The 88,394-nt window shown below is 53.2% G+C and carries 86 protein-coding genes and 1 rRNA gene; 58 read left to right on the forward strand and 29 right to left on the reverse strand.

Annotation, left to right across the window (positions count from 1 at the left end; genetic code table 11):
- Positions 1-137 precede the first annotated feature (137 nt).
- Positions 138-253 (forward strand): 5S ribosomal RNA (gene rrf / locus INT20_RS10880).
- 277 nt (positions 254-530) lie between these two features.
- Positions 531-1,601, forward strand: a complete 1,071-nt coding sequence (gene rlmM / locus INT20_RS10885) for a 23S rRNA (cytidine(2498)-2'-O)-methyltransferase RlmM (protein WP_193056955.1) — start codon at positions 531-533, stop codon at positions 1,599-1,601.
- Positions 1,602-1,605: 4 nt separating this feature from the next.
- Here the strand turns inward: rlmM and INT20_RS10890 are convergent, their stop codons facing one another.
- On the reverse strand, positions 1,606-1,893 hold the full coding sequence (locus INT20_RS10890) for an antibiotic biosynthesis monooxygenase family protein (protein WP_087111672.1): 288 nt from the start codon (positions 1,891-1,893) through the stop codon (positions 1,606-1,608).
- A 29-nt stretch (positions 1,894-1,922) separates the two neighbouring features.
- Here INT20_RS10890 and tusA point away from each other — a divergent pair, with 29 nt between their 5' ends.
- Positions 1,923-2,174 (forward strand): sulfurtransferase TusA, encoded by a 252-nt coding sequence (gene tusA / locus INT20_RS10895; RefSeq protein ID WP_087111670.1) that lies wholly within the window; start codon positions 1,923-1,925, stop codon positions 2,172-2,174.
- A gap of 89 nt (positions 2,175-2,263) precedes the next feature.
- On the opposite strand, the gene INT20_RS10900 is transcribed toward tusA, so the two are convergent.
- The 3 genes from INT20_RS10900 to INT20_RS10910 form a co-directional block, all read right to left on the reverse strand.
- A complete protein-coding gene (locus tag INT20_RS10900; protein ID WP_193056956.1) occupies positions 2,264-2,959 on the reverse strand; it encodes a hypothetical protein in 696 nt (231 codons plus the stop codon).
- Between the two features lie 109 nt (positions 2,960-3,068).
- Positions 3,069-4,061 carry a DUF3080 family protein gene (locus tag INT20_RS10905; RefSeq protein ID WP_319643854.1) on the reverse strand — a complete coding sequence of 331 codons (993 nt, stop codon included), beginning with the start codon at positions 4,059-4,061 and terminating at the stop codon, positions 3,069-3,071.
- A gap of 3 nt (positions 4,062-4,064) precedes the next feature.
- Positions 4,065-5,483 carry an MATE family efflux transporter gene (locus INT20_RS10910; RefSeq protein WP_193055140.1) on the reverse strand — a complete coding sequence of 473 codons (1,419 nt, stop codon included), beginning with the start codon at positions 5,481-5,483 and terminating at the stop codon, positions 4,065-4,067.
- A 139-nt stretch (positions 5,484-5,622) separates the two neighbouring features.
- Here INT20_RS10910 and INT20_RS10915 point away from each other — a divergent pair, with 139 nt between their 5' ends.
- Positions 5,623-6,207: an elongation factor P hydroxylase gene (locus tag INT20_RS10915; protein WP_193055139.1), complete on the forward strand. Its 585-nt coding sequence runs from the start codon at positions 5,623-5,625 to the stop codon at positions 6,205-6,207.
- Here INT20_RS10915 and INT20_RS10920 read toward each other — a convergent pair.
- Positions 6,204-6,683 (reverse strand): hypothetical protein, encoded by a 480-nt coding sequence (locus INT20_RS10920; protein WP_193055138.1) that lies wholly within the window; start codon positions 6,681-6,683, stop codon positions 6,204-6,206. The two genes, INT20_RS10915 and INT20_RS10920, sit on opposite strands and share 4 nt — an antisense overlap.
- A 13-nt stretch (positions 6,684-6,696) precedes the next feature.
- Positions 6,697-7,548 carry a TatD family hydrolase gene (locus INT20_RS10925; RefSeq protein WP_193055137.1) on the reverse strand — a complete coding sequence of 284 codons (852 nt, stop codon included), beginning with the start codon at positions 7,546-7,548 and terminating at the stop codon, positions 6,697-6,699.
- A 133-nt stretch (positions 7,549-7,681) separates the two neighbouring features.
- Between INT20_RS10925 and INT20_RS10930 the strand changes: the two genes are divergently transcribed.
- Positions 7,682-9,601 carry an ATP-binding cassette domain-containing protein gene (locus tag INT20_RS10930; protein ID WP_193055136.1) on the forward strand — a complete coding sequence of 640 codons (1,920 nt, stop codon included), beginning with the start codon at positions 7,682-7,684 and terminating at the stop codon, positions 9,599-9,601.
- Positions 9,602-9,715: 114 nt separating this feature from the next.
- Here the strand turns inward: INT20_RS10930 and INT20_RS10935 are convergent, their stop codons facing one another.
- Complete coding sequence (locus tag INT20_RS10935; RefSeq protein WP_087111656.1) at positions 9,716-10,168, reverse strand: universal stress protein; 453 nt, start codon at positions 10,166-10,168, stop codon at positions 9,716-9,718.
- 148 nt (positions 10,169-10,316) lie between these two features.
- Between INT20_RS10935 and INT20_RS10940 the strand changes: the two genes are divergently transcribed.
- The gene (locus INT20_RS10940) at positions 10,317-10,856 is read left to right on the forward strand and encodes a preprotein translocase subunit YajC (RefSeq protein WP_193055150.1); all 540 of its coding nucleotides are present in this window, start codon (positions 10,317-10,319) and stop codon (positions 10,854-10,856) included.
- Between the two features lie 8 nt (positions 10,857-10,864).
- On the opposite strand, the gene slyA is transcribed toward INT20_RS10940, so the two are convergent.
- Together slyA and INT20_RS10950 are read right to left on the reverse strand one after the other, a co-directional pair.
- Positions 10,865-11,317, reverse strand: a complete 453-nt coding sequence (slyA, locus tag INT20_RS10945) for a transcriptional regulator SlyA (RefSeq protein WP_193055135.1) — start codon at positions 11,315-11,317, stop codon at positions 10,865-10,867.
- A gap of 74 nt (positions 11,318-11,391) precedes the next feature.
- Positions 11,392-12,546, reverse strand: a complete 1,155-nt coding sequence (locus INT20_RS10950; protein WP_193056959.1) for a DUF5924 family protein — start codon at positions 12,544-12,546, stop codon at positions 11,392-11,394.
- 299 nt (positions 12,547-12,845) lie between these two features.
- Here INT20_RS10950 and fadB point away from each other — a divergent pair, with 299 nt between their 5' ends.
- Positions 12,846-15,023: a fatty acid oxidation complex subunit alpha FadB gene (gene fadB, locus INT20_RS10955; RefSeq protein ID WP_193055134.1), complete on the forward strand. Its 2,178-nt coding sequence runs from the start codon at positions 12,846-12,848 to the stop codon at positions 15,021-15,023.
- Positions 15,024-15,047: 24 nt separating this feature from the next.
- On the forward strand, positions 15,048-16,226 hold the full coding sequence (gene fadA / locus INT20_RS10960; RefSeq protein WP_172118331.1) for an acetyl-CoA C-acyltransferase FadA: 1,179 nt from the start codon (positions 15,048-15,050) through the stop codon (positions 16,224-16,226).
- 53 nt (positions 16,227-16,279) lie between these two features.
- Here the strand turns inward: fadA and INT20_RS10965 are convergent, their stop codons facing one another.
- Positions 16,280-16,750, reverse strand: a complete 471-nt coding sequence (locus tag INT20_RS10965) for a flavodoxin family protein (RefSeq protein WP_193055133.1) — start codon at positions 16,748-16,750, stop codon at positions 16,280-16,282.
- 233 nt (positions 16,751-16,983) lie between these two features.
- Here INT20_RS10965 and INT20_RS10970 point away from each other — a divergent pair, with 233 nt between their 5' ends.
- The 12 genes from INT20_RS10970 (at position 16,984) to INT20_RS11025 (ending at position 26,242) form a co-directional block, all read left to right on the forward strand.
- Positions 16,984-17,199 carry a hypervirulence associated TUDOR domain-containing protein gene (locus INT20_RS10970; RefSeq protein WP_172118329.1) on the forward strand — a complete coding sequence of 72 codons (216 nt, stop codon included), beginning with the start codon at positions 16,984-16,986 and terminating at the stop codon, positions 17,197-17,199.
- Between the two features lie 60 nt (positions 17,200-17,259).
- Positions 17,260-17,631 (forward strand): thiol-disulfide oxidoreductase DCC family protein, encoded by a 372-nt coding sequence (locus tag INT20_RS10975; RefSeq protein WP_193055132.1) that lies wholly within the window; start codon positions 17,260-17,262, stop codon positions 17,629-17,631.
- A gap of 40 nt (positions 17,632-17,671) precedes the next feature.
- Positions 17,672-18,208, forward strand: a complete 537-nt coding sequence (locus INT20_RS10980) for a hypothetical protein (RefSeq protein WP_193055131.1) — start codon at positions 17,672-17,674, stop codon at positions 18,206-18,208.
- A gap of 66 nt (positions 18,209-18,274) precedes the next feature.
- Positions 18,275-18,751, forward strand: a complete 477-nt coding sequence (locus INT20_RS10985) for a YbhB/YbcL family Raf kinase inhibitor-like protein (RefSeq protein ID WP_193055130.1) — start codon at positions 18,275-18,277, stop codon at positions 18,749-18,751.
- A gap of 77 nt (positions 18,752-18,828) precedes the next feature.
- Complete coding sequence (locus tag INT20_RS10990) at positions 18,829-19,170, forward strand: zinc ribbon domain-containing protein YjdM (protein WP_193055129.1); 342 nt, start codon at positions 18,829-18,831, stop codon at positions 19,168-19,170.
- A gap of 253 nt (positions 19,171-19,423) precedes the next feature.
- Positions 19,424-19,888: an SUF system Fe-S cluster assembly regulator gene (locus INT20_RS10995; RefSeq protein WP_193055128.1), complete on the forward strand. Its 465-nt coding sequence runs from the start codon at positions 19,424-19,426 to the stop codon at positions 19,886-19,888.
- 112 nt (positions 19,889-20,000) lie between these two features.
- The gene (sufB, locus tag INT20_RS11000) at positions 20,001-21,443 is read left to right on the forward strand and encodes a Fe-S cluster assembly protein SufB (protein WP_172118324.1); all 1,443 of its coding nucleotides are present in this window, start codon (positions 20,001-20,003) and stop codon (positions 21,441-21,443) included.
- 79 nt (positions 21,444-21,522) lie between these two features.
- Positions 21,523-22,272: a Fe-S cluster assembly ATPase SufC gene (gene sufC / locus INT20_RS11005; RefSeq protein WP_087111631.1), complete on the forward strand. Its 750-nt coding sequence runs from the start codon at positions 21,523-21,525 to the stop codon at positions 22,270-22,272.
- Entirely contained in the window at positions 22,269-23,612 is a 1,344-nt protein-coding gene (sufD, locus tag INT20_RS11010) for a Fe-S cluster assembly protein SufD (protein WP_172118322.1), read from the forward strand. Before sufC ends, sufD begins: the two co-directional genes overlap by 4 nt.
- Positions 23,613-23,639: 27 nt before the next feature.
- Positions 23,640-24,905 carry a cysteine desulfurase gene (locus INT20_RS11015; protein ID WP_193055126.1) on the forward strand — a complete coding sequence of 422 codons (1,266 nt, stop codon included), beginning with the start codon at positions 23,640-23,642 and terminating at the stop codon, positions 24,903-24,905.
- Positions 24,906-24,931: 26 nt separating this feature from the next.
- A complete protein-coding gene (sufT, locus tag INT20_RS11020) occupies positions 24,932-25,501 on the forward strand; it encodes a putative Fe-S cluster assembly protein SufT (RefSeq protein ID WP_193055148.1) in 570 nt (189 codons plus the stop codon).
- 18 nt (positions 25,502-25,519) lie between these two features.
- Positions 25,520-26,242: a SanA/YdcF family protein gene (locus tag INT20_RS11025; RefSeq protein WP_193055125.1), complete on the forward strand. Its 723-nt coding sequence runs from the start codon at positions 25,520-25,522 to the stop codon at positions 26,240-26,242.
- A 3-nt stretch (positions 26,243-26,245) separates the two neighbouring features.
- On the opposite strand, the gene INT20_RS11030 is transcribed toward INT20_RS11025, so the two are convergent.
- The 4 genes from INT20_RS11030 to INT20_RS11045 all read right to left on the reverse strand — a co-directional run bounded on the left by INT20_RS11030 (position 26,246) and on the right by INT20_RS11045 (position 29,242).
- Positions 26,246-26,692, reverse strand: coding sequence for a hypothetical protein (locus tag INT20_RS11030; protein WP_172118319.1), 447 nt, complete (start codon positions 26,690-26,692; stop codon positions 26,246-26,248).
- 88 nt (positions 26,693-26,780) lie between these two features.
- Positions 26,781-27,689: a 30S ribosomal protein S6--L-glutamate ligase gene (gene rimK, locus INT20_RS11035; RefSeq protein ID WP_087111618.1), complete on the reverse strand. Its 909-nt coding sequence runs from the start codon at positions 27,687-27,689 to the stop codon at positions 26,781-26,783.
- Positions 27,690-27,729: 40 nt separating this feature from the next.
- Entirely contained in the window at positions 27,730-28,170 is a 441-nt protein-coding gene (locus tag INT20_RS11040; RefSeq protein ID WP_172118318.1) for an ATP-dependent zinc protease family protein, read from the reverse strand.
- Between the two features lie 37 nt (positions 28,171-28,207).
- A complete protein-coding gene (locus INT20_RS11045) occupies positions 28,208-29,242 on the reverse strand; it encodes a DUF3549 family protein (protein WP_193055124.1) in 1,035 nt (344 codons plus the stop codon).
- Positions 29,243-29,528: 286 nt separating this feature from the next.
- Here INT20_RS11045 and INT20_RS11050 point away from each other — a divergent pair, with 286 nt between their 5' ends.
- The gene (locus INT20_RS11050; protein ID WP_172118353.1) at positions 29,529-29,861 is read left to right on the forward strand and encodes a YqcC family protein; all 333 of its coding nucleotides are present in this window, start codon (positions 29,529-29,531) and stop codon (positions 29,859-29,861) included.
- Positions 29,862-30,029: 168 nt separating this feature from the next.
- On the opposite strand, the gene putP is transcribed toward INT20_RS11050, so the two are convergent.
- The 5 genes from putP to INT20_RS11075 form a co-directional block, all read right to left on the reverse strand.
- Positions 30,030-31,520: a sodium/proline symporter PutP gene (putP, locus tag INT20_RS11055; protein WP_193055123.1), complete on the reverse strand. Its 1,491-nt coding sequence runs from the start codon at positions 31,518-31,520 to the stop codon at positions 30,030-30,032.
- Between the two features lie 309 nt (positions 31,521-31,829).
- The gene (gene putA, locus INT20_RS11060) at positions 31,830-35,021 is read right to left on the reverse strand and encodes a bifunctional proline dehydrogenase/L-glutamate gamma-semialdehyde dehydrogenase PutA (RefSeq protein WP_193055122.1); all 3,192 of its coding nucleotides are present in this window, start codon (positions 35,019-35,021) and stop codon (positions 31,830-31,832) included.
- A 149-nt stretch (positions 35,022-35,170) separates the two neighbouring features.
- On the reverse strand, positions 35,171-36,004 hold the full coding sequence (locus INT20_RS11065; protein WP_193055121.1) for an AraC family transcriptional regulator: 834 nt from the start codon (positions 36,002-36,004) through the stop codon (positions 35,171-35,173).
- Positions 36,005-36,035: 31 nt separating this feature from the next.
- Complete coding sequence (locus INT20_RS11070) at positions 36,036-36,395, reverse strand: hypothetical protein (protein ID WP_172118313.1); 360 nt, start codon at positions 36,393-36,395, stop codon at positions 36,036-36,038.
- A gap of 241 nt (positions 36,396-36,636) precedes the next feature.
- Positions 36,637-37,044: a CBS domain-containing protein gene (locus INT20_RS11075; protein WP_172118312.1), complete on the reverse strand. Its 408-nt coding sequence runs from the start codon at positions 37,042-37,044 to the stop codon at positions 36,637-36,639.
- Positions 37,045-37,262: 218 nt separating this feature from the next.
- Between INT20_RS11075 and INT20_RS11080 the strand changes: the two genes are divergently transcribed.
- The 8 genes from INT20_RS11080 to INT20_RS11115 all read left to right on the forward strand — a co-directional run bounded on the left by INT20_RS11080 (position 37,263) and on the right by INT20_RS11115 (position 43,531).
- Positions 37,263-37,847 carry a YqaE/Pmp3 family membrane protein gene (locus tag INT20_RS11080; RefSeq protein WP_193055120.1) on the forward strand — a complete coding sequence of 195 codons (585 nt, stop codon included), beginning with the start codon at positions 37,263-37,265 and terminating at the stop codon, positions 37,845-37,847.
- Positions 37,848-37,936: 89 nt separating this feature from the next.
- Positions 37,937-38,806 (forward strand): carboxylate/amino acid/amine transporter, encoded by an 870-nt coding sequence (locus INT20_RS11085; protein WP_193055119.1) that lies wholly within the window; start codon positions 37,937-37,939, stop codon positions 38,804-38,806.
- Between the two features lie 85 nt (positions 38,807-38,891).
- Positions 38,892-39,824 (forward strand): NAD(+) kinase, encoded by a 933-nt coding sequence (locus INT20_RS11090; RefSeq protein ID WP_172118309.1) that lies wholly within the window; start codon positions 38,892-38,894, stop codon positions 39,822-39,824.
- Positions 39,825-39,826: 2 nt separating this feature from the next.
- Positions 39,827-40,813: a metallophosphoesterase gene (locus INT20_RS11095; protein ID WP_193055118.1), complete on the forward strand. Its 987-nt coding sequence runs from the start codon at positions 39,827-39,829 to the stop codon at positions 40,811-40,813.
- A 233-nt stretch (positions 40,814-41,046) separates the two neighbouring features.
- Positions 41,047-41,898 (forward strand): rhomboid family intramembrane serine protease, encoded by an 852-nt coding sequence (locus INT20_RS11100; protein WP_172118307.1) that lies wholly within the window; start codon positions 41,047-41,049, stop codon positions 41,896-41,898.
- A gap of 10 nt (positions 41,899-41,908) precedes the next feature.
- Entirely contained in the window at positions 41,909-42,193 is a 285-nt protein-coding gene (locus tag INT20_RS11105) for a YeaC family protein (RefSeq protein ID WP_087111591.1), read from the forward strand.
- Positions 42,177-43,022 (forward strand): DUF2797 domain-containing protein, encoded by an 846-nt coding sequence (locus INT20_RS11110; RefSeq protein ID WP_226912135.1) that lies wholly within the window; start codon positions 42,177-42,179, stop codon positions 43,020-43,022. The genes INT20_RS11105 and INT20_RS11110 overlap by 17 nt, the downstream gene beginning before the upstream one ends.
- An 83-nt stretch (positions 43,023-43,105) precedes the next feature.
- Positions 43,106-43,531 carry a CopD family protein gene (locus INT20_RS11115; RefSeq protein WP_193055117.1) on the forward strand — a complete coding sequence of 142 codons (426 nt, stop codon included), beginning with the start codon at positions 43,106-43,108 and terminating at the stop codon, positions 43,529-43,531.
- Positions 43,532-43,552: 21 nt separating this feature from the next.
- Here the strand turns inward: INT20_RS11115 and INT20_RS11120 are convergent, their stop codons facing one another.
- Complete coding sequence (locus INT20_RS11120; RefSeq protein WP_193055116.1) at positions 43,553-44,014, reverse strand: DUF2231 domain-containing protein; 462 nt, start codon at positions 44,012-44,014, stop codon at positions 43,553-43,555.
- Between the two features lie 35 nt (positions 44,015-44,049).
- On the opposite strand from INT20_RS11120, the gene coxB reads away from it, so the two are divergent.
- The 4 genes from coxB to INT20_RS11140 are packed head-to-tail and all read left to right on the forward strand — an operon-like array spanning position 44,050 to position 50,200.
- Positions 44,050-45,120, forward strand: coding sequence for a cytochrome c oxidase subunit II (gene coxB / locus INT20_RS11125; protein ID WP_193055115.1), 1,071 nt, complete (start codon positions 44,050-44,052; stop codon positions 45,118-45,120).
- The gene (gene ctaD, locus INT20_RS11130) at positions 45,117-47,645 is read left to right on the forward strand and encodes a cytochrome c oxidase subunit I (protein WP_193055114.1); all 2,529 of its coding nucleotides are present in this window, start codon (positions 45,117-45,119) and stop codon (positions 47,643-47,645) included. Before coxB ends, ctaD begins: the two co-directional genes overlap by 4 nt.
- A 3-nt stretch (positions 47,646-47,648) precedes the next feature.
- Positions 47,649-48,005 (forward strand): hypothetical protein, encoded by a 357-nt coding sequence (locus INT20_RS11135; RefSeq protein WP_193055113.1) that lies wholly within the window; start codon positions 47,649-47,651, stop codon positions 48,003-48,005.
- A complete protein-coding gene (locus INT20_RS11140) occupies positions 47,930-50,200 on the forward strand; it encodes a heavy metal translocating P-type ATPase (RefSeq protein WP_319022154.1) in 2,271 nt (756 codons plus the stop codon). The genes INT20_RS11135 and INT20_RS11140 overlap by 76 nt, the downstream gene beginning before the upstream one ends.
- 20 nt (positions 50,201-50,220) lie before the next feature.
- On the opposite strand, the gene INT20_RS11145 is transcribed toward INT20_RS11140, so the two are convergent.
- On the reverse strand, positions 50,221-50,532 hold the full coding sequence (locus tag INT20_RS11145) for a winged helix-turn-helix domain-containing protein (RefSeq protein WP_193055112.1): 312 nt from the start codon (positions 50,530-50,532) through the stop codon (positions 50,221-50,223).
- Positions 50,533-50,616: 84 nt separating this feature from the next.
- Between INT20_RS11145 and INT20_RS11150 the strand changes: the two genes are divergently transcribed.
- From INT20_RS11150 to gadC, 6 genes are all read left to right on the forward strand, one after another.
- Positions 50,617-51,429, forward strand: coding sequence for a helix-turn-helix domain-containing protein (locus tag INT20_RS11150; protein WP_226912136.1), 813 nt, complete (start codon positions 50,617-50,619; stop codon positions 51,427-51,429).
- A gap of 86 nt (positions 51,430-51,515) precedes the next feature.
- The gene (tyrS, locus tag INT20_RS11155) at positions 51,516-52,778 is read left to right on the forward strand and encodes a tyrosine--tRNA ligase (protein ID WP_193055144.1); all 1,263 of its coding nucleotides are present in this window, start codon (positions 51,516-51,518) and stop codon (positions 52,776-52,778) included.
- A gap of 199 nt (positions 52,779-52,977) precedes the next feature.
- Positions 52,978-54,162 (forward strand): Na/Pi symporter, encoded by a 1,185-nt coding sequence (locus INT20_RS11160; RefSeq protein ID WP_226912137.1) that lies wholly within the window; start codon positions 52,978-52,980, stop codon positions 54,160-54,162.
- A gap of 10 nt (positions 54,163-54,172) precedes the next feature.
- Entirely contained in the window at positions 54,173-54,403 is a 231-nt protein-coding gene (locus INT20_RS11165; protein ID WP_193055111.1) for a hypothetical protein, read from the forward strand.
- Between the two features lie 717 nt (positions 54,404-55,120).
- On the forward strand, positions 55,121-56,518 hold the full coding sequence (locus tag INT20_RS11170) for a glutamate decarboxylase (protein WP_193055110.1): 1,398 nt from the start codon (positions 55,121-55,123) through the stop codon (positions 56,516-56,518).
- Between the two features lie 98 nt (positions 56,519-56,616).
- Complete coding sequence (gene gadC / locus INT20_RS11175) at positions 56,617-58,155, forward strand: glutamate:gamma-aminobutyrate antiporter (protein ID WP_172118299.1); 1,539 nt, start codon at positions 56,617-56,619, stop codon at positions 58,153-58,155.
- A gap of 152 nt (positions 58,156-58,307) precedes the next feature.
- On the opposite strand, the gene INT20_RS11180 is transcribed toward gadC, so the two are convergent.
- Positions 58,308-59,393, reverse strand: a complete 1,086-nt coding sequence (locus INT20_RS11180) for a PA0069 family radical SAM protein (RefSeq protein ID WP_193056957.1) — start codon at positions 59,391-59,393, stop codon at positions 58,308-58,310.
- 235 nt (positions 59,394-59,628) lie between these two features.
- On the opposite strand from INT20_RS11180, the gene INT20_RS11185 reads away from it, so the two are divergent.
- The 11 genes from INT20_RS11185 to INT20_RS11235 all read left to right on the forward strand — a co-directional run bounded on the left by INT20_RS11185 (position 59,629) and on the right by INT20_RS11235 (position 70,488).
- Positions 59,629-61,068 (forward strand): alkaline phosphatase, encoded by a 1,440-nt coding sequence (locus INT20_RS11185; protein ID WP_193055108.1) that lies wholly within the window; start codon positions 59,629-59,631, stop codon positions 61,066-61,068.
- Between the two features lie 119 nt (positions 61,069-61,187).
- Positions 61,188-61,649 carry a hypothetical protein gene (locus tag INT20_RS11190; RefSeq protein ID WP_193055107.1) on the forward strand — a complete coding sequence of 154 codons (462 nt, stop codon included), beginning with the start codon at positions 61,188-61,190 and terminating at the stop codon, positions 61,647-61,649.
- Positions 61,650-61,798: 149 nt separating this feature from the next.
- Entirely contained in the window at positions 61,799-62,245 is a 447-nt protein-coding gene (locus INT20_RS11195) for a hypothetical protein (RefSeq protein WP_193055106.1), read from the forward strand.
- Between the two features lie 92 nt (positions 62,246-62,337).
- Positions 62,338-62,910 (forward strand): cysteine hydrolase family protein, encoded by a 573-nt coding sequence (locus tag INT20_RS11200; RefSeq protein ID WP_226912138.1) that lies wholly within the window; start codon positions 62,338-62,340, stop codon positions 62,908-62,910.
- 604 nt (positions 62,911-63,514) lie between these two features.
- Positions 63,515-64,714: a mandelate racemase/muconate lactonizing enzyme family protein gene (locus INT20_RS11205; RefSeq protein WP_193055105.1), complete on the forward strand. Its 1,200-nt coding sequence runs from the start codon at positions 63,515-63,517 to the stop codon at positions 64,712-64,714.
- Positions 64,715-64,738: 24 nt separating this feature from the next.
- Positions 64,739-65,506: an SDR family oxidoreductase gene (locus INT20_RS11210; RefSeq protein WP_193055104.1), complete on the forward strand. Its 768-nt coding sequence runs from the start codon at positions 64,739-64,741 to the stop codon at positions 65,504-65,506.
- Positions 65,507-65,528: 22 nt separating this feature from the next.
- Complete coding sequence (locus INT20_RS11215; RefSeq protein ID WP_193055103.1) at positions 65,529-66,572, forward strand: L-idonate 5-dehydrogenase; 1,044 nt, start codon at positions 65,529-65,531, stop codon at positions 66,570-66,572.
- Positions 66,573-66,672: 100 nt separating this feature from the next.
- Positions 66,673-67,659: a DctP family TRAP transporter solute-binding subunit gene (locus tag INT20_RS11220; RefSeq protein ID WP_226912139.1), complete on the forward strand. Its 987-nt coding sequence runs from the start codon at positions 66,673-66,675 to the stop codon at positions 67,657-67,659.
- Positions 67,660-67,804: 145 nt separating this feature from the next.
- Positions 67,805-68,305, forward strand: a complete 501-nt coding sequence (locus tag INT20_RS11225; protein WP_193055102.1) for a TRAP transporter small permease — start codon at positions 67,805-67,807, stop codon at positions 68,303-68,305.
- Positions 68,302-69,582 carry a TRAP transporter large permease gene (locus INT20_RS11230; RefSeq protein ID WP_193055101.1) on the forward strand — a complete coding sequence of 427 codons (1,281 nt, stop codon included), beginning with the start codon at positions 68,302-68,304 and terminating at the stop codon, positions 69,580-69,582. The genes INT20_RS11225 and INT20_RS11230 overlap by 4 nt, the downstream gene beginning before the upstream one ends.
- 159 nt (positions 69,583-69,741) lie before the next feature.
- Positions 69,742-70,488, forward strand: a complete 747-nt coding sequence (locus tag INT20_RS11235) for a GntR family transcriptional regulator (RefSeq protein WP_193055100.1) — start codon at positions 69,742-69,744, stop codon at positions 70,486-70,488.
- A gap of 144 nt (positions 70,489-70,632) precedes the next feature.
- On the opposite strand, the gene INT20_RS11240 is transcribed toward INT20_RS11235, so the two are convergent.
- Positions 70,633-71,553, reverse strand: a complete 921-nt coding sequence (locus INT20_RS11240; protein ID WP_193055099.1) for a hypothetical protein — start codon at positions 71,551-71,553, stop codon at positions 70,633-70,635.
- Between the two features lie 123 nt (positions 71,554-71,676).
- Between INT20_RS11240 and INT20_RS11245 the strand changes: the two genes are divergently transcribed.
- Entirely contained in the window at positions 71,677-72,255 is a 579-nt protein-coding gene (locus tag INT20_RS11245; protein ID WP_193055098.1) for a putative glycolipid-binding domain-containing protein, read from the forward strand.
- A gap of 41 nt (positions 72,256-72,296) precedes the next feature.
- Complete coding sequence (locus INT20_RS11250) at positions 72,297-72,785, forward strand: GNAT family N-acetyltransferase (RefSeq protein ID WP_193055097.1); 489 nt, start codon at positions 72,297-72,299, stop codon at positions 72,783-72,785.
- Positions 72,786-72,893: 108 nt separating this feature from the next.
- Here INT20_RS11250 and pgi read toward each other — a convergent pair whose 3' ends face one another.
- The 4 genes from pgi to ptsP form a co-directional block, all read right to left on the reverse strand.
- Entirely contained in the window at positions 72,894-74,552 is a 1,659-nt protein-coding gene (gene pgi / locus INT20_RS11255) for a glucose-6-phosphate isomerase (protein ID WP_193055096.1), read from the reverse strand.
- Positions 74,553-74,765: 213 nt separating this feature from the next.
- On the reverse strand, positions 74,766-76,505 hold the full coding sequence (locus tag INT20_RS11260; RefSeq protein ID WP_193055095.1) for a PTS fructose-like transporter subunit IIB: 1,740 nt from the start codon (positions 76,503-76,505) through the stop codon (positions 74,766-74,768).
- Positions 76,502-77,470 carry a 1-phosphofructokinase gene (gene pfkB / locus INT20_RS11265; protein ID WP_193055094.1) on the reverse strand — a complete coding sequence of 323 codons (969 nt, stop codon included), beginning with the start codon at positions 77,468-77,470 and terminating at the stop codon, positions 76,502-76,504. Before pfkB ends, INT20_RS11260 begins: the two co-directional genes overlap by 4 nt.
- Entirely contained in the window at positions 77,470-80,364 is a 2,895-nt protein-coding gene (gene ptsP / locus INT20_RS11270; protein ID WP_193055093.1) for a phosphoenolpyruvate--protein phosphotransferase, read from the reverse strand. The genes pfkB and ptsP overlap by 1 nt, the downstream gene beginning before the upstream one ends.
- A gap of 208 nt (positions 80,365-80,572) precedes the next feature.
- Between ptsP and cra the strand changes: the two genes are divergently transcribed.
- Complete coding sequence (gene cra, locus INT20_RS11275) at positions 80,573-81,553, forward strand: catabolite repressor/activator (RefSeq protein ID WP_193055092.1); 981 nt, start codon at positions 80,573-80,575, stop codon at positions 81,551-81,553.
- Between the two features lie 18 nt (positions 81,554-81,571).
- Here cra and INT20_RS11280 read toward each other — a convergent pair whose 3' ends face one another.
- Together INT20_RS11280 and pyk are read right to left on the reverse strand one after the other, a co-directional pair.
- Positions 81,572-82,045, reverse strand: a complete 474-nt coding sequence (locus INT20_RS11280; protein WP_192527694.1) for a methylglyoxal synthase — start codon at positions 82,043-82,045, stop codon at positions 81,572-81,574.
- Positions 82,046-82,048: 3 nt separating this feature from the next.
- Positions 82,049-83,527: a pyruvate kinase gene (gene pyk, locus INT20_RS11285; protein ID WP_193055091.1), complete on the reverse strand. Its 1,479-nt coding sequence runs from the start codon at positions 83,525-83,527 to the stop codon at positions 82,049-82,051.
- Positions 83,528-83,781: 254 nt separating this feature from the next.
- Between pyk and gap the strand changes: the two genes are divergently transcribed.
- The 5 genes from gap (at position 83,782) to INT20_RS11310 (ending at position 88,184) form a co-directional block, all read left to right on the forward strand.
- Positions 83,782-84,786 (forward strand): type I glyceraldehyde-3-phosphate dehydrogenase, encoded by a 1,005-nt coding sequence (gap, locus tag INT20_RS11290; protein ID WP_172118285.1) that lies wholly within the window; start codon positions 83,782-83,784, stop codon positions 84,784-84,786.
- A 178-nt stretch (positions 84,787-84,964) separates the two neighbouring features.
- Positions 84,965-85,135: a hypothetical protein gene (locus INT20_RS11295; RefSeq protein WP_172118284.1), complete on the forward strand. Its 171-nt coding sequence runs from the start codon at positions 84,965-84,967 to the stop codon at positions 85,133-85,135.
- Between the two features lie 179 nt (positions 85,136-85,314).
- On the forward strand, positions 85,315-86,820 hold the full coding sequence (gene zwf, locus INT20_RS11300) for a glucose-6-phosphate dehydrogenase (RefSeq protein ID WP_193055090.1): 1,506 nt from the start codon (positions 85,315-85,317) through the stop codon (positions 86,818-86,820).
- Between the two features lies 1 nt (position 86,821).
- On the forward strand, positions 86,822-87,487 hold the full coding sequence (pgl, locus tag INT20_RS11305; protein WP_193055089.1) for a 6-phosphogluconolactonase: 666 nt from the start codon (positions 86,822-86,824) through the stop codon (positions 87,485-87,487).
- Between the two features lie 34 nt (positions 87,488-87,521).
- Positions 87,522-88,184 carry a bifunctional 4-hydroxy-2-oxoglutarate aldolase/2-dehydro-3-deoxy-phosphogluconate aldolase gene (locus INT20_RS11310; protein ID WP_193055088.1) on the forward strand — a complete coding sequence of 221 codons (663 nt, stop codon included), beginning with the start codon at positions 87,522-87,524 and terminating at the stop codon, positions 88,182-88,184.
- The last annotated feature ends 210 nt before the right edge of the window (positions 88,185-88,394 follow it).

An 88,394-nucleotide genomic window follows, 5' to 3' on the forward strand; every position in this document is an offset into this window, starting at 1 on the left:
TGAGGCTTGACCCTATAACACCCAAGGGGTCTGGTCGCAGTGACAACGATGACTACCGGATACGCGCGCTGGGCGAGAAAACCGCCTGGCACGAGAGACGATCACCCAACACAGCATGATGTACATTGCCCGTTACGCCTGACGACCATAGCGAGCGTGAACCACCTGATCCCTTGCCGAACTCAGTAGTGAAACCGCTTAGCGCCGATGGTAGTGTGGGGTCTCCCCATGCGAGAGTAGGTCATCGTCAGGCACTTATTGTGAAAAATCCCCCGGAGCTCAGGCCTCGGGGGATTTTTCTGTACATGAAGAAAGAAAAGGGTCTCCCCATGCGAGAGTCCCGGAGCGTCGGCCGGCGGATGGCCGCCCCGGTCATCGTCAGGCACTTATTTAACGAAGAACCCAGCCAATCGGCTGGGTTTTTTGTATGTGTGGAAGAAAATAAAGCACACGTGTTAATGGTATGATGCGTCCCCAGCGACTATATCAACCGGCTGTCACTTTGGGTGATAGACGCAATTTGAGGTGAAGTGGTGAGTGAAACGGTACCGACATCGTGGTTAGTTTACTGCCGCCCTGGTTTTGAACGTGATGCGCTGTCAGAAATGCAGCACCATGCAAAGCACCAAGGGGTACCCTGTGAACCTGCTTATGGGGAAGGGTGGGTCAGCCTAACGCGAACAGACGATGAACCCGTTAATGACTTGCACCGGCGGGCGGCTTTTAAAAGGCTTATTTTTGCTCGCCAAAGCCTAGCGGCCTTACCAGCACTCACCCTGTCACGAGACGATCGATTAACCGCTATTTTAGAGCAGGTTAAAGCTAGCGGCTGGAGTTTTGAAGAAATCTGGCATGAAACGCCCGATACTAATGATGGTAAGGCGCTGGTTGGCCTGATCAAAGCCCTTACCAAGCCGTTGCAAAGCATGTTAAAAAAACGCGGTGCACTACGCGGCAAGGCAGGTGGGCGTCGGTTACATATTTTTTGGACCGATGGTGATCGCGCCCAGCTAGGCATAAGTTTTCCCGGTAATCGTAGCGAGCTGCTTAACGGTATTCGTCGGTTGCGCTTCCCTTCGCGTGCACCAAGCCGCTCTACGCTTAAACTGGAAGAAGCATGGCATGAGTTTATCCCACGCGAAGAGTGGGAGGAGCGCTTGAGTGCGCATATGCAGGCAGCAGATCTAGGAGCCGCGCCCGGTGGATGGACATGGCAGTTGGTGCAGCGGGGCATGTACGTTTATGCCATTGATAATGGGCCAATGGATAAGCAGCTAATGGCCACTGGGCAAGTTGATCACCTTAAAGAAGATGGCTTTACCTGGGAGCCGCCTCAGTGTTTGGATTGGCTGGTATGTGACATCGTGGATAAGCCCGTACGGGTGCTGGCGATGGTCGAGCGTTGGCTAACGCGTAAATGGTGTAGAGAGGCTATTTTTAACCTCAAACTACCCATGAAGAAACGTTGGGATGAAGTAACGCGCTGTTTGGAAACATTGGAAGAAGCGCTTAAAAACGCGGGTGTTGGTGCCCACATAAACTGTAGGCACCTTTATCACGACCGGGAAGAAGTGACTGTGCACGTAAGGCTAACCCACTAAGGTGTTAATAGCCCGCTTCATAGATGCGGATCGTCTCGTCTTCTGTTAATAGCGGTAAAATACGTTGCATCGCAGTGGCACGCGCATCGCTGGCGTGCCACTCTTTCCAGGCGCGTAAATCGCGCCATTTGGTAATCATCAAGCGTCGATCCGTATGGCCTTGTTGTGCCAGCGTTTCACCGCTGACAAAGCCTCTGACACCGAGCGAAACACGCATGACTTCGCGTGCGGCCTGTTCATACTCATCTTCAAGGCCAGGCATAATACGCCGTTCGATGATAACTTTAATCATGCTATCTAGTTCCTAAACCGAGGATATGAATGGCTGACACGACTGATGCCTCACCCCACTACGACACCGTTCTGGACACCACAGGGCTTTATTGTCCTGAACCTATCATGCTAATGCACAACAAGGTGCGTGATATGAGCTCAGGTCAAGTGCTTAAAGTTGTGGCAACAGATCCTGCTACCACGCGTGATGTACCTAAATTTTGTCAATTTTTGGGTCATGAGCTTGTCGACCGCAGTGAATCAGCAGAAAGCTACGTTTACTTTATACGCTTAGCGTAAAGATGTGCAGCCGTGCGCGGCAAAAAATCGACTAATGGTGAATAGCCTCGCACGGTGCGCATAATTAAACAGGTGTACCGCCTCATACGTTAATCGCCTGGCACGACCATCATGGCTAATGTCTCAAGGGTAGCGGGATCTTCCTCAAGAATACGGTTAGCGATATGGCGCTGAAAGTAATAAACGCTCGGGTGGCAGGAGCGTGCACTGTAGAGGCACTTATCACCCAACAGAATGGGTGTCATTGTGGCCTTTTCTTCATCAGCAAGTAAGGCATCAATAGAGCCATCGCTGTACAAACGCCATCCGTAAACGGGTTTCATATGCCACGGTGCATTGGGGTGATTCATGCACAATGCATGAGTGCCCAGGGTATCGGGAATTTGCTGGATGAGCGTAACGTCTCCCGACGCTTCATACTCAAAATAGTCAGCGGCAGCCGTCAGCTCGTAATATTTGTGGTCGGGCGGTGACTCAAAGATCTCTTCTGTTTCTGGATCGCGATAGCCAACAAAATAGCCGTTTTCCTGGCTATCCACCTCTTGGCAGGCGGTTAGTGTTTCCATCCAGGGCACCAACCCAACAACATGGCCATCGGCTCTTAAGCCCCAGGCCAGAATGGGCATGCCAAAATAGGAATCGGGGCTCGCAGCGAGCTGGTATACCATTTCCAACCCGTCTAACTCGGGCGCTAAACGAACCAAACTTTTTTGCGCCTGCTGACGCAGGCGCACGGTATCCAGGTCGATGACCTGGGCAGAGCGGGGTGACTGGGATACGCCCATGATGTCCCTCCTAATGCTGCGTGGCCACGACATTGGTAAACAAGAAATGCTTACCGCATCCTTCACCAATAGCACAGGTTGCCCATAAGGTTAAGAGGGAGGCGAATATTTAATCGCTTAAACAGACTGAGTGCATTTCTCTAAGCGATAAGTGGTGCGTTTTGGCCTGCTGATACTGCTGCCAAGGCGCTTGTGCGTTATCAAGCGCGAGCCATTGGGTTTGGTAAACACGTACCGCTTCTGGCAAGGCAGCGCTTTGGCTGTTTATCAGCCTGTTGATAGCGAGTAGCCACTGTTGCGCGTTAGCTTCAAGGAGGTCCAGGGCTTCAGTGTCCCACGCTGTTAAACACGCTTCATGGTGTGGATCATGCTGGGGTAAGTACTCGCTGGCGTCTTGCAAACGTTGTTCGGCAAGTAGCAATGTGCGCAGTATCTCGGCAGTTAAGGGGCGTTCTTGAAGGTGCTTGAGGTGGTTTTCAAGCTGAGAGGAGTCTTGCTGCCATGCTTGGCTAAACTGGCTATCTACCATCTGCTGCAAATAATCGACAGCGGCAAGCTGCTGCGCAATCGCTGGAAAATCACTCATCGCTAGCGGTTGGCTTGCCCGAGAGAAGCTTTTTATCCACTCATCAGAATCGAAAATAGCATTCCAGCTAACAGCGGATAGTTGGGCTGTTTTCAGAGCAGTAAGCTGCTCAAGGCGCTCTTTATCGCGCTCGCTTAACCGGTCAGGGACATCGCTTTCCTGGCATGCCGCCAAGCGTTGCCATAACTCACGCTCGTAAAGCCAGTGCTGGCTGGGCGGCGCAACCCGGCCAAGCTGATTGTTGCGGGCTGCAATCAGCGACGTGATGTGACACTCGCGCAACGCGTAAATATTGAGTATGCCATCGCGGGTTTCAGCTACCTCAATCAGCCTTTCTTGGCGTTCTGGAAATACCCCTATGTTGGATACCTCTGTGCGCTCGCGCGGAGGCGAGGAAAGGTCTTCGGCTAATTGCTGGTGATAGGCGACCCATGGCTGCTCTGCCTCATGATCGCTGCAACCTGCCAAAATCGACATTGCCGTGAACATAACGAAAAGAAGCCACTGGTTTGTCACTTCTTACCCCTGTCGGCTAATCCATTTTAAACGCCAGGCCAACAACAGTGCGGCGGTGCTAAGCCCTGCAATCAAGCCTATCCAGTACCCATGAACACCTAAAGGCTCGGTTAAACCGCTTGCACCATGCACACCTAACCAGTAACCGCCTCCAAGGCCTACAAGCCAGTAGGAAAGCACTGTAATGACCATGACGATGCGGGTGTCCTTATACCCTCGTAGCGCGCCTGCCAGGTTCACCTGAAGCGAATCAGAGAGCTGGAAGATGACCGCAAGGGCGATGAGGGTAAGGGTTAGCGCCTGTATCTCAGAGTTCGAGGTATACAAGGCAATCACCGGCTTGGCAGTTAGCCACAAAAAGAGGCTGTTAAACGCCGCAATCAGTATACTCACCACCACACCATTCCATGCGACCTGGCGAGCCAGTGTCAGGCGATGCTGGCCTAGGGTATTACCCACGCGTACCGTTAATGCCATGCTCAATGAAAGCGGCAGCATAAACAGAATAGAAGTAAAGCTGAGCGCGATTTGGTGAGCACCTACGGTTATCTCGCCCAGGCTAGCAACAAACAGGGCGATCAAGGTGAACAGGGTCACCTCAACAAAAATGGCCACGCCAATCGGCATGCCTACAAAAATCAGCTCTTTAATACCCGCCAGCTGTGGAGGCGTAAAACGGTGCCATAGCGACACGTTTTGGTAAGCACGCCCTCGGCGAGTATACAGCAGCATGATTAACATCATGGTCCACATGGAGATAGCCGTCGCGATCCCACAGCCAAAGGCACCCATGGCCGGAATTTGTTGCAGAATATCGGGAACGCCGCTACCCAACAAATTGACCAGCCCGTCGCCGCCGTAGATCAGCAGGTAGTTGGCCGGAATATTCACGAGCAAACCGATGACACTGATCCACAATGATGGCCGCGTATGGTTCATGCCATCCGAAAACGCGCGTAATGCTTGAAAGAGGGCAATACCGGGCATACCGAACGCCACCGCTGAAAGATAAGCAGCTGATTCTTGAGCGACTTGAGCCGGTACATCCATTAATTCGAAAATGGGCATGACGCTGGTTCTAAGCAGAATCGCGGCGATAATGCCTAGCACCAAGGCCACCCATAATCCTTGATGAACCGCAGGGCGAATGGCATTGCTTCGCTGTCCGCCGAGGTGATAAGCGACAATAGGGGTAAGCCCCATGAGCGTGCCCGTCATAAAGAGCATCAAGGGCGCCCATAAACTGGTACCTACTGAGACTGCTGCCAGCGACGTAGCGTTAAAGCGTCCCGTCATCATGACATCGACTACCCCCATGCCAGCCTGGGCAAGCTGCGCGCCACAAATAGGCAGCGCCAATAAAATTAAGGCACGGGTTTCTGGCCAGTAGGTGGTTTTGATATCGTCAGCAAAGCGGGCCAAGGAAAGGCTCTCCGTTAGTAAAGTAATCTATAAAACGCCGCTAGATTAGCAGGAGTCGCTGGTTTTTGCCGTTTAGACTTCAGCCTACCTAACGAGGGCCGTTATACTAGGCAAAAAGGCCTTAAATAACGAGGATATTGTGGTTCACGCAGACGACAAGTGGTTACTTGAGGATATTACGGCACTCTTTGATGGCATTTTTATGCCGCGCTATCAAACCCGGTTAGTGCGGGGTGAAGATGAGCCGCTTTATCGACCGGCAAGTAAGGAAGCGCCTTATCATCAGATTATCTTTGCCCGTGGGTTTTATGCCAGCGCCCTGCATGAAATTAGCCACTGGTGTATTGCCGGTGCCAAGCGCCGTCAGTTGGAAGATTATGGCTACTGGTATTTGCCCGATGGGCGTAATGCCCAGGAGCAGAGCGCTTTTGAGCAAGCCGAAATTGCCCCTCAGGCGTTGGAGTCACTGTTTGCCGACGCGTGTGGGCGCATCTTTCATGTCAGCGTGGATAACTTGGGGGGCGATGTTGACGTCGATCGTGACGCATTTGCGGAGAAGGTAAACGCCCGAAAGCAGCGCTATTTACAAGAAGGCCTGCCCACGCGCGCCAACGCCCTTTATGTGGCGTTGACGTCGTTTTATCAGCGCAAAGAGCCACTAGCCGCTGCGATTACCCAAGGCCAGGCAGTCTTGGGTCAAGCGCCTGTGGCTGCTAATGCTTAATCCGTTTCGGTTAAGCGCTGGTGCAAGGACAGCATGACCTCAAGCTCATGTTCGGGGCGCATGGGCTCCAGGCCCAGCTCGCTGAATGTCTCACGTCGCTGGCGGTGCCATTCACCCGGCGTGATAGACGGGTAGAGCACCGATGCCGGCGCCAGTTCTACAAAAGGGTCCAGCCCATACGTATCAAATAGACGCGCCAGCGCCGCCTCGTCCTCACCATTGTCGCTGGTATAAAGAGTGGCGGAGAAGTAATCGTTTTCCAGCTCGCGGATCACCTCAAGGGGGCTAACGCCCAGGCTCTCAAGTTCCTCGATGCTGTAAGTGCCCATGGCATTGGTATCTTCCTTGATCCAGCTATCGTCTGGTTGGATCAAGGTTTCCTTAACGCGTCCATCAGGCAATGACCAGGCTATGGCAAGGGGGAGGCCATCTTCTTCGCCCGTTTCAATGGCAATAAATCCTGGGTAATCGGCCACGCTCGTACTCCTTTCAAGATTCTGTAGGCAGGCGGAAAAAGCGCTGTGCAGTTTGCGTCGTGGCGCTACCTAGTTCAGCTTCGCTGATACCGCGCCACTGGGCAATTTCTTTTACGATCCACGGCAGAAGCGCTGGCTCATGGCGGCGCCCTTTGAGTTTAGCGAGTAGATTGCGGGGCAGCAGGTAAGGGCAGTCGGTCTCCACCATCAAGCGCTCCAGCGGAATATCGTTAACCAGCGGACGCAAGTGATGGCCGCGACGCTCATCGCAAATCCAGCCGGTCAGACCAATATGCATATCCAGGTCCAGATAGCCGTACAGCGTATCGCGGTCAGCGGTAAAGCAGTGTACAACCGCGTCGCTGATATCATCGCGCCAAGCGGCCAGTATTTCGCGCATTCGCGCGCCTGCATCGCGCTCATGTAGAAAAAGCGGTAGGCCGCTTTCAACAGCTAGTGCCAACTGCGCTTCAAACGCATGCTCTTGCTCGGCAGGCGTCGAAAAATTGCGATTGAAATCCAGCCCGCATTCGCCAACGGCGACCACCTTCGGATGTGCGTGCAAGGCTTTCATCTTGTTTGCCAGTTCTGCATTCCAGCAACTGGCATCATGCGGGTGAATGCCCGCCGTTGCGAAAAGGCCGGGATATTGCCCGGAAAGGGCTATTGCCTGCTCGGCGTGCGCCAGGTCCGTGCCCGTGACAATCATTGTATTAACATGAGCAGCATGAGCCCGCGCGATGACGTCATCAAGATCACGATCAAAGCTTTCGTGCGTCAAATTAGCGCCAATATCGACCAACGGAGACGTAGGGCGAAATTGAAGCGCTTCAGGTAAAACGTTATCGACTGCCGATGAAGCCAAGCGTTACTCCTTCGTCGAAAATAGCAAACCAGTATTGTAACGCTAAGCACACGTATCGACTAATGCGTGAAGCTTCCCCTCTACTGCTGTCCATGCGTTACACTGTGCGCCTCACGACGATGGAGGATACTGCGTGACCTTGTTACGACTCGAACAGCTGCAACTTGCCTACGGCACCCAAGTACTGTTGAACCGCGCTGACCTTACGGTCGAAAAAGGCGAGCGGCTGGCGCTGGTCGGGCGCAACGGCACCGGTAAATCTACGCTTTTAAAATTAGTGGCGGGTGATATTCAGGCAGATGACGGCTCGGTTTGGCGAGCGCCTGGCTTGAAAATTGGGGTGTTGGCTCAGGAGTTACCTGAGTCATCGGGCATGACTATTTTCGACATGGTCGCACAGGGTCTGCCTGAGGCGGGCGAGCTGCTATCTGAATATCAGCACTTGATCAACGATCCCGACCCGGACATGAATCGCATGGCGACGTTGCAAACCCGCATCGAAGCGATTGATGGCTGGTCGTTCCATCAGCGTATTGATGTTGTGCTAACGCGGCTGGGACTTCCTCCTGAAACTGAGATGAGTTCTCTTTCAGGCGGCTGGCGTCGCCGGGTCGCGTTAGCGCGAGCGCTGGTGTCTGAGCCTGATTTACTTCTACTTGATGAGCCGACCAACCATTTGGACCTGGACACCATTGCATGGCTTGAAGAGCAGCTTCTGGCTTTTAATGGTGCGGTGCTGTTGATTACCCACGACCGGGCGTTTCTTTCCAGGCTGGCGACTAATATTCTTGAGCTTGATCGTGGCAAGCTGGGCCGCTACCCGGGCAAATACGAAGAGTTTCAGGCTCGCAAGCAGCACGAGCTTGAAGTTGAAGCGCGGGAAAATGCCGAGTTCGATAAAAAGCTGGCGCAGGAAGAGACCTGGATACGCCAAGGGGTTAAAGCGCGCCGTACCCGTAATGAGGGACGGGTGCGTGCTCTTGAAGCCATGCGCGACGAGCGCAGCCAGCGCCGTGAACGCCAAGGCACTGCTAACCTGACCGTTGATAGTGGTGAACGTACCGGTAAGCGGGTAGTTGAGCTTAAAGGGGTGACTCAGCGCTTTGGTAACGACGTTATTCTGCGTAATGTGAATCTGGAAGTCGTGCGCGGCGACCGTATTGGTTTTCTCGGGCGCAATGGTGCGGGCAAAACAACACTACTTAAAATTCTGTTGGGTGAGCTAGCACCGACCGAAGGCAGTGTACAGCTAGGCACGAACCTTAAAGTGGCCTACTTTGACCAACTGCGTGCAGGACTTGAACTGGAAAAAACAGTTTACGATAACGTGGCCCAAGGCAGTGACCGAGTCAGCGTCGGTGGCAAGGATCGCCATGTCATGAGCTACCTGCAGGATTTCCTGTTTACGCCTGACCGCGTGCGTCAGCCTGTAAAAGCACTGTCGGGCGGGGAGTCTAATCGCCTGCTCTTGGCCAAGCTGTTTACCCAACCTGCCAACGTGTTGGTGCTTGATGAGCCGACCAACGACCTGGATATGGAAACCCTGGAGCTGCTTGAAGAGCTGTTGCTGGACTTTGACGGTACGCTGCTACTGGTTTCCCACGACCGAACCTTTATGGACAATGTGGTGACCAGCATGCTGGCCTTTGAAGGCGAAGGCGTTGTCCGTGAATACGTGGGCGGTTACACCGATTGGATACGTCAGGGCGGTAAGCTACCGCCTGCCCCTTGGGAAGGCGCGGCGCGTCAACAAACCGAGCCCACCAGCGCGGCGGTGGAAAAAGCACCCGAGAAGGCACCTGAAGAGCCCGCTAAAAAAAACGTCAAGCTCTCCTATAAGTTTCAGCGCGAGCTGGATGCATTGCCTGCCGACATCGAGCGGCTTGAAGCCAGTGTCGAAGCGCTGGAGCAAGTGGTAGGCGATCCCGCGTTTTATCAGCAGGAGGCCAGCGCGGTAACAGCGAAACTACAAGAGCTAGAGCATGCTCAGCAGGCGCTTGAAGCCGCCATGGAACGCTGGATGGAGCTTGAAGCCATGGCCAACGGCGAATAGCGGAAACTCAAGTGTATGTTCCCAAAGGCACCTGGTCGGTGCCTTTGGGGATAGTAGCTTTTTGAACAGAAGCGTTCGATATGCAAGTAAGGCGCCGAGAATAAGCGCGTATACTTATTCGTCGCTGCTCTCGCCCTTTTTGCCAACCCGTACGGCGAGTACATCACACTGCGCGCCGTGCAGCACGCCTGTTGACGTTGAACCCAGTAGCAGGGCAAAGCCGTGTCTTCCGTGGGAGCCAACCACAATCAAATCAACGTTATGTTCATCCGCGAAGCGATGAATTTCCGTGTCGGGCATGCCCACCACTACGTGCTGGTCGGCCTTGTCGATATGAGGGGTCGCAATTTCAGCCAGGCGCTGCTTTGCATGCTCATCCAATTGGTCTTGAATGCTGGTAAGGTCCATCGGGATATCACCTCCATAGGCGAAACCCAAAGGCTCAAGGGTATGCATAATGGAGATTTTGGCACCATTGTTGCGCTCAGCGATAACGATCGCGCGCTCTAGTACCTTGTGAGAATCTTTTGTTAGGTCAACGGCAACCAGAATATGGTGATAGCTCATGGCTTATCTCCTTGGCGATAATTAACAAAGAAGCAAACTTTGTTAGATAACCTTTACTTTAAGCTGCATGGACAATCTTAACAACGATCTGCGTCATGGTTTTTTTAACGTGTTAACAGCGTACGACTGAAATAGGGTGGAAGCAGTGATGGTATGGTTAATTATCGTTTTTGTATTGTTATTTGTGATGGCGCCGGTCATGTGGCTCAAGCCAAGCCCGCGTCAGGTAAGGCAAATGGCGTTGCGTAACGGTGCTAAGCAACAAGGGGTCAGCGTTAAAATGGAAAAACCCCCGCTGCACCATTTTAGGGGCACCATGCCCGCTTATCGTTGGCACTATCCTCAGGATGCGCCAGGCCCGGACTTTGTGCTGCTACGGGACAGCAATGCCAGTGCCGTACTAGAACCCTATTATGCTGGCTGGCGTTGGCGTATTGCACCGTTGCGCGATTTACCTGAAAGTGCCAGTGCGCCGTTAAAAGCACTCTTGGAGCGGCTGCCTCAGGATGCACTAGTGATTGAATCGACGCCTTATGCGCTAACGCTTTGGTGGTGGGAGTCGCAAACCGCCGAGCGTTTTTCCACTTATCTTGCAGACGTAAAGCAATTAAAGGGCGCGCTAAGCGGCTTATCGGACCAGCCGCTAGGCAAGCCGTTGGATAGTCGAAACGGTGCGCATCACCGCTAGATGAGCACCTAAGCAGTAGGGGGGTCTTGCTCGCGTGCTTGAATGGCTAGCCCGTTTGATTCAATTATTGACAACCATTCATTAAGCTGTTCAAGCTCACGCTCACCAAGCCCGACAAAAAACTCTCCACGGGCTTGGGTGACCACCGCATCAATTTTTTCTAAAAGCGGCATTGCTGCTGGCGTAAGGTAAATACGCTTGCTGCGTCGGTCACTATCACAAGCGCGTCGCTCAACCAGACCCTGCTCCTCAAGTTGGCCCAGTGTACGAACAAGTGAAGGGGCCTCAACACCAATCGCTCGCGCCAGGTCGCACTGGGGATGTCCCTCACCCAAGCGCCAGATATGATAAAGCGTGACCCAACGCGTTTGGGTAAGCCCCAAAGGAGCGAGCCTACGATCCAAAATTGAGCGCCACAAATGCGGCAGGCGTGCAAGACGAAAACCAATCGATGAAGCCATGGGCAACTCGCTACCAAAAAGTGGGAGGGTAGATTGTCATTAGCTATGGCTTGGATTGCAAGCCATAGGCGGACTTAGTCGCTTGTCGGCGTGTCAGAGCGTTCACGGCTTCCTGGCACAAAACGACGTAAATTAAGTCTGCTTAAACCGCTGGCGTGAATAGCGCTATCGGCTTTAGAGGCCTTTTGTAAGTCTTCCGATACCGTAAAACGAATCAGCCCCACGCGTTGACCACTATCGGTCATGATATCTACTCGCCAGTCACCTGATGGATCAGCAGGAAAGTTAAGCTTATGACTCCATGCCCGATAACCCTGTTCACGCCCACCACTAATGTCCAGCCGGACGGTATCTAACGGTTCACCGTTATGACGCCAGGCGTGGTAAATAGTTTCGCTTAATCCTCGTGGGGCACGGATCGCGGTATACACATAAAGGCCGTTTTCACGAATAGCATCCGGCGTCAGCGCAATGGAACCCTGCGGTTCTCGCTGCTGAATATCAAGCGAAGGGGAGAGCGCACTGCTGGTCAACCAAAGGCTTGCGGGCGGCACCCAAATACGGCCTATCCAGGCAGCATACGCAAGTGCAAGCGTTAGCCCTAGAAATAGGCACCAGCGTTTTAACGAGCGCTGCTTGAGTAAATGCCAAAAGCTGGGAAGCGCTACCAGTACCATCAAAGACATCGCTAACAAAAGGCTTTGTCCGGTCGTGAGATGGAGCATGATCGGTAGCGTTACCAGCATCACCAAAAAAACGCACAGCGCATGGAAAATAAAATAGAGACTGCGCCAGCGGCCAGCTACCTTGTAATAAAGCGGGTCGATAATTGATAACAGCGCCATGCCAATGACCAAGAGAGCAAATAGCGTTTGTCCGCTGTTCCATACCGTCGTAATTAAAATGAACGGAAGGGTAAAAAACAGCGTCTCCTGGTGAATCATTTGGGCAATAAACGTAGTGGCGCCACGGTGCAGGGTAGGGTGGCCGCGCTTGGCCAGCCAGCGGCCAATTAAACTTTCAGAAAGCAGCAGCGTCCAGGTAAATAGCAGCCCCAGCGCTAGCGCCGCACCTAGCCACTGCTGACGGTCGACCAGAAAAAAACTGCCCACTCCCGCTGAAAATGCCATGGCCGGCCATAGCCAGCTCCAGGGTTTAATGCGCTCCACTAAGCGCTCGGTAAAGTGCTGAATGGCTTTTATGCGCGTCGGTGTTAACAGGGCGCCCATGAATATATGACCCATAGTGAAAAAAATCATGATCCATGGGTTTCTGAAAAAAGTCGATGCCCAGCAGGTAATCGTCTTAATGTGTCCTTAATAACGGAATATTTAGGTGATGAGAAAGTGTACTCCCTGGCAGGGATTAGCCAAAAGTCAGGGCTTGACGTTGTTGGATAACTCAACCAAGCTAACGCTATCAAACGACCGTATGAAATGCTGACGAACCAGCCAGGGACTTGTCGCTAAAACTTGCTGCAAGAGTCTGCTGACAGGAGCGCCAGTTCAAACCTGTGGAGAGAGCACGGATGATCTATCAAGGCAATGCCATCACGGTGGAGCGTCGTGACACCCTGAGTGGCCATCACATCGCGCGGCTTATTTTTGATTTAAAAGATGAGTCCGTTAATAAGCTTTCCAGCGCTGTTGTTACCGAGCTGGGAGAGGCCGTTAGCGCTCTTCAGGCGGTAGATGACTTGCAGGGCCTGATGATTGGCAGCGGCAAAGACGCATTCATTGTCGGGGCGGATATCACCGAGTTTCATAGCCTGTTCACTAAAGGTGAAGCGTACCTTGAAGAGATGAACCTCAAGGTGCACGAGATATTTAATGCGATTGAAGATCTCCCTTTTCCAACCGTTGCCGCTATTAATGGCCTTGCCTTGGGTGGCGGGTGCGAAGTGCTGCTCACCACGGATTTTCGCGTGATGAGCGAAAAAGCTAAAATTGGACTTCCGGAAACCAAACTGGGCATTTTGCCGGGCTGGGGTGGTTGTGTACGCTTGCCACGCTTGATTGGCGCTGACAATGCGATTGAATGGATTGCCGGTGGCACTGAAAACCGCGCCGATGCGGCGCTAAAAGACGGCGCTGTCGATGCCGTGGTCACGCCCGAGCAGCTAGAGGAGGCGGCGCTAGACATACTCGACCGCGCTAACGCTGGCGAGCTTGATTACCAGGCGCGTCGCGCAGAGAAAAAAGGCCCCTTAAAGCTCAATGCTATCGAACAAATGATGGCGTTTGAAACGGCCAAAGGGTATGTCGCCGGCAAAGCGGGCCCTCACTATCCAGCGCCTATTGAAGCTATCAAGGTTATTCAAAAAGGTGCGGGTGAAGAGCGCAGTCGCGCCCAGGCCATTGAGGCGAAAGCCTTTGCCAAGCTTGCGCTAAGCAGCGTGGCATTTAACCTGGTCGGTCTGTTTATGAACGATCAGGTCGTCAAAAAGAAAGCCAGCAAGTATGAAAAGCAGGCGCAGCCTGTTAAGCAAACGGCCGTGTTGGGCGCCGGTATAATGGGCGGTGGTATTGCTTACCAAAGCGCCTCTAAAGGCACGCCTATCTTGATGAAAGACATCAAGGATGAAGCCATTGAACTGGGCCTGAAAGAGTCCCGTAAACTATTCGCCAAGCAGGTTGAGCGTAAAAAACTCACCAGTGAGCAAATGGCGGAAAAGCTGACCAATATTCGCCCCACGCTCTCCTACGGCGACTTCGGCAATGTTGATTTGGTGGTTGAAGCGGTTGTTGAAAATCCCAAGGTAAAAGGTGCGGTGCTCAGCGAAGTCGAAGAGATGGTAGGAGAGAATACGATCCTGACCTCCAACACATCGACCATTTCGATTAACCGCTTGGCTCAGAATCTGAAGCGCCCTGAAAATTTCTGTGGCATGCACTTTTTTAACCCTGTGCATCGCATGCCGCTGGTTGAAGTTATTCGCGGTGAAAAAACCTCTGACGCAGCCGTTGCGGCGACGGTGGCTTATGCTCGTGCCATGGGGAAAACGCCCATTGTGGTGAATGACTGCCCCGGCTTTTTAGTAAACCGTGTGCTGTTCCCCTATTTCGGCGGCTTCAGCTTCCTGGTCGAGCAGGGTGCCGACTTCCAGCGTGTTGATAAGGTCATGGAGAAGTTTGGCTGGCCGATGGGGCCTGCTTACCTGCTGGATGTGGTCGGTATGGATACGGCGGTTCACGCTAATGACGTCATGGCGGAAGGCTTCCCGGACCGCATGGCGCGTGAAGGCAAAACGGCAATCCAGGTGATGTACGAAAACGAGCGCCTGGGCCAGAAAAACGCCAAGGGTTTTTATGCCTATGAAGAGGATAAAAAAGGCAAGCCCAAAAAAGTAACGGATGAGCAGGCCTACGCGTTAATCGAGGAAGTGGTTAGCGACAAAAAAGAGTTCTCCGACGAGGATATTATTGCCCGCATGATGGTGCCGCTCTGCATGGAGACGGTTCGTTGTCTGGAAGACAATATTGTTGATACGCCTGCCGAAGCGGATATGGCGCTGATTTACGGTATTGGTTTCCCGCCTTTCCGCGGTGGCGCGCTGCGCTATATCGACGCCATGGGCGTGGCGGAGTTCGTCAAACTGGCGGAAGGATTGGCTGAAGAGCTCGGCCCGCTGTACGCGCCGACTGAAAAGCTGCGCCAAATGGCGAAGAACAATGAGCAGTTTTATCCCGCCCCCGGTCAGGCCTAAGTCACCGCGAACAGGAGAAATAAGATGAGTTTGAATCCCAGAGATATCGTGGTGGTCGACGGTGTACGTACCGCCATGGCAAAAGCCAAGCATGGCGCATTTCGTAACGTTCGTGCGGAAAACCTGTCCGCTGCTGTCATGCAGGCGTTGTTTACCCGTAATCCCAATCTAGACCCTTCTGAAGTAGATGATGTAATTTGGGGCTGCGTTAACCAGACCCTTGAACAAGCCATGAACATTGCTCGCAACGCGGCGATCATGACCGGCATTCCACGCTCGGTGCCGGCTCAAACCGTTAACCGTCTGTGTGGCTCCTCCATGACTGCGCTGCATATTGCAGCGGCGAATATCAAAGCGGGCATGGGCGATTTCTACATCATTGGTGGTGTAGAACACATGGAACATGTGCCCATGGCGCATGGGGTTGATGTAAACCCTGCGATTAGTAAATACGCCGCTAAAGCCTCCATGATGATGGGGCTGACCGCTGAGCTACTAGGTAAGATGCACGGTATTACGCGGGAGGATCAGGACCGGTTTGGCGTGCGTTCGCACCAGCGTGCTCAGGCAGCAATGGAGAAAGGCTACTTCGATAACGAGATTGTCGGTGTTGAAGGCCATGACCAGCGCGGCTTTAAAGTGCTGTTCAAGAGCGATGAAGTGATCCGCTCTGATGCAAGCTTTGAGTCCATGGCCCAGCTTAAGCCGGTGTTTGATCCGCGTAGCGGCACCGTCTCGGCAGGCACGTCGTCAGCGCTTTCCGTGGGTGCTTCCGCCATGGCGATCATGAGCTACGAGCGCGCCCAGGCGTTGGGGCTTGAGCCTATCGCTAAAGTGCTTTCCACAGGTGTGGCTGGGTGCGATGCATCCATTATGGGCTATGGCCCGGTGCCTGCCTCGAAAAAGGCGCTGAAAGCGGCGGGGCTTTCGTCGGATGATATCCAGACTGTCGAGCTTAACGAAGCCTTTGCAGCGCAAAGTCTGCCGGTATTAAAAGACCTGGGCTTTTTGGATGCCATGGACGAAAAGGTTAACTTAAACGGTGGTGCGATTGCCTTGGGCCACCCTCTCGGTTGTTCCGGTTCACGCATCAGCACCACGCTGCTTAACGTTATGCAGCAGCGCGACACCACGTTAGGCCTGGCCACCATGTGCATTGGTATGGGGCAGGGGGTTGCGACGGTATTTGAGCGCTTGAAGTAACCAGCCCTATGCACTGATAAACGGTACCTATCAAGGTGCCGTTTTTTTTCGCCTTAAATAATCCCAGCCTCTAGGCTGGCAGCCACAGATAGCCCCAGCTCTTCGCATTGCTCGATAAAATCTGCCTGGAAGTCGCCCCGGCAAATAAGCGGCTCTTGTATCAGTCTCCAGCGCAGCCCGGTGGTAATGCTCTCAATTCCACGCTGGGTGCCGGTGCCATCGTGACCCGCCCGAACGTAAAACGCGAACGGTAAGCCCTCGGTTTTATCAAGGCAGGCGTAGTAGCATCGATCAAATACGTCCTTCACTAATCCTGCCATATAGCCCAGATTTTCAGTGGTACCGAGAATAATCGCATCGGCTGAAAGAATATCGTCCGGTTGTGTTTCAAGCGGGGTGAGCGATGTTACCACCACCTTTTCTACGTCAGGATGGGACGCGCCGTGTACCACAGCCTTCAGCATCTTTTGTGTGTTCTCGGAAGGTGCGTGCGCAATGATCAGCAGTTTTTTGCATTCCGCCATGGCTGCCTCTTGTCTGATGAAGTAATGACACGCAAAGGCAAACAGCCATTCTTTAAAGTGGCGCGTCTACCGGATGCTAGGGTAGCAACCTGGCTCTTATGTGTCGTCACAGGTGAATACTTAGCGCTATGAGTGAGTACATCTACACTTAAGGTTCAGTGAACCAAGTTCTGATAGGGATGGGGAATGATAGGGGTGGAGAACATAGAGGTAGAAAACAATAGGAGTGAAGAATGGCTAAGCGCTTCAAGGTGGGCGATCACGTAAAATGGAACTCAGAGGCTGGCTATGTAAGCGGACATATCACTCGCGTACATACGCAGGATACGACCTACAAAGGTCATCACCGTTATGCCAGTGAGGAGGAGCCGCAGTATGAAATCAAAAGCGACAAAACCGATCATGTTGCGATGCATAAAGACGCCGCGCTTACTCTGATGGATCACTAGCGTTGCGTCGTGCCGCCGACGTGCCACACTTAACCCCTCAATGTCCGCTCCGAGTATTATATGCCCACTGACAACACAATTAAGGTCTACTACGATGCGGTTTGTCCCCGCTGCCGCAAAGACAGGCAGCGTTATGAGCGTTGGGCAGGCGAGGGGGCAAGCGATATTCGTTGGTGTGATGTCAGTGAGCACCGGCATACACTGCAAGAGAAGGGTATAGAACCTGACACTGCGTTAAAGTCGCTGCATGTTGAGCGGGCTGATGGGGATATAGTAGAAGGCATTGATGCCTATCGCCTGTTAATGACTCGGGTTGTCTTTTTACGCCCGGTTGCGTGGTTGATCGGTCTGCCGGTGATTAAACCAGGGTTAAGGAAGCTCTATGATGGCTGGGTAAAACGACGCTTAAAGCAGCAGGGTCGCTGGTCTTAAAAATGATGGTGGTAATTTGCATGGGGAGCCCATAGGAAACATGAAAATAAAGCAAAACATGTTATGTGTCCTGCTACTTGGGAGTGTGCTATTGGCAGGGTGTGCAGGCAAGCAACACAGGACGACATCGACCGCACCTCAAACGAATGATGAGCCTGTTCAGGCAGCACCCGTTGCAAGTTCCAGCAGTGTATCGGCGACTGACTGGGTGCCGCCGCTGTACATGAGCCCTGAAGAAGAGGCTGCTTACTATGTGAGCCGGCTTTCTGATCGCCGCTTCGTTTCCTATTACGGCGACCAAGATAACCGCCGCACCTTTTATATTGCCGCTGAGCGGTTAGGTGATATTGGCTTACCCGCAGTGCCACTTTTGTATGCGCGCTTGAATACCCAGGATGAGTACGAACAAATGCTGGTGCTTTACGCGCTTCAACTGGCAACACAAGATCCGCTGTTAACGTCTAAAACCGGTGGGAATTATGTGCAGCTACCCTCCGTGCTAAGCCCCGAGAGCAACGCAGAAAATGTGGTAATTGCGCAGCAGTGGTGGCAACGCAACGCGAGTTATCTGAATTAACGTTGATGCCTTGGATATTTACTACCACTCTGTAGACATAGTGATTGGCTAACCAGGGAGAAACTTATGGCATTTGCTTTGTCATCAATGGAAGTCACCAGCACCGCTTTTGAGCAGCATCAGGCGATTCCTGCCCGCTATACCGGGGAAGGCGATGATATATCACCTCCTCTTGAGTGGCATAACGTACCTGAAGGTACAAAAGGGTTTGCGGTTATTTGCCACGACCCCGATGCGCCGCTGGTAAAAGATGGCCGCTACGGGTTTGTTCACTGGACCCTTTATAACCTGCCCGGCGATATTGCCGGGCTGGATGAAAACACTCAGCTGGGCACTTGTGGCAATAACGACTTCGACAAGCAGGGCTACGGCGGTCCTATGCCCCCAGAAGGGCATGGTAAGCACCTTTACTACTTTTTAGTGCTTGCTTTGGATCAGCCAATGGATCTGCCAAACGGTCTAAGTATCGCGGCGCTATTTGAGAAGGTAGAGCCGCACGTATTGGGAATTGACCGGCTTGTAGGCACCTACCAGCGGGACTAATGCCTCCTTGGACTGGAGCATTTTGCCTAACCGGTGTAGGCTCCATCGCTTTGCTGGTTTTTGTGATGGAGCCATTGATGAACGAATTACCTAATTGTCCTGCCTGCGCCTCAACGTTTACTTACGATGACGGCTTGCAGTACGTCTGCCCGGAATGTGGTAATGAGTGGTCGAAAACGGCGGATGCCGATGCCCCTGACGATACTCCCAGCGTACGCGATGCGAACGGCAATCCCCTTTTTGACGGCGATAGTGTGACCGTCATTAAAGATTTAAAGGTCAAAGGCAGCTCGTTGGTTGTTAAGGTCGGCACGAAGGTCAAGAGTATTCGTATTGTTGAAGGTGATCATGATATCGACTGTAAAGTTGATGGCATTGGCCCCATGAAGCTTAAATCTGAATTCGTTAAAAAAGCCTGATGGTCAGTTAATCAGGTGCTGAGCCATAACAAGCCTATCCCTGGTGGATGGGCTTTTTTGTGGGATAGCCAATAAAATTCTTAAATGATAATGATTGTTGTTTTTGATGGTAACGGTGGCGAACGTGCCAGAACTTGACGCAATTTGCCAAGAATTGGGCAATAGGGCTTCACATCGATTTTATACAGGACTAAAATGGTACCCAATTAACACGCAAGCCAGCCTGATGATTTGCTGGCTAACGGGAGTCGCTATGCTCAAGCTTTCTCGGCTGACAGATTACGCCGCTGTTGTGATGGCACAAATTGCGCGTTACCCAGAGGCATCGCATACGGCTGCAGACTTGGCGGAAGATGTACAGCTACCGCACCCAACGGTAAGCAAGACGCTTAAGATGTTGGTCCGAGCGGGGCTTTTAGCGTCACAGCGAGGGGCGCAAGGCGGTTATCGGCTTGCCAGACCCGCGTCACAAATTACCGCAGCGGATATTATTGCGGCGATTGAAGGCCCTGTCGCGATGACCGAATGTAGTCATGCCCAAGGAGAGTGCGAGTTGGTCGCAACGTGTGGTGTGGCCGACAATTGGCAGCGTGTATCGCTCGCGATTCGTACCCTGCTTGAAAGCGTAACGTTAGCCCATTTGGCGGCATCATCGCCTCTCAAGCTACCCGTACAATTACCAATTCAAAGTATCAATCTATCGACGGTATCTGCATAGCTCTGGATATACAGGGTTCTGAACATACGCAAATCCCGATAAGCGTTGATACGCATTTATTTATAATTGACGGCGAGCGGTGCTCGCCACCAACTGCCCGGAGGGTAACACCATGGCAACCGAAGAAATGGAACAGTTGGTTCGTCGCGAATACAAAGATGGCTTTGTAACCGATATTGAAAGCGACACGCTTCCACCTGGTCTAGACGAAAATACCATCGCGTTTATCTCCAAGAAGAAGGGCGAGCCGGAGTGGATGCTTGAATGGCGTCTTGACGCTTACCGCCAGTGGTTGGCCATGAAAGAGCCTTCCTGGGCGCATCTTGATTATCCGCCTATCGACTACCAGGCGATTTCCTACTTCAGTGCGCCCAAGCGCCCTGAAGATGGCCCGCAAAGCCTCGACGAAGTAGACCCCAAGCTGCTGGAAACCTACGAAAAGCTAGGTATTCCACTACACGAGCGGGCGGCGCTTGCCGGCGTTGCAGTCGATGCGGTATTCGATTCAGTATCCGTAACGACGACCTTTAAAAAGGAACTGGCTGAAGCCGGTGTTATCTTCTGCTCCATTTCTGAGGCAATCCGCGATTATCCCGAGCTGATCAAGCAGTATTTAGGTACCGTCGTGCCGGTGGCCGATAACTACTTTGCCGCGCTTAACTCAGCCGTGTTTACCGACGGCTCGTTCGTATTTGTTCCTGAAGGCGTTACCTGCCCAATGGAGCTATCGACGTACTTCCGTATCAATGCGGCCAATACCGGCCAGTTTGAGCGTACGCTGATTATTTGTGAAAACCGTGCTCAGGTCTCTTATCTGGAAGGTTGCACCGCGCCGATGCGCGATGAGAACCAACTGCACGCGGCTGTAGTTGAGCTTGTCGCATTGGATGATGCCTACATCAAATACTCTACCGTCCAGAACTGGTACCCCGGTGATGAGAACGGCAAGGGCGGCATCTATAACTTCGTGACCAAACGTGGCGACTGCCGTGGCGCGCGTTCACGCATTAGCTGGACCCAAGTTGAAACCGGCTCGGCCATTACCTGGAAATATCCTTCCTGCGTGCTGCGCGGTAAAGACAGCATTGGTGAGTTCTACTCCGTTGCCGTTACTAACGGGCGCCAGCAGGCCGATACCGGTACCAAGATGATTCACATTGGTGAAGGCACGCGTTCCTATATCGTGGCCAAAGGTATTTCGGCAGGTAAGAGCGACCAGTCCTATCGCGGCCTGGTGAAAATTGGCCCGCGTGCCAAAGGCGCGCGTAACTTCACGCAGTGTGATTCGCTGCTGATTGGCGACAAGTGTGGCGCTCACACCTTCCCGTATCAGGAAATCGGTAACAGCACGGCAACGATTGAGCATGAAGCCACCACCTCAAAAATTGGTGAAGATCAGCTGTTCTACTGCCGGAGCCGGGGTATTTCCGAGGAAGATGCGGTCAGTATGATTGTTAACGGTTTCTGTAAAGATGTTTTCCAGGAGCTACCGATGGAGTTCGCGGTAGAGGCTGAAGCGCTCTTGAACGTGACATTGGAAGGCGCGGTAGGCTAATCGTTTAGCCGGATTGCCGTACACATTACTTTGATACGCGTCGCGCCAGCGACTCGCCAGAATTAGAAGGTTTATGACTATGTTGCAAGTAACTGATTTACACGTCACCGTTGAAGACAAGCAGATCCTTAAAGGGCTTACCTTGACCATCAACGCCGGTGAAGTACACGCCATCATGGGGCCTAACGGCGCGGGTAAATCAACCCTGTCAGCGGTGATTGCAGGTAAAGATGGCTATGAAGTCACCCAGGGCAGCATCACCTTTGAAGGTAAAGACGTACTTGAGATGGAAATTGAAGAGCGCGCCCAGGCAGGCCTGCTGTTGGGTTTCCAGTACCCGGTTGAGATTCCGGGGGTAAAGAATATTTACCTGTTGAAGTCAGCGCTGAACGCCCAGCGCAAGGCGCGCGGTGAAGAAGATATGCCAGCGCCTGAGTTTATGAAGCTGGTAAAAGAGAAGCTTGGCTCTATGAAAATGGATGCCAGCTTCCTGCAGCGCGCGGTTAACGAAGGCTTCTCTGGCGGCGAGAAAAAGCGCAACGAAATTCTCCAAATGCTGGTGCTTCAGCCTAAACTCGCCATGCTGGATGAGATCGACTCCGGCCTTGATATCGACGCCATGAAAGTGGTCGCCGACGGTGTTAACAGCCTGCGTGCCAAAGAGCGCGCGATTCTGTTGGTAACCCACTATCAGCGCCTGCTTGACTATATCGTTCCTGATAAAGTCCACGTCCTGGTTGACGGCCGTATTGTTAAAACCGGTGATGCCGAGCTTGCCAAAGAGCTAGAGGCTAACGGATACGAAGGTATTGAGGAGTCTGTGGCATGAGCGATACGCAAACCTTTCTGGACACGCTAAAAGCGCGTAGCCAGCAGCGCGAAACGGAGCCGTCGTGGATTGCTGCGCGTCGCCAAGCGGGCGCTGCTCGCTTTGAAGCGCTGGGCTTTCCCACGCGCCGTGATGAAGAGTGGAAATATACCGATGTTCGCACCATCGCTCAGGGTAACTTTACACTGGCCGATAATGGCGACTACTCACCCGCTCAGGCAGCAGCGTTAACGCTACCTGTCGCGGCTTATCGGTTAACGTTTGTTGATGGTGTTTACGCCCCGGCGCTGTCGGATATCGACGCACTGCCCCAGAGCGTTCATGTTATGCCACTGTCAAAAGCGCTTGCTGAAAATCACGAAGCGGTGGGTGGCCCACTTGGCCGCTTAACAGGCGTGGATTTCTCTCCCTTCGCAGCTTTGAATACCGCGTTTATGGAAGAGGGCGCTGTGGTGCGTATCGCGCCGGGTACGGTGGTCGATAAGCCTATCGTGCTGCAGTTTCTCTCCAAGGCGAGCAGTGCGCCGGTGATGAGCCATCCACGTATTCTGGTTGAGGCGGGTGGTCGCAGTGAAGCCACGTTGATTGAGCACTATTGTGGCGATCAGGACGCAGCCAACTTCACCAACATTGTGGGCGAATTTATGTTGGACCGTGGCGCTATCCTGAACCACTACAAGCTTCAGGAAGCACCGCTTAACGACATGCATATTGCCAGCATGCATGTTGAACAGGGGCGCGATAGCCGTTACACCTCGTATAACCTGAATCTGGGTGGTGCGCTGGTGCGTAACGACCTGATCAGTGACCTTAATGGTCAGGGGGCCGAAACCAACTTCTTTGGCCTGTTCTTCGGTCAGGGGCGTCAACATGTGGACAACCACACCAAGGTCAATCATAACGCGCCCTTGACGTTCTCCAATGAGAACTACAAAGGCATCCTGGATGACCGTGCGCATGGCGTGTTTAACGGCAAGGTGTACGTTAAGCGCGATAGCCAGAAGATTGAAGGCTTTCAGAGCAACCAGAACCTGCTGCTGTCTGACCGCGCCCAGATTGATGCCAAGCCTGAGCTGGAAATTTATGCCGACGATGTGAAGTGCTCTCACGGCACCACGACCGGTCAGCTGGATGAAGAGGCTATTTACGCGCTGCGTACGCGTGGTATCGATGAGGCGACGGCGCGGGGGCTGTTGACCCTGGCCTTTGCCGGTGAAGTGCTGGATAAAGTGACGCTGGATGAAGTCGCTGAGCGCGTAGAGCTTGCGGTTGCCGGTAAATTGCCGGAACGCTTTAACCTGGCTGGCCTGGTAGAAACGGCCGTCGCGCTCAACGACTAAGCGCTACGGCCTACTAAGGAGTGATGAATGTCGTCTACGGTACTTGAGAAAGCGACAGCGAATGGCCAGGCACCTTTTGACGTTCTGGCACTACGCAATGACTTCCCGATCCTTCGTCGGGAAGTGCATGGTAAGCCGCTGGTCTATTTGGATAACGCTGCTACCAGCCAGACGCCTCAGCAGGTAATAGACGTGTTTAGCGATTACTACTCGCGCTATAACGCGAATATTCACCGTGGCCTGCATACGCTGGCCGATGAGGCGACTGTGGCGTATGAAAACACACGCCAGCGTGTTAAAGCGTTTCTCAATGCTGAAGAGGCGCGCCAGATTATCTTCACGCGTGGCACGTCGGAAGCCATTAATCTGGTGGCTCAATCATGGGGTCGTACCCACCTGGCAGCAGGTGATGAAGTATTGATCTCACTGCTTGAGCATCACTCCAATATTGTACCGTGGCAGCTGTTGGCGGCTGAGCGTGGTTTTACCATTAAAGTGATTCCGGTGGATGAAACGGGGGCACTGGATATGGCGGCTTACCGTGCGCTGTTAAGCGAGCGCACTAAATTGGTCGCCGTGAACCATGTGTCTAACGCACTGGGAACCATTAATCCGGTAAAAGAGATGGCGGCACTTGCCCACCAGCATGGTGCGGTCATTCTGATTGATGGCGCGCAGGCGGTACCTCATCAGGAAGTGGATGTACAAGCGATTGATGCCGATTTTTACGCCTTCTCTGGCCACAAGGTTTACGGGCCAACAGGTGTCGGCGTGCTTTACGGTAAGCAGGCACTGCTTGAATCCATGCCGCCCTGGCAAGGCGGTGGCGAGATGATCAAGACGGTCTCCTTTGACGCTGGCACTACCTTTGCGGATATTCCGCATAAGTTTGAGGCGGGCACACCCGCCATTGCTGAAGTCATTGCCTTGGGCCGCGCACTTGAGTGGGTCGAAGGTGTTGGCGTCGCGGCGATTGGAGAGTGGGAAGGGGTGTTGCTTGAACATGCCACTCAAGGCGTAAAGCGCATTGATGGATTGCGGATTGTGGGAACCGCGCCGCACAAAGCCGGGGTGCTATCGTTTGTTGTTGACGGTGCACACTCCCAGGATATTGGTCTGTTGATCGATCAGTTAGGCGTCGCCATACGTACCGGTAATCACTGTGCGCAGCCGCTGCTTCAACACTTTGGCGTGGATGCTACGTGCCGAGCATCGTTTGCGGCGTATAATACCCTCGAAGAAGTGGAGGTGTTTATTGCCGCTCTCAATCGCGTTATTGGTATGGTGCGTTAAGGCAATCTATGAGTAACGAGAAAGCTATGGACATCGAGCAAATCGCGAGCCTTGAGCGGGGCCAGAAATTGCCACTTCAGCGTGACGTGGAAGCTATTGCGATTCCTTTTGGGAAAACGGATATCCTGGCGGAAGATAGCGTTGTTAGCGTGATGCAAGCCAAGGGCAGCTCGGTCAGTGTTGGCTTTGAAGGGCGCCTCTATCTCATAGAGGGGCGCAATTTAGATGCCTTGGGGCTTGAGGCGTTACCGCGCCCGACCCTGCACGAAAATGCCAGCGAGGAAGAAGTAGAGCAGTTTGTATGGGACCAGCTACGGACCTGCTTTGATCCGGAAATCCCGGTTAATATCGTGGATCTCGGGCTGGTGTATGGGTGCCGTATTGAGCGGCTGATTACGGGCGAACAGGTCGTGACGATCCGCATGACGCTGACAGCTCCTGGCTGTGGGATGGGGGATGTCATTGCGGCAGATGCACGTAATAAAATTCTCGGAGCGCCCCAGATTAGCAAGGTCCATACCGAGATTGTGTTCAGCCCCTCCTGGAACCGTGACATGATGAGCGACGAGGCGAAACTTGAGCTTGGCATGTTCTAAGCGCCTCAGGATCGCCGGATGCACAGCGTCTTGCTAAGGTGGATCAAACGCCTGCTAATGTCGCTAGGAGCGTTATTGCTGCTGGCGGCATTGCTATTTGTAGGCGGTAATTTATGGGTAGTAGGTAGCACGGCACGCTACATCGAAAGCCAAGTGCTTGAGTGTCGCCCTGCGGATGTAGGGATTGTATTTGGCACCTCCCACTGGACTCGCAGTGGTCTACGTAACCCGCATTTTCATGCCCGCATGCGTACGTCAGCCCTGCTTGCCAATGAGCAGCGCGTGTCTCATTTGTTGCTGTCGGGGGATAATCGTACCCAAGCGTATAACGAGCCGCGTGCCATGTGGCGTGATTTGCATCGACGAGGCGTACCTGCCGAGCAGCTCACCATGGATTTTGCGGGGTTTAGTACCTACGATACGCTGGCGCGAGCCCGCGACGTTTTTCAGCTTGAACAGGCGCTTTTGGTGACCCAAAGCTGGCATTTGCCGCGCGCGATATTTATTGGTCGCGCACTTGGGTTGGATGTAACGGGATGCGTTGCAGAAGAGAACCCTGCAGCCGATGAGTGGCGTTTGAGAGCGCGCGAATGGTTGGCGCGAGTTGCGACGCTGGGCGATATCTATATATGGAATCGGCAGCCTTACTTTCTGGGCCCACCCGAACCCATTGAGCTTCAAAACGTCGTGCCATTCACTGCGCCGACGCTTGATAGGCTGGAACCAGAACAAGTTTTATAGAGCTTAGCGCTTTGCTTTACGTTTTTGCAGCGTATAAAGCTCGCGAATAAGCTTACGGCACCCCTGCATGCACTCATCCACCACCGGCTCAATGGGGTCGGGTAGGGGATGGGTAAACAGGGTAGATAGTGCCTGCATCAAAACTCGCTCTTGCTCTAACAGCTCGTTGATTAATACCTGGCTATCGTTGCCCACAAAGCTTTTTAGACGGCTCCATAGCCATAAAAAATCATCGCGTTCAACGTCAGCATCTCGCGGCAGCATCTTTAAATGTGCCCGTGCAAGTTCCTGGAGAGAGCGCATCTGCTTTAAGCGCGCTGTATAGTGCGGCTTCAGCGCATCACGCAGCGAGGGGCGCAGGCGTTCGATATTGTCCTGGAAATAATCAATGCTGTCGGCCAGCGCTTCTAACACGCTGTCCATCGCCACTTGGCGATTGTCGAGAAACATGAGCGTCTACCTCCTTCGGTGACGCAGATTGTGGGGGGGGCAGCAAATATTTGCCACCCCTCATACGGATTATTTTTGGTTTTTTCCCTTAACCTTTAGGCTTGGGCGGCGCTTTACGATTTGGAGAGGCATTTTTTTCAATATGTTCAATGATCAAGCCTGCAATATCCTTACCGGTTGAGTTCTCGATACCCTGAAGGCCTGGTGAGGAATTGACTTCCATAATGACTGGCCCGTGGTTAGAGCGTAAAAGATCGACCCCCGCAACGCGTAGGCCCATGGCTTTGGCTGCCCGAATGGCCGTTGAGCGCTCTTCCGGCGTAATCCGAATAACACTGGCCGTGCCGCCCCGGTGTAAATTAGAACGGAACTCGCCTTCTGCTGCCTGGCGCTTCATGGAAGCGACGACTTTATCACCAATAACAAAGCAGCGTATATCCGCGCCGCGAGCTTCCTTGATGTACTCCTGAACCATGATGTTGGCCTTCATGCCCATGAACGCTTGAATCACCGATTCAGCGGCCTGGTTGGTTTCCGCCAATACAACGCCGATGCCTTGCGTGCCTTCCAGCAGTTTGATGACCAGTGGGGCGCCTTTAACCATGGTAATCAGGTCCGGAATATCATCCGGCGAATGGGCAAAGCCGGTAATCGGCAGCCCAAGTCCCTTGCGCGAAAGCAACTGGAGCGAGCGCAGCTTGTCACGGGAACGAGTAATGGCAACGGAGTCATTAATAACGTAGGTGCCCATCATTTCAAACTGACGCAGTACCGCACAGCCATAGAACGTTACTGAGGCGCCAATGCGCGGAATGACAGCATCGAACGGCTCAATTTCCTGCCCCTTGTAGTGAATAGAAGGGTGGTGAGATGCAATACTCATGTAGCAGCGCAACGTATCAACAACACGGGCCGAGTGCCCACGCTGCTCAGCAGCCTCGATGAGGCGACGTGTCGAGTACAAATTGCGATTACGTGACAGTAGTGCGATATGCATTCAGGACTCCGGGCCAAATAAAGGGCTAATCGTCATTAATTTAAGGCTCGCCATGTAAAAATGCAGCGCCCGGGGCCACTAGCAGGCGGCGCATGGCGCGGCGCCCTAATAGCATGGCGTGACGCATATTGCTGCGATCTGTCAATGTCAATTCAACAGGAAAGCTCATCTGGCCCATTTCCATCATCGTACGAACAACATATCGCCATTCGCTATGCCCATTTGAGCTGATCACCCGGCGTCTATCATGCAGATGCATTTTTAGGCGATGAGCGGGCGTTTCTGGCCCACCGCTATGGGTGATAAAGCTAATCCATAGCTGCCCATGCTCATCTTCATGTGTTTCAATTTCCTCGGCATGTAGTGCTGATGTACGTGCCCCGGTATCTGCCTTACAGCATAGGTGAAGCCCCAGCTCAGGCAACGTCACCATCTCGCGGCGGCCAATAACCGCTTTAGCCTGGTAGGGTAGTTCCTTCACGGCTGACTCCTTGAAATTTGTTAATAGCGCTGCCCATTTAACGGCTAGCCGCTGATGTCATGGCCGCCATACGACGCTGTATGGCCGAGCCGTTAGGGGCATCTCGTAACGCTACCATTATTGGTAGCCGTAAACGCGGTATTAAAGCAAGGTCGCGCACGACCGCAGAAAAGTTGGTCCGTTCATCCTCCGCCAAGCGGCTCAGGAAAAGCGGTAAACGATGCGCGTCTTCCAGTAAGAGCCAACCGCGGCCAGCCATCGCAGCCAGTACATCGGGTCCACACGCATGAGCGTCTTCCAGCAAGCTTGTATACCAGTCGCCTACGCTTGGTTGGCACGTGCTACCCACCGCACGAATACAGGCGCAGAGCGTTTCAACATCGCCTTCACTCGCCGCTTTTTCACCTATCTCACGCAGCGCCAATACGACCGACGCCGCTAGAGGCTGATGCTCTAAACAGTAGCAGAGTGAGTGCACAACGCTAGTGGGTAGGGTGGCGAGCCGGGGGGCCAGGGTGTTGGCCTGGGAATCATCCATGCGTGCCGTGAAATCGGCGATTCCTTGAAGCCCCAGTGCTTGCCAATCAATGGTTTGCTGGCCGGTCAGGTAGGCTTCAACAGGCTCGAAATGTTGGCTGGCGGGCAGTCCACGCTCTTGCGTTGCTAAGGCGTTGAGCACTGCCTGGAAGGTTACGTTAGGCGTAAAGGCGAGCGGATTATCCGTCATTAAATGATCCACGTCTTTAGCGTTTTGGCCTACGTATGCAACATTTTTCCCCAGGGTTTCCATCAGGCGATTTAAAAATCCATCGCGCTGAGCAGGGGAGAGCAGCCCCTGCTCGTCAAGAGGAAGCGCTAAAAACCATATCGCCGGTTCGGGCATGTCGCCTAGCCGAAATATGGCCGCGAAGCGTGCCTGACCTTGCCAGGGCTCGGGCCAGGCACATTGGCCACGCTCAAAGCGACTCAGTGTGTCACGCGAGCAGGCACTCACGCGTCGGCCCATATAATAGAGCGAAACCTCGGCGCCACTACGTGTAAAAAAATCATCAATGGTCTGAATCGGTTGCATGATGTCCTTCCGCTTTGCAAGCCTGCACTCTACCTTGACCGCTGCACAGTGTCAGCCGTAACGGTCGATAAATTGGTGCTTTTTTATACGGATGATCAAAAAATGAACAACTTCCCGTAAGCCTCTTGAGAGTAGCGTTAGCGAGACCTTTCCATAGTTTATCCACAGCCTCTTGCAGGTTTTCTGTGAATCGGTGAATAACCTGAGTTGGCGGGGGATAAAGTGGTAACTCGTGGGCAGAGTTGGGATAATGGGCATTAACCAAACTGATTTGACCAAGGTGTATATGAGCGTCCATCAACAGCTTCAAACCGCGCTTCTTGAGCTTGAAGCCGCCATGAAGGCCGCCAATTTATGGCGCGTCCCCACGCCGGATGTAACGGCGTTCGCAAGCCAGGAACCCTTCTGTATTGATACGATGTCGCTGCCCCAATGGGTGCGTTTTGTATTCGTGGCACGGCTGAATGCGCTCGCCGAAGCGAAAGCGCCAATGCCTGCGAAATGCGAGGTAGCCCCGGCAATGGCCGCCTATCTTATTCAGGAAAAAGTACGCCCCAGCGACCAATGGCTGGTCGTGCGTGCTTTTGAGAAAGTCGACCAGCTGGTTACCGAGAATTAATCGATAGTACGGCGCCTTGTATGTGTTGCGTCAGAATCCTTTGGTGACGCATCCAAAAGCGATGACCGACGGTGGTGACCGGTTAGTTGCGCGTTTGTTAGCACCGTTGTGCAATACGAAAAGGCCACCTCGCGGTGGCCTTGGTAACGCTCTATTGATCTACTGCGGTTAGGACTCAATACGCTGATATTCACCGGCATCAGCGGTCATGCTGCTTACCACCATAATGGCGATGAAAGAAGCGATGAAGCCAGGAATGATTTCATAGATGCCGGGGCCACCCATAAACTCGCCGTTCCAACCCAGGGCGATCCAGATAATAACGGTGAGAGCACCTACCACCATGCCTGCAATGGCACCCGCGCCGTTGGTGCGTGGCCACATGAGTGACAGAATGATTAACGGACCGAAAGCGGCACCAAAACCTGCCCACGCGTTACTCACCAGGCCGAGTACCTGTGACTCTGGATCAGAGGCGATAATGGCGGCTATCAGGCCTACCAGCACGACACAAATCCGGCCAACGGTAACGGTCTGCTTTTCCGAGGCTTGTTTGTTCAGGAACAGGCGGTAGATATCCTCTGTCAGTGATGAAGATGCCACCAGAAGCTGGCTGGAAATGGTACTCATCACTGCCGCTAGAAGGGCTGCAAAAAGGAAGCCGGTCACCAGCGGATGGAATAAAAGCTCTGCCAGGATAATAAAGATAGTTTCGGGATCCTGAATTTCCAGGCCATTACGAATAGCGTAAGCCCGGCCAAAAATACCGAGCGAGATGGCGCCAATCAGGGAAATAGCCATCCAACCCATACCAATATTACGGGCGGTAGGCACATCTTTCAGATGCCGGATAGCCATAAAGCGCACGATAATATGCGGCTGACCGAAATAACCCAGCCCCCAGGTCACCGCCGAGAGCCAGCCAATAAAGGTCAAGCCCTCTGTCCACGACAGTAGCGTTGGATCGACTTCATTAAGGGTCTGGGTTGCTTGGCTGAAGCCCCCACCGCCTTCGCCGAACAGCACCACTGCAGGCATGATAATTAGCGCCAGCATCATAATGCAGCCTTGTACAAAGTCCGTCAGGCTCACGGCCAAAAAGCCGCCCACCACGGTATAGACAAGTACCACGCCCAGCGTGATGATGATGCCGGTTGCATAATCGCTTAGGCCACCAACATTCACCAAGCCAGAAAATGCACTTTCAAACAGCTTACCGCCAGCCACCAGACCTGACGCGGTGTAGACCGCGAAAAAGATGACGATGACAATCGCCGAGACCGTTTTCAGTGACATTGCCCGGGTCGGGAATCGGTTAGCCAAAAAGGCCGGGATGGTGATTGCATTGCCATAGTGAACGGTCTGTTCACGCAGGCGGGGTGCAACCAGAAGCCAGTTGAAGAAGGCCCCGACGAACAGGCCGATGCCGATCCAGGCAGAGCCCAGGCCCGATACAAACATCGCGCCAGGTAAACCCAGCAGCAGCCAGCCACTCATGTCTGAGGCACCCGCTGAAAGAGCGGCTACTTTAGGACTTAAGGTACGACCGCCTAGCACGTAATCTTCAGAGGTGGATGTCGATGTGCGCATCGCATAAAGCCCGATGCCGATCATCAGCGCAAAGTAAGCAAAAAGGCTGATCCAAACGCCAATAGCCATGAAATTCTCCCGTTTATCAAGTCGGATAGCACCGACCGGTGAGTGCGCTTACCGAGCCATGCTTGGTAATAGCACAGACTTATTGTTGTTAACCCTATTTCTTGTTAACCCAGCCTCTTGTTCACGCTGTGACCTGCAAACATTTGGCGAAGGTACCGTCAAAAAGAGGCTTCAAGCGTTTATTTGCCATATTCCCTGTGCCTAATGCCCCCCTTCTGTGGAGGGGGCATGTAAAGGCCGTTACGCTTTTATTTTCAACCATGAGAGATCCTTTTTGAGGAGTTCAGGTTTTCCATTTAGATGAGCTATTTACTCATCGCCTAGCGCCAGCAAGGACGCATTCCCGCCTAAAGCGGCCGTATTGTTAGTAATCGTCTTTTCAGTGATAAAACGCTGCAGGTAATTCGGCCCGCCTGCTTTAGGGCCTGTACCTGAAAGCCCTTGTCCACCAAAGGGTTGAACGCCTACTACGGCCCCAATGATATTACGATTAATGTACACATTGCCCGCACGAATTTTCTGTGCAATGCCCGCAGCAAAGGATTCATTACGGCTATGGACACCAAACGTTAGCCCGTAACCCCGGCTATTGATATCGCTGATCACCTGGTCAAGCTCGCTGGCCTTATAGCGCACAATGTGCAGTACAGGGCCGAATTGTTCGCGGGTTAACGCATTGATACTGTCGATAGTAAAGGCCACGGGGGCCACGAAGGTACCGTTTTCGGTGTGCTCGGCTGACATGGGCGTTTCGGCGACCAGGCGATCTTCCCCTTTAAGTTTTTCGATATGCTCAAGCAGGCCCTTGCGCGCCTCCTCGTCGATCACCGGGCCAACATCAGTACCCAAATCGCGCGGATCACCGATACGCAGCTCGTTCATTGCGCCTTTTAAAATCGTGATGACGCGGTCGGCAACGTCGTCTTGCAGGTAAAGAACTCGCAATGCCGAGCAGCGTTGACCAGCGCTTTGGAACGCAGACTGGATAACATCCACCACGACCTGCTCGGGAAGCGCGGTAGAGTCGACGATCATGGCGTTCATGCCGCCGGTTTCAGCAATCAGCGTGGGCAGCGGCGCATTTTCACGCGCAGCCAAGGCACGGTTGATGATCTGCGCCGTGTCGGTGCCGCCGGTAAATACCACGCCAGTAATGCGTGGGTCAGAGGTCAGCACGCTGCCCACGGTCGGGCCATCGCCTGGCAGCAACTGAACCACATCGCGTGGCAAGCCCGCTTCATAAAGCAGCTCGATCACCCGGTGGGCGACAATTGACGTTTGCTCGGCAGGCTTGGCCAGCACGGTATTGCCCGCAACCGCCGCCGCAACAATCTGCCCGCAGAAAATCGCCACCGGGAAGTTCCACGGACTGATCGCGGCAAACACGCCTTTACCGCCCATGATTAGCTGGTTGGATTCACCGGTCGGACCAGGCAGCTCAATCGGCTCGCCGAAGGAGTCTTCCGCGCGCATGGCGTAATAGCGGCAGAAATCGACGGCTTCTTTGATCTCGTCCACACCGTCCGTTAAGAGCTTGCCGCCTTCGCGTGAGCAAAGGGTCATAAGCTCCGGCATGTGCTCTTCCATTAGGTCAGCCAAACGGCGCAGCACGGCAGCACGTTCGGTAACCGGCGTGGTTTCCCAGCGCGGGAAGGCATTCCAGGCAGCGTCAAGCGCCTTGGTGGCCTGTTCTTTGGTTGTCCACTGAACGCTGCCTACGCTTTGACGGCGATCAAAGGGGCAGGTCACGTTGTGGGTATTGGCAGCATCGTCCGCCACATCGAACGCCAGCAGCGGTTTGACCGGGTACTGCTTATCCATAAAGACGGCCATCTTATCCATTAACGGATAGAAGTGGCTGCGGATATTCAGGTTGACGCCTCGCGAGTTGCGCCGCTTGGGCCCATAAATATCCTTGGGTAGTGGAATCTGCGTATTGGCTAAGGATGACTGCTTACGCAGAGCCTCTATGGGGTGCTGGCAAAGCCATTCCACCGGTACTTCGGGGTCGACCAATTGGTGAACAAACGACGAATTCGCGCCGTTTTCCAGCAAGCGGCGAACCAGATAGGGGAGCAGGTCTTTGTGCGCGCCAACTGGCGCGTAGATGCGGCAGTACGTACCTTGGGGAGCGCGCTTCAGGGCGGCTTCATAAAGGGCTTCGCCCATGCCGTGCAAACGCTGGAACTCAAACGGACGACTATCGTGATTGGCTAATTCAAGAATAGTCGTAACCGTATGCGCGTTATGGGTCGCAAACTGGGGGAAAATGCGCCCGAGGGTGTCGTTTGACAGCAGGAACTGAGCACAGGCCAGGTAGGCAACATCCGTACACGCCTTGCGGGTATAGACGGGATAGCCGTCGACACCTAACTGCTGAGACTCCTTGATTTCGCTATCCCAGTAAGCACCTTTCACCAAACGCAGCGGAATTTCATCACCTTGCTCATCCGCTAAGCGGTTAATGTAGTGCAGGACCGGCAGGGCGCGCTTGGAGTACGCCTGCACGACCAGTCCAAAGTGTCCCCAGCCTTTAACCGCATCGCTTGAGTAAACGTCGCGGAAAACTTCCAACGAAAGCTCCAGACGGTCAACTTCTTCGGCATCAATGGTGACCGCCACATCCAGCTCGCGAGCTTTGGATACCAGCTTGATAACTGTATCAACCAGCTCTGCCAGCACCTGTTCGCGGCGACCAAACTCATAGCGGGGATGCAGCGCTGAGAGTTTGATCGATACCGAAGGCTTGGGCGTTTTATCACTTAAGTGCTGGGACGTTTTACCCACCTGCTCTATGGCGCGGGCGTAGTCGTCAAAGTAGCGTTTGGCATCATCGTGGGTGCGTGCGGCTTCACCCAGCATGTCGTAGGAGTAGGTGTAACCTTTATTGAATAGCGGCTTGGAGCGTTTTAATGCTTCGTTAATATCACGGCCCAATACGAACTGCTTGCCCATGATTTTCATCGCTTCAACCATCGCGCGACGAATCACAGGCTCACCCATACGATTAACCATGCGGTTAATAAACGTCGCAGGCTGGCCATCTTTAGGGTGGTCAAGCTTCAGGACACGGCCGGTCATTAACAGGCCCCATGTGGAGGCGTTCACCATCCACGACTCACTTTTGCCGGCATAAGATTGCCAGTCAGCGGGGCCAAGCTTATCTTCAATCAGCGCATCAGCGGTGGCTTTGTCGGGAATACGCAGCATCGCTTCAGCCAGACACATCAGCATTAGCCCTTCGTGGGTATCCAGGCTGTACTGCTGTAGGAGCTCATCAATGGTATCTACCGCCGTGTCCATTGCACGAACATCGTGGATGAGCTCTGCGGTATTGGCTTCAATGCGGGAAAAATCGTCGCGATCCGTATCCAGCCACGTGATTAATTCGCTGACGTAGGTTTCTTCGTCCACAAGGTAGTGGTCGCTCACCTGAGCCATCAGCGTATCAAGGTCCGTTTGCCAAGTGGCAGAGTCACGCATGTTTTTAGCGTTGAGCATTGAGGCCCCCGTAAATTTACATAAAACGAGTAGGTGGTAGGGCATTTCGCCCAAGCTGCGCTCGAATGTAGAGTGGTCTGTGTTTCCGTGTATGTCGTTTTCTCGGTAAAACGTGTCAATTTCGCGGCAAGCAGGGTTACTTTGCGACCTTAGTAGTGTGTGCTTGATGCTGCCAGTGGTTTTTTGAGCATAGTGGAGGATGCTGTCGTTAGCGAAACCGGTGCCTCTTGGCGTAGAGCACGGGGCGATATGCCGTAGCTGCGCCGAAACGCATGAGAGAGTGCGCTCTGGTTGGAAAATCCTGTTTGAATGGCAATGTCGGTTAACGGCAACCGACTTTGCAAAATCAGCTGCCGAGCCGCGTGAAGTCGTCGGCGCTTAACGTATTGCCAGGGCGAAAGTCCTGTCTGATTACGGAAGCACTCTGAAAAGTGGGCTTCACTGAGGCAGGCAAGCCTGGCCAAGTCAGCAACCCGCAGCTCATCGGCCAAGTGGCGGTTAATAAAGCGGTCGATAAGAGAGACATCAATTCTGCGCAGAGAAGCCGATGGGGTATGCCCAAGGCGCGCTTTGAGCGAGCCCAGTAGCGTGGCGGCCAAGCGGTCTTGCTGAAACGAGACAGGAGAGGTATCAAACCCTTGGGCAAGCTCGCTTTCCATAAACGCCAGGTAGTGGCGTAAAGGGTTATCTAACGCAAAAAAACGTGGGACATCAAACAGGGCGACCAACTCGCGGTGTTCACCTGTCAGGGCGGGCGCATTTTCTGGCAGATCAATAATCAACTGCCGGTTATGCCCATGGCCTGAGTAGTAGTGCTCGTGATTGGCAGGCACGATACAGCCTGAGAACGCATTTACACGTCCGCCGAGCCCCTCAATTTCAAACTCCGAGGAACCACACAACGTAATCACAATTTGGTGAAAGTCATGTGCGTGATGATGGGTTGCGCTCGCCAGCGGTATTTTGCGAATAGTACTGGGCATCAGGTTGTCTCCTCGGCGCTTTCAACCGCATCTACGTTTGACGCAAGGCGGTATGAGCCGCCAGATGATCTCGTAATACTTGTAGCTCCGCTTGCCCTTCCTGATTTAATAGCGGTTTGCCTTGGGCGATTTGCCAGCGTCGCCCATGCAGCTCCATTAAACGCGACGCTCTGCGTCGAATGCCGTCCAGATAGTCATTATGACGTATTGGATAGCCGATAATCGTATCCCACTCGGCTTCGCTCACTTGGCTATCCAGGGCCTTGTCAAACAGTGCCAGCAAATCCTTTGGCTCGGTACGGTAGCGCGGCGTACCTACCGTCATCAGGGCTAATAAAACAGCACCTATCACCAGCAGGCAGACGCCGAGTACCAGTAGGTACAGTGCCATGCATCCACTCCTGTGCTCTTTCATGAATTGAATGCTTAAGTATACGCGCGACCTCTTAAAGACAAAAATTTTAAACGATGGCGAACTTTTTCGGCGCAAGGTGTCTGAAGTAGTACGACAACGTAGCGATAGCAGTCGCTAATAGTGTTGTCCTAGCTATTGTTTCTCGATCCCTTGCTTCCGCTGCCTTTTGGGCAGCGGTTTTTTTATGCGCCACTGTTTTTTCCTACGCACATCGTTATCAATGGCGGCGAATGGTTAGCAAGGCCATAAGAATATCGCGCCGGGTCACGATGCCGACGAGTCGCTGTTGTTCAACCACCGGGTAAACCTTGGGTTTGTCTCCGAGCATTTCCTGGGCAAGGTCTGTGATGCTTTTGTTAGGTGTGGTGGTAAGCACCTCTTCGCGCATCAGCTCACCCACCAGTGGCGACTCATGGTCATGGTATAAGCAGTCAAGCACACGGCCTAGCACATCTTTCTCAGAAATATAGCCGATTAATCGATCTGCCATATCGACTACCGGCACACCAGGCAGGCGATGAAGTGCCAGCCCCTGTGACAGCGTGGTAATTGAGGTAGATGGCGAAACGCGGTAACAATCCTTGGACATGATATCGCGGACAATATGCGGGCTTGGGTGTTTCATCTTGGCACTCCTTACGCACACTTTCATTTACCTTACTTGTGTGTGCAGCATTTGGCGAAGGCATCGTGGCTAAGTGCAACGTTTATGATGTTATTCGATAATAGGGTGAGTAACGTCTTAAACGTATTTACTCACTGTAGATGATTTAGGCGTAGTTGATGTAGGTGGACGCCACGCCTATTCAACGCTTTGCTGAACGTGACTCAAAGGAGCTTTACATGGATGCACGCGAATACCTGAACCGCAAAGGCGTCGGTGTCGAGCGGGAATCTGACCGCCCCAATACCCTTGAGGAAAAATCCTGGGAGCGAGCCCGCGGGGCAGGGGAGCAGCGGCCCAAGTCGGGTACCCCTCATGATTGGGAGGATTGGGAGCGCTATCACGACGAGCTAGCGAAAGATGCCAGCGAGCTAGAGCAAAAAATTGATAAGCAGGCACATCGAAAAGAGACACTTGAGGCAACGCCTGCCGAGCAGGCGCACGTGGCGGTAGAGCACTTTACGCCTCCTAAACCATCGTCGGCGCCCCATCCGCATGTCGCCAACCCCGATGCGCAAGTTGTAAGGCCTGACATCACGCTTAGCGAGCCTCACTCAAGTGCTGATCAACCTTCGGCCAGGCGTGCGGATAGCGAGCCAGGCGCACTCAAGGCAGCCTATCTCGCCCTAGCTGTTTTGCTCCCGCCGTTAGCACTGGGGCTCACCGGCGCGGGAGGCACGCGCCTGCTTATTGGCATTGTGTTAACGCTGCTGGGTTGGCTGCCTGGGGTTATCTATGCACTTGTGTGGCTCCAGCGTCGTTAACTTATTTCTTGGTTGTTGGTTTACCTGTTGGCAGGCCCTAAGAAATCCGTATAATTTGCGTAAACTATTTCTAAGAAACGAGGTTTACGGTGGGCTATCTAATTAGCGTGACAGCGCTTTGGGCGTTTTCCTTTTCTTTAATCGGGGTTTATCTAGCGGGGCAGGTCGATAGTTATTTCGCGGTGCTTGTGCGGGTAACCCTGGCGATGCTGGTTTTTTTACCCTTTTTGCGCCCCAGTCTGCTACGCGGCAAACAGCGTATTACGCTGATGGCGCTTGGCGCCATTCAACTTGGGGTGATGTACACCTTTCTTTATCAGTCGTTTCTACTGCTTTCAGTGCCAGAAGTGCTGCTCTTCACCATCTTTACGCCGGTGTATATCGCTTTACTGGATGATTTGATGTTTGGCCGTTTCACGCCTATCTACTTACTTACCGCACTATTGGCCGTTGTGGGGGCTGCTGTCATTCGTTATGACGGGATCGACAGTGGCTTCTGGCTCGGTTTTTTTGTGGTCCAGGGGGCCAATCTCTGCTTTGCGCTAGGCCAGGTCGGGTATCGCCGCTTGGCCGCAGACTTGCCGGCTGACCTTGCGTGGCATAACGTTTTTGGATGGTTTTTCATTGGCGCCATGGTCGTTGCACTACCGGCTTATTTATTGTTCGGCAATAGTGCGGCGTTACCCAGCACACCGCTGCAGTGGGGAGTGCTTGCCTGGCTTGGTCTGGCCGCCTCTGGTGTGGGGTATTTTGCTTGGAACCAAGGTGCTACCCGCGTCGATGCCGGTACTTTGGCGATCATGAATAATGCACTCATCCCGGCCGGGTTATTGGTTAATCTTGTCATCTGGAGCCGTGAGGCCGATATCGTTCGACTACTGCTGGGCGCACTGATCATGGCGGCCTCGCTCTGGTTGAATCACTGGTTACTCCAGCGACGTAAGGTAGCGGCAGCCTAAGAGTTTCTCTTGATTTGGTTAGGCGTATTTGCCCGATACTCCCGGTATCCCCATAATGTCAGGCTGATGCTAGCGAGAGCCGCCCATGCCTAACACGTCACCACCCACTTCAGCGCCGCTAACTGGCCAAGGAAGCTCACGGCCCTTTAAAACGATTGGCTTAATTGGGCGCTTGGGCAGCGAGAAAGTCATCGACTCGTTGCAGCGGCTCATTAGCTACCTGGTCGAGCATGATTACAGCGTTTTGATTGAAGACCGTACGGCAACGGCGCTTCCCCAACACGGGCAGCCGGAAGCCAGCCGCCGGATGCTGGGCGAGCTTTGCGACCTTGTTATTGTGATCGGCGGGGACGGTAGCCTGTTAGGCGCCGCCCGCACATTGTGCCGCAGCGGGACACTGATGTTAGGCGTTAACCGTGGCCGCTTAGGGTTTCTTACCGATATCTCGCCTGACGAGCTGGAAAGCCGAGTGGGCGAAGTATTGGCGGGCGAATTTGAAATTGAGCAGCGCTTTTTGCTGGAAGCGGTGCTTTATCGTAACGGCGTTGCGGTCGGCAATGGTGATGCATTGAATGAAGTCGTCGTGCATCCGGGTAAAGCCGTCCGCATGATTGAATTTGAACTGTTTATTGATGGTCAGTTTGTTTACAGCCAGCGCAGCGATGGCTTGATTATCGCAACGCCTACCGGCTCTACCGCGTATGCACTTTCCGGCGGAGGCCCCATCATGCATCCCAAGCTTGATGTCGTGACGCTGGTGCCCATGTTTCCGCATACGCTTTCCAGCCGACCGATTGTGATTGATGCCGCCAGTGAGATTCGAATTCATATTGGTGAAACCAACCAGACCTACCCGCACATTAGCTGCGATGGACAAACCCGGGCGGTTGCTAAGCCGGATGATGTACTGGTGATAAAGCGCAAAGCCGAACGTGTGCAGCTTGTGCACCCTATCGGACATAACTTCTATGATGTGCTGCGCAGTAAATTGGGTTGGAGCCACCGGTTAGGGGATTAAGCATGACAGGCTACGACCTGATTGGTGATGTTCACGGCTGCGGTGCCACGCTAGTCACCTTGTTAGAAATGCTGGGTTACCGCGAACAGCGTGGCGTTTATCGCCATCCGCAGCGTAAAGTTATCTTTTTGGGTGACCTGATTGACCGTGGCCCACGTATTCGCCTCGCCGTCACCGTTGCGCGACGCATGGTCGAGGAGGGCGAAGCCTATATTGTGATGGGCAATCACGAACATAATGCACTTGCCTATATGCACCCGGCGCCACCCGGTAGCCATAAGCGTTGGCTGCGTGAGCATACGCCGCGCCATAATCGCATCATGGAAGACACGTTGGCGCAGTATCAGGATTACACCAATGAGTGGGATGACACGCTCGCCTGGTTTAAAACACTGCCGCTTTTTTTAGAAATCGACGGTATTCGCGTGGTACATGCCTGTTGGGACGATAGGTTGATCGAGCAGTTAAAACAGCGCCTGCCTGATGGCCGTATGGATACGCGATTTTTGATCGAATCTACTGATCCTGGCACGCAAGCCTATCGCATCATTGACCGATTAACCCGTGGGGCCAACATTCCCTTGCCTGGCGGTATCGCGATTCATTCAGGCGATGGCTATACACGGCAAAGCTTTCGAGCGCATTTTTGGGCCGCTAATCCAACTCGTTGGGGTGATGTGGTTTTTCAACCCGATCACTTGCCTGGCGACCTGGAAACACGCCTATTAACCGAAAACGAGCGCCAGCGTTTGAGTTACTATGGGCCGGAGCAGCCGCCTCTGTTTATCGGCCATTACTGGTGTGAAGGTATTCCTGCGTTACCTGCTCCCAATATTGCGTGTTTGGATTATAGTGCTGTCAAGTATGGCCGTTTGGTCGCCTATCGATGGGACGGCGAAACACCGCTGAATGCAGATAATTTCGTTTGGGTAGAAGTGATTAAAGAAGAGCGTTCCCAAGCCAATTTATATGGAAACGATTTTTATTAACCTACGTTGTCTTAATATACAAGGCTTTACATTTTTTTTATAAAACTGCTGAACTAACTGTGCGGTCGGCCATCAGAGTAGGTGTTCCCTTGAATGATCCCTTGCTTTATCCGGCGGCCCCCTCCGCCGGTTTTTTTTGGCCATGATTTTTTGCTTATGGTATTTGTCTTCATGCAGCAATAGTCGATGAAGGGGTTGGTTTTCAAAGGCGAGGGCCTCAATAGGGAGAGTTTATGCACCCCGTAATGCACTTACCAAGTGATGCTGATACGCAGGAACTGCGTAAAGCACTTTGGCACTATCGAATTGGGCATCGCATTACAGAAGAAGCCGAGGGCCCTCTGCTTTGGATAGCCGACCCACGTCAGCACGCAGAGCTTAAAAGCCTGGTAGCGCGCTGGGAGCGTGGCGAAGCACTTATTGTTGATCAGCCCGCCAATCGCCGCTACGCATCCGGCAATATACTAACCACCTTGCGCCATGTTCCTGTTACCGCTATCGCGATGGCTATTAGTCTTGTGATATTTGCGTTAACGGGAGTGTTGGGTGATAGCGTCGTGATGGCGTTAACCATCGTACCGATAGAAATTTCGGGCAATCAGTTTGTATATCGCAGCTTAACCGATGGGCTAATAAACGGGCAGGTATGGCGGCTGCTTTCACCGGCATTCCTGCACTTTGGCTGGATGCACTTGATCTTCAACCTTATGTGGTTATGGTACTTTGGGCGCCAGGTGGAGGTGCTACAAGGCAGCCGTACCATGCTGCTTCTGCTTTTAGTTGCGGGTATCGGCGCTAATCTTGCGCAATATTTTACCGGAACCGTGCTGTTTGGCGGTATGTCGGGCGTGGTTTATGCCCTGCTAGGGCATGTTTGGGTGATGTCGCGACGTGCGCCACAACGTGGTTTTTTCGTTCCTCAAATGCTGGTTGTGTTCATGTTGGGGTGGATGGTGTTCACCATGACCGATATGGCCAGTTGGGTAGGTTTTGGCAATGTCGCTAACGAAGCACATTTAGGTGGGCTCCTCGTCGGGCTTATTACTGGCGTGTATTATTCGTCTCGCCGTTTGAAAACAGATTAAGAGATCCGTAATGAGCGATATGACGTTCGATAAAATGATCAACCAAATGACACCTGCGATTTATGAAAGCCTTAAGCAAGCGGTGTCGCTGCGTAAGTGGCCCGACGGTCGCTTTCTTACCGCTGAGCAAACAGAGCTGTGTCTGGAAGCGGTGATGCGCTTTGAGGCTGAAAATAACGTGCCTGAAGAGAAACGCGTGGGGTATCTGGAGCAGCGTACCTGTGGAGCGGCGTCTTCTGGCGCAGGTGTTACGCCAGAAATGGCAGGTTTGGGACGGGATGCAACGCGTGGTTGAACAGGCAGTGCAAGGGTGTTTACGCAAGATGTCGGTCGTATTGCCTGACCGGCCGGGTGACCAGGTGAGTTACCATTTGCGTGCTGGGGATCAGCACATCCCCCTCAATTCGCGCGTAGGCAAGCCGATATCGCTTCATTGGAGCGGCGCTATTGCTTGTACTCACTGCGGTCGAGCGACTAAAAAAAGCTTTGCCCAAGGGCATTGTTATCCGTGCTTCAAGCGCTTGGCGCAGTGCGATACCTGCATCATGAAGCCTGAGACGTGCCACTTTTTTCAAGGCACTTGCCGCGAGCCTGAGTGGGGCGAAACGCATTGTTTCCAACCGCATATCGTGTATTTGGCGAACTCATCGGGTTTAAAAGTTGGCATCACCCGTAAAACACAGATGCCGACTCGTTGGATGGACCAAGGCGCTATCCAGGCGCTTCCCATACTTGAGGTCGACACGCGTCAGCAATCAGGGTTCGTCGAGATGCTTTTCAAAGAGCAGGTAAGCGACCGAACCAATTGGCGGGCTATGCTGAAAGGGGAGGTGGAGGCGCTTGATTTAATTGCCGAACGTGATCGCCTGTTGGAAACGCTTGATGGCGGTTTGAATCAGCTGCGCGACCAGCATGGCAATGACGCAATTCGTGAGCTGGATGAAACGCCCTACACGTTTGATTACCCGGTGGAGACGTTTCCACGCAAAGTGATTTCCCATAATTTTGACAAACAACCCTTGGTCGAAGGCGTGTTACAAGGCATTAAAGGACAGTATCTCATTCTTGATAGTGGAGTGATTAATCTTCGTAAATTCACGGGTTACGAAATCACCCTAAGGTAAATCGGCTAGCCAGAGTGGCGAGCGTTGACTAAGGTTAGTGGAGTGTTCTTTCACTAAGCCTAACGCAATGCAAGGAAGCCTCAATGCCTTGGCTAAAACTTCTTCATATAGCCTCGCTTGTTATCTGGTGCGGCTCGCTGCTGTATCTGCCTGCGTTACTCAGCTATACGCTGCAACTTCGTAAAGACGCAGGCTTTGCGCAGGGCTCTCCTCCCATGCCACGGTTTTTTTATATTTCTGTGGCAACACCGGCAGCGCTAATTGCCATATTTTCCGGCACGCTTCTCTTTATCTTGCATGGTTTGGTGGGCGGCTGGCTGGTGCTCAAATTGGGCGCTGTCGTTGCCATGGTGGCTGCCCACGGCGCCTATGGATGGCTAATTTTACGTCTGGAAATGGGGATTTATAAAGGCGTAAAAACGGCGTTAATACTCGCGTTTTTGGTGGCCCTGGCGGGCATTCTTTGCGTGCTTGGGCTGGTATTAGCCAAGCCGCTGGATTGGAGCTAGCCCGCCATGACCACTATCGCATCACTCTTCAACTTCGACACCGACGGCGTGTTCATACACGAGTTGGCCGCCCAGCCAGCCAGCCAACGCTACCAGTCCGGCGGTTACCACAGAAACCGCAATGCCCCAAGGCAGCACCAACTCCGGTTCGCTAAACCGGATCAGCCAGTTAAGCGAAGCAAGCGAGAGCATGACAACAGCGACAATAGCGTGGCTCCAGCCGGTAATGAGACGGCGAATTTGGCCTACGCTCACCAGGTCAATGATGCCTGCAATACTCGCCAGCCAGCCCCCAAGTGCCCCTATACCCGCCAGCCACAAACCTACGCGCAGCCAGAAAGGATCGTCGGTATACCAGTATCCCAAATCGCAGGCTACCAGGGCCATCAGTGCAGCCACGGGAAAGTGAACCATCAGCGGATGCAGCGGGTGGCCAGAAATAGAAGCGCGACTTTTGATATTACGCCTATTGGAGTTTGCCATTATCACTTCCTGTGGGCAGAAAAAAGGAATAAACAATGAGGGAACGCTACTTATGTCACGTCGCCTTGCTGTGTATTCAACGTGCTGTACCGCAGTGGGTCAACCGGTGCATGCTCACTCTGCTGGGCACTCTGACGTTAGGTCTTACAGGCTGCACGGGTGATAGGTCTATTCTAGACCCCGCTGGGCAAGCTGCACGCGATGTGGTCCTAATCTGGTGGATAATGCTGACATTTGCCACAGTGGTGCTGATTGGCGTGGTGGCGTTATGGCTTTATACCTTCAAACGTAAATACCAGGAACGTACGCCTCAAGAGGAGCGCAAAATTGCTCGCCGTTGGATTATTGGTGGGGGCATTTTACTGCCTGTTTTGAGCGTTACGGCATTACTTATTTTTGGGGTGCCGACTGGCAAGCGAATGTTGCCGCTACCGTTGGGCCAGCCCCCTGAAGTGATTGAGGTGATCGGCCATCAATGGTGGTGGGAAGTTCGCTACCCGGGAGCAGAAGGCGGAGAAGTCGTCACCGCGAACCAGCTCATCATGCCTGCGGGGGAACCTGTAGATTTTCACGTTACCTCCGCCGATGTTATTCACTCCTTTTGGATACCCAGGCTAGGTGGCAAGATCGATATGCTACCCGGGCGCACCAATGTTATTCGTCTTGAGGCCGATGCGCCGGGCGTCTTTGGTGGTCAGTGCGCGGAGTTTTGCGGTGCTCAGCATGCGAATATGGAGTTTTACGTTGAAGCCGTAGAACGTGAAGTGTATGACGCGTGGCTCGCTGAACGGCAGGAAGAGCGCTTGGCCGAACTAGCACTTGCAAATGATGACTTTGCCCAAGCGCGGGATGAGTTTGCATCTACCTGTGCCAGCTGCCATAGCGTTGCTGGGCTCTCTGCCTCCACTATTGGGCCTGATCTTTCTGATGTTGGTGCGCGCTATACCCTGGGCGCGGGCACGCTCCCCATGGAGGAGGGCGCTATTCACTACTGGTTGGAAAATCACCAAACGCTTAAGCCGAGTAACAAAATGCCATCTCATAACTATATGGATACTGCCACCTTGGAGTCCCTGGGTGCTTGGCTGGAGACCTTGGCCCCATGACAACGATTGATCGCGACGCAACTGGCCCTGAAGACCTTCAAAAGTTACACAATGACCTTGCAGAGGTATGGGCAAATCCTCCTGGTTTAAAAGCGTTAACCATAGTTAACCACACCACGCTTGGCCTTCGATTTATGGTCACCGGGATGGCCTTCTTTCTGTTTGGCGGCATTTTGGCGATGCTGATTCGCACGCAGATTGCGACACCCGATCAAGGCTTTTTAACGCCCGAAATCTATAGTCAAGTTACCACCATGCACGGCACGGTGATGATGTTTTTGTTCGCCATCCCCATTTTGGAAGGCTTGGCGATCTATATGATCCCCAAGATGATTGGCGCGCGTGACCTGGTGTGCCCGCGGTTAACCGCGCTGGGCTACTGGTGTTATCTGTTTGGCGGCATCATTCTTTCTTTCAGCATGGTGCTGGAAATGGCGCCGGACAGCGGCTGGTTTATGTACACGCCGCTTAGCAGTAGCGAGTATTCGCCAGGCCTCGGCTCCGATTTCTGGCTGTTGGGGATCACCTTCGTTGAGATTTCGGCGCTTTCAGCCGGGGTAGAGTTGGTGGTTTCCATTCTACGAACCCGTACTCAAGGGATGGCGCTGCACAAGATGCCGCTGTTTGCGTGGTACATTTTGGCCATGGCGCTGATGATTGTGGTGGGGTTTCCGCCCCTTATTCTGGGCAGTATCTTGCTAGAGCTTGAGCGTGCTGTAGGCATGCCATTTTTCGACATCGCAGGCGGCGGCGACCCGGTACTCTGGCAGCACCTGTTCTGGCTATTTGGCCACCCAGAGGTTTACATCATCTTTCTGCCGGCTGCCGGCATTGTTTCGACGCTGATTCCCGTCTTCGCCGGTCGGCCTATCGTAGGCTACGGCTGGGTTGTATTCGCCATTACCGTGATGGGATTTATTAGCTTTGGGCTATGGGTCCACCACATGTTTACGGTGGGCATCCCCCAACTGGCTCAGGCATTTTTCTCAGCTGCCAGTATGCTGGTGGCGATACCTACTGGTATTCAAATCTTTGCCTGGTTGGCCACACTGTGGCTTGGTAAACCCAAAATGAAACTCCCGATGCTATGGATCGTCGGATTTTTGGTCATTTTTGTGTGCGGTGGTTTAACCGGCGTTATGTTGGCGCTAGTGCCCTTTAACTGGCAGGTGCATGACACGCACTTTGTCGTGGCGCATATGCACTATGTACTGGTAGGCGGCATGCTTTTCCCGTTAATGGCCGGGCTTTACTACTGGTTGCCGCTCTTTTCAGGGCGGATGCCCTCTGAAACGATTGGCAAATGGGGCTTCTGGCTGGTGTTTATCGGCTTCAATGCCACCTTTTTGATTATGCACTGGACAGGTCTTTTGGGAATGCCCCGGCGGGTTTATACCTATGACACGGGATTGGGCTGGGATATTTTTAACTTGCTGTCTTCCATCGGCGGGTTTGTGATGTCGGCAGGGTTCGCCATGGTGCTGATTGATATCGCGCTGCACTTTCGCTACGGCAAACCCGCCAAAACCAATCCATGGAATGCGGATACACTGGAGTGGGCCAATAAACTGCCACCGACTCCCTATAACTTTGTCAGCTTGCCTCCTATTGAAACACGTCACCCGCTTTGGGAGCACCCTGAGTTGCCGCAGGAGATGGAAGAAGGCAAACACGGCCTGGCCTCAGCAGACCACGGCCGCCGCGAGATGTGGGGCACCGATCCGCTAACCGGCAAAGTGCGTGAAGTTATTCATGTGCCCAGTAACTCCTGGTGGCCGCTTTTTGCTGCTATGGCGCTGGCGATAGTGTGTATCAGCCTGTTATTGCGCTGGTACCCGTTGGCCGGTTTGGGGGCAGTGGTGGCGGTCGTTTTCCTGCTGCGCTGGTCGTGGGAGAACGGGGCCCATCCTAAAGCGGCACCTAACGCTAATGTTACGCCTGGCGACCCACCACTGCACTCCCGAACCATGGATGGCCCCGGCGTTTGGGCCATGACAACCGCAATGATCGCCAATGGATCTTTTTTCCTATCTTATCTATTTGGCTGGTTTTATCTGTGGACGATATCGCCTGAATGGCGGATGCCCGAGACATCGCCGCTTTCCTTAATAGCGCTTGTCATCGCGGGTGGCGCATTACTGGGTGGTGCGGCGTTAATGGAGAAGAGCGTACGAGGACTGCGTAAGCAACAAGAGCGTGGCTTGGCATTTAACTTTTACGGCGCCGCGCTATTGGGCGGCATTCAGTTTGCGCTGATTTTATGGGTAATGGTACGCGCTAACCTGGCGGTTACTGAAACGTCGCATGATGCAATTCTGATGGTAGGCCTCTACTACGCGCTGCTGCATAGCGCCTTGGGGGCGGTACTTTCCCTGCTCCAGGGCTTACGTGTTGGTTATCGCTATGTGGGATTGCATGCGCCGTTTGAACCGGTAGTCGTCGCTTATTTCTGGCGCTATAACGTGGTGGTGTTCTGGATATTGGTTATTGCGCTGGCCGTGTTACCGCGCGTGATTGGAGGCTAAGCGATGAAAGCAATCGTGCAGCGATTAAATCTTACTCATCCGGGCCATTTTGTAGGTGGGTTGACGCTTTGGAGCATCTGGTTTGTCGCCATTTACGGCGGGCTATCGGTTGCCTGTGCCCTGGTGCCGCCTGAGCCTGACCAAGGTGCATTTAACCATATCAATATCACTCTGCTGTTGCTGAGCCTGATAACCGCCGTGTTATTGGCCGGGCTTGCCTGGGGGTGTTTTCAGGAAGCGAAACAACATAAAGGGCGGCAGCACTTTAATGCCTTTGTGTCCGCATGGCTATACGTGTTTTCTGCCTTGGGCGTGGTGTTTGTCGCCGGGCCGATGGTTGGCTTACCGCCTTGTCTGTAAGCGGTAAAGAGCCACCGATGCAGGCGCAGGGGGAGCCAAGCGCCAAAGAAGCGCTGTACACGCTAAACGGCATGTGGTGCACCAGTTGTGCGCTCGCCGTGGAGGGCGTGCTTAGCCACCGAAAGGGGATTGAGAGCATCAGCGTTCACTACCCAACCGCCACGCTATGGGTAAAAGGAGCTGCTGAGGCTATCTCGCTCGACACGTTGGCCCCTGGAGTAAAACGCCTGGGCTACCGATTAACCGAGCTGGAAGCTGGTGCGGACGCGCATGCGCGCCTTGAGCAGGAAAGCCGCTATTTGAGTTTACGCCTGCTGGTGGGGGCCGTGTTTGGCATGTGGACCATGTTGGCATCTCTTTTAATTTACGCAGGAGCGTTGCCCAACCCAACGATTGAGTGGGTCGTCGCTTGGGTGTCGGGGGCATTTTCTATTCCCGTTGTGACTTTTGCCGGGTGGCCGTTTTATCGAGCAGGCCTGCGCACGCTGCGTGCCAAACGTCCGGGCATGGACGTGCTGGTTACCCTCGGCGTTTGGTCTGCGGTCGTGGTGTCGTTCGGACTTTTGTGGCGCGGCTCTGCCGAGGTGTATTTCGATACGGCCGTCATGCTCATTGTGCTTTTGCTAGGCGGGCGGCTAGTGGAAACGCTGTGTCGTCATCGCGGGTTAAAAGCCCTTGATGTCCTGCCCCAACCAAAGGGTGAGGCGCTGGTGTGGGAGGGCGCCAAGTGGCAGGTGAAACCCTTGGCTGAGGTGCTGCCGAGTGCCAGCGTAATGCTCACGCCAGGTGAGTTTATTGCGCTGGACGGCATTTTAGAAGAGGCCGCGTGGGTGGATACCGCATCGCTGACAGGGGAGAGCACACCTCGCCACTTTCCTAAAGGCGAGCCAATTTATGCCGGCTGTCGGTTACTAGGCAGCGATGATGTCACTATGACGGTCACTCATGCCTTGGGCGATCGGCGTCTGGACCGTCTCCGCGACCAAATGCGCCACTATCAGACGCAAAAGGGCGAGCTGCAAAAACTCGCCGACCGCTTTGCTGCCTGGTTAAGCCCCGTGGCGTTGATACTGGGGTTAGCTACTCTGCCGGTTGGGCTATTGTTGGGGCTTGGCCTTGAAGATGCCGCCGTTCGAGCGCTTTCAGTTCTGGTAGTCGCATGCCCCTGCGCCGTAGGTTTGGCCGTGCCACTGGCAAGCCTCGCGGGGAGCGGCCGACTGTTAAACCAGGGGATCGCCTTGCGCGACCCAGCAGCGCTTGAAACGCTGGCGAGAGTAAAAACCATTGCCCTGGATAAAACCGGCACGTTAACGAAGGGCGAACCGGTGCTAGTAAACTGGGTAGGCCGCGAAGGGATGACCGAGCCAGCGGTTAAAGCCACGTTGTATCAAGTGGCAGCCAACAGCCAGCATCCCTTGGCCCAAGCGCTCAAGCGTTGGGCGGGTTCTGACCCGGCATACGTGCCTCGGCAAGCCCAGGTGATAGAAGAGGTGCCTGGGCAAGGGGTTCATCTTCACTTGCCAGAACATGGCGATATTTGGCTAGGCAGCCAGCGCTTTTTAACTCGTCAGGGTATTGAGCTACCTGAACATGAAACGGATACCTCACTTGCCGCCTCTGAAGTGGTACTTGCGGACGCCTTGGGCTGGCTAGGCAGCTTCTACCTTGAAGATACGCCGTATGAGGATGCCGCGCCGAGTATTCAATCACTGCAAGCCGATTACTGGGTGGTCATGCTGAGTGGAGATAGGCCTGGCGCCGTTGAGGCGGTGGCTGAGCGCCTTGGGCTGGTGCCGAATGCATGTTTTGCAGAGCGTTCGCCGGAGGCGAAAGCCCGCTTGGTTCAGGGGCTGCCAGGGCCTACGCTGTTTGTGGGCGATGGGGTTAATGACACCTTAAGCCTGACGGCCGCCGATATTGGGGCAGCCCCTTTCAACGCCAGTGATGCCGCCCGTGAAGGTGCAGCTGCGCATTTACTGAAACCGGGTGTTTCTAGCCTGGTTGAGGGGCTTGCCACTGCTCAGGCAACTCGGCGTGTCATGTTGCAGAATTTAACCCTGTCGGCCGTCTATAATACGCTAGCACTGGGCTTGGTGATCGTGATGGCCATCCCCCCGCTGGTGGCGGTACTGGCCATGGTCGCCAGTTCATTAAGCGTTACGCTGAATGCTGCTCGGCTTGCCTGGCGTGATTGAGCATCTGAACCAGCAGGCAATCAAAACGAGATCGAGGGATAACCCAGTGCCTCGGCCAGCCGTTTTGCCTGATTTTTGACCCAGGAAGGGTCAATTGGCCCCCAACTGATAATCCGGTATTCACCACTGTTATGGCGCTCGCCTTGGGTTGGTTGAAACTGGCATTCAATGTCCAGTTCGGCAAGTGACGCAATCGTATCCTGAGCCGTACGACGCGGCATGCCGCAGGCGCTTACGAGCGCAGGTACGCTAGCGACGCCCTGGTCGATCAGGTAAGCCACGTAAAGACGTCGATAAAAGCTGGATTTTGTCTTGCTGAGAGAGTCGGTCATAAAATCTACCGTGTGAATGTCTTATAAATGAGCGCGGACTAAAGCATACTGAACGTCCTCTGCCACAGCCACCGTTTAATACGTATGCCTACTCTCTTTAAAGACGTCATGCCGCATGCGTTAACGCAGACGATTGATGCGCTGCACACGGTGAGCTTCACCTCACAGCTGACGGCGCTTCTCAAAACCATTATCCACTTTGACTGTGCGGTGATCATTGGGTACCGGCCTGATAAACACCCTATCTACCTGTTCGATTCCATTCCCGAGCGCCGTGAGCTGCTTTTTCAGCGTTACTTGCTACAGGATTACCAGCAGGACCCTTTTCTGGTAGCGCTCGACCAGGCACCGCGCCAAGGTGTGCTGTGTATGGCCGATGTGGTACCGCCTGCCGGGTATAACGAGTATGCCAGCAACTTCTATCAGCGAACCGGCTGGCAGGGTGAACTTTGTCTCGCCATTCGTCTGGATGATGCCCGCTGGATAGTTATCTACTTGGGATTGTTGGCGGAGAGTGGCGGGTTTTCTTCCTCCGATGCCCACTACCTTGAGCTGTATATTGAGCTGCTGGCCGCGCTGTGCCGCAAACAGTGGGGCAATAATCCGCTGTATCTTTCTGAGCCTTTGCAGCCCGATCAGCCGATTAGCCAGCACATTCACCAGGCCATTGGCAGCTTTGGGCAGGCGCATTTAACCCACCGTGAACAGCAGGTGGCTGCCTTGATGGTGCAGGGCCTGGATTCCGAAGAGATTGCCGAGCGCCTGCAGATCACCCAAGGTACGGTCAAGAATCACCGCAAACGTATTTACGCCCAGCTGGGTGTGGCGTCGTTAAGCGAGATCTTTGGCCTGTTTATCAATCATGCCATTACCGCACCGCCCGTCACCCAATCCTGATTTCTATCCCTTTAGGGATATCGCGGATTGCGCCGCCAACTTTTAGCCTATGACCATCTTCTCTAATGGCTAAAAAGGCGAGCATGATGACTGTACAGGCATTGCTTCACGACCTTGAACGGCGTGGTTTGATTGCGCAGACAACTCACCTGGATGAGCTTCAGGCTCTGCTCGAATCACCGCAGACCGTTTACTGCGGTTTTGACCCCACGGCGGGCAGCCTGCATATCGGGCACTTGGTGCCCTTATTGATGCTCAAACGCTTTCAGGATGCCGGCCACCAAAGTGTGGCGTTGGTCGGGGGGGCCACCGGCTTGATTGGTGATCCCAGCTTCAAGGCGGCGGAGCGTTCGCTTAACTCTCCCGAAACGGTTGAGGGTTGGGTTAACGCCTTAAGCGAACAGATTTATTGGTTGATGGCCCCGCACCTCGAAGCGCCCCTGAAAGCGGTTAATAATGCAGAGTGGATTGGCCAGATTAGCGTGATCGACTTCTTTCGCGATGTGGGCAAACACTTCTCGATGAATGCGATGATTAACCGTGAATCCGTTCGTCAGCGTCTTGAACGGCCTGACCAGGGCATGTCGTTTACTGAATTCAGCTATGCGCTGCTGCAATCCTATGACTTTGCCCACCTCAACAAGACGTTGGGCTGCCGGTTACAAGTGGGTGGCAACGACCAGTGGGGCAATATCGTCAGTGGTATCGACCTCACACGCCGCCTGAACGGCGAGCAGGTGTTCGGTATGACGCTGCCGTTGATCACCAAATCCGACGGTACCAAATTCGGTAAAACGGAAAGCGGCACGGTATGGCTCGACCCGGAACAGACCTCGCCTTACCAGTTTTACCAGTTCTGGTTGAATACGGATGATGCTGACGTTTACCGTTTTTTACGCTATTACACGTTCATGGATTGCGATCACATCGACGCAATCGAAGCAGAAGACAAGCAGGCCGCTGGCAAGCCCCAAGCGCAGCGTGTACTTGCTGAAACCATTACCCGCTTTGTGCATGGCGAGGAGGGGCTGGCTGCTGCTCAGCGTATTTCCCAGGCGCTGTTCAGTGGTGAAGTAGCTGCGCTCTCATGTAGTGAGCTACAGCAACTTGAACTTGATGGGCTACGCTGCCAAGACGTAGCGTTTGGACAGACGCTGGAAGAAGCTATGGTGGCAAGCGAACTCGCCTCATCCAGGCGGCAGGCCCGTGAATTGATTGACCAGAACGCTGTACGTATCAATGGCGAGCGCGCCGAGCAAGGGCAGCTAAGTCAAGCATTCGCGCTTTTTGACCAATACTGGATCGTACAAAAAGGTAAAAAGCACTTTCGATTGTTCAAGCGTGGGTAACTTACATGGGATGCCGTTTCCAGGAAGTAGCAGCATTCGCTTGATGTTGCCCATTGTGAACAACCTCTCTTCGATCCAATACCGTTCGCTCTAACACGATAGTGCCACGCCGTTGTCACGCCTATGTCACTTATAGACGCCACTCTTTGCAGGAGTGGGTGGGTTATACGTGCGTTCTTCCTTCCAAGAGGATGTGGCAATGGCCGAAAATATCAATAGTGCTGTGCAAGAGGTCTTACCAAGCCAGGGTCGCAGAATAAAAGTCCGGCGCAAGGGCACGCTAAGGCAGTGGCTCACGCTTGCATTGCTGGTGTATTTCCTGATCTGTGCCGTATCCATCATAGGTAATGGCTTTAAGATTGCCGCGGGCGGCCATGCCGCTCAGTTGTTTGAATTTGCCACCAACCCCTTTGTTGGTTTGATGATTGGGATTGTCGCGACGGCCCTGATACAGTCATCTTCAACCGTTACTTCTGTTATCGTGGCGTTTGTGGCGGGTGGCCTGCCTGTCGCTATGGCGGTGCCCATGATTATGGGGGCCAATATTGGTACTACTGTTACCAATACATTGGTAAGTCTGGGCCATGTACGTGATAAAGCCGAGTTTAGGCGGGCGTTCTCTGCCGCAACGGTGCATGACTTTTTTAACTTGCTGGCCGTGGCGATTTTTCTGCCCATTGAGCTTATTTTTCATCCGCTTGAAAAGCTGTCGAACGCTACGGCGTTTCTGTTTTACGGTGATGCTGACCTTTCCATGGGTAGTATTAATATTGTTGGGATGGCAACAAAGCCGATTACCTCTTCGGTTGAAAGTGTCGCCATGAACCTGCCCACGATTGCCGGTGGCGTTGCCATGATTATTTTTGGTATTGCCGTGATTTTTTTAGCGATTCGTTATATCGGCGCACTGCTGAGAGTATTGATGGTAGGGCAGGCAAAAAACATTATGCATAACGCCATTGGACGTGGCCCCGTCGCCGGTATTGCTTCTGGTGCTGTGGTGACGTTTTTAGTCCAGTCTTCCTCTACCACCACAAGCTTAATGGTGCCGTTAGCTGGGTCAGGCGCATTCTCTTTACGTCAGATTTACCCTTTTACATTGGGCACCAATATTGGCACGACGTTTACCGCGCTACTTGCTGCCACCGCAATCACTGGGGCAACTGCCATACTGGCGCTGGAAATCGCACTGGTTCACCTCTTCTTTAATTTATTTGCGGTTGTGGTGATTTTTGGCCTACCGTTTTTAAGACCACTGCCTGTTAAGGGTGCCGAGTGGCTAGGCCGTGCCGCCTCAGAAAGAAAAGCACTCGCCGCTGCTTGGGTATTAGGCGTATTTATTGCCGTGCCAGCTATCCTGATTGCGCTCACCACGCTGTTTTGAGGAAACACCCATGACCCATCAACACGAGCTAGTATCAACATCGACCGCTGAACTCAAGGCCATGCTGGATGACTCTTCCGAGCTCATTGAAGAAATAAGAGAAGAAATTGCACAAAGAGAAGCGCAAGAGCGCGAACTAGAACCTTTCGATACGCTGATTAAAGAAGCACGACCCAAAATGAACGAAATTCGTAGTTTCTTTACGTTAGTGCTTAATGAGCTACGCCACCGGCCTAAATAAGCGTTACGAATAGCGAAAGCAACAAAGGCTACTCCTTTAGGTATTTGTTTGACACTTTCAGTAAGCTGAGAGTATGTCAGGCAAATGCCTTTTTATGGGACCTGTTAGATCATGCCATACTGTATTTTCATGTCTTGACTATATTCCATTATAGCACTGTTGTTTATTCGTCAGCACAAATGGTTGCTTGTTGAATATTTATCTTTCTAATTCTTGGTCGAGTCACCCAGTATTCATTAAATGATGGCTGGATAAAATACCTTTTTCACTCATGATACCTTATTGTAAAACAGTGGCTTAAGTTGTTTTTATTGAGTGGTCATATCGTGCTATGGCCTTGAAGATAATCCTATACCGTTGTGTAGATTAATATGGGAGCCATTGTTTGGATGTTTGTAGCGTCAAGGTTTTTAATCTATTGATGAGTTGGTATATTTTCTTATACTCGTTATTAAACCACTTTTCTACCCGTTGGGTGCTATGAGAAAGAGATGTCACGCCTTGGTTGGTAATATTTTTAGCATTTTCAAATGGATAGACGTTTGCTGGCGAAATAATTTTTTAAATCATACTTACGATTTTTCATTTTTAAGATTTTGTCATAGACTAAAAGCACCATCTATGTAGGTATAGTAAATGTTGATGGTTTGGTAGGGTGGTTTTAGCTGATCTTTGAGCAGTAAACGTGATCCATATAAAAAAACTGGGGGTAGTACGATGGATGTCAAAGGGTTAAATGCACGTAATGATAATGACGATGTATATGCATCAATTGACTTGGCGACATCGTTGCCGAAATCCGGGTTTCCCGATGAGGAACGGAATCCTCACAATGTATTTAGCGCCATTCGTGACGAATTAATGCTTGATGGAAATTCCCGCCAGAACCTGGCAACATTTTGCCAAACGTGGGTTGATGATGAAATTCGTAATTTGATGGATCTTTCAATCGATAAAAACATGATCGATAAAGATGAATATCCACAAACTGCGGAGATCGAAGCACGCTGCGTTAGGATGTTAGCAGATCTCTGGAACTCACCCTCGCCAGAAACAACCATGGGATGCTCGACGATTGGCTCTTCAGAAGCCGCAATGCTTGGCGGGCTAGCGCTTAAGTGGCAATGGCGGAAAAAACGTGCGGCAGAAGGGTTGCCCACTGATAAACCAAATATGATTTGTGGGCCAGTACAAATTTGCTGGCACAAATTTGCCCGTTATTTTGATGTTGAACTGCGTGAAATTCCGCTGGAAGGCGATCGCTTGATTATGAGCCCAGAGGAAGTTATCAAACGCGTTGATGAAAATACGATTGGCGTCATACCAACGCTGGGCGTTACCTTTACTTGCCAATACGAGCCAGTAAAAGCTGTCAGCGATGCGCTGGATCAATTGCAACAAGAAACCGGCCTGGATATTCCTATGCACGTTGACGGTGCCAGTGGGGGCTTCTTGGCTCCGTTCTGCGCGCCAGATCTAGTGTGGGACTTCCAACTCCCGAGAGTAAAGTCCATTAACACGTCTGGCCACAAATTTGGGCTTGCACCTTTGGGAGCTGGCTGGGTGGTCTGGCGTGAAGCAATAGACTTGCCCGAAGAGCTCATTTTTAACGTTAACTATCTCGGCGGTGATATGCCGACATTCGCGCTCAATTTTTCGCGCCCCGGCGGGCAAATCATTGCGCAGTACTACAACTTCCTGCGACTTGGCCGTGAAGGTTACGCCAAAATCCATAATGCCTGTTACGCTACCGCGCAGCATATTGCAGATGAGATTAGTAAACTAGGCCCCTTCGAAATCCTCTTTGATGGGAACAGCAATGAAGGTATTCCTGCGTTGGCATGGAAGCTGAAAGAGGGAGCAAATATTGGCGGTTATACGCTCTATGACCTGGCCGACAAATTACGCTCGCGCGGCTGGCAAGTCCCTGCTTATTCTATGCCAGCTCACCGTGAAGACTTGGTTATCCAGCGTATCCTTGTTCGTCATGGGGTGAGCTACGATCTAGGCTGCTTGTTAATTGAAGATATGAAGCGAGCACTTCAGCATTTTGAAGATCATCCCGTGGTTAATCCACTATCAGAAGATGAAGCCAGCGGCTTTAATCATTCCTGATTTGAGACTCTTTGGTTGTTAGGGCGGCTAGACATCGCCGCTCTAATTAGCGAATAAAAGAATGACGGATTAATAATTCGTTTCTTCGGGGAATAAATATGGATAATACACAATCGACAGCCGCGCCAAAGCAGCTTTCGTTATTGGGTTTCTTCGCGATAACGGCTTCAATGGTAATGGCGGTATATGAATATCCTACCTTTGCAACATCGGGTTTCTCGTTGGTCTTCTTTCTTATTCTTGGTGGGGTTCTGTGGTTTATTCCGGTAGGGCTTTGCGCGGCAGAAATGGCGACGGTTAAAGGCTGGGAAGAGGGCGGGGTTTTTACGTGGGTATCCAAAACGCTAGGTGAACGATGGGGATTTGCGGCAATCTCCTTTGGCTATTTGCAAATTGCTGTCGGCTTTATTCCTATGCTTTACTTCGTGCTAGGCGCACTCTCTTATATTCTTAATTGGCCTGCACTGAATAGCGACCCGATAGTCAAAACGATTGCGGCGTTGATTATATTGTGGGGATTAGCGTTAACTCAGTTTGGCGGTACCAAGAATACGGCGCGGATTGCAAAGCTAGGCTTTTTTGCAGGTATTCTACTGCCCGCTTTTATCTTAATTGGGCTTGCAGTTTTGTATCTTCGCTCAGGTGCGCCGGTCGCTATTGAAATGAGTGCACAGACGTTTTTCCCCACCTTTGGTAGTATGAGTACCTTGGTAGTGTTTGTCGCTTTTATACTGAGTTATATGGGGGTTGAAGCGTCGGCGACTCATGTCAATGAGATGAAAAACCCTGGTCGTGACTATCCTCTCGCCATGTTATTTCTTATGGTTTCTGCCATTCTCTTAAGTTCTCTCGGTGGGTTGACGATTGCATCTGTTATTCCTCACGAGCAAATCAACTTATCTGCGGGCGTGATGCAAACGTTCAGTGTGTTGATTAACCACTTTGGCAGCCATTTTGAATGGGCTATTCGGATTATTGCTGCGCTGCTATTGCTGGGCGTGCTGGCTGAAATAGCCGCATGGATTGTTGGACCATCACGCGGCATGTTGGTAACCGCGCAGCAGGGTATATTGCCGGCGCGTTTTGCTAAAGTAAACAAGAACGGCGTGCCGGTGGCGTTGGTTATTTCTCAGCTAACCATTACAACTATCGCATTGATTATTCTGACGAATACGGGGGGAGGAAATAATATGTCCTTCCTGATTGCACTAGCGCTAACCGTCGTTATCTATCTGTGCAGCTACTTTATGCTATTTCTGGCTTACATTACCCTTGTTCGAAAACAGCCTGAAAATCAACGTACCTTCAATATCCCTGGCGGTAACAAAATAAAAATTACCGTTGCAGTAGTGGGGTTACTTACTTCTTTAGTTGCTTTTGTCGTCTCCTTCTTCCCTCCCACGGGGTTGCCAGGAAAAGAGTCTAACGAAGTGTATACCGGTTTGCTGATCGGCTGTTTCCTTGTAGTGCTATCGATTCCGTTTATTATTTATGGAGTGCATAATAAAAGCGCTGCGCCAAAAAACCTTAAACTACACCATATCAAGCCCCATACCGCGCCCGAAGGTCACTACTTTATTCATCCCAAAGCCCGCAGTACGCATCACATCACTGTTGATGGAGAAAAGCTGCATTGATGAACCATGGGAGGATGTTTAGAAAGGTCGTCATTAGATTTTAAGCAGAGCTATGACGAATAGCGAAAAACAGTAGTATTAATCACTTAGGCATTTGCTTGGCACTTTCAGTAAGCTGAGAGTATGTCAGGCAAATGCCTTTTTCATGGGCTTTAATAAAAAAGCTCGCCCTGAGCGTTGGGCGGGCGAAAGTCTCGGGTATTCAGCCCTTGCTCGGTACGAGATTGAAAGTTCCACTGGCGGCTGGCGCGATTAAAGCGTTGTGCAATCATATCGGCAAAAATACCTTCGCCGCGAAAGCGCTTACCGAACTGAGCGTCGTAGGCCTTGCCGCCCCGGCATTGGCGAATCAGGCTCATTACCTTGGCCGCACGCTCGGGGTAATGGGCTTCCAGCCGGGCTTCAAAAAGAGGAGCGACTTCATGGGGTAAGCGCAGCAGCATCCAGGACGCCGTTCGTGCGCCAGCACGGCTGGCGGCCTCAAGAATCCGCTCTATTTCATGATCCGTTAATCCGGGGATGACCGGAGAAACAAGCGTTCCGACGGGAATGCCAGCAGTATTCAGCTCACGGATAACTTTTAAACGCGCTTGAGGAGAGGCCGCACGAGGTTCCAGCGTGCGTTTCATATTGGCGTCTAGGCTGGTCAGGCTAATAAATACGCGCACCAGGCGGTGTTCGGCCATCTCAGCCAGCAGATCCATATCCCGTAACACTAACGTGCTTTTGGTCACAATAGTGACTGGATGGCGGCAAGCCAATAATAGCTCAAGCAACTGGCGCGTTAAGTGGCGCTTGGCTTCTAGTGGCTGGTAACAATCGGTATTACCAGAGAGATTGATTGGTCGGCAGACGTATCCAGGCTTGCAAAACTCCTCACTTAATTGCTCCACCAGGCCATTTTTGGCAATCAGCCTGGTTTCAAAATCAAGCCCCGGGGACAGATCCCAATAGGCATGAGAAGGGCGGGCATAGCAGTAAACACAGCCATGTTCGCAACCTCGGTAAGGGTTCAATGAGCGATCAAAAGGCAAGTCTGGCGACCGGTTCCAGGAAAGCGCACTCTTACTGGTTTCTTCGCGTACTTCAGTTGCCCGTGTGGGGGAAGTCTCTTCGCGCCACCATCCGTCGTCTTCTGCCACGCTATGGGTTGGGGCAAAGCGGTTGTGCGGGTCATAGGTTGCCCCGCGGCCTTTGTGCACGGGAGGCCGTATTGGTGATTTGCCGAGAGACGCCATACGCCTGCCTCTTTCTATATTTGTGTATATATATACAGTATATGCGTTGTGACCAAGCGTGCAAGCGTTACTCAGGAGAAACCCGCAATGAACAGTTTTACGGATCGGCTACTGATTGCGATTCATGTTTATTAGAAATAATTGACTTACCTTCATTAGCAGTCATGAAAATGACATTTTTAGGCGCTACGATTTGTTGGATATCAAATTAGCTAAATTTATTTTAGGGATGAAAATGAAGAACTTTACGCGCAACGCACTCACGTTGGCACTGGCATCGGTCATGGCTACGCCGGTATTAGCGCAGGAAAATACAGCTAAGAACGTTATTTTGATGATCACCGACGGTACCGGTATCGAGACGTTCCGTGCGGCAAGTTACTTCCGTCACGGCGCGCTGGGCCATGAAGTTTATGATGAGTTTGACACACAGCTTTTCATGGCAACGCATCCGTTAAACACCTCTACCACGCCCACCAAGAGTGATGACGGTACGGTTACGTTTGAACCAGCCGAGCTCTGGAACGACGAGGCGGTAGATACCGTTTACGAAGGTAGCCTGGGTAACTACAAGGGCTACTTTGCCGGTTACGACTACGCTCGGGCTGATTACACCGACAGCGCGGCAGCGGCAACGGCGCTGGCTTCAGGCCATAAGTCCTATAACAGCGCCATCAACTGGTCCAACGATGATGAGCCGCTTAAGCATATTGGCGAATACACTGTTGATAGCGGCCGCGCTCTGGGTGTTGTCTCATCGGTGCAGGTCTCCCACGCGACGCCTGCCGGTTTCATGGCCCATAACGTAAGCCGCAACGACTATAGAGCCATTGGCCGCGAAATTGTCGATTCTGGCCTTGCCACTGTCGCCATCGGTACCGGGCACCCCTATTACGATGCAGCCGGCGAGCATGTCGATAACCCCGGTGAGAGCGATTTCCGCTTTATCGGTGGCGAAGAGACCTACCAGCGCTTGGTAGGCGGCGAAACGGATTACGCCTTTATCGAAAGCAAGGACGATTTTGAAGCTCTGGCTGCTGGTGAGTTGGATCTTCCCAAGGACAAAGTACTGGGCCTGGTGCAGAACATTCAGACGCTGCAATACAGCCGCCCCGGCGTAACCGGCGGTAATCTACTGGATACGTCACCAAGCCTTGCCACACTGACGGGAGGCGCTTTGAACGTGCTCAATGCCAGTGAAAACGGCAACGAAAATGGCTTTTTCCTGATGGTTGAGGGTGGCGCTGTGGATTGGGCTGCTCACGCTAACAACCTGCCGCGTATTATCGAAGAGCAAATCGACTTCAACGAAGCTGTGGAAGCGGCCGTTGAGTGGGTAGAAAACAACAGTTCCTGGGACGATACCTTGATCATTGTAACGACTGATCACGGTAACGGTTTGCTTCAAGGTCCTGACTCTGATGTGAATGCCTATAGCCCGATCGTTAATCAGGGTGCTGGCGCGCTACCCTTGGTACGTTGGCATTCCGATACCCACACGCGTGAGCTGGTACCGTTGTATGCCCACGGCGCAGGCGCTGAGTTCTTCTTTGACATTGCTCAGGCAGAAGACGGTCTTTCCCGCTATGAAGTAGACGAAGACAGCCACTACTGGATCGACAACACCGACGTATTCCGCGCGGGCCTAAACGCTTTCGGTATCGAAGCTGAATAAATAGGCAAGTATAGCAAGTACAACAGAGCCGCCTTCGGGTGGCTCTGTTCCGTTGGTAACCACTGACTGATATCACTTCGCCAACGACCATCCACTCACTACCCCGAAAAGAGTCAGATATGAAGCTTCATAACACGCTTTCACTGCTGTTAATGACAACACTAGCCAGCACGTCAGCATTTGCACTTAATGCTGAGCGCGCGCCCACCGCCAGTGGTCACGCCTATGCTGAGCCTTATAAAGCCGTTCGCAAAGAGGGCGTTTTACATATTGAAGTACGTTTCGTGACGGACTACCCAGGTTACTCTGGTGAGATCATTTATGACGATATCCCGCTAGATCGAATTGACGGGAAGATCTACGCCGAGTTCGGCGACCAGTCGTTCTCGCTGCTGCGTGAAGATGGAGGTGTGGTCGCGCCAGACAGCTTGCGCCTGAGCTTTAACTACGAACCAGACAAGAACCCACGCGTAGGCACCTGGAAAGCCGATTTTGTCGCCCCCATGCACGACGTTAACGAAGTCATGCTGTTCATGCCTAATGTTGCGCCCATTGGTCCGATTGTCATTCGGGATCGTTAAACAACCGGTTCTACATCCGTCCGTTATACAGAGTGTAGCCGTACTGCTTCATTGCCTTGGTAAGAAATTACCAAGGCAATGTTGTATCGGGTACCAGGTTTTTGGGCCAAATTTGGCTTATGCTGGAGGTTTAAGTGTAAGGTAAGCCTATGAAACCTTTCTCCATTCTTTTGATTCGATTACTCGCTATTTACCTCGCCATTACGCCTTTGCTAAGCGTATCGCCGCTGCTGTTTAGCCCCGGCTACGATGCGGAGCTAGCCCAGTGGCTGCCATGGCTCGCAGCCACTGCTGTTATTCCTATCATCGCGGGTATCGTACTGTGGTTTTCTGCGGTAACGCTGGCCAATAAATTTTTTGGAGAAGAGCGTGCTGAGCCTGCTTTAACGATTGCCGAGGAGGGCCTGGTACGCGCAGGCAGCTTCTTGATCGGTGTGTATCTTTTCGTTCAGCATTTGAGCACAGCGATTGGCCAATGGGCATGGGGAGGCATAGTAGCCTATGGTTCGCTAGCAGCGGTGGTGCTCAGCATTGGCCTAATAGTTGGCGCTCGTTTTCTAGCCAAGCTGTATAGAAGGTTGAAGTATTTCGAGTAATTTTGGGAAGGGGCAGGCTAGTAACGCATAGCTTCCACGTAAGCGCTTGGGTTTACGCCTGATCCAAGAAGCCTATAAACGAGGATGTTGAATTGGTAACGAGTAATCAACCTGTCGCGCTGATGATCATCGATATGCAACGGGGTATGAGAGACCCTGCCGCTGGCGAGCGCAATAACCCTAATGCGGAGGAAAATATCCAGCGCCTGCTTACAAAGTGGCGTAGTACATGCTGGCCGGTGGTGCATGTACGGCATATCTCTCGGACCCCCGGCTCGCCGTTCTGGCCGGGACAGCCAGGCGCAGAGTTCCAGCCCGCACTAGTCCCGCAACCTAAAGAGCACGTAGTAGAAAAGAACATACCCTGTGCGTTTACCCACTCAGGCTTAGAGCGCTGGCTTCACGCTCGCGAGATCAAGCGGCTGGTTATCGTCGGTGTAAGTACCAGCAATTCGGTTGAAGCCACCGCTCGCACGGCCGGTAATCTTGGCTTTGATACCCACGTCGTCGCCGATGCCACGTTTACCTTTGCTAAGCAGGATTACGCAGGTACTTATCGCACGGCGGATGAAGTGCATGCTATGTCACTGGCGAATCTGGAAGGGGAGTATGCGGCTATTACGCAGGCGGCAGACATATTGGAGGCGTTGATTTCAATCCAGTAGCCTATGGGGGGCGTTGCAATGGCTGAACCTTCAGACAGTCTTTTCAAGCGCTTTTTTAGCGTCTTGGCGTTGTATCACACGCGTAAGTTCCTCTGACTTTTGTTGCCTTGACTTCAGCGGGCTTAACAAAACGGCATTTATAACGGCGTGCTTCCTCGGCTTCTCCAAAGGCACGAGTGTTCATTGCTATTTATCTTAAAAACACAACACGTCGTTTGGTAAGTCTCTTGAGATCTTATACTTTGGGTTAATATCCTAAAGTATTTTATTATTTTTTTCTTTTTTAATCATATATTTATTTCACTTCTTACGACGATTTTTTTGTCCTCTCATAGTGGGCTAATTGCCGGTTATACGAGCGTGTGTTATTAATATTTCGTGATATATCACGAGTGGGAGGCAGTCTGGATTGTACTGGGTTGATACGCACTTTGAACAGAACCTAACGCTTTAAAGAGATGTCGTTCGAGTTCGATACTTATTTAAAGAAAGCGGTACTCACTGCTTCAATAATCCGATACGGCGTCTCGCGCTACCAATAAAACCCCGATGCAAGTAATGGCTGATTCCAATACCCGGATGGGCAGTAGGAGTGCATGAAATAATGAAAATCACCTCAATTAAAACCTTTAGGCTTAAGGAGTTCGCTAACGTTCTCTGGGTGCATGTTGAAACGGATAGCGGCATCGTGGGCTTGGGCGAGACGTTCTATGGAGCGGGGGCCGTTGAGGCGCACATTCATGACACGCTGGCAGGCCGCTTGTTGGGTAAAAACCCCCTGCATATTGAGGCACTGCATAAGGAGATGGTATCGCTGCCCATGGCGCAGTCTTCTACAGGGGCTGAATATCGAGCCGCCTCGGCCATCGATATCGCGCTTTGGGATATCTTTGGCAAGGTGTGCGACTTGCCTGTACATCAAATGCTGGGCGGGCTGTGCTGGGACAAGATTCGCATCTATAACACATGCGCCGGTTATAAGTACGTTAGAACTAATGAAATCAAGCCGGTTTCCAACTGGAATCTGGATAAGCCGGAAGGTCCATACGAGGATCTTGAAGGTTTTATGAGACGCCCTGCACAGCTGGCGGAAAACCTGCTCGAATCGGGTATCACGGCCATGAAAATCTGGCCGTTTGATCCTGCCGCGGCCGAAACACGGGGCCAGTATATTACGGCTGCTCAGATGAAGCAGGCGGTCAAGCCCTTCGAAGAGATCCGTAAGGCGGTAGGCGATCAAATGGAGATCATGGTCGAATTCCACTCGCAGTGGAACCTGCCGACCGCCAAGAACATCGCCCGCGAGCTCGAGCAGTTCGCGCCCACCTGGTATGAAGACCCTATTCGCATGAACTCGCCCCAAGCGCTTGCCGAATTCGCAGCGTCGACCAGCGTGTGGACATGCGCCAGTGAAACGCTGGGTTCGCGCTGGCCCTACAAGGATATGCTGGACCGGGACGCCGCGCACGTGGTCATGGTGGATCTTTGCTGGACCGGCGGATTGACGGAAGGGCGCAAGATCGCGGCGCTGGCGGAAACTTGGCACCGCCCGTTTGCACCCCACGATTGCATCGGGCCGGTCGGCTTTGCAGCAGCGATACACATGTCGTTCAGCCAGCCCAATACGCTTATTCAGGAAAGCGTCCGAGCATTTTATAAAGGGTGGTACAACGAGCTTGTCACCCAGGTGCCCAAAATCGAAAATGGCTATGTCTACCCCATGGAGGGGCCAGGCCTAGGGGTCGAATTACTGCCCAGCGTTTTCGAAAGGCCGGATTTATCCGTACGTACGTCGACGGTATAAACGAGATCACGCGAAGGAGACGTCATGTCCATCAAGCTGTTTGATTTAACCGGAAAGACCGCGCTGATAACGGGCTCATCGCGCGGACTTGGGCTGGCCATTGCCGAAGGCATGGCCGCGGCCGGAGCCCGGATCATACTCAACGGTATGAACACCGAGCGTCTTGAAGCCAGCGCCGCAAGGATGCAGGGCGAAGGCTACGAGGTTAACGTCTCGGCCTTCGACGTTACCGATGAAACTGCGGTCTGTCAGGCCCTGGCGCAATTGGACCAGGGCGGTATCGAAATCGACATACTGGTCAATAACGCGGGGATTCAGTTTAGAAAGCCGATGCTTGAACTGGATACTCGCGATTGGCAGCGAGTAATCGATACCAACCTGACCTCGGCTTTCATCGTGAGCCGTGAAGTAGCCAAACGGATGGTAGAGAAAGGGGCAGGCAAGATCATCAATATCGGCTCTTTGACCAGCGACCTGGCCCGAGCGACCGTCACTCCTTATACGGTGGCTAAGGGCGGCATCAAGATGCTGACCAAATCGATGGCGGCGGAGTGGGGGCAGTACGGTATCCAGGCCAACGCTATCGGCCCGGGCTATATGCTGACCGATATGAACGAAGCCCTGACGAGCAATCCTGAGTTCGACAGCTGGGTTAAAGGGCGCACGCCGGCAGGGCGCTGGGGCCGACCAGACGAGCTGGCAGGCACGGCGATCTATCTCGCCTCGGCCGCCTCCAACTACGTCAACGGCCACATCGTTTATGTCGATGGCGGCATGATTTCCGTGCTGTAACACTCATCGAGTGGGGTAAGTGATGCTGACGATTAAAATACACAAGGCCCATGATCTTCGAGTCGAAGAGGAGCCTGATGCCACGCCTCCAGGGCAGCATGAAGTGACGGTCACGATCAGTAGGGGCGGCATTTGTGGCTCCGACCTGCACTATTACCACCAGGGTGGTTTCGGCCAAGTCAGGTTGCGCGAGCCGATGACGTTGGGTCACGAGGTGTCCGGCATGGTAAGCGCGGTCGGCGATGGCGTGACGGATCTTCGCGTTGATGACAAGGTGGCTATCAACCCTTCCATACCGTGCGAAAAATGCACTTATTGCCATCAGGGGCTTTTCAATCAGTGTGACGACATGCGGTTTTTTGGAAGCGCCATGCGCTTTCCGCATCAGCAGGGGCTGTTTCGTCAAACGATCACGATTGATCGTCAACAGCTCGTCGCACTGCCCGGCGATATCGACTTGACCCACGCCGCATGTGCCGAGCCCTTAGCCGTTTGCCTACATGCCGTGGGCCAGGCGGGTGCGCTCGAGGGCAAGCGCGTGCTGATTTCCGGATGCGGGCCCATCGGCTGTTTGACGGCCATGCTGGCCGCCCACGCCGGCGCGAAAGAAGTGATCGTGACCGATATGCACGAAGCACCCTTGAAAATTGCTCGGCAGATGGGGGCGATGCGCACCATTAACGTCGGCTCGTCGCCGGAAGAGCTTCAGTCGTTGGCGAAGGGAAAAGGGGCGCTGGACGTTATTATTGAGTGTTCGGGCAGCCCGCAAGCGCTGGGTGCTGCGTTAGAAGTGGTACGCCCGCGGGGCACTATCGTGACGGTGGGGCTTGGCGGCGCAGTGAATCTCGAAATGAATCTTGTTGTGGCGAAAGAGATAAACATAAAAGGGACTTTCCGCTTCGACAAGGAATTCAAACAGGCGGTAGAGCTCATAGGCAGCAAGCGTATTGATGTCGCCCCGTTGATCACGTCTGTGCTTCCCATGGCCAATGCAGAGCAAGCATTTGAATTGGCCGCTCGGCGTGATCGCGCCATGAAGGTTCAAATCGATTTCGAAAACGCATGAACACGCTGGCCAACTGTGAAGGTTTAGTCGTGAACGTCAGAACAAGGCACCCTTACGGGCGCTTTGCATCAGCCAAGCATCATAAATAAGGAAAACAAGTATGATTAAGCGCGCCAAACTCAAAAATATCCTCGCGGCTGCGGCACTGCTGACCACTCCTGCATTGGCCCAGGCCGATACTTTGCGTCTTGCTAACGTCGTGGCCGAATCCGCAAAAGAAGCTGGCATCGAGTTCAAACGTATGGTCGAGGAGAAAACTGGTGACGAACTGGAGATCAGCCTCTTTCCCGATAACCAGTTAGGCGACGATCGCGTAGTGCTCGAAAGCACGATCTTTGGAGATATCGATATTGGCATTGCCTCTACCAGTCCTCTGGCCAATTTGGTGCCTGATTTTTATCTGTTCGATGCGCCCTTTTTGTTCCTCTCTTCCGAAGAAGCCTATTCGACCTTGGATGGAGAGGTTGGTCAGCAGATCCTCGACTCCCTTGAAGGAAAAGGATTAAAAGGGCTGGCATTTTGGGAAAACGGCTTTCGTAACTACACCGGCAACAATCATGAAGTGACCGAGCCCTCGGATCTTGCCGGCATGAAAGTACGCACCATGGAAAATCAGGTGCATCTGGCCGCTTGGCGAGCGTTGGGCGCTAACCCCACGCCTATGGCGTTTTCCGAACTTTTCACTGCCTTGCAGCAGGGCACAGTCGATGCCCAAGAGAATCCACTTTCGGTGATCGACAGTAATCGGTTTTTGGAGGTGCAGGACTACGTTTCGCTGACTCAGCACGTTTACACTCCGTTTGTCGTTTTCATGAACCTGGAGCGCTACAACGCCTTGGACGAGGCTCAGCGGCAAGCAATCGACGAAGCTATTGAAGAGGCCACAGTGTTTCAGCGTGAGCGTTCACAGGCGCTGGAAGCCGAGGTCGTTGAACGTTTTTCTGAGCAGTCCGGCGTGACCGTTACTGAGCTTACGCCAGAGCAAAAAGCGCTATGGCAGCAGACGATGATCGATGCCGATATCTATTCGCTGGTTGGTTCCATGATGGATCATCCGGAATACCTCGAACAGTTGCTGAACGATTGATCGACATGGCGCCATTACGACCGTAATGGCGCCATGTCATTTTGGTGCGTTGTTACGGTAGCTCGGTCTGCCCCAAGGCGAAATCGGTTTTAGGTTACCCGGTTTTACACGTTGTTTCGGCCTGTCTTTAAGCCGGAGAGAGCCAATGAAAGTCATGAAATGGTTTGATGAGTACGCGGAAATATCCGTCTGCGTCGTATTGATGTCTACCATGACCGTACTACTCGCAGTGCAGGTATTCATGCGGTATGTTATGGGTGCCTCTCTGTCCTGGTCCGAGGAGATTGCCCGGTATCTGTTTATCTGGCTTATCTACTTGGGGATCAGCTATGGCGCGCGAGAAATGCGTCATATCAAAATCGATGCCGCGCTTGATCTGTTTCCTCGCCGAATACGCCCGGCCATCGTGATTCTGGGCGATCTTCTGTTTCTGGCATTTGCTCTTTACATCGTATGGACCAGCTGGTCAGTGATTGAGCGTCAGATGATGCTGGGTCAAACTTCTCCCGCGGTCGGCCTTCCGATGTGGATCGTTTATGCCGCCCCATTTGTGGGGTTTGCCATTACCGGGGTACGCCAAATTCAGACTATTATCTGGCGTCTTAAGCACCCCAGCATGGCACAGAGTGGGGGAGATATCACATGACGGCCAGCGTCCTTTTTCTAAGTCTCGTGGTGCTTTTAATTCTCAACGTACCGGTGGGTATCGCCATCGGTTTGGCGTGCGTGGTCACGATTCTATCCTTTGGGATGTTGTCTGATCTTTATGTCGCGCAAACCTTGGTTACAGCCACGGATAGCTTTCCCATTATGGCGATTCCTTTATTTATTTTGGCGGGGGATTTGATGGGGGCCGGAGGTGTGTCGCGGCGGATTCTAGAGGTCGCTAATGCGTTTTTTGGCCGTATCACCGGCGGTTTGGCCATCGTAACGGTAATCGTATGCATGTTTTTCGCCGCGGTTTCTGGCTCTGGGCCGGCCACAGTAGCGGCGGTGGGGTCGATGGTCATTCCCGCCATGCTTCAGGCGGGTTACTCCAAATCGTTCATTTTGGGGCTAGTCGCGGCGGCGGGTAGTATCGGGGTCATCATTCCCCCGTCCATTCCCATGGTGCTGTACGGGGTAACCACGGGCACTTCCATCACGAATATGTTTTTGGGCGGTATTCTACCGGGTCTGCTGATCGGTTTCATGTTGATCATCTACGCCTATGTTTATTCTCGAAAAATGGGTTGGAAGGGCAATGCAGCCAAATTCGATGGACGCAAAACACTAATACTAATGTGGGAAGCAAAGTGGGCGCTGCTCAATCCGGTCATCATTCTGGGGGGCATTTATGCCGGTGTCTTCACGCCGACAGAGGCAGCGGCGGTGGCGGCTGTGTATGCGTTCATTTGCGGTGTCGTCATCCACCGGGAACTCAAGGCACGCGATATCTTCAAGACAATCGCCCGTTCCTGCGCGACAACTGGGACCGTCATGGTGATTCTGGGCTGCGCCTCCACTTTCGCACGCATCCTCACTATCGAGCGCATTCCTTCGACGATCGCAGATTTGATGTTACAGTTATCCTTGGAACCCGTGGCGCTTTTGCTGCTCATTTTGGTGCTACTGCTGTTGGTAGGCTGCGTCATGGATACTACCCCAGCCATTCTGGTACTGGCACCTATTCTCTATCCGGTCGTCACGGCCGTGGGGATAGATCCGATCCATTTCGGGGTCATCATGGTCGTCAGTCTTGCTATCGGCTTCATTACGCCGCCGCTCGGTATCAATCTATTCGTCGCCGCACGAATCGGCAGCACCTCGCTGGGCACGGTGATTCACGGCGTTTTACCCTTCGTTATCATCATGATCCTTGCCTTGATCATCATTACGTTCGTACCATCGCTTTCACTGCTGCCCATATCTCTTTTCAACTAGATTATGAAAGCCGCCCCATAAGGGGCGAGCTATCCGAGTCCAAGTGTTGGGTGCCAAGGTATCAGGCTTTATACCGCTGCAAGTTTGGTTGACGTCAAGAAATCATTCAGCCTTATCACTTGGTGAGGCAGGCATATAAATGAACAAGAATGGGCTTTCATGACTAAAGAAAATAGCCACGGGGCTTCGCATCACGGTCGAAGCGGGAAAAATCTGCTCGAACTCGCCTATCAAAGTATCGAGGAGCTGATCGTCACCTGCGAGCTAAAGCCGGGTGCTTTCATGCGCATTCAGGATTTACAGGAACTGACCGGATTCAACAGAATGCCCGTTTATCAGGCGGTGACTCGCCTTTCGACGGATACCTTGCTGATCATTCAGCCAAGGCAGGGCATTCAGGTATCGCCGATCGATCTGCACCGAGCACAAACACTTCTCAAACTACGCCGGGATATCGAGCGGTTCGTCGTGGCGCTGGCGAGCCAGCGCTCAAGCAACAACGACCGCCAGCATATGACGTATCTGGTGGAGGTATTGAATACGAGGCGTTCGGTCATATCGATTTCTGAATTCAATACCATTGATCGGGAAATCGACGCGATCATTTTACAGGCCTGCGGTGAGCCTTTTCTCGAATCGACATTACGGCCGCTTCATACCATTTTCCGCCGCATTGGTTGGCTATATCACTCGCTTACGCCGGAAGGCGCCCCACTGAATAGCACTATCGACGGGCATCTGGACGTGTTGAACGCGGTGGTCAATGCTGATGCCGCCGCCGCCGAGAAAGCTTCTGATCATCTCATGGATTTTGTCGAAAAAATGTTTTCTGTGCTCACGACCTCGCTTACGCCCAGCACGTTCGATATTCAGAAAAAAACCTTGATACCAAGTGAGAAGCTTTGATGCAGTATGTGAGTAAGCAGCTAGAAAGCGCCAGCGAATAGTGAATTAGGAGAGCCTACGGGTCGACAATATTCAAGTAAACCTTTATCCGTCCATCGACCGACAGCGGACGTACCAACCAACGAGTGCAGCGCAAGTATGATATTAAACTTCCACACTAATACTGCCAGTGACTACGCTGGCACTGTTTACGGTAGTAGGTAGCATTTGGCCTAGCGAAGAGTAGAGAGCATTAGAGGTTGACTGGGCCAGTGTACGGTCAAGTTTGCTCATATCTTCTTCCGCCTTTTTTAGTTCTCGGCGGGCTTCTTTATCCTCTTGACGTAGGCGAATCTTTAGTTCGTTCATCGCTTCCTGAAGCTCTTTTTTTGTGTCGATCAAAATACTGCGTAGAGCGTGTTCGCTGGCGCTAATTCCTTGAGAACGGCGATCATCCTGCGGTTGCGAAGTGATGATTACGGCCGGCTCGTTTGGCGCGTTATTGGTCGTGGTGGCTGCATCTTGGGCATGCTCGCTCTGCTCATCCTCCTGGTTCGCCATAGCCGCCTCCGCACTGGCGAGCGTCGCGTTGGCGGCTTGAGCGTCAGCTTGTGCATCGGCGCTGCCGTTTTCAGCACTGTCAGAAGACGCGGTAGGGGTGACACTTGTTGGCTGGGCGCTCGTTACCGTAGGCGTGACAGAGGGGCCAGCGCTACCACCGCCGCTATCATTTAATTGCCGCGCTGCCACACCTAGCTCGCGGGCGATGCTTTTAAGCTCTTTAGCCATGGATTTGAGCTGTTCTGGTGATGCAAAGCGCATCATCGCTTTAAGCGTTTCCAGCCGCTGCTTTAAAAAGCCGACTTTCTGCGAAGCATTTTGCATCGCTGACTCTTTCGGGCTGGGCAGGGCCGCCAGTTGCTCAAACGCCTCTTTCTGCTTTTTAAGGCGTTTAGTCAGTGCATCGTCAGCATCCGGTGCTGCCACCATCGGGCTCTTTTGGCTCGCGACCCGAGACACCTTCAAAGCGGAAGACGATTCGTGACGGGTGCCTATCAACATAAAATTGGAAAATCCGATCTTCATGGTCGATCCTTCTTTGTTATTAATAGACGTTATCGGCCATTTGTAAGCTAACTTTAGTAAGGTTGAACTGGCTTGAGGGATACCGCCGCTTAGGATGATTGATAGGAGTAAGGTTCGGAATTTATGACGATGCCAACCAACGATACGATTGTCTGGCAGCGGTTGGACCTGCCAGGGCATGAGTTATGTAGCGTGAGCAGCGGCGAAAAAGGCCACCTACTGACAGGATCTTCCATCTTCGTAGCCGAGGGCAACAAGTGCTTGCTCTCCTACAGAGTCGTGTGCGATGCGGCTTGGAAAACGCAAGAAGTGCATGTGGTCGGTAACATTAATGATGAGCCGATTGATGTGATACTTATGGTCGAGCCTGGCAATGTGTGGACGTTGAACGGAGTTGAGCAACCTCAGGTTGAAGGGTGTATTGACGTTGATCTCGCCTTTTCACCAGCGACGAATTTGCTGCCTATCAGACGATGCAATATGGCTATAGGAGACTCCGAGCAGGCAGTCGCTGCTTGGTTAACATTTCCAGAGATGACGTTAGAAAAGCTCCCCCAACGCTACACAAGGCTATCAGAATTAATATTTCACTATGTATTGAGCGGCGGTGATTTCGAAACGGAATTAACGGTAAAATCATCAGGTTTTGTATCTAACTACCCGCTGTTGTGGCGAGAAGAGCATGGCGAATGGCCATCGTAGCTTCAATGATGGCCGGGCCTGGACAATGAGCCTTCGGTATTGTGGCAGCAAGCTTATATTCAGCTTCCATAAATCGGTTTGGGCGGTATAAAGCAATGCACATTGCTAGGTTGAAAGCAGCACAGAGTGATCGTGATTTTATTTGGCGTGCTTATGAAAGCGCTTACCAGAATGTTGTCGAGCGTCAATTCGGCACGTGGGAGGCCGAGCTTCAAATGCCAGCTTTTGATGAAAAATGGCGCCAGGGTGGTTTTGAAGTCTTGGAGCTAAACGGTAGGTGTGTAGGGGCAGTATGGGTAACCAATGAAGTGGAGTTTCTACAACTTCGGGATCTGTTTCTTTTAGCGGAATATCAAGGGCGGGGAGTTGGTGCACACATTGTGCGCCAGGAGCTTGAAAAGGCCAGAGTGCTGGGCGTGCCTTTACGGCTTCGTGTTTTAAAGCAGAGCCAAGCCATCGCCTTGTACGAGCGGTTGGGTTTTACAATATGCGGTGAGACATCAACGCAGTACTGGATGGAAGCGAACTAACACGCTGTTTTCGTCGATACAGCATCAATCAATACAGATTACGTATAAAAAGCCCCGGCTATTACGCTAGGGCTTTGAATAAACGCTTTTCTCTGTTTATTAAACCCGCTAACTCTTTTTCCTGGTCGCTTTTTTGGCGCTTTCAGTGTGTTGGCTGTTGGTGTCGCCACCCGGAAAATGCGCCCGCACCAACTCTAACAACCCTTGGGTCGAGGCATCAAAGTCGGCTGCGTTCGTATCAATACGTTCGCTAATTTCACCGGCAATGCGCTTGCCTAGCTGAACACCCCATTGATCAAACGAGTTGATGTTCCAGATCACGCCTTGAACAAAGACCTTGTGCTCGTAGAGTGCGATTAGCGCGCCGAGATTGCGGGGAGTGAGTTCATCCAACAGTAACGTACTGGATGGACGGTTGCCGGGACAGCTGTAGGGGTCGTGCTGGCTTAACTCTTTACCGTCGCCCTGGCTGCCTTCCATAAAAGCGTTAGCCTGGGCGAGCATGTTGGTTAATAGCGCAAAGTGGTGGTCTTCCATGCCTGATTCGGGTTTGAGCGAGGCGATAAAGTCGATAGGTACGTAACGCGTGCCCTGGTGCAGCAGTTGGAAGAAGGCGTGTTGACCATTGGAGCCGGTTTGACCCCATACAATCGGGCCGGTTTTATAGTTGACCGGGTGGCCGAAAATATCCACCGATTTACCGTTGGACTCCATATCCAGCTGTTGCAGGAAGGAGGGCAACTGGTTAAGCGCCTGGTCGTAAGGCACGATGGCTTGGGTTTCTGCGCCAATAAAATTGATATACCAGATGCCGATAAGCGCCATGAGCACCGGCATGTTCTCGGAAAAAGGCGTCTCAATAAAGTGGCGGTCCATCTCGTGGGCACCTTCCAGTAGCTCAATAAACCCTTCAAAACCGATAGATAACGCAATCGGTAAGCCGATTGAGGACCACATGGAGTAGCGCCCGCCTACCCACGCCCAGAACTCGAACACGTTCTCTTCACGAATGCCGAATTCTATAGCCGCTTTGCGGTTGGTAGAAGCGGCTACAAAGTGGGCACCTACATCCGCGTCGCTTCCGGCGTTCTCCAGGAACCAGCGCCGCGCTGTTTTTGCATTGAGCAGCGTTTCCTGGGTGGAAAATGTCTTGGTCGAGACGATAAACAGCGTGGTGGCCGGGTCCAGGCGCGAAAGCACCTTCTGGATATGCGTGCCGTCCACGTTGGATACAAAGTGAAAGTGCATCTCCGGATGACGATATTTAAGTAGCGCGCGCACCGCCATGTTGGGGCCAAGGTCCGAGCCGCCAATCCCGATATTAACGACATCCTTGATCGATTGGCCGCTGTAGCCTTTCCATTCTCCGCTGCGTACCGTTTCAGAAAACTGTTTGATCTGTTCGCGGGTGCGGGTAATTTCCGGCATGACGTCTTCGCCGTCGACATACACCGGTTCGTCACTCAGGTTACGCAGCGCGGTATGCAGTACCGGGCGGTTTTCGGTAACGTTGATAATATCGCCAGAAAACATTTGTGCCCGGCGCTGCACCAGTGCGGAGTGGTCAGCAAGCTCTATCAGTTTGGTGAGCACTGCGTCGGAAACATGGTGCTTTGAATAGTCCAGAAACAGACCGCCTACCTTGAGGTTCATCTTCTCAAAGCGCTTTGGGTCGTTAGTGAAGTAGTCCCGGATGCGGTCGTTATGGGTGTTGTCGCGCAGGCGTTCAAGCGCCTGCCACGTAACGCTACGGGTGAGTTGAAACATAGAGCGCGTGTCCGTTGTTGTTGAGTGGCAAATGTTAACTGGGGTAAATGGCGGTGATATCGATTATGTAAAAATACTACATAAAAAAGTGATAAGGGCAACTATCGGTTGAGCGTGGCGATAAAACAGGTAATAAAACAGCAATGACGTCAGCAGCTTTTATACTGGGCTAACCACGAGCAGGCATTGCGCCTGCTCGTGTTGAGCTAACACTTAGCTGGCGACGGCCACTTGAGCGGCGCCGCGTTTAATAAAGGCGTAGCTCAGGCCAGTGATGAGTGAGCCTGCCACAATGGCGCCCAAGTAAAGCAGTGGCGGGGTGATTGCATTAGGAATCAGCAGGACAAAAATACCCCCGTGCGGGGCCATTAATTGGGCACCCACCAGCATCGAAAGTGCACCCGTAACGGCGCCCCCAGCGATACAAGCGGGAATAACGCGCAGCGGATCTTTGGCCGCGAACGGAATCGCGCCTTCACTAATAAAGCACAACCCCAGTACGAACGAAGCCTTGCCGGCTTCACGTTCCGGCTCGGAGAACTTATTGCGTGCCACGAAGCTTGCGATACCCATGCCAATGGCCGGTACCATGCCTGCCGCCATAATCGCGGCCATGGGGCCGTAGGTGCCTGAGGCCAAGAGGCCCACACCAAAGGTGTAGGCCGCCTTGTTAACCGGGCCGCCCAAGTCAAAGCACATCATGGTGCCCAGCAAAATACCCAGCAATACAGCATTGGTGGAGTCCATCGACGCGAGGAAGTTGGTTAACGCATTAAGCAGCGCAGCAACCGGTTCGCCCACGATGTAAATCATGACCAGGCCAGTCACAAGGCTCGCGATCAGCGGAATAATCAGGATGGGCTTAAGTGACTCGATGCTCGAAGGCAGCTTCACATGGCGAGTGACTGCAAGGGCTACGTAACCGGCTAGAAAGCCTGCCAGAATACCGCCAATAAACCCCGAGCCAATGTCCGCCGCCAGCATGCCGCCAATCATACCCGGCGCAATACCTGGGCGGTCGGCAATTGAGTAAGCGATATAGCCTGCTAATACCGGAATCATCAACGCAAACGCGGTGCCGCCGCCAATCTGCATTAACGCAGCGGCCAGGGTGCCTTCCTGCTCGAACGCCTCGATGCCGAACATAAACGACAGGGCGATCAGCAGCCCGCCCGCCACTACCATGGGCAGCATAAACGACACGCCGGTGAGCAGGTGTTTATACACGCCTTTCTCTTTCAGGCTTTTGCTTTCATTTGAAGCCGTATTAGCCGTGCCTGCACTTTCCACACTGGCCTGGGCCAAGGCGTTTTCAATCGTTGCCTGGGATTTTTTAAGCGCCGTACCGGTCGAGGTGCGGTACACGCGTTTACCGGAAAAACGCGTTGGATCAACTTCAATATCGCAGGCCAGAATGACAACGTTGGCGGCGGCGATTTCGTCTTCCGTTAGCTTGTCTTGGGCGCCGACTGAGCCCTGGGTTTCCACACGTATGGAGTGGCCCATGGCGTTGCCCGCCTCAGCCAGCGCTTCTGCGGCCATAAAGGTATGAGCAACACCGGTGGGGCAGGCGGTAACGGCTACAATGGTTTGGCCGCCTGCAGCGGCTGGCGCTTTTGTTTGAGAGGTAGCCGCCAGGGCGCTATACAACGGTGCTTCGCGTTTAGCGGTGGTTAAAAACGCGTCCGGGTCAGGCAGTGCTTGAGCAATCGGTGCCTGGTAAAGGCGTTTGCCTTCAAATCGCTCCGGTGCGGGTACGTGCTCGGCGGCCACGACAATTAAATCGGCATGGGCAATTTGTTCGGCAGTGGCGGCCTCGACCGGTGCCAGTTCTCCGTGCATTTCTACATGCACTTTCCAACCCAAGCGCTGAGCGGCTTGTTCAAGGCGTCGGGCGGCCAAAAAAGTCGTTGCCATGCCGCTGGGGCAGGCTGTAATTAGAATAATATTCATTGTGACGTTCCCTCGGTGCGGCTGGCGTGCAGGCGCTGGACCTGAGTATGTTGTAGGAGTACGGCAAAGTCGTCCGCGTGGGCATTGCCCACGCCAACATGGCGAACAGATTCGGCGGAAAGCGCCGTGGCAAAACGCAGTGTTTCTTCGTCACTTTGCTGGCTGAGCACGCCGTGGAGCATGCCAGCCACAAAGGTATCGCCGGCACCCACGGTATTGGCTGCCTGAACGCGGGGCGGCGTTGACTGCCAGGTGCCCTTGGCGTTTACCCAAATAACGCCGTCGGCCCCGGCAGAAAGTAGCGCTTGGCCAATACCTGCCTGATAAAGGCGGCAGGTGGCGCTTACTCGCTTGGCGTGATCATCCAGTGCCTCACCGGCCCAGTGGGCAAGTTCCAATTCATTGGGTTTAACGGCTTCGGGGGCTACCTCAATCGCGCACAGCAGGGCTTCGCCACTGGTATCCACCCATAACGGCACGCCGGTGGCTTTTAGTTCCGTTAGCAGCGTGGCAAAGCTTGTCAGGCTTAAGCCAGGGGGCAGGCTACCTGCCACAAGAATGGCATCGACAGGCTCAGCGTTTAGTTGCTGTTTAATGCTGTTTAGAAGGGCGGCGACTTGCGTGGCGTCTACGCCGATACCGGGGCCGTTAATGTCGGTCACCCGGCCGCTTTTTTCCGCCAGCTTGGCATTAATACGGGTTTCCCCCGGCACGCGGACAAAGGCATCCGTAACGCCCAGCTGGGTAAACGCCCGTTGGAAGGGGCCATCGTTATCGCGCCCGAGAAATCCGCTCACTACCACGTGATGGCCCAGCGAGGCCAGCACTCGTGCAACGTTAACGCCTTTGCCCGCGGCTTCCAGTTGCGCGTTCCTGGGACGGTTAACCATGCCCAGCGTTAACTCTTCAAGATCAAACGCCAAATCCAGCGCTGGGTTGAGCGTAACGGTAATAACCCGGGCCATTAGTGTGCCTCCAGCGCGTCGCGCACAGCGGCGCTGGTCGCCTGGCTTAGGGCCAGTTGCGCACTGGCTTGGGCATCGGCCAGATCGAACTCACGCAGGCGAGCTTTCACCAGCGGAATTTGCCGGGCGCTAACTGAAAGCTCATCAACGCCTAACCCAACCAATACGGGAATAGCCGCCGTATCCGAGGCTAGTTCACCGCAAACGCCGACCCATTTACCTTGGGCATGAGCGGCGTCAACGGTCATCTGGATCAAACGCAGAACCGCCGGGTGCAGGCCATCTGCCTGGGCAGAGAGCTCTGGATGACCGCGGTCAATCGCCAGCGTGTACTGGGTTAAATCGTTGGTGCCAACCGAGAAGAAGTCCACCTCGGCGGCAAGCGTTGGCGCCAGCAATGCGCTGGAGGGAATCTCAATCATCACGCCTAGCTGCACGTCGCTTGCGCGCTCATCCGCGGGAATTTCCGCAAGCAAACGGTCAAAAATGGCTTTGGCGGCGCGAAATTCAGCCACGTCCTTGACCATTGGCAGCATAATCCGCAGCGGTCTGGACGTCTCTTCTGAACCCGCTACCGGGGCGGCTGCCATGAGTAGCGCGCGCAGTTGGGTTTCGAGTACGTCGGGCTCGGTTAACGCCAGGCGAATGCCACGCAGACCCAAAAACGGGTTGTCTTCCTGGGGGACTGGCCAGTAGGGCAGAGGCTTGTCGCCACCCACATCCAGGGTACGCGCTACTAACGGGCGGCCATTCAGGGCGTCGATGGCCTGCCGATACTCGGCGGTTTGCGTGGCAAGGTCGGGTGCGCTTGAGTGGGCCATAAACAGGAACTCAGTGCGCAGCAGGCCAACGCCCTCGGCACCACGTTCAACCGCATCTTCTGCATGAGCGGTGTTGCCCAGGTTAGCAGCCACCTCCACGTAGTGGCCATCGCGGGTTTGGGCGCGTTCATAACGGCGTTCCCAGGCATCGGCTTCGCGGGCCTGTAAATCAAGCAACTGCTGCTCGGCGCGGCGTAAGCGCTGCTCAGAAGGCGAAGGAATGAGGCGGCCATGTTCACCATCAAGAATCATCATGCTGGCATTGGCTAAGACCATTACCGCTTTGCCCGCGCCTACCACCGCGGGTATGCCCAGTGCACGGGCCAAAATAGCGCTGTGGGCAGTGGCGCCGCCACGTTCGGTCAAAAGACCGCGCACACGGGAGGTATCCAGGCGCGCTACGTCGGAAGGACCGATATCGTCCATCACCAGAATGTAGGGGTGGTTGGGTGGCTCGGGAAGTTGGGTGTCGCACAAAACACTCAGCACGCGGCGACCCACATCACGCAGGTCGGCGGCACGCTCGGCAAGCAGGCGGTCGGCGAGCATTTCCTGTGCGTGGGCGGCGGTTTCAATCGCTTCCCACCAGGCCGCCTCGGCTGAACGGCCTTCACGAATGGCATCTTCGGCGGCGCGGTGCAGCTCGGGGTCATCCAGCATCTCTTCATGCATGGAGAGAATGTCGGCCACTTCGCCACCCGGCGCATTGCGCACCAGGGCTTCCAGCTGGGCAATGCCCTCCTGGATGGCATTGTGCAGCCGGGTCAGTTCGCGGTCGGGATTGTCAGCCTGTTCCGGGTAATCAAAGTGCTGAGGGCGAATAACAAACACCGGCGCAATCGCAAGCCCGGGGGAGGCCGCAATCGCCGTATGCGGTGTATCGGCTGTCAAAGGCTTAACGGTTTCCTCGTGAGCAGGGTGGGTCGCCAGCTGCTCTCGGCCACTGTCAAAAGGCGCTACCTTTTCACCCAAACCGCCTTCAATTGCATTCGCGACGTTGGCCAGTGCCTGTGGTGCTTCGCTGCCTTCGCCAGAAAGCACCAGCCACTGGCCACGGCGTGCACCCAAACCGATGACTTTGGTCAGGCTCGCTGCGGAAACGCTGGCGGGGCTGCCTTCTTCCAGGCGAACGTTAATCGCAACGGCCTGTGCTCGAGCTACCTGCACCAACTGTTTAGCCGGGCGGGCGTGCAGGCCGTGGGGATTTAATACCCGCACGCGCTGGGTATGCGTATTGGCCGTTTCACCTGCAAGCTGAGCCAGCACCTGGGCGGCATCGGCCTTTAGTAACGCGTGGCTTGGGGTGTTTTCGAGCACCTTCTGAAGTTGCTCCAACAGGGAGGTGTGCGCGCTTCCCTGTGCTGCCAGGCAAAACAGGCCGTGAACAGCATGGCCGTTCTCTTCCATGCGTGCTTCGACCGGTGTCGCCACGCCCAGCGCAGGCTGTTGGACGCCGCTGGCGCTGCTGGCAAGCCAAAAACCGTCGCCCAGCCAAACCGGCGGTTTCGCCGCAATATCGGCAATAAAGTGGTTATCTACGCAGCCACTTTGGCGTAAGCGGGCGGCCGCTGCCAGGGCCAGTTCCTGAACACTCTGTGCGGGAAACTGCAGGCAAAGCGTGTCGCTATCCAGCTTGGGCGCGGGGGCAGATTTAGACAGCAGGCGAGCGACGTCCTCGGTGGAGCGGGCTGCGGCAAGCGCTTCAGCAACGCCGTCACGGTCCAGTACGTGCGTTAGGGCGCGCAAAATATCCAAATGTTCATCATTTTGTGCGGCAATCGTCACCAGTACATAGACGCGGTTGCCATCGTGCCATTCGATGCCTTCTGGAAATTGCAGTACTCGAACGCCAGTCCGCTTAACATGCTGGCGGCTTTCGGGCGTGCCGTGGGGAATGGCGATAGCATTACCCAGATAGGTAGATGACTGCGCCTCACGGGCATGCAGGCCCTCGCGATAGGCAGGATCAACCAGCCCCGCGTCAGCCAGTACCCGGGCGGCCTCATCCAGCGCCGCTTGCCAATTGTTGGCGTGGCGGTCAAGCAAGATGTCATTAGGACCGAGTGTGAGCATGCAATTCTCCTGTAAGGACGAGTCCGGTAACGGCTCGACGGCGACGTAAAGGACACAAATGCCGAGTAACGGTATTGATCGATGCCTACCGTCTATGATGATAATGCTGAAACGATTCAGCTAAAGGCGCAAGGGGTGTGTTTTTAGACTTTGGTGGGGGTCTCGTCAAGGCGCTGTTACACTTTGCAGGCTTATAAGGAGAAAAAACATGACATTAGCCGATATTGCGCGGCTTGCAGGTGTTTCACGCACCACGGCCAGTTATGTCATTAATGGGCAGGCTGAACAGCGTCGTATCAGTGCCGCCACGATTGAAAAGGTCATGAGCGTTGTTCGTGAGCATCAATATCAGATTGATCCACAGGCGGCGGCGCTGCGCCGAGGTGCCAGTCGGCTGATTGGTTTAATCGTGCCTGACCTTGAAAACATCAGCTATGCACGCTTGGCGAAGCGCTTGGAGCGTGGTGCGCGCGAGCAAGGATATCGGCTGCTGATTGTAAGCTCGGATGACTGTGCCGAAAGTGAGCGCGCCCTGGCGCTTGCCCTGCGTGCTCAGCGCTGTGAAGTACTGATTACTGCCAGCTGCCTGGCCGACGTTGACCCATTTTATAGGGAATTGGTTAACGACGGCTGGGCCGTGGTGGGCATGGACCGAGGGCTGGATAGCCACTACTTTTCCAGTGTTGTTAGTGATGATCACGATGCCGCTGAGCGTTTAACGCTCTCGGTACTTAACCAGGATACGCGGCGAGTTGCCTGGCTTGATGCCATGCCTGAGTTGTCTATTAGTCGTGAGCGCCGGGCCGGTTTTGAGGCCGCGTTAAAAGATCGCGATATCGAGGAAGTGTATTTGAGCGCTGAGCGCTACGAGCGTAGTGAGGCGATGGAACTTGCCCAACAGCTGATTAGCGAGCCCAAGGGGCTGGATGCACTGGTGACCGCATCGTATACCTTGATGGAGGGCGTTTTAGATGCGTTTTTAGAACGTGGAGGGCTTTCCAGGCATATCCGGCTTGCCACTTTTGGTGATCACCGCCTGCTGGATTTTTTGCCTCAGCCGATTAATTCGGTGCACCAGGATTATGATCGGATAGCAGAATTGACGCTTAACAGTGCGCTAAAAACTGCCCGAGGCCAGGGGGGCGTCGGGCAGCAGGTCGTTAAGCGGCATCTTTTTCAGCGTGGGTAAGGGCGCTAAATCCTTAAGTTAAACCCTGGCGCTGGCCCAGGCGTTAGCATCGGGTATCGACATATCGTAGCGCTCACTTAGATAGGGCGATGAGAGCAGGAAGTCCGCACTGGCTGCGTTGTTGGCGACAGGTACATTCCACAGCGTGGCAAGGCGTAGCAGCGCTTTAACATCGGGGTCGTGGGGCTGTGGAGCAAACGGGTCCCAGAAGAACACCAATATATCGAGCTTTTGCTCGGCGATGCGTGCGCCTATCTGCTGGTCGCCGCCTAGTGGCCCGCTCATTAATCCTTCAACGGTCAAGCCCAGTTGTTGAGTTAACCGGCCTGCGGTGGTGCCCGTACCCATTAAGTGATGCTGGCGCAGCGTCTCCTGCCAGCGTTCCGCCCACTCCAGTAGTTCACTCTTTTTGCCATCGTGGGCGATAAGCGCAATACGCTTTTGAGCGGGTAAGGTACGTAGCGCTTGGCGAGGCGGTCGGGCATCGTTCATTGTTTATTCTCCTGATGTTTCCTGCTCAATAGCGATAATCTTCATGGTGTTGGTGCCGCCATGAGCGTTCATATGATCGCCGCGAGTCAGAATAATATGCCCACCCGGGCGTGCTAGGCCATAGGCTTTAAGCAATTTCAGCGCCTGCTGGTTTACTTCAGTGGGCTCCATCTGGGTGGTGTTGAAGGGGAGCGATACCACGCCACGGTAAAGTGCCATGCGGCGCTGGGCGACGGGACTATGCGCCAGGCCAACAATTGGCAGGCCAGAACGAATGCGCGAGGCAATCAGCGGTGTGTAACCGGTGGAGGTCATGCAGGCAATCGCGCTAACGCCGGTTAAATGGTTCGCGGCGTACATGGCCGAAAGGGCGATGGTTTCATCCATGCGCTCAAAGCCTTCATGCATGCGGTGGCCAGACGACTGTGCCAGCCGCTCGCGCTCGGCGCCTAAGCAAACACGGTCCATGGCTTCAACGGTTTCTACCGGAAATTCACCGGCTGCCGTTTCTGCTGAAAGCATAACGGCGTCGGTCGCATCCAGCACCGCATTGGCCACATCGAACACCTCGGCGCGTGTGGGCAGCGGGGATTCGATCATCGACTCCATCATTTGGGTGGCGGTAATCACGGCGCGGTTAAGCGAGCGGGCATGTTTGATGATGCGCTTTTGGGTGCCTATGAGTGCTTCATCGCCAATTTCTACACCCAGGTCGCCACGCGCCACCATAACGGCTTCAGAGGCAATAATGATGCCGTCCAGCGTTTCATCATCTGCCACTGCCTCGGCACGCTCCAGCTTGGCGACTAGGCCAATCTCTTTGCCTTCTTCGCCCAGCAGTGCGCGTGCTTCCCGCATATCGTCTGCTGAACGCGGAAAGGAGACCGCCAGATAATCCACGCCGATTTCCACTGCCGTTTTTAAATCGGCCTTGTCTTTGTCGGTTAAGGCGGGAGCAGAAAGGCCACCGCCCTGTTTGTTGATGCCCTTGTTGTTGGAGAGCTTGCCACCCACATGAACACTCGTGTGTATTTCCTGGCCCGCAATGGAGGTCACATCCAGGACAACGCGGCCGTCATCCAGCAGCAGCCGGTCGCCGGGGGCTACATCATCAATAAGTGATGGGTAGTCACAACCAACGCGTTCACTGTTGCCCGCATTGGTATCCAGCGCCATGTCTAGAATAAACGCTTCGCCTACTGATAAATGAATAGGGCCTTCAGCAAAACGCGCGATGCGAATTTTAGGACCTTGTAAATCGCCTAGTGCAGCAACACATTTACCTAAGCGCTGGGCGATATCGCGAACATCCTGTAGGCGTCGGCGATGATCATCGGCAGAACCGTGGGAGAAGTTAAGTCGAACGACATCGACGCCTGCCGTGATCATCGCCTCAAGAATACCTGGCTGGTCGCTGGCAGGGCCTAGTGTGGCAACAATTTTGGTACGGCGAAGCGGCAAAGGTGAATTCGATAGGCTCATGAGCAGGCTCTCCTTAAATATTAAAAAAAAGCAAAAAACCAGTGTTGTCAGACTGCAAGGTGACTGCTTAATTGTCGGCGTGAAGTGTAGACGACCATAGTGATAATATAGTAATTTTACTACAAATAGGTTATTCGATAGCCAGCAAAGCAGCGTTGTAAGCGATTTTGTTCTTTTTAAAACGCTTTTACGTGTCTTTTTGGTAATTTTTTTACTTGAATGAAGCCATCCACCACCGAGCATGAGGTGTCAGCATGACGATCAGAGTTGCTATTAATGGGTTTGGACGGATCGGCCGTAACGTCTTACGCGCCCTGTATGAAAACGATTACCGTGACAAAATTCAGGTAGTGGCGATTAATGACCTTGGCGATCCTTCGCTAAATTCGCATTTACTACGCCACGATACGGTGCATGGGCATTTCCCCTTCACTGTAGAGCACGACGCAGAAAGTATCAGCGTTGACGGCGACCGCATTGCGATCTCTTCCGAGCGCGATCCTGCCAGCCTCCCTTGGGCATCCATGAATATCGATTTGGTCATGGAGTGCACGGGGCTATTTACCAAGCGAGAAGCTGCTGCCAAGCATTTGGAAGCGGGCGCTAAACGAGTACTGATTTCGGCACCCAGCCCGGATGCGGATGCAACGATTGTTTTCGGTGTTAATGATGACGTGCTGACTGCTGAGCATAAGGTTGTCTCTAATGCATCTTGCACGACTAACTGCCTGGCACCTGTCGCCAAAGCGCTGAACGACACCATAGGTATCGAAAACGGCCTGATGACGACCGTTCACGCTTATACCAATGACCAGAATCTTTCGGATGTTTATCATACCGACCCGTACCGCGCACGCAGCGCCACTCACTCCATGATCCCGACCAAAACCGGAGCCGCCGCTGCGGTGGGTTTGGTGCTGCCTGAGCTGGAAGGTAAGCTGGATGGGCTGGCCGTGCGCGTACCGGTGATTAACGTGTCGTTGGTGGATCTAACCTTTAACGCAGGGCGCGATACCAGCAAGGAAGAGATCAACCAGATCCTCGAAAAGGCCGCTGCCAATTCGAGCGTACTGGCTGTCAATGCTCAACCGCTGGTATCCATTGACTTTAACCATGACGCGCATTCATCAACGTTTGATGCCAATCACACTCGTGTGAATGGCCGTTTGGTGAAAGTAATGGCGTGGTACGACAACGAGTGGGGTTTCTCCAACCGTATGCTGGATACCGCCATTGCGATGCAGGCAACCGCAAAATAGTTATTTTTGAAGTGCGCTGTTAATGTTTGATTTAAAGGCCGAAAATTTATTTTCGGCCTTTATTTTTAATAAAAAGAATCTTTTTTTAACAGGACTGCATTCAAAACGTCTCCTCGCGTGTATCCCCTATACAGCCACTATTTACGGCGGTTGATAATAATCCTCAAGGAGACTGAAAATGACCACTCATCATTTCACGCGTACCGCACTAGGCGCAGCGCTGATTGCATCCTTCAGTCATGCCGCACTAAGAGGCCTATGGCTGGCAAGCGAGCCAGCGCATAAGTGCCCCAGCTATGGAGGTCATTCTTCCTATGGTGGCGGCATCAGTGGGGGTATCCAGTGGTAGCGGCAGGTGCTATCAAGCACGTAGAGTGTGTTTATAGCGAAATAAAAGCGCGTCGAACCGCTCCAAAAATATTTTATTGTAGTAAAATTACATTAAATATTGCGCATGATGCCTTTTTTTAGATAGATTTTAGGTAATCTAACCACGTAGATGGTCGTGGATAATAAATAGGAGCAGAGATGAGCCAGTCATATGCCTCCCCAGGCGCCCCATTAGGTGAACGTGACCATGCCATTGATCTAGCGCTTTTCGGGGCGTTGGGCGACCTCGCCATGCGCAAGCTGTTTCCTGCTTTATATCATCTTGACCGTGAAGGTCTGATGCCCGAAAGCACCCGCATTATGGGGCTGGCGCGTCAGGAGCATGATGTGGCGTCGTTCAGGCAACTGGTTGGCGGCGCATTGCGTAAACGGCTCAAAAGCAGCGAACTAGAGGACTCAAGCTTTGAGCGCTTTCTAAATCGTCTGGATTATCGTCAGCTCGATTTTTCAACAGTAGAGGGCTTTGAAGCCATTCGCGAATGGCGAGAAGGCTCAAAACAACCGATGGTGGTGTACCTTTCTGTTGCCGCTCGTATTTATGGCGATATTTGTCACCATCTTCAGGCCAGTGGAAGTCTGGACGAAGACTCCCGCGTCGTTGTTGAAAAACCGATTGGCTACGATCTGGCATCGTCTGAACAGATCAACAATGCCATTGGTGCTGTATTTCCTGAGTCACGGGTATACCGCATTGACCACTACTTGGGTAAAGAAACGGTTCAGAACCTGATTGCGCTGCGCTTTGCCAATCCGCTCTTCGGCACTCAGTGGAACCAGAATCATATTTCCCACGTTGAGATTACCGTGGCCGAAAAGGTCGGTATTGAGGGGCGTTGGGGCTATTTTGATGATGCCGGCCAACTGCGTGACATGGTGCAGAACCACCTGCTGCAGCTGTTATGTCTGATCGCCATGGACCCACCCTCTAACCTGGATGCGGATGCCATTCGTGATGAAAAGGTAAAAGTGTTGAAAGCGCTGAAACCTTTTACAGGGGAGGCGCTAGGGCGCGATGTGGTACGCGGGCAATATATTGCCGGCACCAGCGATGGCCAAGCGGTGCCTGGTTACCTGGAGGAAGAGGGCGCTAATACCCAGAGCCAGACGGAAACCTTTGTTGCGATGAAAACCGAGGTGTCTAACTGGCGTTGGGCGGGTGTGCCTTTTTATCTTCGCACCGGTAAGCGGATGCCCGAAAAGCTGTCGCAAATTGTGATCCATTTCCGCCAGCAGCCGCACTATATCTTTGATCCGGACCAGCGCGATATTGCTTCTAACAAGTTAATTATTCGCCTTCAGCCGGAAGAGGGAATTGCCCTACAAGTACTTACCAAAGACAGTGGCCTGGATAAAGGCATGCGTTTGCGCCCAGGGCCCTTACATCTTGATTTTAATAGTGCCTTCCCTAAATCACGTATTCCCGATGCTTATGAGCGCCTCTTGCTTGAAGTCATGAAAGGCCAACAGTATCTGTTTGTACGCCGTGATGAGGTGGAGCACGCTTGGCGCTGGTGCGATCAGTTAATTGCCGGTTGGCAGAGTCGTGAAACCCCACCGAGGCGCTATCCGGCGGGCTCCTGGGGGCCGGTTGCCTCCATTGCGATGATTACCCAGGATGGCCGCAGCTGGTACGAGGATTATTAACATGAGCCAACAACGTCAAAAGCTGGCGGAACAGCTAGCTGAAGCGGTCGCGCAGGCCTTGAGTGAAGATCTAGACCGCCAGGAGCGCGTGCTTCTGGTCGTGTCCGGTGGCACGACCCCGGTACCTTTTTTTAAAGCCTTGGCCGCCAAGCCGCTAGCCTGGTCGCGTATCGATATCACCTTGGCGGATGAGCGCTGGGTGGATGAACAAAGCAGCGACAGCAACGCCAGGCTGGTGCGTGAAAACCTGCTGCAAGGCGCTGCCGCCGCGGCGCGTTTTGTGCCGCTAACCGCAGAAGCTTCAACGCCAGAAGAGGGCGTCGCGGCGGTAGCCGAACAGACCGCATCGCTTAGCTGGCCAGCCAGCGTGGTGATACTTGGTATGGGGGGGGATGGCCATACAGCCTCGCTGTTCCCGGATAGCCAGGAACTCGGGTTAGCGCTTTCTACTGATGAGCCGTTGGTGGCGGTGAGAACCCCTAGTCAACCACAGCCGCGGATTACCTTTTCAGCGTCCCGGCTACACCAGGCACATCGGCATATTTTACATATTACCGGTGACGATAAGCGTGCCGTACTGGCCAATGCCTTGAACGGCGATGATGTGCGGCAACTGCCAATACGTGCCTTTTTGTCATGCCCCTTGGCTATTTACTGGGCACCTTAACAATCAATTAATAATAGATTTCCGGAGACTTACGATGTCGATAGATAAACAGTTACCTTCAACGCGCACCGCTGAACTTGACAGCATTTGCCTTAAAGCGGAAGTGATTCCGGTGATCACTATTGATCGCCTTGAAGATGCCGTGCCGCTTGGAAAGGCCCTGGTAGAGGGCGGTTTAACAGTTCTCGAAGTCACCCTGCGTACCGACTGTGCGTTGGAAGCCATTAAGCGCATGCGTGAAGCGTTACCCGGAGCAAGCATTGGTGTGGGTACCGTACTCACCCCTGCTCAATATCGCCAGGCCGAAGAAGTAGGTGCTGATTTTGTCGTAACGCCGGGCACGACCGAGGCACTTTATCGTTACGGTATCGAAAGCTCAGTACCCATGCTGCCGGGTGTTTCGACCATATCAGAGCTGATGACCGGCTGGCAGTTCGGTTATCGCCGCTTCAAGTTCTTCCCGGCGGAGTCCAGCGGTGGCGTTAAAGCACTCAAGGCCTTTGGTGCCCCGATCCCTGGCGCGAAATTTTGCCCCACGGGCGGCATCACGGTCGAGAATGCGGCATCCTACCTGTCACTGCCCAACGTCATGTGCGTAGGTGGCTCCTGGCTCACGCCCGCCAAGTTGGTTGAAGCCGAAGATTGGGAAGGCATTCGCAAATTGGCTCAGGAAGCCGCTGAACGTTTTCATCATTAATGGAGCGCCTGGGTTTGTACGCCCAAGGCTATTTCAAGGGCTATTCCAAAGACTATTTCAAGGGCTATCCACAGGTTTAGGCGATTTCTAAAGGTCTTCCTGCCCAATCACCGGGCAACGTCATGTTGCCCGGTTTTTTTATGGTGCGCCAGGCATGGCGCGCAGCGCCTTAACAGGCGCTATTCCTGAGGGTGGTGCCTCAGGATGACT

It is taken from the genome of Halomonas citrativorans, from assembly GCF_014898005.1.
In the GTDB taxonomy this organism is placed as follows: domain Bacteria; phylum Pseudomonadota; class Gammaproteobacteria; order Pseudomonadales; family Halomonadaceae; genus Vreelandella; species Vreelandella citrativorans.

What these genes read in the sequence shown, in the direction of transcription:
- INT20_RS10890 (WP_087111672.1), bottom strand. Translation starts at nt 1,893, where the DNA reads ATGATTAAAGTTATCATCGAACGGCGTATTATGCCTGGCCTTGAAGAT.
- tusA (WP_087111670.1), top strand. Translation starts at nt 1,923, where the DNA reads ATGGCTGACACGACTGATGCCTCACCCCACTACGACACCGTTCTGGAC.
- INT20_RS10900 (WP_193056956.1), bottom strand. Translation starts at nt 2,959, where the DNA reads ATGGGCGTATCCCAGTCACCCCGCTCTGCCCAGGTCATCGACCTGGAT.
- INT20_RS10935 (WP_087111656.1), bottom strand. Translation starts at nt 10,168, where the DNA reads ATGAGCTATCACCATATTCTGGTTGCCGTTGACCTAACAAAAGATTCT.
- INT20_RS10940 (WP_193055150.1), top strand. Translation starts at nt 10,317, where the DNA reads ATGGTATGGTTAATTATCGTTTTTGTATTGTTATTTGTGATGGCGCCG.
- slyA (WP_193055135.1), bottom strand. Translation starts at nt 11,317, where the DNA reads ATGGCTTCATCGATTGGTTTTCGTCTTGCACGCCTGCCGCATTTGTGG.
- INT20_RS10950 (WP_193056959.1), bottom strand. Translation starts at nt 12,546, where the DNA reads ATGGGCGCCCTGTTAACACCGACGCGCATAAAAGCCATTCAGCACTTT.
- fadB (WP_193055134.1), top strand. Translation starts at nt 12,846, where the DNA reads ATGATCTATCAAGGCAATGCCATCACGGTGGAGCGTCGTGACACCCTG.
- fadA (WP_172118331.1), top strand. Translation starts at nt 15,048, where the DNA reads ATGAGTTTGAATCCCAGAGATATCGTGGTGGTCGACGGTGTACGTACC.
- INT20_RS10965 (WP_193055133.1), bottom strand. Translation starts at nt 16,750, where the DNA reads ATGGCGGAATGCAAAAAACTGCTGATCATTGCGCACGCACCTTCCGAG.
- INT20_RS10970 (WP_172118329.1), top strand. Translation starts at nt 16,984, where the DNA reads ATGGCTAAGCGCTTCAAGGTGGGCGATCACGTAAAATGGAACTCAGAG.
- INT20_RS10975 (WP_193055132.1), top strand. Translation starts at nt 17,260, where the DNA reads ATGCCCACTGACAACACAATTAAGGTCTACTACGATGCGGTTTGTCCC.
- INT20_RS10980 (WP_193055131.1), top strand. Translation starts at nt 17,672, where the DNA reads ATGAAAATAAAGCAAAACATGTTATGTGTCCTGCTACTTGGGAGTGTG.
- INT20_RS10985 (WP_193055130.1), top strand. Translation starts at nt 18,275, where the DNA reads ATGGCATTTGCTTTGTCATCAATGGAAGTCACCAGCACCGCTTTTGAG.
- INT20_RS10990 (WP_193055129.1), top strand. Translation starts at nt 18,829, where the DNA reads ATGAACGAATTACCTAATTGTCCTGCCTGCGCCTCAACGTTTACTTAC.
- INT20_RS10995 (WP_193055128.1), top strand. Translation starts at nt 19,424, where the DNA reads ATGCTCAAGCTTTCTCGGCTGACAGATTACGCCGCTGTTGTGATGGCA.
- sufB (WP_172118324.1), top strand. Translation starts at nt 20,001, where the DNA reads ATGGCAACCGAAGAAATGGAACAGTTGGTTCGTCGCGAATACAAAGAT.
- sufC (WP_087111631.1), top strand. Translation starts at nt 21,523, where the DNA reads ATGTTGCAAGTAACTGATTTACACGTCACCGTTGAAGACAAGCAGATC.
- sufD (WP_172118322.1), top strand. Translation starts at nt 22,269, where the DNA reads ATGAGCGATACGCAAACCTTTCTGGACACGCTAAAAGCGCGTAGCCAG.
- INT20_RS11015 (WP_193055126.1), top strand. Translation starts at nt 23,640, where the DNA reads ATGTCGTCTACGGTACTTGAGAAAGCGACAGCGAATGGCCAGGCACCT.
- sufT (WP_193055148.1), top strand. Translation starts at nt 24,932, where the DNA reads ATGGACATCGAGCAAATCGCGAGCCTTGAGCGGGGCCAGAAATTGCCA.
- INT20_RS11025 (WP_193055125.1), top strand. Translation starts at nt 25,520, where the DNA reads ATGCACAGCGTCTTGCTAAGGTGGATCAAACGCCTGCTAATGTCGCTA.
- INT20_RS11030 (WP_172118319.1), bottom strand. Translation starts at nt 26,692, where the DNA reads ATGTTTCTCGACAATCGCCAAGTGGCGATGGACAGCGTGTTAGAAGCG.
- rimK (WP_087111618.1), bottom strand. Translation starts at nt 27,689, where the DNA reads ATGCATATCGCACTACTGTCACGTAATCGCAATTTGTACTCGACACGT.
- INT20_RS11045 (WP_193055124.1), bottom strand. Translation starts at nt 29,242, where the DNA reads ATGCAACCGATTCAGACCATTGATGATTTTTTTACACGTAGTGGCGCC.
- INT20_RS11050 (WP_172118353.1), top strand. Translation starts at nt 29,529, where the DNA reads ATGAGCGTCCATCAACAGCTTCAAACCGCGCTTCTTGAGCTTGAAGCC.
- putP (WP_193055123.1), bottom strand. Translation starts at nt 31,520, where the DNA reads ATGGCTATTGGCGTTTGGATCAGCCTTTTTGCTTACTTTGCGCTGATG.
- putA (WP_193055122.1), bottom strand. Translation starts at nt 35,021, where the DNA reads ATGCTCAACGCTAAAAACATGCGTGACTCTGCCACTTGGCAAACGGAC.
- INT20_RS11065 (WP_193055121.1), bottom strand. Translation starts at nt 36,004, where the DNA reads ATGCCCAGTACTATTCGCAAAATACCGCTGGCGAGCGCAACCCATCAT.
- INT20_RS11070 (WP_172118313.1), bottom strand. Translation starts at nt 36,395, where the DNA reads ATGGCACTGTACCTACTGGTACTCGGCGTCTGCCTGCTGGTGATAGGT.
- INT20_RS11075 (WP_172118312.1), bottom strand. Translation starts at nt 37,044, where the DNA reads ATGAAACACCCAAGCCCGCATATTGTCCGCGATATCATGTCCAAGGAT.
- INT20_RS11080 (WP_193055120.1), top strand. Translation starts at nt 37,263, where the DNA reads ATGGATGCACGCGAATACCTGAACCGCAAAGGCGTCGGTGTCGAGCGG.
- INT20_RS11090 (WP_172118309.1), top strand. Translation starts at nt 38,892, where the DNA reads ATGCCTAACACGTCACCACCCACTTCAGCGCCGCTAACTGGCCAAGGA.
- INT20_RS11095 (WP_193055118.1), top strand. Translation starts at nt 39,827, where the DNA reads ATGACAGGCTACGACCTGATTGGTGATGTTCACGGCTGCGGTGCCACG.
- INT20_RS11100 (WP_172118307.1), top strand. Translation starts at nt 41,047, where the DNA reads ATGCACCCCGTAATGCACTTACCAAGTGATGCTGATACGCAGGAACTG.
- INT20_RS11105 (WP_087111591.1), top strand. Translation starts at nt 41,909, where the DNA reads ATGAGCGATATGACGTTCGATAAAATGATCAACCAAATGACACCTGCG.
- INT20_RS11110 (WP_226912135.1), top strand. Translation starts at nt 42,177, where the DNA reads ATGCAACGCGTGGTTGAACAGGCAGTGCAAGGGTGTTTACGCAAGATG.
- INT20_RS11115 (WP_193055117.1), top strand. Translation starts at nt 43,106, where the DNA reads ATGCCTTGGCTAAAACTTCTTCATATAGCCTCGCTTGTTATCTGGTGC.
- INT20_RS11120 (WP_193055116.1), bottom strand. Translation starts at nt 44,014, where the DNA reads ATGGCAAACTCCAATAGGCGTAATATCAAAAGTCGCGCTTCTATTTCT.
- coxB (WP_193055115.1), top strand. Translation starts at nt 44,050, where the DNA reads ATGAGGGAACGCTACTTATGTCACGTCGCCTTGCTGTGTATTCAACGT.
- ctaD (WP_193055114.1), top strand. Translation starts at nt 45,117, where the DNA reads ATGACAACGATTGATCGCGACGCAACTGGCCCTGAAGACCTTCAAAAG.
- INT20_RS11135 (WP_193055113.1), top strand. Translation starts at nt 47,649, where the DNA reads ATGAAAGCAATCGTGCAGCGATTAAATCTTACTCATCCGGGCCATTTT.
- INT20_RS11140 (WP_319022154.1), top strand. Translation starts at nt 47,930, where the DNA reads ATGGCTATACGTGTTTTCTGCCTTGGGCGTGGTGTTTGTCGCCGGGCC.
- INT20_RS11145 (WP_193055112.1), bottom strand. Translation starts at nt 50,532, where the DNA reads ATGACCGACTCTCTCAGCAAGACAAAATCCAGCTTTTATCGACGTCTT.
- INT20_RS11150 (WP_226912136.1), top strand. Translation starts at nt 50,617, where the DNA reads ATGCCTACTCTCTTTAAAGACGTCATGCCGCATGCGTTAACGCAGACG.
- tyrS (WP_193055144.1), top strand. Translation starts at nt 51,516, where the DNA reads ATGACTGTACAGGCATTGCTTCACGACCTTGAACGGCGTGGTTTGATT.
- INT20_RS11160 (WP_226912137.1), top strand. Translation starts at nt 52,978, where the DNA reads ATGGCCGAAAATATCAATAGTGCTGTGCAAGAGGTCTTACCAAGCCAG.
- INT20_RS11165 (WP_193055111.1), top strand. Translation starts at nt 54,173, where the DNA reads ATGACCCATCAACACGAGCTAGTATCAACATCGACCGCTGAACTCAAG.
- INT20_RS11170 (WP_193055110.1), top strand. Translation starts at nt 55,121, where the DNA reads ATGGATGTCAAAGGGTTAAATGCACGTAATGATAATGACGATGTATAT.
- gadC (WP_172118299.1), top strand. Translation starts at nt 56,617, where the DNA reads ATGGATAATACACAATCGACAGCCGCGCCAAAGCAGCTTTCGTTATTG.
- INT20_RS11180 (WP_193056957.1), bottom strand. Translation starts at nt 59,393, where the DNA reads ATGGCGTCTCTCGGCAAATCACCAATACGGCCTCCCGTGCACAAAGGC.
- INT20_RS11185 (WP_193055108.1), top strand. Translation starts at nt 59,629, where the DNA reads ATGAAGAACTTTACGCGCAACGCACTCACGTTGGCACTGGCATCGGTC.
- INT20_RS11190 (WP_193055107.1), top strand. Translation starts at nt 61,188, where the DNA reads ATGAAGCTTCATAACACGCTTTCACTGCTGTTAATGACAACACTAGCC.
- INT20_RS11195 (WP_193055106.1), top strand. Translation starts at nt 61,799, where the DNA reads ATGAAACCTTTCTCCATTCTTTTGATTCGATTACTCGCTATTTACCTC.
- INT20_RS11205 (WP_193055105.1), top strand. Translation starts at nt 63,515, where the DNA reads ATGAAAATCACCTCAATTAAAACCTTTAGGCTTAAGGAGTTCGCTAAC.
- INT20_RS11210 (WP_193055104.1), top strand. Translation starts at nt 64,739, where the DNA reads ATGTCCATCAAGCTGTTTGATTTAACCGGAAAGACCGCGCTGATAACG.
- INT20_RS11215 (WP_193055103.1), top strand. Translation starts at nt 65,529, where the DNA reads ATGCTGACGATTAAAATACACAAGGCCCATGATCTTCGAGTCGAAGAG.
- INT20_RS11220 (WP_226912139.1), top strand. Translation starts at nt 66,673, where the DNA reads ATGATTAAGCGCGCCAAACTCAAAAATATCCTCGCGGCTGCGGCACTG.
- INT20_RS11225 (WP_193055102.1), top strand. Translation starts at nt 67,805, where the DNA reads ATGAAAGTCATGAAATGGTTTGATGAGTACGCGGAAATATCCGTCTGC.
- INT20_RS11230 (WP_193055101.1), top strand. Translation starts at nt 68,302, where the DNA reads ATGACGGCCAGCGTCCTTTTTCTAAGTCTCGTGGTGCTTTTAATTCTC.
- INT20_RS11235 (WP_193055100.1), top strand. Translation starts at nt 69,742, where the DNA reads ATGACTAAAGAAAATAGCCACGGGGCTTCGCATCACGGTCGAAGCGGG.
- INT20_RS11240 (WP_193055099.1), bottom strand. Translation starts at nt 71,553, where the DNA reads ATGAAGATCGGATTTTCCAATTTTATGTTGATAGGCACCCGTCACGAA.
- INT20_RS11245 (WP_193055098.1), top strand. Translation starts at nt 71,677, where the DNA reads ATGACGATGCCAACCAACGATACGATTGTCTGGCAGCGGTTGGACCTG.
- pgi (WP_193055096.1), bottom strand. Translation starts at nt 74,552, where the DNA reads ATGTTTCAACTCACCCGTAGCGTTACGTGGCAGGCGCTTGAACGCCTG.
- INT20_RS11260 (WP_193055095.1), bottom strand. Translation starts at nt 76,505, where the DNA reads ATGAATATTATTCTAATTACAGCCTGCCCCAGCGGCATGGCAACGACT.
- pfkB (WP_193055094.1), bottom strand. Translation starts at nt 77,470, where the DNA reads ATGGCCCGGGTTATTACCGTTACGCTCAACCCAGCGCTGGATTTGGCG.
- ptsP (WP_193055093.1), bottom strand. Translation starts at nt 80,364, where the DNA reads ATGCTCACACTCGGTCCTAATGACATCTTGCTTGACCGCCACGCCAAC.
- cra (WP_193055092.1), top strand. Translation starts at nt 80,573, where the DNA reads ATGACATTAGCCGATATTGCGCGGCTTGCAGGTGTTTCACGCACCACG.
- INT20_RS11280 (WP_192527694.1), bottom strand. Translation starts at nt 82,045, where the DNA reads ATGAACGATGCCCGACCGCCTCGCCAAGCGCTACGTACCTTACCCGCT.
- pyk (WP_193055091.1), bottom strand. Translation starts at nt 83,527, where the DNA reads ATGAGCCTATCGAATTCACCTTTGCCGCTTCGCCGTACCAAAATTGTT.
- gap (WP_172118285.1), top strand. Translation starts at nt 83,782, where the DNA reads ATGACGATCAGAGTTGCTATTAATGGGTTTGGACGGATCGGCCGTAAC.
- INT20_RS11295 (WP_172118284.1), top strand. Translation starts at nt 84,965, where the DNA reads ATGACCACTCATCATTTCACGCGTACCGCACTAGGCGCAGCGCTGATT.
- zwf (WP_193055090.1), top strand. Translation starts at nt 85,315, where the DNA reads ATGAGCCAGTCATATGCCTCCCCAGGCGCCCCATTAGGTGAACGTGAC.
- pgl (WP_193055089.1), top strand. Translation starts at nt 86,822, where the DNA reads ATGAGCCAACAACGTCAAAAGCTGGCGGAACAGCTAGCTGAAGCGGTC.
- INT20_RS11310 (WP_193055088.1), top strand. Translation starts at nt 87,522, where the DNA reads ATGTCGATAGATAAACAGTTACCTTCAACGCGCACCGCTGAACTTGAC.